The 89547-nt window shown below is 67.6% G+C and carries 84 protein-coding genes, 3 tRNA genes and 2 pseudogenes; 34 read left to right on the top strand and 55 right to left on the bottom strand.

The features are described 5' to 3' along the window. Positions 1 to 220, top strand: a pseudogene (locus LQD00_RS06380) (IS110 family transposase); the annotation flags it as partial. A gap of 188 nt (positions 221 to 408) precedes the next feature. On the opposite strand, the gene LQD00_RS06375 reads toward LQD00_RS06380, so the two are convergent. Genes LQD00_RS06375 through LQD00_RS06360 form a run of 4 tightly spaced genes read right to left on the bottom strand, consistent with a single transcriptional unit; the run spans position 409 to position 4174 of the window. Beyond that, positions 409 to 1092 carry a uracil-DNA glycosylase gene (locus LQD00_RS06375; RefSeq protein ID WP_006865730.1) on the bottom strand — a complete coding sequence of 228 codons (684 nt, stop codon included), beginning with the start codon at positions 1090 to 1092 and terminating at the stop codon, positions 409 to 411. A 40-nt stretch (positions 1093 to 1132) separates the two neighbouring features. Next, a complete protein-coding gene (locus LQD00_RS06370; RefSeq protein ID WP_232716158.1) occupies positions 1133 to 1654 on the bottom strand; it encodes a gamma carbonic anhydrase family protein in 522 nt (173 codons plus the stop codon). A gap of 50 nt (positions 1655 to 1704) precedes the next feature. Continuing rightward, positions 1705 to 3069, bottom strand: a complete 1365-nt coding sequence (locus LQD00_RS06365) for a type I glutamate--ammonia ligase (protein WP_232716156.1) — start codon at positions 3067 to 3069, stop codon at positions 1705 to 1707. A 58-nt stretch (positions 3070 to 3127) separates the two neighbouring features. After that, positions 3128 to 4174 (bottom strand): thiamine-phosphate kinase, encoded by a 1047-nt coding sequence (locus tag LQD00_RS06360; protein WP_232716155.1) that lies wholly within the window; start codon positions 4172 to 4174, stop codon positions 3128 to 3130. Positions 4175 to 4343: 169 nt separating this feature from the next. Between LQD00_RS06360 and LQD00_RS06355 the strand changes: the two genes are divergently transcribed. After that, positions 4344 to 4589 (top strand): Lrp/AsnC ligand binding domain-containing protein, encoded by a 246-nt coding sequence (locus tag LQD00_RS06355; protein ID WP_006865726.1) that lies wholly within the window; start codon positions 4344 to 4346, stop codon positions 4587 to 4589. A 57-nt stretch (positions 4590 to 4646) separates the two neighbouring features. Continuing rightward, entirely contained in the window at positions 4647 to 5297 is a 651-nt protein-coding gene (locus LQD00_RS06350; protein WP_232716154.1) for a DUF3515 domain-containing protein, read from the top strand. Between the two features lie 35 nt (positions 5298 to 5332). On the opposite strand, the gene LQD00_RS06345 is transcribed toward LQD00_RS06350, so the two are convergent. Next, complete coding sequence (locus LQD00_RS06345; RefSeq protein ID WP_232716153.1) at positions 5333 to 6340, bottom strand: NAD(P)H-dependent glycerol-3-phosphate dehydrogenase; 1008 nt, start codon at positions 6338 to 6340, stop codon at positions 5333 to 5335. A gap of 125 nt (positions 6341 to 6465) precedes the next feature. Here LQD00_RS06345 and cofC point away from each other — a divergent pair, with 125 nt between their 5' ends. The 3 genes from cofC to LQD00_RS06330 all read left to right on the top strand — a co-directional run bounded on the left by cofC (position 6466) and on the right by LQD00_RS06330 (position 10506). Next, the gene (gene cofC, locus LQD00_RS06340) at positions 6466 to 7215 is read left to right on the top strand and encodes a 2-phospho-L-lactate guanylyltransferase (RefSeq protein ID WP_232716152.1); all 750 of its coding nucleotides are present in this window, start codon (positions 6466 to 6468) and stop codon (positions 7213 to 7215) included. 135 nt (positions 7216 to 7350) lie between these two features. After that, a complete protein-coding gene (locus LQD00_RS06335; RefSeq protein ID WP_232716151.1) occupies positions 7351 to 9546 on the top strand; it encodes an RNA degradosome polyphosphate kinase in 2196 nt (731 codons plus the stop codon). A 39-nt stretch (positions 9547 to 9585) separates the two neighbouring features. Next, positions 9586 to 10506 (top strand): NUDIX hydrolase, encoded by a 921-nt coding sequence (locus LQD00_RS06330; protein WP_232716150.1) that lies wholly within the window; start codon positions 9586 to 9588, stop codon positions 10504 to 10506. A 95-nt stretch (positions 10507 to 10601) separates the two neighbouring features. Here the strand turns inward: LQD00_RS06330 and LQD00_RS06325 are convergent, their stop codons facing one another. The 3 genes from LQD00_RS06325 to leuC form a co-directional block, all read right to left on the bottom strand. Continuing rightward, positions 10602 to 11228, bottom strand: a complete 627-nt coding sequence (locus LQD00_RS06325) for an HU family DNA-binding protein (protein ID WP_232716149.1) — start codon at positions 11226 to 11228, stop codon at positions 10602 to 10604. A gap of 184 nt (positions 11229 to 11412) precedes the next feature. Then, a complete protein-coding gene (gene leuD / locus LQD00_RS06320) occupies positions 11413 to 12006 on the bottom strand; it encodes a 3-isopropylmalate dehydratase small subunit (RefSeq protein ID WP_232716148.1) in 594 nt (197 codons plus the stop codon). Between the two features lie 48 nt (positions 12007 to 12054). Then, positions 12055 to 13491, bottom strand: a complete 1437-nt coding sequence (gene leuC, locus LQD00_RS06315) for a 3-isopropylmalate dehydratase large subunit (RefSeq protein ID WP_232716147.1) — start codon at positions 13489 to 13491, stop codon at positions 12055 to 12057. Between the two features lie 96 nt (positions 13492 to 13587). Between leuC and LQD00_RS06310 the strand changes: the two genes are divergently transcribed. After that, positions 13588 to 14322: an IclR family transcriptional regulator gene (locus LQD00_RS06310; RefSeq protein WP_119032782.1), complete on the top strand. Its 735-nt coding sequence runs from the start codon at positions 13588 to 13590 to the stop codon at positions 14320 to 14322. Between the two features lie 67 nt (positions 14323 to 14389). Then, entirely contained in the window at positions 14390 to 14887 is a 498-nt protein-coding gene (locus tag LQD00_RS06305) for a PPOX class F420-dependent oxidoreductase (RefSeq protein WP_119032783.1), read from the top strand. A gap of 121 nt (positions 14888 to 15008) precedes the next feature. Here the strand turns inward: LQD00_RS06305 and LQD00_RS06300 are convergent. From LQD00_RS06300 to LQD00_RS06275, 6 genes are all read right to left on the bottom strand, one after another. Continuing rightward, positions 15009 to 15081, bottom strand: a tRNA-Glu gene (locus LQD00_RS06300). 102 nt (positions 15082 to 15183) lie between these two features. Continuing rightward, a tRNA-Glu gene (locus LQD00_RS06295) sits at positions 15184 to 15256 on the bottom strand. A gap of 50 nt (positions 15257 to 15306) precedes the next feature. Continuing rightward, positions 15307 to 15378, bottom strand: a tRNA-Gln gene (locus LQD00_RS06290). A gap of 85 nt (positions 15379 to 15463) precedes the next feature. Continuing rightward, a complete protein-coding gene (gltX, locus tag LQD00_RS06285; protein WP_232716146.1) occupies positions 15464 to 16942 on the bottom strand; it encodes a glutamate--tRNA ligase in 1479 nt (492 codons plus the stop codon). A gap of 44 nt (positions 16943 to 16986) precedes the next feature. Continuing rightward, complete coding sequence (locus LQD00_RS06280) at positions 16987 to 17811, bottom strand: alpha/beta fold hydrolase (protein ID WP_119032785.1); 825 nt, start codon at positions 17809 to 17811, stop codon at positions 16987 to 16989. Further along, positions 17808 to 18581, bottom strand: a complete 774-nt coding sequence (locus LQD00_RS06275) for a fumarylacetoacetate hydrolase family protein (protein ID WP_119032786.1) — start codon at positions 18579 to 18581, stop codon at positions 17808 to 17810. Before LQD00_RS06275 ends, LQD00_RS06280 begins: the two co-directional genes overlap by 4 nt. A gap of 124 nt (positions 18582 to 18705) precedes the next feature. On the opposite strand from LQD00_RS06275, the gene LQD00_RS06270 reads away from it, so the two are divergent. After that, complete coding sequence (locus LQD00_RS06270) at positions 18706 to 19935, top strand: MFS transporter (protein ID WP_232716145.1); 1230 nt, start codon at positions 18706 to 18708, stop codon at positions 19933 to 19935. 86 nt (positions 19936 to 20021) lie between these two features. Here the strand turns inward: LQD00_RS06270 and LQD00_RS06265 are convergent, their stop codons facing one another. Both LQD00_RS06265 and serA read right to left on the bottom strand, forming a co-directional pair. Then, the gene (locus tag LQD00_RS06265; RefSeq protein WP_232716144.1) at positions 20022 to 21032 is read right to left on the bottom strand and encodes a 3-isopropylmalate dehydrogenase; all 1011 of its coding nucleotides are present in this window, start codon (positions 21030 to 21032) and stop codon (positions 20022 to 20024) included. Then, positions 21029 to 22624, bottom strand: coding sequence for a phosphoglycerate dehydrogenase (gene serA, locus LQD00_RS06260; protein WP_232716143.1), 1596 nt, complete (start codon positions 22622 to 22624; stop codon positions 21029 to 21031). The genes LQD00_RS06265 and serA overlap by 4 nt, the downstream gene beginning before the upstream one ends. A 331-nt stretch (positions 22625 to 22955) precedes the next feature. On the opposite strand from serA, the gene LQD00_RS06255 reads away from it, so the two are divergent. After that, the gene (locus LQD00_RS06255; protein ID WP_006865709.1) at positions 22956 to 23621 is read left to right on the top strand and encodes a S1 family peptidase; all 666 of its coding nucleotides are present in this window, start codon (positions 22956 to 22958) and stop codon (positions 23619 to 23621) included. 373 nt (positions 23622 to 23994) lie between these two features. Here LQD00_RS06255 and LQD00_RS06250 read toward each other — a convergent pair whose 3' ends face one another. From LQD00_RS06250 to LQD00_RS06230, 5 genes are all read right to left on the bottom strand, one after another. Next, positions 23995 to 24765: a hypothetical protein gene (locus LQD00_RS06250; RefSeq protein ID WP_232716142.1), complete on the bottom strand. Its 771-nt coding sequence runs from the start codon at positions 24763 to 24765 to the stop codon at positions 23995 to 23997. Between the two features lie 43 nt (positions 24766 to 24808). After that, complete coding sequence (locus LQD00_RS06245) at positions 24809 to 25861, bottom strand: hypothetical protein (protein WP_232716141.1); 1053 nt, start codon at positions 25859 to 25861, stop codon at positions 24809 to 24811. A gap of 761 nt (positions 25862 to 26622) precedes the next feature. Continuing rightward, positions 26623 to 27636: a ketol-acid reductoisomerase gene (gene ilvC, locus LQD00_RS06240; RefSeq protein WP_039880683.1), complete on the bottom strand. Its 1014-nt coding sequence runs from the start codon at positions 27634 to 27636 to the stop codon at positions 26623 to 26625. A gap of 95 nt (positions 27637 to 27731) precedes the next feature. Beyond that, a complete protein-coding gene (ilvN, locus tag LQD00_RS06235) occupies positions 27732 to 28235 on the bottom strand; it encodes an acetolactate synthase small subunit (RefSeq protein ID WP_005199381.1) in 504 nt (167 codons plus the stop codon). After that, positions 28232 to 30211 carry an acetolactate synthase large subunit gene (locus LQD00_RS06230; RefSeq protein WP_232716140.1) on the bottom strand — a complete coding sequence of 660 codons (1980 nt, stop codon included), beginning with the start codon at positions 30209 to 30211 and terminating at the stop codon, positions 28232 to 28234. Before LQD00_RS06230 ends, ilvN begins: the two co-directional genes overlap by 4 nt. A 334-nt stretch (positions 30212 to 30545) precedes the next feature. Between LQD00_RS06230 and LQD00_RS06225 the strand changes: the two genes are divergently transcribed. The 3 genes from LQD00_RS06225 to ilvD all read left to right on the top strand — a co-directional run bounded on the left by LQD00_RS06225 (position 30546) and on the right by ilvD (position 34543). Then, positions 30546 to 30992 (top strand): PH domain-containing protein, encoded by a 447-nt coding sequence (locus LQD00_RS06225; protein ID WP_232716139.1) that lies wholly within the window; start codon positions 30546 to 30548, stop codon positions 30990 to 30992. A gap of 78 nt (positions 30993 to 31070) precedes the next feature. Then, positions 31071 to 32414, top strand: a complete 1344-nt coding sequence (gene mgtE, locus LQD00_RS06220; protein ID WP_232716138.1) for a magnesium transporter — start codon at positions 31071 to 31073, stop codon at positions 32412 to 32414. Positions 32415 to 32698: 284 nt separating this feature from the next. Then, a complete protein-coding gene (gene ilvD / locus LQD00_RS06215; RefSeq protein WP_232716137.1) occupies positions 32699 to 34543 on the top strand; it encodes a dihydroxy-acid dehydratase in 1845 nt (614 codons plus the stop codon). 72 nt (positions 34544 to 34615) lie between these two features. On the opposite strand, the gene LQD00_RS06210 is transcribed toward ilvD, so the two are convergent. Continuing rightward, positions 34616 to 35854, bottom strand: a complete 1239-nt coding sequence (locus LQD00_RS06210) for a DoxX family protein (RefSeq protein WP_232716136.1) — start codon at positions 35852 to 35854, stop codon at positions 34616 to 34618. Between the two features lie 106 nt (positions 35855 to 35960). Between LQD00_RS06210 and LQD00_RS06205 the strand changes: the two genes are divergently transcribed. Then, a complete protein-coding gene (locus LQD00_RS06205; protein WP_232716135.1) occupies positions 35961 to 37064 on the top strand; it encodes a PQQ-dependent sugar dehydrogenase in 1104 nt (367 codons plus the stop codon). A gap of 228 nt (positions 37065 to 37292) precedes the next feature. Here the strand turns inward: LQD00_RS06205 and gatB are convergent, their stop codons facing one another. Next, positions 37293 to 38798, bottom strand: coding sequence for an Asp-tRNA(Asn)/Glu-tRNA(Gln) amidotransferase subunit GatB (gene gatB / locus LQD00_RS06200; protein ID WP_232716134.1), 1506 nt, complete (start codon positions 38796 to 38798; stop codon positions 37293 to 37295). Positions 38799 to 38925: 127 nt separating this feature from the next. On the opposite strand from gatB, the gene LQD00_RS06195 reads away from it, so the two are divergent. After that, positions 38926 to 39159 carry a PspC domain-containing protein gene (locus LQD00_RS06195; RefSeq protein ID WP_006865699.1) on the top strand — a complete coding sequence of 78 codons (234 nt, stop codon included), beginning with the start codon at positions 38926 to 38928 and terminating at the stop codon, positions 39157 to 39159. Positions 39160 to 39166: 7 nt separating this feature from the next. Here the strand turns inward: LQD00_RS06195 and LQD00_RS06190 are convergent, their stop codons facing one another. From LQD00_RS06190 to LQD00_RS06180, 3 genes are all read right to left on the bottom strand, one after another. Further along, positions 39167 to 40201 (bottom strand): 6-phosphofructokinase, encoded by a 1035-nt coding sequence (locus LQD00_RS06190; RefSeq protein ID WP_119032794.1) that lies wholly within the window; start codon positions 40199 to 40201, stop codon positions 39167 to 39169. A 77-nt stretch (positions 40202 to 40278) separates the two neighbouring features. Then, positions 40279 to 40971: a response regulator gene (locus LQD00_RS06185; protein WP_232716133.1), complete on the bottom strand. Its 693-nt coding sequence runs from the start codon at positions 40969 to 40971 to the stop codon at positions 40279 to 40281. A 10-nt stretch (positions 40972 to 40981) separates the two neighbouring features. Then, complete coding sequence (locus tag LQD00_RS06180) at positions 40982 to 42265, bottom strand: sensor histidine kinase (RefSeq protein WP_232716132.1); 1284 nt, start codon at positions 42263 to 42265, stop codon at positions 40982 to 40984. A gap of 167 nt (positions 42266 to 42432) precedes the next feature. Between LQD00_RS06180 and LQD00_RS06175 the strand changes: the two genes are divergently transcribed. Together LQD00_RS06175 and LQD00_RS06170 are read left to right on the top strand one after the other, a co-directional pair. Beyond that, positions 42433 to 43146, top strand: coding sequence for a hypothetical protein (locus LQD00_RS06175; protein WP_406566966.1), 714 nt, complete (start codon positions 42433 to 42435; stop codon positions 43144 to 43146). Further along, the gene (locus tag LQD00_RS06170) at positions 43146 to 44390 is read left to right on the top strand and encodes an alpha/beta-hydrolase family protein (RefSeq protein ID WP_232716165.1); all 1245 of its coding nucleotides are present in this window, start codon (positions 43146 to 43148) and stop codon (positions 44388 to 44390) included. The genes LQD00_RS06175 and LQD00_RS06170 overlap by 1 nt, the downstream gene beginning before the upstream one ends. Positions 44391 to 44472: 82 nt before the next feature. Here LQD00_RS06170 and gatA read toward each other — a convergent pair whose 3' ends face one another. Together gatA and gatC are read right to left on the bottom strand one after the other, a co-directional pair. Next, positions 44473 to 45978, bottom strand: a complete 1506-nt coding sequence (gatA, locus tag LQD00_RS06165; protein WP_232716131.1) for an Asp-tRNA(Asn)/Glu-tRNA(Gln) amidotransferase subunit GatA — start codon at positions 45976 to 45978, stop codon at positions 44473 to 44475. Next, positions 45975 to 46286, bottom strand: coding sequence for an Asp-tRNA(Asn)/Glu-tRNA(Gln) amidotransferase subunit GatC (gene gatC, locus LQD00_RS06160; protein ID WP_232716130.1), 312 nt, complete (start codon positions 46284 to 46286; stop codon positions 45975 to 45977). The genes gatA and gatC overlap by 4 nt, the downstream gene beginning before the upstream one ends. A 185-nt stretch (positions 46287 to 46471) precedes the next feature. On the opposite strand from gatC, the gene LQD00_RS06155 reads away from it, so the two are divergent. Both LQD00_RS06155 and LQD00_RS06150 read left to right on the top strand, forming a co-directional pair. Beyond that, positions 46472 to 47143: an ACT domain-containing protein gene (locus LQD00_RS06155; protein WP_232716129.1), complete on the top strand. Its 672-nt coding sequence runs from the start codon at positions 46472 to 46474 to the stop codon at positions 47141 to 47143. 15 nt (positions 47144 to 47158) lie between these two features. Further along, positions 47159 to 47671: an O-acetyl-ADP-ribose deacetylase gene (locus LQD00_RS06150; RefSeq protein ID WP_232716128.1), complete on the top strand. Its 513-nt coding sequence runs from the start codon at positions 47159 to 47161 to the stop codon at positions 47669 to 47671. A gap of 266 nt (positions 47672 to 47937) precedes the next feature. Here LQD00_RS06150 and ligA read toward each other — a convergent pair whose 3' ends face one another. From ligA to LQD00_RS06100, 10 genes are all read right to left on the bottom strand, one after another. Continuing rightward, entirely contained in the window at positions 47938 to 50028 is a 2091-nt protein-coding gene (gene ligA / locus LQD00_RS06145; protein WP_232716127.1) for an NAD-dependent DNA ligase LigA, read from the bottom strand. Between the two features lie 209 nt (positions 50029 to 50237). Further along, positions 50238 to 50621, bottom strand: a complete 384-nt coding sequence (locus LQD00_RS06140) for an MmcQ/YjbR family DNA-binding protein (RefSeq protein WP_232716126.1) — start codon at positions 50619 to 50621, stop codon at positions 50238 to 50240. A gap of 49 nt (positions 50622 to 50670) precedes the next feature. Then, positions 50671 to 51738, bottom strand: a complete 1068-nt coding sequence (locus tag LQD00_RS06135; RefSeq protein WP_232716125.1) for a uroporphyrinogen decarboxylase/cobalamine-independent methonine synthase family protein — start codon at positions 51736 to 51738, stop codon at positions 50671 to 50673. Next, positions 51684 to 52802 (bottom strand): tRNA 2-thiouridine(34) synthase MnmA, encoded by a 1119-nt coding sequence (mnmA, locus tag LQD00_RS06130; RefSeq protein ID WP_232716124.1) that lies wholly within the window; start codon positions 52800 to 52802, stop codon positions 51684 to 51686. The genes LQD00_RS06135 and mnmA overlap by 55 nt, the downstream gene beginning before the upstream one ends. Then, a complete protein-coding gene (locus LQD00_RS06125) occupies positions 52802 to 54004 on the bottom strand; it encodes a cysteine desulfurase family protein (RefSeq protein ID WP_406566967.1) in 1203 nt (400 codons plus the stop codon). The genes mnmA and LQD00_RS06125 overlap by 1 nt, the downstream gene beginning before the upstream one ends. A 144-nt stretch (positions 54005 to 54148) precedes the next feature. Beyond that, complete coding sequence (locus tag LQD00_RS06120) at positions 54149 to 54628, bottom strand: DUF4334 domain-containing protein (RefSeq protein ID WP_006359407.1); 480 nt, start codon at positions 54626 to 54628, stop codon at positions 54149 to 54151. 63 nt (positions 54629 to 54691) lie between these two features. Then, positions 54692 to 55540: a lysophospholipid acyltransferase family protein gene (locus LQD00_RS06115; RefSeq protein WP_232716122.1), complete on the bottom strand. Its 849-nt coding sequence runs from the start codon at positions 55538 to 55540 to the stop codon at positions 54692 to 54694. Between the two features lie 4 nt (positions 55541 to 55544). Continuing rightward, positions 55545 to 56471 carry a GNAT family N-acetyltransferase gene (locus LQD00_RS06110; protein ID WP_232716121.1) on the bottom strand — a complete coding sequence of 309 codons (927 nt, stop codon included), beginning with the start codon at positions 56469 to 56471 and terminating at the stop codon, positions 55545 to 55547. Between the two features lie 88 nt (positions 56472 to 56559). Beyond that, the gene (locus LQD00_RS06105; protein ID WP_232716120.1) at positions 56560 to 57516 is read right to left on the bottom strand and encodes an electron transfer flavoprotein subunit alpha/FixB family protein; all 957 of its coding nucleotides are present in this window, start codon (positions 57514 to 57516) and stop codon (positions 56560 to 56562) included. Positions 57517 to 57568: 52 nt separating this feature from the next. After that, positions 57569 to 58354, bottom strand: a complete 786-nt coding sequence (locus LQD00_RS06100; RefSeq protein WP_232716119.1) for an electron transfer flavoprotein subunit beta/FixA family protein — start codon at positions 58352 to 58354, stop codon at positions 57569 to 57571. Between the two features lie 231 nt (positions 58355 to 58585). Between LQD00_RS06100 and LQD00_RS06095 the strand changes: the two genes are divergently transcribed. The 8 genes from LQD00_RS06095 (at position 58586) to LQD00_RS06060 (ending at position 66293) form a co-directional block, all read left to right on the top strand. Then, a complete protein-coding gene (locus LQD00_RS06095) occupies positions 58586 to 59404 on the top strand; it encodes a class I SAM-dependent methyltransferase (RefSeq protein WP_406566965.1) in 819 nt (272 codons plus the stop codon). Between the two features lie 3 nt (positions 59405 to 59407). Next, the gene (locus LQD00_RS06090; protein WP_232716118.1) at positions 59408 to 60961 is read left to right on the top strand and encodes a 1,4-alpha-glucan branching protein domain-containing protein; all 1554 of its coding nucleotides are present in this window, start codon (positions 59408 to 59410) and stop codon (positions 60959 to 60961) included. Then, entirely contained in the window at positions 60958 to 62241 is a 1284-nt protein-coding gene (locus LQD00_RS06085) for a glycosyltransferase family 4 protein (RefSeq protein WP_232716117.1), read from the top strand. Before LQD00_RS06090 ends, LQD00_RS06085 begins: the two co-directional genes overlap by 4 nt. Before the next feature lie 82 nt (positions 62242 to 62323). Continuing rightward, positions 62324 to 62914, top strand: coding sequence for an alternate-type signal peptide domain-containing protein (locus tag LQD00_RS06080; RefSeq protein ID WP_232716116.1), 591 nt, complete (start codon positions 62324 to 62326; stop codon positions 62912 to 62914). Between the two features lie 13 nt (positions 62915 to 62927). After that, entirely contained in the window at positions 62928 to 63500 is a 573-nt protein-coding gene (locus LQD00_RS06075) for a hypothetical protein (RefSeq protein WP_232716115.1), read from the top strand. Continuing rightward, positions 63497 to 64198 (top strand): signal peptidase I, encoded by a 702-nt coding sequence (locus tag LQD00_RS06070; protein ID WP_232716114.1) that lies wholly within the window; start codon positions 63497 to 63499, stop codon positions 64196 to 64198. Before LQD00_RS06075 ends, LQD00_RS06070 begins: the two co-directional genes overlap by 4 nt. Continuing rightward, on the top strand, positions 64195 to 64749 hold the full coding sequence (locus tag LQD00_RS06065; RefSeq protein WP_232716113.1) for a hypothetical protein: 555 nt from the start codon (positions 64195 to 64197) through the stop codon (positions 64747 to 64749). The genes LQD00_RS06070 and LQD00_RS06065 overlap by 4 nt, the downstream gene beginning before the upstream one ends. Continuing rightward, positions 64749 to 66293 carry a signal peptidase I gene (locus tag LQD00_RS06060; protein ID WP_232716112.1) on the top strand — a complete coding sequence of 515 codons (1545 nt, stop codon included), beginning with the start codon at positions 64749 to 64751 and terminating at the stop codon, positions 66291 to 66293. Before LQD00_RS06065 ends, LQD00_RS06060 begins: the two co-directional genes overlap by 1 nt. Positions 66294 to 66414: 121 nt before the next feature. Here LQD00_RS06060 and LQD00_RS06055 read toward each other — a convergent pair whose 3' ends face one another. Beyond that, a complete protein-coding gene (locus LQD00_RS06055; RefSeq protein ID WP_232716111.1) occupies positions 66415 to 67179 on the bottom strand; it encodes an acyltransferase in 765 nt (254 codons plus the stop codon). Between the two features lie 90 nt (positions 67180 to 67269). Here LQD00_RS06055 and LQD00_RS06050 point away from each other — a divergent pair, with 90 nt between their 5' ends. Next, a complete protein-coding gene (locus LQD00_RS06050) occupies positions 67270 to 68607 on the top strand; it encodes an outer membrane protein assembly factor BamB family protein (RefSeq protein WP_232716110.1) in 1338 nt (445 codons plus the stop codon). A gap of 75 nt (positions 68608 to 68682) precedes the next feature. On the opposite strand, the gene LQD00_RS22830 is transcribed toward LQD00_RS06050, so the two are convergent. Further along, positions 68683 to 69315 carry a DUF3887 domain-containing protein gene (locus LQD00_RS22830; protein ID WP_232716109.1) on the bottom strand — a complete coding sequence of 211 codons (633 nt, stop codon included), beginning with the start codon at positions 69313 to 69315 and terminating at the stop codon, positions 68683 to 68685. 58 nt (positions 69316 to 69373) lie between these two features. Further along, a complete protein-coding gene (locus LQD00_RS06040) occupies positions 69374 to 70573 on the bottom strand; it encodes a class I SAM-dependent methyltransferase (RefSeq protein WP_232716108.1) in 1200 nt (399 codons plus the stop codon). On the opposite strand from LQD00_RS06040, the gene LQD00_RS06035 reads away from it, so the two are divergent. Then, positions 70572 to 71192, top strand: a complete 621-nt coding sequence (locus LQD00_RS06035) for a P-loop NTPase family protein (RefSeq protein ID WP_232716107.1) — start codon at positions 70572 to 70574, stop codon at positions 71190 to 71192. The two genes, LQD00_RS06040 and LQD00_RS06035, sit on opposite strands and share 2 nt — an antisense overlap. Positions 71193 to 71198: 6 nt before the next feature. On the opposite strand, the gene LQD00_RS06030 is transcribed toward LQD00_RS06035, so the two are convergent. The 3 genes from LQD00_RS06030 to LQD00_RS06020 all read right to left on the bottom strand — a co-directional run bounded on the left by LQD00_RS06030 (position 71199) and on the right by LQD00_RS06020 (position 73425). Continuing rightward, positions 71199 to 71456 (bottom strand): hypothetical protein, encoded by a 258-nt coding sequence (locus LQD00_RS06030; RefSeq protein WP_232716106.1) that lies wholly within the window; start codon positions 71454 to 71456, stop codon positions 71199 to 71201. Between the two features lie 127 nt (positions 71457 to 71583). Further along, positions 71584 to 72558, bottom strand: coding sequence for a class I SAM-dependent methyltransferase (locus tag LQD00_RS06025; protein WP_006865666.1), 975 nt, complete (start codon positions 72556 to 72558; stop codon positions 71584 to 71586). 78 nt (positions 72559 to 72636) lie between these two features. Then, complete coding sequence (locus LQD00_RS06020; protein ID WP_005198736.1) at positions 72637 to 73425, bottom strand: enoyl-CoA hydratase-related protein; 789 nt, start codon at positions 73423 to 73425, stop codon at positions 72637 to 72639. Positions 73426 to 73527: 102 nt separating this feature from the next. On the opposite strand from LQD00_RS06020, the gene ligD reads away from it, so the two are divergent. Next, positions 73528 to 74508: a non-homologous end-joining DNA ligase gene (gene ligD, locus LQD00_RS06015; RefSeq protein WP_119032820.1), complete on the top strand. Its 981-nt coding sequence runs from the start codon at positions 73528 to 73530 to the stop codon at positions 74506 to 74508. Between the two features lie 3 nt (positions 74509 to 74511). Here ligD and LQD00_RS06010 read toward each other — a convergent pair whose 3' ends face one another. Together LQD00_RS06010 and LQD00_RS06005 are read right to left on the bottom strand one after the other, a co-directional pair. Then, positions 74512 to 75336, bottom strand: a complete 825-nt coding sequence (locus LQD00_RS06010; RefSeq protein ID WP_119032821.1) for an NUDIX hydrolase — start codon at positions 75334 to 75336, stop codon at positions 74512 to 74514. Continuing rightward, positions 75333 to 76169 carry an ABC transporter ATP-binding protein gene (locus tag LQD00_RS06005; protein ID WP_232716105.1) on the bottom strand — a complete coding sequence of 279 codons (837 nt, stop codon included), beginning with the start codon at positions 76167 to 76169 and terminating at the stop codon, positions 75333 to 75335. Before LQD00_RS06005 ends, LQD00_RS06010 begins: the two co-directional genes overlap by 4 nt. Before the next feature lie 121 nt (positions 76170 to 76290). Here LQD00_RS06005 and LQD00_RS06000 point away from each other — a divergent pair, with 121 nt between their 5' ends. Next, on the top strand, positions 76291 to 77304 hold the full coding sequence (locus tag LQD00_RS06000; RefSeq protein WP_232716163.1) for an LLM class flavin-dependent oxidoreductase: 1014 nt from the start codon (positions 76291 to 76293) through the stop codon (positions 77302 to 77304). A 15-nt stretch (positions 77305 to 77319) separates the two neighbouring features. Here the strand turns inward: LQD00_RS06000 and LQD00_RS05995 are convergent, their stop codons facing one another. The 4 genes from LQD00_RS05995 to ctaD are packed head-to-tail and all read right to left on the bottom strand — an operon-like array spanning position 77320 to position 81649. Then, on the bottom strand, positions 77320 to 77772 hold the full coding sequence (locus LQD00_RS05995; RefSeq protein WP_232716104.1) for a cupin domain-containing protein: 453 nt from the start codon (positions 77770 to 77772) through the stop codon (positions 77320 to 77322). Between the two features lie 19 nt (positions 77773 to 77791). After that, positions 77792 to 78610, bottom strand: coding sequence for an aminoacyl-tRNA hydrolase (locus tag LQD00_RS05990; protein ID WP_232716103.1), 819 nt, complete (start codon positions 78608 to 78610; stop codon positions 77792 to 77794). Positions 78611 to 78619: 9 nt separating this feature from the next. After that, complete coding sequence (gene serB, locus LQD00_RS05985; protein WP_232716102.1) at positions 78620 to 79861, bottom strand: phosphoserine phosphatase SerB; 1242 nt, start codon at positions 79859 to 79861, stop codon at positions 78620 to 78622. Between the two features lie 3 nt (positions 79862 to 79864). Beyond that, the gene (gene ctaD / locus LQD00_RS05980; protein ID WP_232716101.1) at positions 79865 to 81649 is read right to left on the bottom strand and encodes an aa3-type cytochrome oxidase subunit I; all 1785 of its coding nucleotides are present in this window, start codon (positions 81647 to 81649) and stop codon (positions 79865 to 79867) included. 380 nt (positions 81650 to 82029) lie between these two features. Between ctaD and LQD00_RS05975 the strand changes: the two genes are divergently transcribed. Continuing rightward, positions 82030 to 82965, top strand: coding sequence for an ABC transporter substrate-binding protein (locus LQD00_RS05975; RefSeq protein ID WP_232716161.1), 936 nt, complete (start codon positions 82030 to 82032; stop codon positions 82963 to 82965). Between the two features lie 103 nt (positions 82966 to 83068). Here the strand turns inward: LQD00_RS05975 and LQD00_RS05970 are convergent, their stop codons facing one another. From LQD00_RS05970 to LQD00_RS05960, 3 genes are read right to left on the bottom strand one after another with little or no spacing between them, the layout of a single operon-like run. Beyond that, complete coding sequence (locus LQD00_RS05970; protein WP_232716100.1) at positions 83069 to 83422, bottom strand: hypothetical protein; 354 nt, start codon at positions 83420 to 83422, stop codon at positions 83069 to 83071. 19 nt (positions 83423 to 83441) lie between these two features. Continuing rightward, a complete protein-coding gene (locus tag LQD00_RS05965; RefSeq protein WP_232716099.1) occupies positions 83442 to 84020 on the bottom strand; it encodes a DUF3558 family protein in 579 nt (192 codons plus the stop codon). After that, positions 84017 to 85138, bottom strand: coding sequence for a hypothetical protein (locus LQD00_RS05960; RefSeq protein WP_232716098.1), 1122 nt, complete (start codon positions 85136 to 85138; stop codon positions 84017 to 84019). The genes LQD00_RS05965 and LQD00_RS05960 overlap by 4 nt, the downstream gene beginning before the upstream one ends. 337 nt (positions 85139 to 85475) lie before the next feature. Between LQD00_RS05960 and LQD00_RS05955 the strand changes: the two genes are divergently transcribed. After that, positions 85476 to 85964 (top strand): beta-class carbonic anhydrase, encoded by a 489-nt coding sequence (locus LQD00_RS05955; RefSeq protein ID WP_232716097.1) that lies wholly within the window; start codon positions 85476 to 85478, stop codon positions 85962 to 85964. Positions 85965 to 86032: 68 nt separating this feature from the next. Here the strand turns inward: LQD00_RS05955 and LQD00_RS05950 are convergent, their stop codons facing one another. After that, the gene (locus LQD00_RS05950; protein WP_232716096.1) at positions 86033 to 86191 is read right to left on the bottom strand and encodes a hypothetical protein; all 159 of its coding nucleotides are present in this window, start codon (positions 86189 to 86191) and stop codon (positions 86033 to 86035) included. Between the two features lie 121 nt (positions 86192 to 86312). On the opposite strand from LQD00_RS05950, the gene LQD00_RS05945 reads away from it, so the two are divergent. After that, positions 86313 to 89300: a DEAD/DEAH box helicase gene (locus LQD00_RS05945; RefSeq protein WP_232716095.1), complete on the top strand. Its 2988-nt coding sequence runs from the start codon at positions 86313 to 86315 to the stop codon at positions 89298 to 89300. A 74-nt stretch (positions 89301 to 89374) separates the two neighbouring features. On the opposite strand, the pseudogene LQD00_RS22825 reads toward LQD00_RS05945, so the two are convergent. Further along, positions 89375 to 89547, bottom strand: a pseudogene (locus LQD00_RS22825) (SNF2-related protein); the annotation flags it as partial.

The following is an 89547-nucleotide window of genomic DNA, read 5'->3' as shown; positions in this document are numbered from 1 at the left end:
TCACCGACTCAACCGAGGTGGTGACCGGCAAGCCAACAGCGCCCTGCACATGATCGTGGTCGGCCGGATGAAAAACCATCCACCCACCCGCGCCTACGTCGAACGCCGTTCCGCCGAACACAAAACGAAGAAAGACATCATCCGCTGCCTCAAACGCTACGTCGCCCGCGAAGTCTTCAAAGACCTCACCACCGACCTCGGAGCACTGGACAAGCTATAGGACCATCTCGTCGACTTCGATACGCTCCTTCGTCGCTACTCAGCCCGGCGGCTATCGCTCCTCACACCTCAGGGAGCGAGGGGTAGCCGCCGCTATCGCTCCTCACACCTCAGGGAGCGCGCGGTGGCCGACGTCATCGCTCCGGGGAGCGAGGGGTGGCCGACGCGCATCGCTCCCGGGGAGCGAGGTCAGGGCAATCGCCAGTCCACCGGGTCGGCGCCGAGGTCGGCGAGCTCCTCGTTGGCCCGGCTGAACGGGCGCGATCCGAAGAAGCCGCGCGATGCGGACAGCGGTGACGGGTGTGCGGAGACGATGGTCGGGACGTCGGGCAACCATTCCTGCAGCGAGGCGGCGTCCTTGCCCCAGAGGATCGCGACGAGCGGTTCGTCGCGGGCGACGAGTGCCTTGATCGCGCATTCGGTGACGGTTTCCCAGCCCTTCTTGCGGTGCGATGCGGGCTCCCCGGGCGCGACCGTCAGGACGCGGTTCAGCAGCAGCACGCCGTTGTCGGCCCAGGGGGTGAGGTCGCCGTTGCTCGGCATCGGATACCCGAGGTCGGAGCAGTACTCGGTGTAGATGTTGGCCAGTGATCGCGGGATCGGACGTACGTCGGGGGCCACGGAGAAGCTCAGTCCGACAGCATGTCCCGGGGTCGGGTACGGGTCCTGCCCGACGATGAGCACGCGCACGTCGTCGATCGGCCGGGTGAAGGCCCGCAGGATGTGTTGCCCGGCGGGCAGATAGCGGCGTCCCTCGGCGATCTCGTTGCGCAGGAACTGGCCCATCTCGGTGATGATCGGCTCGACCGGGGCGAGGGCCTCGGCCCAGCCGGGGTCGATGATCTCGGCGAGCGGTTTGGTCGGTGCGGTCACTCCGGTCTCCCCATCGGTCCCATCGGTGTGGTCATTCGTGTCAGTCGAGTCGCCGCAGCGACTTGCGGTAGTACTGGGCGTTCTGGAAGTACATCTCGCTGTTGAGGTCGGTGTGGCCTTCGGGGACCTCGTAGTTCTCCCGCAGGCGGGCGGGCACGCCGAGAGCCATGCGGCGCGGCGGCACGTCGAACTTGAACGGGACGACGGCGCCGGCTCCGACGATCGCACCGTTGCCGATCGTCGAACCGTTGAGGACCACCGACCCGGAGGCGATGAGGCAGTCGTCGCCGATGGTGGCGCCCTCGATGTGCGCATTGTGTCCGACGACGCAGCGCGCACCGATCACGGTCGGTTCGAAGACGGTGCAGTGGATGACCGTGCCGTCCTGGATGTTGCTGCGCTCGCCGATGGTGATGGTGCCGTAGTCGCCGCGCAGGACGGCCCCCGGCCACACCGAGACGCCGTCACCGAGGGTGACGGCTCCGATCACCACCGCATCGGGATGGACATAGGTGTCGTTGCCCAGAACGGGCTCGCGGTCGTCGAGTGCGTAGATCGCCATACCGAGACTCTAGCCACGTACCGACAGCGGTCCGAGCCCACCCGCGCCGGTCACACGCTCCAGGCCAGCCGAAACCGTTCGGTGAGTGCCTCGGGGGTGTGGTCCGGGATGTGGATGACCTCGTACCGGCGGACCGCCACGAGCGCGTCGACCGCCGGGTCGCCCAGGATTCCGCGCAGCAGCGGCGACACGTCCATCCGATCGACGACCTCCCCCTGATCGGTGGAGAGCAGCGTTCGCTCCCCGGCTGCACGGGTTCGCGGGTCGACCCCGACCTCGTGCGGCAGGGTGGCCTCCCGCTCGATGCCGGCCGCCGCCGCGCCCAGGATGGCGGCCGTGGCGAAGTACACGTTCGCCGACGGGTCGGTGATCTTCACCTCGACGTTGGCACCCCGCCCGCGAACATCCGATGTATCACCCTGCGCTCCAGTGACACTCGTGCCGTGGGCCGAGTCCTCCCGGACCAGCCGCACCGCCGCTTCGCGGTTCTCCACACCCCAGCAGACGTGCGCACCCGCCCACTGACCGGGCAGCATGCGCAACCCGGACACCACCGACCCGCACAACACTCCCTGCAGTTCCAGGAGCGCATCGACGATGCCGGCGAGTGCGTGCGCACCGTCGGGCGTCATCCCGGCGACGCCGGTTCCGCCGGAGAACAGTGGCCGATCCCCGCGGTGCAGCGAGACATGTTGATGGGCCCCGCATCCCGCTTCGTCGGCGAAGGGTTTCGGCGAGAAGCTTGCGCGCAGACCGTGTTTGCGGGCGATGCGACCGATGATGAGCCGCGTGAGCACGAGCCGATCGGCGGCGGTGACGGGGTCCGCCGGACCGAGCGAGACCTCGAACTGCCATCGCGCATGCTCCGGATGCAACTGTTCGACGGTGATGCCCGCGGCACGGCAGGAGACGAGGACGTCACGCACGAACTCCTCGTACTCCAGCAGTCCGACCGCGCCATACGGGGTCCACGGGGCGGACGGCAGCGGCGATCCGTCCGCGGCGACGAGAACGAACTCGAGTTCGTGACCCACCATGGCGTGCAGCCCGGCGTCGGCCAGTTCGGCGACGACACGTCGCAAGGTGCCACGGGCACACTGCGGCACCGGATCCCCGGTGAGGCCGAAGAACTCACCGGGCGCCCAACTCAGCGTCGCGTCCAGATCCACCCGCGCATCGAGATCGATCCGGATGCGCTGGTCCCCCACCACCCCGACCTCGTCGCTGAACGCGATCCCGGTCTGGTCGATCGCGAAGGCGTGCCACGACGGGCTGGCACCGAGTCCCACCGATGCGAACACCGGCACGCGTTCCGGGGTGACCGTCTTCGCCAGCGTCAGTCCGGCCGGGTTGACGACGGTCGCGAAGAGGATCGACGACGACGTGTCGCCGACGGAATCGGATCGCGAGCCCATGTCCACAGTGTCGTGGAGCGCGGCGGTTCCGGTGGCGGAACCGCGCGGATTCGGCACATCATCCGCGCGGGGCGGCGAACGACTGCCACCCGTGCAAGTCTGGTCCGTCGGGCCCACCGACGCGCCGACCGTCGACCCACACCTCCGGGGTCGATGATGTGGCCGTGCGGACCGATCCGATCACGGTCCACCCGTCGGGCACCGACGCGGCGTCGAAGGCCGCGAGCAGGTGATGATCCTCGCCGCCCGTCAGAACCCATTCGTCCACATCGGCTCCGAGCTCCGTTGCCAGCCGGGCCAGGTCGGGTCGTCGCGGTACCGCTTCGACCTCGACGACCATGGCCACCTCCGCGGCCCGCGACATGGTGATCAGTTCTTCGACGAGACCGTCGGAGATGTCGGTCATCGCATGCGCTCCGGAAGCGGCCGCGACGGGACCCTGGCTCAGGTCGGGCATCGGAACACGATGCAGAGCAACGACTTCGGGCCACTGCGAATCGTCGACGCCTGGCGTCGACAACACCGCCAGCCCGGCAGCGCTCGCGCCCAGGAAACCACTCACGGCGAGCACGTCCCCCGGGCGGGCGCCGCCCAGCGACACCGGCCGTCGACCTTCGAGTGCCCCGACCGCGGTGACGCTCACGACCACCTGCTCCGCCGCCACCAGGTCGCCGCCGAGAACTCGTGCGCCCAGCGCATGTGCGGCGCCGACGACCCCGTCGTTGAGGTCGAGGATGACGCCCACGGGCGTCGCAGCCGGGCAGGCGATCGACACGACCAGTCCCGTCGTCCGGCCACCCATCGCGGCGACGTCGGCCGAACTCTGGACCACCGCCCGCGCCCCGATCTGCTGCGGCGTCGACCAGTCGAACCGGAAATGCCGTCCCTCGACCACGGTGTCGGTGCTGATGACCGCCGAACCGCCGATGTCGAGGACGGCCGCGTCGTCACCCGAACCGATCACGATGTCGTCGGCCGGTCCGGCTGCGGTCGCCGCCGCCGTGAGTGCGGCGATCACGGCCCGCTCGCCGATCTGCCCGACGGAGTCGGATCTGTCGATGCCGACGGGGTCGGATCGGTCTGTGCCGACGTCGTCGGAGGTCACTTGTCGGGTCTCACTCTCGTCGGGTCCGCTTTGAGTCGCGCGTGAGCGGGTTTGTCGGTGACAATGTGTGCCACAGTGTATTGGGCTCACGGCGAACGGTGTTCGCCGCGCAGCGCCCATGGCCGCCGGATTCGACAGCCGCGTCGGCGATGGGGCACAAACGGAGAGGATGTCCGTGGTTCAGGCATACATACTGATCCAGACCGAGGTCGGGAGAGCCGCCCTGGCGGCGGCGACGATCGCCGAGATCTCGGGGGTCGCCTCGTCCGAGGAGGTCAGCGGACCCTATGACGTGATCGTCCGGGTGGATGCCGCCGATGCCACACAGCTCACCGAGAACGTGGTCCCTCAGATCCAGAAGGTCGACGGGATCACCCGCACCCTGACCTGCCCGGTGGTCTCCAACACCCGCTAGTCCGGTTCTGCTGGTCCCGGCGTCGGCCCGGACCTGGATGGCTCCTAATGTGGTGGCGTGACGTCAGCAGGTTCGGATGACACCCCACAGGATCCCGTGGACGACAAGGCGGACGACCCGGTCGCCGGCGCCCCTGCCGGTGATGGTGACGCCGTGGCCACCGAGGACCCCACCGCCGACGAGCGCTACGGCGCCGATTCACGGCTGAGTCCTGCGCTCATCGCGACCCTCGTCGCCATCCCGATCATGGTGATCGCGGGGTTCATCGCGTTCGCCGCGCTGCGCCCCGATGCGGTGAACCCTGTCGAGTCCTATGCGGCTGACGGGAGCGCATCGGCGGACTGCACGCGACTGCTCGAGGCGGTGCCGCAGACCTTCGAGGGATTCGGCGACAAGGAGATCTCCGGGGACCGGGCGACCTGGCCCGCGGACGGGTCCGGCGACGATCTGACGCTCCGCTGCGGGGTGACCCGGCCGGCGGAACTGTCCCCGACGAGCAACCTGCAGGAGATCCACGCCGCGGGCCAGGCCGGTGTGCAGTGGTTCATCACCGACACCGTCGACGGTTCCGGTCAGGCCTACGTGTGCGTCGACCATCGTCCCTACGTCGCGCTGTGGGTTCCGTCGAACGCCGGGAACGGTCCGATCACCGACATCTCGGGTCTGATCGACCAGACCCTCGATCGCGGCCCGCTCGACTTCGGCTGACCTGCCGACGGATTCCGCGGACCGGTTCGACGGCCTCAGTCCCGGTAGATCTCCGGCTTCGCTCTGCGGCCGAGCAGTGAGTTGATGGCGTCGGCGACCGACTGCCCGTCGTGGCACACCTTGTGCACCGCATCCGTGAGCGGCATCGGGACCTGATGCTTCTCGGCGAGCGCGCGCACGGACGAACACGACTTCACTCCCTCGGCGACCTGTCCGTTGGTTGCCGCTTGCGCCTCGGCCATCGTCGCTCCCTCGCCCAACCGGGCACCGAAGGTCCGGTTCCGCGACAGCGGGGACGAACAGGTCGCGACCAGGTCGCCCACACCCGCGAGTCCGGCGAGCGTCTCGATCTCTGCGCCGACGGCAACGCCGAGGCGGATGGTCTCGGCGAGACCGCGGGTGATGATCGTGGCGAGGGTGTTCTGGCCGAACCCGACGCCGCTGGCGATACCGCACGCCAGCGCGATCACGTTCTTCGCCGAGCCACCGATCTCGCAGCCGATCACGTCGGTGTTGGTGTACGGGCGGAAGTAGCGAGTGCTGAAGGCGCTCTGCAGGGTGACCGCGCGGGATTCGTCGGTGCAGGCGATGACCGTCGCGGCGGGCTGCCCTTCGGCGACCTCGTGCGCGAGATTGGGCCCGGTGAGGACGGCGATGCGGTCGTCGGGGACTCCGGTGACCTCGGCGATGACCTCGCTCATCCGCAGCAGCGTGCTGGTCTCGATGCCCTTGGCGAGCGACACCAGAGACGCGTCGGAGCCGATGTGCGGGGTCCACTGTTTGAGGTTCTCCCGCAGGGACTGCGACGGCACCCCGCAGACGACGATGTCGGCGCCGTCCAGGGCCTCGACCGGGTCGCTGGTCGCAGTGAGCTCTCCGGGAAGCGTGATGTCCGACAGATAGTTCGGATTGACGTGTTCGGAGTTGATCGCATCGGCCAGTTCGGGGCGTCGCGCCCAGATGACCGTCTCGGTCCCCGCGTCGACGAGGACCTTCGCCACCGCCGTACCCCAGGAACCAGCACCCATGACCGCCGCGCGCACCGCACTCCTCCTGCCCCGGGTCCGTTTCACCGGACCGAACGACTACCAGCCCACCCTAATGCCACTCCACCGATGACCGACCCGGAATGTCACCCTCGGTCCGGCGGTGGACCATGATGGTCAGCATGGACCACAGCGCCGTCGACATGAGCGTCGACCTCAGCGCCGCCTCGGGTAGCCCCGCGGCCGGCGGGGCGACGGTCGCGGCCGTACTGGCGGTCAAGAGTCTGCATCGTGCGAAGTCGAGGCTGGCGGCCACGCTGGCGACCGCCTTCGGCCACGACGACCCGACGACCCGCAGCTCGCTGGTCCTCGCGATGTTCCTCGACACCGTCGAGGCGTTGCGCGGTGCCGGCGTCTCGAGGGTCGTGGTCGTGAGCCCCGACGACGACGTACTCGCCGCCGCACAGCGCGCGGGTACCCATGGGCTGCCCGAGGTGGTCTCTCCGACCGCGGGCTCGGGGCTCAACGTCGCCTTCGGTCACGGTGCGCGGTGGGCGCGTGAGACGTGGCCCGATTCCACACGGGTCGTGTTCGTCCAGGCCGATCTGCCCGCCGCGACGAGCGGCTCGCTGCGCGAGGTTCTGCACGAGGCACCCGCACACCGCCTCAGTTTCCTCACCGACCGCGACGGGAGCGGCACCGTCCTGCTGCACGGCACCTTCACCCCCGACGACCCCGGAGCATTCGACGACGCACCGCGTTTCGGCCCGGGATCGGCTGCGGCGCACCGGGCCGCCGGGGCCGTCGAACTCGACCCCGCGCACACGCGATGGACCGATCTGCGGACGGACGTCGACACGGCAACCGATCTCGACGCCGCCCGCTCACTCGGTCTCGGCCCCCACACCGCCGACGCTCTGCATCGTCTGTGACGGTTGCTCTGCGACGCATCTGACGTGCGCGATTCAGCCTGTCGCACCATGCCGATTCGGACATCGTGCCACCGGCGCCGAGGTTCCGGCCTTCGACCCATGCCAAGCGCGGTGACTTTGGGCCATGATTGACGGGTGAGCCCTGCCGACGAGACCTCATCGACCACCACGACGGTCACGACCACCCCGATCCCCAACGCACCGCCGGCCGCAACCCTCGTCCCCGACGAGTCCGCGGATCTGCCCGAGGACCGGTACCTGAACCGCGAATTAAGTTGGCTCGACTTCAACTCCCGTGTGCTGGCCCTCGCGGAGGACACCTCGCTGCCGTTGCTCGAGCGCGCGAAGTTCCTCGCCATCTTCGCCTCCAACCTCGACGAGTTCTTCATGGTGCGGGTCGCCGGCCTGAAGCGTCGCGACGAGACGGGTCTGTCGGTCCGGTCCGCCGACGGGTTGTCCCCGCGCGAACAGTTGATGCGCATCGCCGGGCGCACACAGAGCATCGCCGACCGCCATGCCCGCGTCTTCCTCGACTCGGTCCGGCCGGCGTTGGCCGCCAACGACATCTACGTCGTCTCCTGGTCGCAGTTGACCGACGAGCAGCGCGCCCGCATGGTCGATTACTTCCAGGACGAGGTCTTCCCCGTGCTGACGCCGCTGGCCGTCGACCCGGCTCACCCGTTCCCCTACATCAGCGGCCTGTCGTTGAACCTCGCGGTGACCGTCAAGGACATCACCGAGAGCGGCGAGCACTTCGCGCGGGTGAAGGTCCCCGACAATGTGAACCGCTTCATCCGGGTCGATCAGCTGGTGCCCTACCGCGGCACCGACGACGGGCGCCCCAAACAGGCGGTGTTCCTCCCGATGGAGCACCTCATCGCCGCCAACCTGGGCACCCTGTTCCCGGGTATGGAAGTCGTTGAGCATCACGCCTTCCGGATCACCCGCAATGCCGACTTCGAGGTCGAAGAGGACCGCGACGAGGACCTCCTGCAGGCACTCGAGCGGGAACTCGCCCGACGCCGGTTCGGTTCGCCGGTGCGACTCGAGGTGGCCGACGACATGAGCGAGCACATGCTCGAATTGTTGCTGCGCGAACTCGACGTGAACCCGGCCGACGTGATCCAGGTGCCCGGTTTGCTCGATCTGTCTTCGCTTTTCGAGCTCTACGACCTCGACCGGCCGCATCTGAAGGACCGCCCGTTCGTGCCGGGCACGCATCCGGCGTTCGGCGAGCGGGAGACGCCCAAGAGCGTCTTCTCGACGCTGCGCGAGGGCGACGTCCTCGTGCACCATCCCTACGATTCGTTCTCGACGAGCGTGCAGCGGTTCATCGAGCAGGCCGCGGCCGACCCCCAGGTCCTCGCGATCAAGCAGACGCTGTACCGCACCTCGGGCGACTCCCCGATCGTCAACGCGCTCATCGACGCCGCCGAGGCCGGCAAGCAGGTCGTGGCGCTGGTGGAGATCAAGGCCCGCTTCGACGAGCAGGCCAACATCAAGTGGGCCCGCCAGCTCGAGCAGGCGGGAGTGCACGTCGTCTACGGACTCGTGGGTCTCAAAACGCACTGCAAGACATGTCTGGTGGTGCGGCGCGAGGGCTCGACGATCAAGCGGTACTGCCACATCGGCACCGGCAACTACAACCCGAAGACCGCGCGGTTGTACGAGGACGTGGGCCTGCTGACTGCCGCTCCCGACATCGGTGCGGACCTGACCGACCTGTTCAACACGCTGACCGGTTACTCCCGCAAGAAGGAGTACCGGAACATCCTCGTTGCCCCCCAGGGCATCCGGGCGGGGATCATCAAGCGCATCCACCGCGAGATCGAGTTGTTCCGCGCGGGCGACGACCGTGCCCGCGTGCAGCTGAAGGCGAACGCACTGGTCGACGAGCAGGTGATCGACGCGCTGTATCGTGCGTCGCAGAACGGGGTTCCGGTCGACGTGGTGGTCCGCGGCATCAGTGCGCTGCGCCCGGGGATGGAAGGTGTCAGCGACAACATCCACGTCCGGTCGATCCTCGGCCAGTTCCTCGAGCACTCCCGGATTCTGCATTTCGGTGCCCAGAACGAGTATTGGATCGGCAGCGCCGACATGATGCACCGCAATCTCGATCGCCGCGTCGAGGTGATGGTGAACGTGCGCGACAAACGCCTCGCCGGCGAGCTCGGCGACATCTTCGCCTCGGCGCTCGACCCCCGTACCCGTTGCTGGGTCCTGCAGACCGACGGCAGCTGGGTGGCCTCCCCCGCCGCCGGTGAAGAGGTCCGCGATCACCAACGGCAGATGATGCGCCGCAATCGTCGTCGGCCGGAGACCAATTCGTGACCGGCCGGCCTGGGCGCTCCTTCCAGATGGTGATCACCGATGGGTAAGAACTCGCCGAAGAACGTGTGGGCCGCGGGCGCCGTGGTCTGGCGTCCGGGGACATCGGGCTCGACGGCGACGGAGGACGTGGAGATCGCCGTCGTCCACCGGCCGCGCTACGACGACTGGACGATCCCCAAGGGCAAGGGTGAGTCGGGCGAGACCCTCGTCGACACCGCGGTCCGCGAGATCGCCGAGGAGACCGGACAACACGTCGTCCTCGGGCGGCACCTGGGCGATGTCCACTACGACGTCGACGCGGGCCGCAAGCACGTGCGCTACTGGTCGGCGCGCGGCAGCGACGCCGGTTTCACCCCGGACGACGAAGTCGACGAACTGCGCTGGCTCACGGTCGAGAAGGCGCGCGAGACGCTGAGCCACGAGCTGGATCGTCAGGTACTGCGGGAGTTCACGCGGCTGCCGGCCGATCTGCACACGCTGCTTCTGGTGCGTCATGCCAAGGCGGGTCGACGTTCTCAGTACAAGGGTGACGACCGCCTCCGCCCACTCGACGCCGTGGGCCGCACGCAGGCGGCGGCCCTCGTCCCGCTCCTGCTGGCCTTCGGTGCCCGACGGGTCCACGCCGCGGATCGGGTGCGCTGTGAGCAGACGCTCGAACCTCTCCGGGCCCGCCTCGAGGTCGAGGTGCGGAGCGAACCGGACCTCTCCGAAGAGGCCTATCGCGCCAATCCGGCGGCGGCACAACGCCGCATCAGGGAGCTGGCCGCGGAGACGCCGGACCCATCGGCCGTCTGCAGCCAGGGGAAGGTGATCCCACCGCTCATGGAATGGTGGGCCGAGCGGGACGGGATCTCGCTGCCGAAGGCGTCCAACCGCAAGGGCAGCGTATGGGTCTGCTCGCTACACGACGGTCGGCTCGTGGCGGCCGATCACATCGCGAGTCCTCTGCCCCCGGAGTGAACACCGGGCGCTGAGTACCCCCGGACACAGATCAACCCCTGGCGGGGAAGTCACCAGGGGTTGATCTGAGAGGTTTGCCCTGACCGGGCCGGCTTTCAGCGACGCGTCGACTTCTTGGCCGGAGCCTTCTTCGCCGCAGTCTTCTTTGCCGGAGCCTTCTTTGCGGCAGTCTTCTTCGCAGGAGCAGCCTTCTTGGCCGCGGTGGTCTTCTTTGCCGCGGTCGTCGTCTTCTTGGCTGCGGTGGTCTTCTTCGCCGGCGTGGTCTTCTTGGCTGCGGTGGTCTTCTTCGCCGCCGTGGTCTTCTTCGCCGGGGTGGCCTTCTTGGCTGCGGTCTTCTTCGCCGGGGTGGCCTTCTTGGCCGCGGTCTTCTTCGCCGGAGCAGCCTTCTTGGCCGCGGTGGTTCCGCTGCCGCGCTTCACAGCCGGACCGTTGGCGGCAAGCTTCTGCTTACCGGCCACGACGGCCTTGAACTGAGCGCCCGGACGGAACGCGGGAACCGAAGTAGCACGGACCTTCACGGTTTCACCGGTGCGCGGGTTGCGCGCGACGCGCGGTGCGCGCTTCCGCTTCTCGAAGACGCCGAAGCCGGTGATCGTCACGCTCTCGCCCTTGTTGACCGCGCGAACGATCGTGTCGACGACGAGCTCGACGGCTTCAGTCGCAGTCTTGCGATCCGCGTCGAGCTTCTTGGTCAGCTCATCAATGAGCTCCGCCTTGTTCATGAGTACCTCCGCAAGCTGATCTGGCCGATTTTCGGCCAGCTACCAACACACGGTAAACGTCGAATTTGAAAACGTCCATCTTCCACGCCAATTAAGACGCCGTGTTGCGAAATCGCATGTCAGCTCACAAGGTCTCCGCTTCGGCGGGACCCGGCCGTCCGCGCGGCCGAAAAGGGGTCTCGGGTCAGTCCGCGAGGGTCCTCGGTTTGAACGACGGTCGCTTCGATTCGTACTCGGAAATCGCGTCTACCTGGCGCAACGTCAATCCGATGTCGTCGAGACCCTCCATCAGACGCCACCGCGTGTAGTCATCAATTGCCAACGGCACCACGAGGTCTCCGGCGGTGACGGTCTTATCGACAAGGCTCACTGTGATTTCCATCCCGGGATTCTCCTCGAGACGCTTCCACAGCAGCTCGACGTCGGCCTGCTCGACCTGGGCGGCGACGAGACCCGCCTTGCCCGCGTTCCCGCGGAAGATGTCGGCGAAACGAGACGAGATCACCACGCGGAACCCGAAATCGGACAGTGCCCACACGGCGTGCTCGCGCGAGGAGCCGGTGCCGAAGTCCGGACCGGCGACGAGCACCGAGCCGTTGCTCCACGGCTCGTTGTTGAGGATGAAGTCCGGATCCGTGCGCCATCCGGCGAACAGGCCGTCCTCAAAGCCCGTGCGGGTCACGCGCTTCAGGTACTCGGCCGGGATGATCTGGTCGGTGTCGACGTTGCTGCGGCGCAGCGGGACGCCAATGCCCGTGTGTTCGGTGAACGGCTGCATTTCAAAGCCCCTGTTCGGAAGTTGTCTGGAATGTGGTCTGGGGGTTACTCAACCGAGATCGGCCGGAGCGGCCAGCGTCCCGCGGATCGCGGTGGCGGCTGCGACGGCCGGCGACACCAGGTGGGTACGTCCGCCCTTGCCCTGCCGCCCTTCGAAATTGCGATTCGACGTCGAGGCGCAACGCTCGCCGGGGGCGAGCTGATCCGGGTTCATTCCCAGGCACATCGAGCAACCGGCCTGACGCCACTCGGCGCCGGCGTTCAGGAAGATCTCCCCGAGACCTTCTTCCTCGGCCTGGGCGCGCACCCGCATCGAGCCGGGCACGATGAGCATCCGCATGCCGTCGGCGAGCTTGCGCCCCTTGAGGACGTCGGCGACCGCGCGCAGATCCTCGATACGGCCGTTGGTGCACGATCCGACGAAGACCGTGTCGACCTTGATGTCACGCAACGGGGTACCGGGCTTCAGATCCATGTACTCCAGAGCCTTGGCGGCGGCGCTCGACGCGACCTCGTCACCGAAATCGGCGGGGTTCGGAACAGTCGATCCCAGCGGGGCACCCTGCCCAGGGTTGGTCCCCCAGGTGACGAACGGGGTCAGCTCACTGGCGTCGATGTGGACCTCGGCGTCGAAAACGGCGTCCTCGTCGGTGCGCAGGCTGTCCCAATAGGCAACAGCCGCATCCCATTCGGCACCCTTCGGGGCGTGCGGACGACCCTTGAGGAACTCGTAGGTGACCTCGTCGGGGGCGATCATGCCGGCGCGGGCGCCGGCCTCGATCGACATGTTGCACACGGTCATCCGGGCTTCCATCGACAGCTTGCGGATCGCCTCGCCGCGGTACTCGAGGACGTATCCCTGCCCGCCGCCGGTGCCGATCTTCGCGATGATCGCCAGGATCAGGTCCTTGGCCGTGACGCCGGGCGGCAGTTCACCGTCGACGTTGATCGCCATCGTCTTGAACGGCCGCAACGAAAGCGTCTGCGTCGCGAGGACGTGCTCGACCTCGCTGGTGCCGATGCCCATGGCGATCGAACCGAAGGCGCCGTGGGTGGCCGTGTGACTGTCACCGCACACCACGGTCATACCGGGCTGCGTCAGACCCAGCTGCGGACCGACGACATGCACGATGCCCTGCTCGGTGTCACCCATCGGGTGCAACCGGACACCGAACTCCTCGCAGTTCTTGCGGAGGGTGTCGACCTGGGTGCGCGACACCGGATCGGCGATCGGCTTGTCGATGTCGATCGTCGGGACGTTGTGGTCCTCGGTGGCGATCGTCAGGTCGAGACGCCGCACGGGGCGTCCCGCCAACCGGAGGCCGTCGAAGGCCTGCGGACTGGTTACCTCGTGCACGAGATGGAGGTCGATGTAGATCAGGTCCGGATTCCTGGTTCCGGACGCATCTGCTTCACCGGGCACGACAACGTGGTCGCGCCAGACCTTCTCGGCGAGAGTAAGCGGCTGGGCTGGGCTGTTGCTCATGGCTGCACTCGATATCTTCTCGGGTTCGGCGGACGGTGCACGCCCATCTCACGATGAAACCGTGCATCTCACTATTTGGACAGCTAGTATCGTCCTATGGGAAAGGATAGCGCATTCGGGGTCAGCAGCGGAATCGGCGTACTCGACAAATCCGTGGCTGTGCTCCATGCCATTGCGGACGCCCCGTGCAACCTCTCGGAGCTGTGCGAGCGCACCGGGCTCCCCCGCGCCACAGCCCACCGCCTGGCGGTCGGCCTCGAGACACACCGATTCCTCGCACGTGACATCACCGGTCGCTGGCAGCCGGGACCAGCACTCGGCGAACTCGCCGCATCCGCCCATGATCCCGTGACCGAGTCGGCCCTGATGGTCCTTCCCCGACTCCGCGACATCACCGGCGAATCCGTTCAGGTCTACCGCCGCGAGGGCGCCGAGCGGGTGTGCGTCGCAGCGATGGAACCGCCCACCGGACTCCGCGACACCGTGCCCGTCGGAACACGCTTCCCGATGAGCGCCGGCTCCGCGGCCAAGGTCCTGCTCGCCTGGGCCGACCCCGCGACGCAGCGCGCCCTCTTGCACGACAGCGTCTTCAGCGAGCGGGCACTGCACGAGATCCGACGCCGCGGCTGGGCCCAGAGTGCCGGCGAACGCGCCGCGGGCGTGGCGAGCGTCTCGGCGCCCGTGCGCGACGGCAACGGCGACGTCGTCGCGGCGATCTCGGTGTCCGGACCCATCGACCGCATGGGCCGACGCCCGGGCGCCCGCTGGGCCGCCGATCTCCTCGCCGCCGCCGACGCGATCCACAAGCGGCTGCAGACCTCCCGCGCTTGAGCCACCGTCACTGCCGATCCCCATCGTGACCGTTCCGTGCGACGGGTCCGTCGGATAGCTTCGTCACATGGGAGTCAACCAACGCAACCAGATCGTCATGTCCGACGCCGAGATCGAGGAATTCGTCGCGCGCAGCCGCACGGCCACCCTCGCCACCACGGGCCCCGACGGCGGTATCCACCTCGTCGCCATGTGGTACGGCGTCATCGACGGCGAGATCTGGTTCGAGACGAAGTCCAAGTCGCAGAAGGCGGTCAACCTTCGCCGCAACAACCGATGCACCGTGATGATCGAGGACGGCGACACCTACGACACATTGCGCGGCGTCTCCTTCGAGGGGACCGCCGAGATCCTCGACGACCCAGACTCATGCCTGAAGGTCGGGATCAGCGTCTGGGAGCGCTACACGGCCCCTTACACCGAGGAATCGCGCCCCTTCGTCGAGCAGATGATGCACAAGCGCGTGGCGGTCCGTCTGGTGCCCTCACGCATCCGCTCGTGGGATCACCGCAAGCTCGGCATCCCGGAGATGCCGGCGTCGGGAAGTACCGCCCAGTACCTGTAACCCGACCGACGAAACCGACAGCTCGCCCGTGTAGCGATCATCACATCGCGACGCGGGCGAGTTCGTCTGCCGCGCAAAGAAAAACACCCTCCCTCTGCTGGACAGAGGGAGGGTGTTCGCGTAGCCCCGACGGGATTCGAACCCGCGCTACCGCCTTGAGAGGGCGGCGTCCTAGGCCGCTAGACGACGGGGCCTTGGAACTTTCCGGCGAACCAGACCTTAACACGGGTCCGGCCGCACTCACCTTGCAGTGAAAAACTCCCCCGTCCTGCGCGAGCAGGAAGAGGGAGCTTCTGTAGCCCCGACGGGATTCGAACCCGCGCTACCGCCTTGAGAGGGCGGCGTCCTAGGCCGCTAGACGACGGGGCCAAAGGAACTTCCAGCGATCGAACCTCACGGATTCGATCTTCTTCAGTTCGCTGGGGTACCAGGACTCGAACCTAGAATGGCGGTACCAGAAACCGCTGTGTTGCCAATTACACCATACCCCATGGACTTCCTTTTCCCTGAGGAAAAGTGCCGAGAAAGACGATAGCAAAGGGTTACCGGAAGTCCATAAACGTGCAGCTCAGAGGGCTATTTAGCGGCGATCTCGCGTGCCGCGGACAGCCGTGCGAGGGTCTTGTCGCGACCCAGGATCTCCATCGACTCGAAGAGCGGCGGACTCACCTGCGAACCGGTGACGGCGACGCGCACCGGACCGAACGCCTTACGCGGCTTGAGCTCCATACCGTCCACCAGAGCCGCGTTGAGGGCGTCCTGCAGCTCCTGGGTGGTCCAGGAGGCCAACGGCTCGATGGCGGCGATCGTGGCGTCCAGAACGGCCACTGCGTCGGCACCCAGGTTCTTGCTCGCGGCCTTCTCGTCGATCGTGAACTCGTCGTCGGAGACGTAGACGAACTTGATGAGGTCCCAGGCGTCGCCGAGGACCTGGATGCGCGTCTGCACGAGTTCGGCGAGTGCGGCGAAACTCACATCGTCGACCGGCTCCGACAGGTGCCCGTGGCCGATCAGGAACTCCTTGAGACGGGCGGTGAAGTCACCGGTTTCGAGCCGGCGGATGTGCTCGGCGTTGATCGCGTCGGCCTTCTTCTGGTCGAAGCGGGCCGGATTCGAATTCACCTGCCGCACATCGAAAGCCGCGATCATCTCGTCGAGCGAGAAGACGTCGGTGTCGTGGGAGTAACCCCACCCGAGGAGGGCGAGGTAGTTCAGCAGGCCCTCCGGGATGAACCCGCGGTCGCGGTGATGGAAGAGGTTCGACTGGGGGTCGCGCTTGGACAGCTTCTTGTTGCCCTCGCCCATCACGAACGGCAGATGGGCGAACTTCGGCACGAAGTCGGCGACGCCGATGCGGATGAGCGCCTCGTACAGCGCGAGCTGCCGCGGCGTCGAGGAGAGCAGGTCCTCACCACGCAGGACGTGGGTGATCTTCATCATGGCGTCGTCGACCGGGTTGACCAACGTGTACAGCGGGTCGCCCGATGCGCGGGTCAGCGCGAAATCGGGAACGGTGCCGGCCTTGATCGTCGTCGTGCCGCGGACGAGGTCATCCCAGGTGAGGTCGGTGTCCGGCATGCGCAGGCGCACAACCGGTTTGCGACCCTCGGCGCGGTAGGCCTCCCGCTGCTCGTCGGTGAGGTCCCGGTCGAAGTTGTCGTAACCGAGCTTGGGATCGCGGCCGGCCGCCTTGTGCCGCGCCTCGACCTCCTCGGGAGTGGAGAAGGCCTCGTAGGCCTCCCCCGCTTCGAGTAGACGTGCCACGACGTCTGCGTGGATCTCACGGCGCTCCGACTGGCGGTAGGGACCGTACGGGCCACCGACCTCAGGGCCCTCGTCCCAGTCCATCCCGAGCCAGCGCAGGGCATCGAGGATAGCCTGGTACGACTCCTCGCTGTCGCGCGACGAGTCGGTGTCCTCGATGCGGAACACGAAGGTCCCACCGTCGTGACGCGCCTGGGCATAGTTGAACAGCGCGGTCCGCACGAGTCCCACATGGGGTGTACCGGTCGGGGACGGACAGAATCGGACTCGTACGGCTTCACTACTGGTCATGACCTTCAGGGTATCGAAACCGCCTCAGGCCCTGACCGGCGCGTTCAGTCCCGGAACCGCCCGCAGAAGTCGACGAGCACGCGGTTCACCTCGGCCGGTTGTTCGAGATAGCCGAAATGCCCGGCACGTTCGATCTGTACGTACTCCGCACCCGGAATCGCCTCGGCCACCTCGCGAGCCAACTTCGGCGGCAGGGTGCGGTCGTCGGCGAACCCGACGACCAGCGTCGGGCGGGTGATGTTGCGGTACGCCGAGAGCCGGTCGGACTCCTTGTTGTGGAGTTCGAGCTGCGCACGCACCCCCGGGGTGATCGTCTGCGGCGAGAAACTGATGATGTCGAGCCAGTCCCGGGCGGAGCGGTCGTCGTCGAGGGTGTGCGGCGACAGGTTGAGATGAGCCGTGATCGCAGCCTCGTACTCCGGCGGCAGCTTGATCTTGTTGTCGTAGAGCGCGCGCTCGCCGGCCGAGATCGCTTCCTGCAGCGGTGTGTTGCGACCATAGGTGGCGATCAGGACGGCGGCCTTGACGACGTCGGGCCGCGCCAGGGCGAGTTCCTGGGTGATCCGGGCGCCCAACGAGGTGCCCACGACGATCGCCGGACCGCGACCCAGATGTTCGATGAGTGCGGCGGTGTCGGCGACCATGTCGTCGAGGCTGAAACCCTCCGCACACTCCGACGACGGGGCGATCCCGCGATTGTCGAAGGTGACGACGGTGTAGCCCGCCTTCACCAGTGCCGGTTCCTGATTGGCCTTCCACACGCGACCGGGACTCCCGGTGCCCATCACCATGACGACGAGCGGGCCGCTCCCGGCCACGCTGTAGGAGATGTCGATTCCGTTGACGCGTGCCGTACTGGGAGCTGTCATGCCTTGTCCACCACCGGGTTGGAGAGCGTGCCGATTCCGTTGACGGTCACCGAGACCCGCTGTCCGGCAACCATGGGTCCCACTCCTTCGGGCGTGCCCGTGAGGATCACGTCACCGGGGAGCAGGGTCATGATCCGCGTGATCCACTCGACGATCTCGCCGATGTCGTGCAGCATCAACGACGTCCGCGTGCGCTGCTTGACCTCTCCGTCGAGCTCGGTGACGAGTTCGACGTCGGACGGATCGAAGGAGGTCTCGATCCAGGGACCGAGCGGGCAGAACGTGTCGTAGCTCTTGCCGCGTGTCCACTGACCGTCGGCCTTCTGGTGATCACGGGCGGTCACGTCGTTGGCGATCGTGTAACCCAGGATGACGTCCTTGGCCTGTGCGGCCTTGACGTCCTTGCAGGGACGGCCGATGACCACGGCCAGTTCGCCTTCGTAGTCGACGCGTTCCGACGACGGCGGGCGCACGATCGGGACCTCGGGACCGATGATCGAGGTGTTGGGCTTGATGAAGATCACCGGATCGGCCGGCGCCTCACCACCCATCTCGGCCGCGTGCGCGGCGTAGTTCTTGCCGATGCAGATCACCTTGCTGGCAAGGATCGGGGCCAGCACACGGACGTCGGCCAGTTTCCAGGAGCGACCGGTGAACGTCGGGGTGCCGAACGGATGCTCGGCGATCTCCTTGGCGACAGCGTCGTCGCCCTCCCCTTCGACGGACACGAAGGCCACTCCGTCGGGACTCGCAATTCGACCTAAGCGCATGTCCAGACCCTATCGCACCCATCGATCCCATCCGTTGGGAGCCGAGTTGGCCAACCATTCCGCCGGTCTTAGAATGTGAACCAATTGTTCCAAACTATGGGATTTGTGAGCGGGGTGAGTTCGGATGGATGACGTGAGCATCATTTCCAGCACCAGGAGGTGGGTCATCCTCGGATGCTCACTGCTCGCCGCACTGACGACCACCTGCGTCGTGAGCGGCGTCGCGTATCTGATACCCGCGCTACACACCAACGCCGGACTGACCCTCACCGCGGCGTCGACGCTCGCCGCCGTCCCCACGATCGGCCTCACGATGGCCACGTTCCTGTGGGGGATCCTGTTGGACCGATACGGCGAACGTCGGATCCTGCTGATCTCCCTGTCGATCTCGCTCGTCGGCGCCACCGGCGCGGCCGTTGCCGCGGCCGCCGATGCGTCGTATGTCCTCGTCGGAGCGGCACTCCTGGTGGGCGGCATCGGATCCGGCGCCGCCAACGGCGCCAGCGGTCGGATCGTGGTGGGCTGGTTCCCCGCCCAGCAGCGCGGCACCGCGATGGGTGTCCGGCAGATGGCGCAACCCCTGGGCATCGGGACCTGCGCGTTGACCATGCCGGTCGTCGCGGACACCCAGGGACCCGCTGTGGCCCTGGCCATCCCGGCCGTGATCACCGCCGTCGGCCTGGTGGCCGTGCTGATCGGCATCACCGACCCACCGCGTCGGGCGACTTCCGTTGGCGCCGAACACGATCCCACGACCGGCCGAAACCCCTACCGGGGCAACTCGTTTCTGGCCCGCGTCCACGTCGTCAGCATGCTGCTCGTCGTACCGCAGTCGATGATGTGGACCTTCGTGCCCACGTGGTTGATCGTGGCCCACGGCTGGTCGCCCGCCGGCGCCGGGATCCTGATCACCGTGACGCAGGTGGTCGGCGCCCTCGGCCGGATCGCCGCGGGCCGATGGTCGGACGCATGGCTCTCCCGGATGGGTCCGATCCGGATCATCGCGGTCGCGGGTGTCGCATCGATGTGCGCTCTCGCCCTGGCGGATTGGTTCGACAGTCCCGTCGCACCCGCTCTGATGGCGGTGGCGAGCGTCATCTCGGTGGCCGACAACGGCCTGGCGTTCACCGCCATCGCCGAGTTCGCCGGGCCCGACTGGAGCGGACGCGGACTCGCGGTGCAGAACACCGGACAGTACCTGGTGACCGCGGCGACGACGCCGGTGTTGGGGGCTCTGATCGCCGCGGTCGGCTTCCCGGCGGCGTTCGCCGTGACCGCACTCGCACCGCTGGTGGCCACTCCCCTGGTCCCGCGCGACGCCCAGCGGCTCGACGAGGAGCCGGTGAAGGCCTGACCGGCCCGGGAATCCACCACATATGGATCAACCCACCACCCGATCGCCGGGTGGTGGGTTGATTCCGTGGTGCGGGTTCGCGGACCTCAGGCGAGGCGTTCGCGGATGCGCTTGCCTACCTCACTGGTGACGACGGGGCCGCTGCGCTCGGCGAGGTCGTCGGCGACGGCCTTCTCGATCCGGGCCGCGGCGTCGTTCTCACCGAGGTGCTGGAGCAGCAGCGCCGTGGACAGGATGGCAGCGGTCGGATCGGCCTTGCCCTGACCGGCGATGTCGGGTGCCGAACCGTGAACCGGTTCGAACATCGACGGGTTCGCGCCGGTGGCATCGATGTTGCCCGACGCCGCGAGTCCGATTCCGCCGCTGACGGCAGCCGCGATGTCGGTGATGATGTCGCCGAACAGGTTGTCGGTGACGACCACGTCGAAGCGGCCGGGGTCGGTGACCAGGTAGATGGTCGCCGCGTCCACATGGCAGTAGTCGGTGGTGACGTCGGGGAATTCGGCGCCGATCTCCTCGACCGCACGGCTCCACAGCTTTCCGGCGAAGCCGAGCACGTTGGTCTTGTGGACCAGTGTGAGCTTCTTACGACGCTGCTGCGCACGCTGGAAAGCGTTGCGCACCACGCGTTCGACGCCGAAGCGGGTGTTGACGCTGACCTCGGTGGCCACCTCGTGCGGGGTGCCCACGCGGATCGAGCCACCGTTACCGGTGTAGGGCCCCTCGGTGCCCTCGCGGACGACGACGAAGTCGATCTCGGGGTCACCGGCCAGCGGCGAGGTGACACCCGGGTACCGGCGCGACGGACGCAGGTTCACGTGGTGATCAAGGGCGAAACGCATGGTGAGCAGCAGGCCGCGTTCGAGGATGCCCGGGGGCACCGACGGATCACCGATGGCGCCCAACAGGATTGCGTCGTGGCGGCGCAGCGACTCGAGGTCGTCCTCGGTGAGGAGCTCACCGTTGCGGTGGTAGCGCCGAGCGCCGAGATCGAACTCGGTGGTGCTCACCGACGGGACGACGGTCTCGAGGACGCCGAGCGCCTCCCCGATGACCTCGGGTCCGATGCCGTCGCCGGCGATGACAGCGAGCTTCACGACAGGTCCACCTGCTCGATCAGGGTGGCGCCCACAGCCGTACCGATGGCCTCGACGACGTCGTCGCCGACCGCGCTGCTCACGCGCAGCATCATGGTCGCGCCGCCGCCCTCGGCATCCTGCGACAGACCGGCGGCGAGGATGTCGACGCCGGCATCGCCGAGCAGGGTGCCGATCTTGCCGAGCGAGCCCGGACGATCGGCGTAGCTGACGATCAGGTTGTGGCCCTCGGCGCGGAGGTCGAAGTTGCGGCCGTTGATGTTGACGATCTTCTCGACGAGACGGGGCTCGGTGAGCGTGCCGGAGACGTTGTGGACCGAGCCGTCGGCGAAGACGGCCTTCACATCGACGACGCTGCGGTGGTTGGGGCTCTCCGGAGCGGTGGTCACCTCGCTGGTGACGCCACGACTCTCGGCGACGGCCGGGGCGTTGACGAAGGTGACCGGCTCGTCGAGGACGGCCGAGAACAGGCCGCGCAGTGCCGACAGTCCGAGGACCTCGACGTTCTTTGCGGCCAGCTCACCGCGGACGTCGACGACAATGGAGGTCGGCGGCTCCTTGCTGATGGCGCCGACGAGGACACCGGCCTTGCGGGCGACCTCGAGCCACGGGGCGACCTCTTCGTCGACCGCGCCGCCGGTGATGTTGACGGCGTCGGGCACGAAGTGACCGGCCAGGGCGAGACGGACGCTCTTGGCGACGTCGGTGCCGGCACGGTCCTGGGCCTCGCTGGTGGAGGCGCCGAGGTGCGGGGTGACGACGACCTGCGGGAGGTCGAACAGCGGCGAGTCGGTGCAGGGCTCGGTCGCGAAGACGTCGAGTCCGGCAGCGCGGACCTGGCCGGAGTTGATGGCGTCGGCCAGTGCCTGCTCGTCGATCAGACCACCGCGGGCGGCGTTGACGATGACGACACCCTTCTTGGTGCGGGCGAGCTGCTCGGCGCCGATGAGACCAAGGGTCTCGGGCGTCTTGGGCAGGTGCACGGTGATGAAGTCGGCGCGCTCGAGGAGCTCGTCGAGGCTGACCAGCTCGATGCCGAGCTGAGCGGCGCGGGCCGGCGAGACGTAGGGGTCGTACGCGATGATGTGGGTCTCGAAGGCGGCCAGACGTGCCGCGACCAGCTGACCGATGCGGCCGAGGCCGACGACGCCGACGGTTTTGTCGAAGATCTCGACACCGTTGAAAGACGAACGCTTCCAGGTCTTCTCGCGCAGGGTGGCGTCGGCGGCCGGGATCTGGCGCGACGCCGACATCAGCAGCGCGATGGCGTGCTCGGCGGCGGTGTGGATGTTGGAGGTCGGCGCGTTGACGACCATGACGCCGCGGGCGGTGGCGGCGGGCACGTCGACGTTGTCGAGACCGACACCGGCGCGCGCGATGATCTTCAGCTTCTTGCCGGCGTCGAGGACCTCGGCGTCGACAGTCGTCGCGGAACGCACGAGGATGGCGTCGGCGTCGACGACGGCCTCGAGCAGCTTGGGACGGTCCGGGCCGTCGACCCAGCGCACCTCGACACCGTCACCGAGTGCTTCCACGGTGGACGGCGCCAGCTTGTCGGCGATGAGTACGACCGGGCGGCCAGCAGAGCTCACAGTCTTTTCTCCAGGTTCGGGGCAGGTGCGATTTCTCACCTTCGGCAGGACGGAGCGTCGTGGACTCTCCGCATCACAGCTTAAAGGTCTGGTAGATGGCTCCGAACAGGCGGTCTACCCCAAAAGAGAAGCCGTGTCCGTGTGGCTGGGTAGAGTGTGACGGGCATTACGGCGCGCTACGGCGAGCATCACGGAAGGGTTGCAAACCGACCGCGGGTCGATCCCACGCCGGAGCGAACGCCGGAGAGTCCCGGTACGGTGTGCTTTGACCGCCTGCCGCGACCTTTCCGGCAGGCGTTTCGGCGCATTGCGAATTAGAAGTGGAGAGCGGATGACGAAGAAGCTGACGGCACTGTTGGCGGTTTTGGCTGCGACGGTGCTCGCCGGCTGGGGAGCGGGTGTCGCGGTTGCGGCCCCGGCGAAGATCTTCCTCGGGGGCGGCTCTGGAATTCTTGTCCTCAAAGGTGGTAACTCCGCTGCAGCCTGCACCCTGACGACGATCGGCCGCTCCAAGACCGGCAAGCTCATCGGCATCACCGCGGGACACTGCGGTAACCCCGGCCAGAAGGTCTACTCGGAGACCTTCCAGGACCGCGGCCAGGCCGGCACCATCACCCACTCGTTCTCCGACCTCGACATGGCGATCATCCAGATGGACGCCTCGAAGGTCGTGCCGCTGCGCACCGTCCGCGGCGTGACGATCCGCTCCGTCGACCCCCGGCCCATCGGCTTCCCCACCATCGCGTGCAAGGAAGGCCGCACCACCGGCAACACCTGTGGCATCGCCTGGTTCTCCGAGGGTGACGTCCACCTGAGCCAGCTGTGCGTCATCGAAGGCGACTCCGGCAGCCCCGTCGTCGTCGGCGACCGCCTCGTCGGCATGGTGAACGCCTACTACTTCCTCGGTTGCTTCGGCCCGGAGACCGGCACCAACATCAAGCCGATCCTCAACCGGGTGGCCTCGATCCCCGAGTACAAGGGATTCACGATCGCCTGATCGAACTTCCCCATGCGACGCCCCGGGTTCACACCCGGGGCGTTGTGCGTTTCCGGGACATTGCCCGCCCAGCCGCAGCTTTCGCTGAAAACCGCCCCTGAGATCGACCCTCCAGGGGTGGACCGGCGACATAGTGCCGCCGGTCCCGCTGTGGAGGGTCTCTTTCAGGGGTGCTTTTCAGGGGCGGTTTTCGGGGCCCCGGAGTCAGCCCGCGGGCGGCCCCCAACCGCTCCGCAAACCCCATCCTTCTCGGCAGATCCGCGCACGGGGTGGGTCTGCCGAAAACGGGTGGGTTTGTGCGTCGACGACGGCGGGCCCGCACCTCCGGAGAGATGCGGGCCCGCTGTCAGTGCATACGCAGGACTACCGACGCCTACCGACCGGTGTCGGCGAACTGGTCAGCGTCGAGCCTCTCCGCGGCACTGCCGTCCACCAGTTCAGTCCGTGACTCGGCGTTCATCCAATAGAAGCGCAGCATCGAGTAGAGCGCCGCTCCGCCCGGCGTATACCAGGGCGCGTCACCCAGCATGTATCGCGGCGAATCAGGCGCGCTCTCTATGACCACTACGTCGCGGGCCGGCCGTGATTCGGTCCGTTCCGCCGTGATTCGAGCGATGTCGACCCACCGGATCTCCGTGTCAGACGCAGTCCGATGGTGCGTCAAGCCCTGGTCGTCGAAGGTGATACTCGGCGGCCCATATTTCCGGCGGGCATACTCGCCATAAACCGCGGCGGCTACGATGACGGCGACCCCGATCGGAAAGAAGACCTTCTGTCCTGGCGTCAGCGACAGGTCGATCACGCCCGACGGGACGAGCACCACGAATCCCACACCGCCGACAGTCGCCAGCGCCAGCGCGACACGAATCAGGCGATCGTAGACACGGTCGTAACGCAAAATGGTCCGCGCGCCAGTGAACTCAACGTTGGGCTCGACCCGTTCGAGAACACGGACTTGGAGTACACCGACTGCAGCGATGATTATCGCCAACGAAAACGCAGCTGCAACGAAGGCAGTCGGCACATCCCGCGCTCGAAACGCACTCACCGCCAGAGCGACCGCAGCCGGCGTCATCAGAGCGACGAATAGGAGTCCGATCACACGGCCACCCCGCCACGCTTCCGGCCTGCGTACATCGGTCACGAAACTCCCCCGACGCAACAGTTTTCGACCCGTGGAGCGTATGTCACGACGTCGGCGCTGGACAAACGACTTCTCCGACCTTCTTGCCGACCCACCCGAAGAGCCAGCTTCCAGCCATGGAGCCTCCTGCGGCACCGGCGACAGCCGCCGGGCCGCCAGGGGCGGACGCGCCTGCGCCAAGAACGCCGCCCGCATACCCGCCGGCGGCGCCGAACGCAGCCGAGAACCCCGCGACGCACTTGTCCTCAGCCACTACAACGTCATAGATTCCAACGCCGATCGCCAGCGCTGGACCACCGTACTTAGCACCCGCCCCGAGCTTCTCGGCGCCTGCCGCCGAGATCCGCGGGATACCGTGACCGTCATCGACATACTTGTCGACTCCACTGAGCACGCCCCCGATGGTCGTCTCGATCGGATGCGAGAAGAACGGGCTGTCCGCCGGTATGTCCCCAGTACGACCGTCCGGCGTAGTCACTCGGCCGGTCTTGTATCCGTCCTCCCATTCCTCCGCATATGCCGTAGTTCCGTCAGCCCAGGTGGTGGAGAATACCTTCGTTCCGGTGAGGTCCTCCCATGAGTGCGAAGTCGAGATCACCTTCCCGCCGCGGTCATAATGCTTGACAGTCGTCTCGAAAAGCTTCATTGACGGCATGGACCCCCGGTACGGATCCCATTCGGTGATGACTTGGCGACTACCGTCCTGCATGTAGAGAATCTTGTGGCGGCCCTGATCATCTTCGAACCTCTCTGTTGCTCGCACCGTCATCGCCATGTCCTCGGCACGCACCATCAGCTGCTGTTGCAGACCCAGAAGGGTGCCCGGGTTCGGCACTTGATCGGTCGGGGCCACTAGCCCCGGAATCGGTACAAACATGTTTGTCGACGGGTTTGTCCAACCGTGCTTGCCCGCGGCGGCCTGGATGGCCTGTGCAACTGAGTTGTCAGCGGCGTCGACTGCCAACATGAGTTGGTTTATGGCGCCCTGCTGTCGATTAGCTTCCCCGGCCAGACGATCGGCCTCCTCGATGGACATTTCAATCGGGTCGATCAAGACGACCCACGCGTCGGTCACCCAGAGTTTGCTCGCGTCCACGGCGTCAGCCTTCGCCAGAAGGTCTGTTCGCGCTTTTCCAAGCGTGTGTGCCCCCTCGGAGAGCGCCAACCCTACTGAGGCAGCAAACGACGCAAGATCTGTCGCCGAGTTGGTCGCGCGCCGGAACGCCGCTGTCCCGGCATCGTGACTCAGCCCTGTCCAGCCTCTCAGTGAGGGCAGACTCTGACACGCCGTGTACACCGACCCGACAGCAGACTCGGTCGTCGCCCCTGCTGTGTCAACTGATTCCCCGCCGCCGGCGAGTGCTGCCGGAGCCCAACCGGTGAGCTGCGGGCGAGTCGGCAGCACGCTAATTCCTCCCGGCCCCGAACTCGAGACTTTCGAACGTTCGAGCTAGCGCCGCGTCCTCGACCTCAAACGTATTGCCCGCGCCTCGAACTGCGTTTCCGACGGAGCTCAGACTGTCGGAAATCGACTCCGCCTGCGACCGAAGCTCCAAAGCAACGAGTCGTGCAGCCCACTGCGTCGCCGAACCGTCGACACAATCCGCAGCGAGTCGCGCCTGTCTCCGAGATCAGCTGCCACAAGAGCCGAAGCAGCGTCGTCGGCTTGGTTGGCAAGCGATTGGAGCACCCCAGAATCTACCCGCATCACACCCCCATTGATGTTCGCAGGTGACGGTAGCAGTCCCCTGCAACATCACGTCACAGGCCATTCACAGCCGGTCCCGGTCGACCGTGGCCTAAAAGCCGATCGGCCCCCGGGAAATCCCGGGGGCCGATCGTAAGAAATGCTTAGACTCAGGCGGTTTCGGTGATCGGACGATCAACCCAGCTCATCAGGTCGCGCAGCTTCTTGCCGGTGACCTCGATCGGGTGCTCGGCGTTCTGCTTGCGCAGGCCCTCGAGCTCCTTGTTGCCGCCCTCGACGTTGGCGACGAGGCGCTTGACGAAGGTGCCGTCCTGGATGTCCTTCAGGATGGCGCGCATGCGCTCCTTGGTGTCGGCGTCGATGACGCGCGGGCCCGAGATGTAGCCACCGAACTCGGCGGTGTCGGAGACCGAGTAGTTCATGCGGGCGATGCCACCCTCGTACATGAGGTCGACGATGAGTTTGAGCTCGTGCAGCACCTCGAAGTAGGCCATCTCCGGTGCGTAACCGGCCTCGACCATGACCTCGAAGCCGGCCTTGACCAGTTCCTCGGTGCCACCGCAGAGCACAGCCTGCTCACCGAAGAGGTCGGTCTCGGTCTCTTCCTTGAAGGTGGTCTTGATGATTCCCGCGCGGCCACCGCCGATGGCGCTGGCGTAGCTGAGAGCGAGAGCCTGGCCCTCACCCTTCGGATCCTGGGCGACCGCGATGAGCGCGGGCACACCCTTGCCGTCGACGAACTGACGACGAACGAGGTGGCCGGGGCCCTTCGGCGCGACCATGGCGACGGTGACGTTCTCCGGAGCCTTGATCAGACCGAAGTGGATGTTCAGGCCGTGACCGAAGAACAGCGCGTCGCCGTCCTTGAGGTTCGGCTCGATGTCCTCGGTGAAGATCTGTGCCTGCGAGGTGTCGGGTGCGAGGACCATGATGACGTCGGCCCAGGCCGCGGCCTCGGAAGCGGTCAGCACCTTGAGGCCCTGCTCCTCGGCCTTGGCCTTGGACTTGGAACCCTCACGCAGGCCGATGACGACGTCGACGCCCGAGTCGCGCAGCGACAGCGAATGCGCATGGCCCTGGCTGCCATAGCCGATCACCGCGACCTTGCGACCCTGGATGATCGACAGATCCGCGTCGTCGTCGTAGAACAGTTCGATGGCCACTTTGTTTCCCTTCGATTTGTGGCGCCCCTCGCGATTCTCTCTCTCGCCGAGGGACATATAAATTCTTTCGCCGCTGTCAACAGCGCAGTCTACGGTCAGCGGTTGGCCGACATGCTCTTCGGTCCGCGTCCGAGCGCAACGGCGCCGGACTGGGCGATCTCGCGGATGCCGTAAGGATCGAGCATCCGGAGCAGCGCCTCGAGCTTCTCCGACGTACCGGTGGCCTCGATGGTGAGGGACTCCGGCGACACGTCGATGACCTTGGCGCGGAACAGGTTCACCACCTCGATGACCTCGGTGCGAACCGTCGAGTCCGAACGGACCTTGACCATCATGAGCTCGCGGGACACCGAGTTGGCCGGGTCCTGCTCGACGATCTTGATCACGTTCACCAGCTTGTTGAGCTGCTTGGTGACCTGCTCGAGGGGGAAGTCCTCGACGGAGACCATGATGGTCATCCGCGAGATCCCCTTGAGCTCGGTGGGTCCGACGGCCAACGACTCGATGTTGAACCCGCGACGCGAGAACAATCCGGAGACACGGGCCAGGACGCCCGGCCGGTCCTCGACCAGGACGCTGAGGGTGTGGGTGGTGCTCACTTCGGGTCCTTCTCTGCTGCGCGGTCGGCCCCGGCGTTGTCGACCTGCTGGTCGACGGTCCCGCGGGGGGCGTTCATCGTCTCGTGGATTTCGACCGGGTCCGACGCCGACTCCTCGTCGTCGAACAGCGGTCGGATGTTGCGGGCCGCCATGATCTCGTCGTTGCCGGTGCCGGCGGCGACCATCGGCCACACCTGGGCGTCCTTGCCGACGATGAAGTCGATGACGACCGGGCGGTCGTTGATCGCACGTGCCTGCGCGATGACGTCGTCGACGTCCTCCTCACGCTCGACGCGGAAAGCGACGCAGCCCAATGCCTCTGACAGCTTCACGAAGTCCGGGATCATCCGCGAGTGCGTGGCGAGGTCGGTGTTGGAGTAGCGCTCTTCGTAGAAGAGGGTCTGCCACTGGCGGACCATGCCCAGGTTGCCGTTGTTGATCAGCGCGACCTTGATCGGGATGCCCTCGATCGCGCAGGTGGCCAGTTCCTGGTTGGTCATCTGGAAGCAGCCGTCGCCGTCGATGGCCCACACCTCGGTGTCGGGTGCGGCGGCCTTGGCGCCCATGGCGGCGGGCACCGCGTAACCCATCGTGCCCAGACCACCGGAGTTCAGCCAGGTGCGCGGCTTCTCGTAGGAGATGAACTGCGCGGCCCACATCTGGTGCTGGCCGACGCCGGCGCAGTACACCGCGTCGGGTCCGGCGGCCTTGCCCAGCGCCTGGATGACGAACTCCGGCGACATCGAACCGTCGGTCTGACGGTCGTAGCTCAGCGGGTAGGTCTTTCGGATGCCGTCGAGGTAGGTCCACCACTCCGACAGGTCCGGCGTGGTGCCGGTGGTCGCCCGCTCGTCGCGCAGCGTCTCGGTCAGCTCGGCGATGACCGCCTTGCAGTCGCCGACGATCGGCACGTCGACCGGACGGTTCTTGCCGATCTCGGCCGGGTCGATGTCGGCGTGGATGACCTTGGCGTCGGGCGCGAAGGAATCGAGCTGACCGGTCACGCGGTCGTCGAACCGCGCGCCGAGGGTGATCAGCAAGTCGCTGCGCTGCAGGGCGCCCACCGCCGCGACGGTGCCGTGCATACCCGGCATGCCCAGGTGCTGGTCGTGGCTGTCGGGGAACGCGCCGCGCGCCATCAGGGTCGTGACGACCGGGATGCCGGTCAGCTCGGCGAGCTCGAGCAGCTCCTCGGAGGCGTTGGCCTTGATGACGCCGCCACCGACGTAGAGGACCGGCGACTTGGCGGCGTTGATCAGGCGAGCCGCCTCGCGAACCTGCTTGCCGTGCGGCTTGGTGACCGGACGGTAGCCGGGCAGGTCGATCTGCGGCGGCCACGAGAACGTGGTCTGACTCTGCAGGATGTCCTTCGGGATGTCGACGAGAACCGCACCGGGACGGCCGCTCTCGGCGATGTGGAAGGCCTCGGCGATGGTCTTCGGGATGTCGATGGCGCGACTGACCAGAAAGTTGTGCTTCGTGATCGGCATGGTGATGCCGGAGATGTCGGCTTCCTGGAAGGCGTCGGTGCCGATCAGCGAGCGGCCGACCTGGCCGGTGATCGCCACGACCGGAACGGAGTCCATCTGCGCATCGGCCAGCGGGGTGACCAGGTTGGTGGCACCGGGGCCCGAGGTCGCCATCATGACGCCGGCGCGACCGGCGACCTGCGCGTAGCCGGTTGCGGCGTGGCCGGCACCCTGCTCGTGGCGCACGAGGACGTGGCGGACCTTGGTGGAGTCGAGCAGCGGGTCGTAGACCGGCAGGACCGCACCACCGGGGATGCCGAAGACGACCTCGACACCGAGCTCCTCGAGGGATCGGACCACAGACTGCGCACCGCTGACGCGCTCCGGCGCGACGGTGTGCTGACCTACCGCACGGAGGTTGCCCGCCGCGGGAGACTGCTGACGCAGTCCGGCGTTACGCGTCGGCTCATTACGGCCGGCGTCGGTGCGTGCTGTTGGTGCGCTCACTGCACGATCCTCATCTTGTTTGTATTTCGGTGGTTGGGTGATGTGACTACCTGACATGAAAAAACCCCCGACAGCTTCCGCTGTTCGAGGGTGGCGCGTCGATGCCGGTAGGGGTCTGTGAAGTGACCGGTCAGGCGACGCGCCAGCCGATTACTACGAGGATCCCGTTTGTCATCACGTAGATCACGGTAGGACCGCGCGTCGTTCTGAGTCAAACTCCGGACCATGCCGTCCCACATGATGAGAACGCACTGGTGGTGACGGACGTCTCACCGACTACTGCCGGGTAGACCCGACGCCGCGTTCCTCGTGGCCGGGTTGGCACAATGGATGTGTGCCGACTGATTCCAGCGACCCCGCCGCCTCGACACCCGACGACTCTGCGGAGATCCCCTACCCGGTGGTCTTCCGTATCAACCGTGTCGCCTACTTCACGGTGCCGATGGTCGCGCTCGTGGTGGTCCTGCTGCTCGGCGCCTCGTACTGGTTCGCTTTCCTCTTCATCGTCCCGGTGGCCCTGTACATGTGGATCCACCGCCTCCGCACGGTCGTCACCGAGGACGGACTCCGCGTGGTGGGTGGCCTGTCCACCACCGAACTCCCCTGGTCCGAGATCGCCGGCCTGCAGTTCCCGAAGTGGAGCTCGGTCCGTGCGGTCCGCCCCGACGGTGAGCGGATCAAGCTGCCCGCCATCGGTTTTCGTGATCTACCCGTATTGAACGTGGTGAGCAAGGGCCGCATCCCGGATCCGTTCGAGGCCGCCGCGAACCGCGACAAGTAGGTTCGATCGGTCCCGGCGGCACAGAATCGACGCTGCGCGAACGGCTTTGACAACGACAGCAGCCGATAGGCTCGTCGCGTGACGTACGCGATGCTCGACGCGAACCAACTCGACGACCTGATCTCCGACGGTCAACTCGGAGCGGCCGCGACCGCGCTCTCGGCGCTGCCCGCCGGTGACATCGCGGCTCTCCTCGACCGCCTGTCCCATCAGGCGCGGGGCGTGGCCTTCCGTCTCCTCCCGAAGGACCTCGCCGTCGAGGTCTTCGACGATCTCTCCTCGGGCTCCCAGCGTCGGCTCATCGACGATCTCGGGACGGTCGAGGTGGCGGCGGCGTTCGATCACCTCGACCCCGACGACCGCGCCGAACTCCTCGACGAACTGCCCGCCGGCGTCGCCCGGGCCCTCATCCAGCAACTCACCCCCGGCGAACGCGACGTCACCGCCGTCGTACTGGGTTACCCGCGCGGTTCGGTCGGGCGTCGGATGAGTCCCGAGTTCGTCCACGCCCGGCGCGACGAGACCGCCGACGCCGCCCTCACCCGGGTCAAGGACCGCGGCCACGCCGCCGAGACGATCTACACCGTGCCCGTCCTCGACGATGCGCGTTCGCTGTGTGGCGTCGTCAGCCTCCGCGACCTTCTCCTCGCCGAACCCGACGCACCCGTCGCCGAGCTGATGAGCAAGCCGATGTTCGCCAACGTCGACGACGACGCCGAGTCCACCGCCCAACGATGCATCGACCGCGGCATTCTCGCGATGCCTGTCGTCGATCGTGACAACCGGCTGGTCGGTGTCCTCACCATCGACGACGCGGTCGAGGTCGTCGAACAGGCCCGCGACACCGACGAGGCCCGTGCCGGCGCGCGCGAACCGCTCCGCGAGCCGTACCTGCACGCATCGATCCTGTCGATCACCCGCGCCCGCATCGTGTGGCTGTTCGTCCTCGCGGTGTCGGCGATCCTCACCGTCAACGTCCTGGAGATCTTCGAGGGCACCCTCGAACAGAAGGTCGCCCTCGCCCTGTTCATCCCGCTGCTGACCGGCATCGGCGGCAACACCGGGTCGCAGGCCGCCACCACCGTCACCCGCGCCCTCGCGACCGACGACGTCACCACCCGCGACGTGGTCCGGGTTGCCGCCAAGGAGGTCCGGGTCGGACTGACGATGGGCTCGCTGCTCGGCGTCGCCGGATTCGCCGTCGCCGCACTGGTCTACGGGGTCGACATCGGCGCGGTCATCGGGCTGACGATCGTGTCGATCTGCACGATGGCTGCGACCGTCGGCGGCGTGATGCCCCTGGTCGCGAAATCCATCCGGGTGGACCCCGCGGTCTTCTCCACCCCGTTCATCTCGACGTTCTGCGATGCAACCGGCCTGATCGTCTACTTCTCCATCGCCAAGGCGGTTCTGGGAATCTGAGTCCGCCGCCGCTGCGTCGACGGCCCGGGGTCACGCCCGAATCGTTTTGTTTCCGCATGTCACAGCGGAGTAGCCTGGTCTCTCGGCGACTCGCGACGCCCACCCTCAGCGTGCGACGCCGTTCAACCCAGTTCCCGGGGCCCACAGCCCGAGTGAGACAAACCCCCGGGATCGCGGAGTTGACGCCAAGAGTCCGACGCGCACAACGTCTTCGGCCCAGCAGTGCCCGAAACCGTTCGGCGACGCCGACTCTGCCCGACCCGACGATCGATATTGAGGAACCCATGCCAGCCTTGAGGTCACGCACCACCACCGTCGGCCGCGAAGCCGCCGGCGCCCGCTCCCTGTGGCGAGCCACCGGTATGACCGACGACGATTTCGGCAAGCCCATCGTGGCGATCGCCAACTCGTACACGCAGTTCGTGCCGGGCCATGTGCACCTCAAGGATGTCGGCGAGATCGTCGCCGACGCAGTGCGAGCCGCGGGCGGCGTCCCGCGTGAGTTCCACACCATCGCCGTCGACGACGGCATCGCCATGGGCCACGGCGGCATGCTCTACTCGTTGCCGTCCCGCGAGATCATCGCCGACTCCGTCGAATACATGGTCAACGCCCACACCGCCGACGCGCTGGTGTGCATCTCCAACTGCGACAAGATCACCCCCGGCATGCTGAATGCCGCGATGCGCCTGAACATCCCGACCGTCTTCGTGTCCGGCGGTCCGATGGAGGCCGGCAAGGCGGTCGTCGTCGACGGCGTCGCCCAGGCGCCCACCGACCTGATCACCGCGATCTCCGCGTCGGCCAACAGCGACGTGGACGAGGACGGCCTGAGCGAGGTCGAGCGGTCGGCCTGCCCGACCTGCGGTTCGTGCTCGGGCATGTTCACCGCCAACTCGATGAACTGCCTCACCGAGGCCCTCGGACTCGCCCTGCCGGGCAACGGTTCCACGCTGGCCACCCACGAGGCGCGTCGTGCGCTGTTCGAGCGCGCCGGCAGGGTCGTCATCGAGGCCGCCAACCGCTGGTACCGCGAGGACGACGCGTCGGTGCTGCCGCGGAGCATCGCGACCCCCGCCGCCTTCCGGAACGCGATGGCGCTCGACGTCGCCATGGGCGGCTCGACCAACACCGTGCTGCACATCCTCGCCGCGGCGCAGGAGGGCGAGGTCGCCGACTTCGATCTGTCGACCATCGACGAGATCAGCCGCAACGTTCCCTGCCTGTCGAAGGTCTCCCCGAACTCCGACTACCACATGGAGGACGTCCACCGGGCCGGCGGAATCCCGGCGATCCTCGGTGAGTTGCGACGGGCCGGTCTGCTCGACGACACCACCTCGACCGTCTACAGCCCGACCCTGGCGGAGGCCCTCGACGACTGGGACATCCGCGGCGGCAAGGCGACCGACGAGGCCGTCGAACTGTTCCACGCGGCTCCGGGTGGCGTCCGCACCACGACCCCGTTCTCGACGGCCAACCGGTGGAGCTCGCTCGACACCGACGCCGCCGGCGGCTGCATCCGCGACCTCGAGCACGCCTACACCGTCGAGGGCGGGCTGTGCGTCCTGCGCGGCAACCTCGCCCCCGACGGTGCGGTGCTCAAGACCGCGGGCATCGACGAGGACCTGTGGCACTTCGAGGGTCCAGCCCGCGTGGTCGAGAGCCAGGAGGAGGCCGTCCAGGTCATCCTGTCGAAGACCATCCAGGCCGGCGAGGTGCTCGTCGTCCGCTACGAGGGCCCCGCGGGCGGGCCGGGCATGCAGGAGATGCTGCACCCGACCGCCTTCATGAAGGGCACCGGCATGGGCAAGAAGTGCGCCCTCATCACCGACGGGCGGTTCTCCGGCGGATCGTCGGGTCTGTCGGTCGGCCACATGTCGCCGGAGGCGGCGTCGGGTGGCGCGATCGGACTCGTCGAGGACGGCGATCGAATCCTCATCGACGTCAAGACCCGTCGCCTCGAGGTCCTCGTCGACGACGAGGTGCTCGCCGAGCGTCGCGCGAAGATGGAGGCCTCCGAACGCCCGTGGCAGCCGAACAACCGTGAGCGCACCGTCACGACCGCGCTGCGCGCGTACGCGAAGCTCGCGACGTCGGCCGACAAGGGTGCGGTCCGTCAGGTCGACTGACCGCTGAACCACAAAGTGCGGGGTGCGTACCGGATCGGTACGCACCCCGCACTTTCGTTCTGTGCCGCCGGCTCAGTTCAGCGGGTTGGTCCCGTTCGCCAGAATCCACACGGCGGCGGCTGCACCGATGCCCACGATCAGCCACACGAACGACCCGACGAACGGCCGGCGTGCCCAGCCGCGCGGGTAGTCCAGTGAGTACAGGCCCGGACCGGTGAGGATGACCGCGGCCGCGGTGGCCGCGAGGAACAGCTCGTACTCCGCCCCCTGTGCGGCGGCGAAGAATTCGAAGCCGCCGGCCGAGGACACCCGATACGCCGCGGCGATGAGCATCGTGCCGAGGATGGCCGACGCGCCGATCGGGGTGAGAAGACCGAGGATGACCATGAGGCCGCCGACCGTCTCCGCCAGCGCACCGACGATCGCAAGGATCTGCGCGTAGTCGGCGTTGAATCCGCCGTCGACGAGCATCTGCTCGAAACCGCTGAGTCGCGGCCCGTTCCACAGGCCGAACAGCTTCTGCAGTCCGTGCGCGCCGACGAAGCCGCCGAGCGCGATGCGCAGCAGCAACAGCCCGAGGTCGAGGGTGCCGCGGCGGGACTTCGCGAGCGCGTCCTCGAGATCGTCGTCGGCGACCGACTTGGTTTCGTATTCGTCCTCGGGCGTCCGGTTGCGACGGCGGCCGAACCGGCGCCGGCCCTCCGGCTCGTCATCGAGCAGCGCAGTGTCCTCGGCGTTCGAATCGGCCGGGGTCGCGCTGTAGCGACCGGCGGTGTCGTCCTCGTCGAGGAAGTCGTAGCGGGCGGTGCCGACCGGCGGCAGCGCAGGTTCGGGTCTGGTCGCGGTGTCGTCGGCGGGAATGTCGACAGGGACGTTGCCGACGGGGATGTCGCCGGCGGAGGACGCGGCCGGGCGACGATCGAACGCCACGGTCGGTTCGACGTCGGGCTCCGTGCGCGGGGCTTCCGGCGCACGAGAGGGCTGCGGGGTCGGAGAGGGGGTCTTCGAGGATTCCGAGGCGCGGGGAGGTTCGGGGACGGGCGGGGCCGACGGCTTGTCCGCGCTCCCCTTGATCTGCCGGGTCTCCACGTCACCGGGATCGATGTCGTCCAGGTCGTCGACCCGTGCATACGGCGCCGGTCGCCGTGCGTGCCGGTTGTAGAAGTCATCGCGATCGACCTCGGTCCGCGGTGCGGGGGTCGGCGGATGTTCCTGGACCGGGATCTGACCGGTCGGCTCGTCGTAGGGGCTCATCGCGGGCGGGCTCGACGTATCGGGCTCCCTGGCGCTCGGCGTGTCGCGTTCGCTCACAAGCCCGACTCTAGAGGCTCGCGGGGTGCGCTCCCCGCACCCCGGCGGGGTGAGTCGGCACACCATTACTGTGGACGCCATGTGGAAGGGGCGGCCGACAGGCCGAATGCTGGTGGCAGTTCTGGCGGTGATCGCGCTCGCCGTGGGCGGCTGCGCGAACTTCACCGAACAGGACCGCCAGCGGGAGGCCGGCGCGTTCAGTCCCAACAACCGTCCGAGCGGTCAGGCCGAGCCGACGCCGCCGCCGGAGACGCCGCGGGACACCCAGCCACCGCCCACCGGTCCGTGCGTCGACCCCGACCCGGCGGTGATCGCGACCTGCCTCGCCTCGACGGGCGGGGTGATGCCCGGTGACGAGCAGGGCGAGGTCACGGTGGTCGCCGAACGCACCACCGGAAAGATCATCACCACCAAGCGTTATGGTCCCGAACGGGTCCTCGGTCAGGCACCCGTCGACGCGTCGGGCGACGGCGGACTCATCGATTTCGCCTTCTCCCCCACCTACTCCCAGGATCGTCTGATCTACGCGCTGATCACGACACCGTCGGACAACCGGGTCGTGCGGCTGGCGCCCGGCGACGTGCCGAAGCCGATCCTGACCGGAATCCCCAAGGGCGCCACCGGGAACATGGGCTCGATGTATTTCCGCACGCCCACCGAACTGGTGGTCGCCACCGGTGACGCCGGGAACCCTGCGGCCGCCGAGGACCCGTCGTCACTGGCCGGAAAGCTTCTGCTGATCACCTCGTTCACCTCGGGCGTCAGCCCGCGCCCGCGAATCCTGGCCTCCGGCTTCGGATCATCGGTCGCCCTGTGCCCCAACGAAACCTCCGGGACCATCTACGTCGCCGACCAGACGGCCACCGAGGACCGCGTGCAGGTCATCGAAGAGGGCGGCCCCAAGGTGCTGTGGACCTGGCCCGACAAGCCGCAGATCGCCGGATGCGGTGTCACGGGCGGCAGCATCTTCGTCTCGACGACCCGCACCCAACGCATCGAGGGCATCCGCGAACCCACCCGCGAGGACCCGACGATCACACCGCCGGTGGTGGCGCTCGAGAAGCGCTACGGCGCGCTCGGCCGAATGGCCGCGCTGCCCAACGGGCTTCTCCAGGTGGCCACGGTCAACAAGCAGGCCGGCAAGCCGAAGCCGACCGACGACCGCGTGTTCCGCTTCCTCCCGCAGGGCGGTGGCAACGACCGGACCTGACCGGGCGCCACCGCTCCCTGAGGTGCGCACCGAACGCGCCGATCTCGCACCCTGAGGTGCGAACCGAACGCGCCGATCTCGCTCCCTGAGGTGCGAGCCGAACGCGCCGATCCCGCTCCCTGAGGTGCGAGCGAAGCGAGCCACGAAGGGCTCGTGAGATCGCTTCTCTCACCAGGCCTTCGTGGCTCGTCGCTATCGCTCCTCGCACCTCAGGCAGCGAGGGGTTTGCTACTTGCAGGCCTCGAGCACGAGTTCCTTGACGCGCGCCGGGTCGGCCTGTCCGCGAGTGGCCTTCATGACGTCGCCGACGATCTTGCCTGCCGCCTGGACCTTGCCGCCGCGGATCTTCTCGGCGATGTCGGGGTTGGCGGCGAGGGCGTCGTCGACGGCCTTCTGCAGCGCCGAATCGTCGCGAACGACCTCGAGGCCGCGGTCGGCGACGATCTGCTTCGGCTCGCCTTCACCGTCGAGGACCGCGGTGGCGACCTGCTGGGCGAGCTTGGTGGTCAGCTTGCCCTCGTCGACGAGTCCGATGATCTCGGCGACCTGGGCGGGCGTGATGGCGAGACCGTCGAGTTCGACGCCGCGCGAATTGGCCTGCTGCGCAAGGAAGGACACCCACCAGCCGCGGGCGGCCTCGGGTGAGGCACCGGCGTCGACGGTGGCGATGATCAGGTCGACGGCGCCGACGTTGACCAGGTCGCGCATGACCTCGTCGGAGACACCCCACTCCTCCTGGATGCGGGCACGGCGCAGCCACGGCAACTCGGGCAGTGTGCCGCGCAGTTCCTCGATCCACGCCGAATCCGGCTGGACCGGAGGCAGATCGGGCTCCGGGAAGTAGCGGTAGTCCTCGGCGGTTTCCTTGCGGCGACCGGCGGAGGTGGTGCCGTCGGTCTCGTGGAAGTGACGGGTCTCCTGCACGATCTCGCCACCGGCCTGCAGGATCGCGGCCTGACGGCGCATCTCGTAGCGGACGGCGACCTCGACACTCTTGAGCGAGTTGACGTTCTTGGTCTCGGTACGGGTACCGAACTCGCTCGCGCCCTTTTCCATCAGGGACAGGTTCACGTCGCAGCGCATCGAACCCTGGTCCATGCGCACGTCCGAGACGTCGAGGGACTTGAGCAGGTCGCGCAGCGCGGTCACGTAGGCACGAGCGACCTCGGGTGCGCGGTCGCCCGCACCGACGATGGGTCGGGTGACGATCTCGACCAGCGGAACGCCTGCGCGGTTGTAGTCGAGCAGCGAGTGGCTCGCACCGTGGATACGGCCGGTGGCGCCACCGATGTGCAGCGACTTGCCGGTGTCCTCCTCCATGTGCGCGCGCTCGATCTCCACACGCCAGGTGGTGCCGTCGGCGAGCAGGACGTCGAGGTAGCCGTCGTAGGAGGTGGGCTCGTCGTACTGCGAGATCTGGTAGTTCTTCGGCTGGTCCGGGTAGAAGTAGTTCTTCCGCGCGAACTTGCTCGACGGCCGGATCGAGCAGTTCAGGGCCAGGCCGATGCGGATCGCGGACTCGACGGCCTTGGCGTTGGCGACCGGCAGCGAACCGGGCAGGCCGATGCACACCGGGCACACCTGGGTATTGGGCTCGGCGCCGAAGTCGGTGGGGCATCCGCAGAACATCTTGGTCGCGGTACCCAGCTCGACGTGCACCTCGAGGCCCATCACCGGATCGAAAGCGGCGATGACCTCGTCGTACTCCAACAGTTCGACGGCGGCGGAAGTCATGGCTGCCAGTTTATGCCGCGGTATCCCAGGGGAACGTTCAGGGTGATCACCGATGCCGGGAACGGGTCGTCGGACCTACCGTCGGAGACATCAGTTCACCGACCACCTCGATCAGCAGGAGACCCCGATGACCACCGCACAACCCGCTTCGTCCGCCCCTCGACTGACGCGCTCCCGTTCGAACGCCTGGCTGGGCGGCGTCTGCGGCGGCATCGCCGAACGCTGGGGCTGGGACCCCACCCTGGTCCGCGTCCTGTTCGTGCTGTCGATGCTGCTGCCCGGCCCGCAGGTCCTCATCTATCTGGCGCTGTGGATCATCATCCCTCGCGAGCCGGCCCCGGTGATCCCCGTCCAGCCGTGATCCCGGTCTAACCGAAGATTACCCGGATCTCCTTGTACTGATCCTGCGGGACGGTCTTCAGCTCGCCGAGCGCCTCGTCGAAGGTGATCCGGTCGATCCGGGTGCCGTGCAGGGCGACCATCTGACCCCAGCCCTTCTCGGCGACCAGGTCGGCGGTCGCCATGCCCATGCGGGTGGCGAGGACACGGTCGTAGGCCGACGGCACGCCGCCGCGCTGGATGTGGCCGAGGACGGTGGCCCGCGTCTCGATGCCGGTGCGCTCCTCGATGAGCGGGGCCAGCACCTCGCCGACGCCGCCCAGCCGCGGACGGTTGAAGCCGTCGAGGCCCTTGGTGGAGTACGCCTCCGTCATCTCGGGCAGCTTGAACCCCTCGGCGACGACGACCATCGGCGAACGACCGCGAGCCTTGACGCTGGTCACCCACGCGCAGATCTGGTCGAGGCTCTCGGGGTTCTCCGGGATCAGGATCACGTGCGCGCCCCCGGCGATGCCCGAGTGCAGGGCGATCCAACCGGCGTGACGACCCATGACCTCGAGCACCATGCACCGCTTGTGCGAGTTGCCGGTGGTGCGCAGGCGGTCGATGGCCTCGGTGGCGATCTCGACGGCGGTGTTGAACCCGAATGTGTAGTCGGTCGCGTCGATGTCGTTGTCGATGGTCTTCGGGACGCCGACGATGTTGATGCCGTCGTCGAACAGGCGCTTCGACGCCGCGGCCGTGCCGTCGCCGCCGATCGCGATCACCCCGTCGATGCCGAGGTTCTTGAGCACCTTCTTGATGTTGTCGGGTCCACCGTCGGGTTCGGTGTAGGGCCCGAAGCGGCTCGTGCCGAGAATCGTTCCGCCCTCATGGGAGAGACCACGGACCGTCGAGCGATTGAGCTCCATGATGTCGCCGTAGACGAGACCCGCCCAGCCGTCCTTGAAGCCGACGAACTCGTGGCCGTAGACGGTTTCACCCTTGAGCACCGCACCGCGGATGACGGCGTTCAGACCGGGGCAGTCACCACCGGAGGTGAGAATGCCGAATCTCTTGGCCATGTGGTGAGACCCTCCCTCTCGAACGCGACGAACACACCCAATCTAGTGCGCGGGTGTGCTCGCCGCTGAGCACGAATTCACTTGATGCCGTTCTCGTAGGCGAAGACGACCGCCTGCGCACGGTCCCGCAGGCGCAGCTTGCCCAGGAGACTACTCACATGGGTCTTGACGGTCTGTTCGGTGACGTAGAGGTCGGCGCCGATCTCGGCGTTCGATTTGCCGTCGGCCACCAGGTCGAGCACCTCCCGCTCCCGCGGCGTGAGCTGTTCCAGCGCCGGGTTCCGGGCGGGGCGTCGACGCCGGGAGGTCACCTCGGTGATGAGCCGCTTGGTGATCGACGGCGCGAGCAGCGCCTCACCGCCGGCCACTACGCGCACCGCACGCACGAGTTCGTCGGCCGGCGCATCCTTGAGCAGGAACCCCGACGCGCCGATCCGCAACGCCTCGTAGACGTAGTCGTCGATGTCGAAGGTGGTGAGCATCAGTACGCGGGTCGGCGGTTCCAGGCCCGCCGACAAGATCTGCTCGGCGGCCCAGAGTCCGTCTTTGCGCGGCATCCGCACATCCATCAGGACGACGTCGGGCCGCACCCGCTTGCACACCTCGACCGCCTCCACGCCGTCGGCGGCGTCGCCGAGCACGGACAGGTCCGGCTGGGCGGCGAGCAGAGCCGAGAAGCCCTGACGCACCATCGCCTGATCGTCGGCGATCACGACCGTGATCGGGCGGGAGCTGCCCTGTGCTTGTTGCGGTTCCGCGTTGATCGGCACGCCTGACAGGCTACTGGTCGGAGGCCGGCGAGGGGACCTTCGGCGTGCGGACAGCGGTGGCCGCGTCAGGAAGGACGCCGTCGCGCGGCGGTGTCGCCGGGATACGCGCGCGCACCGCGAACCCGCCCTCGACCGTCGGTGCCGCGAGAAGCGAACCACCCACTGCCTGCGCGCGTTCGAGCATTCCGGGGATGCCGACGCCGTTGCCGCCGATCCCGAGGGGCGCGGCCGTCGGGGCCGAATTGACCACGGCCACCTCGACGGTGCCGCCTTCGCCCGGGGTGACACTCACCAGGGTGCGGCTGCCCGGCGCGTGCCGGGTGGCGTTGGCGAGCGACTCCTGGATGATCCGGTAGATCACCAGCGCCGCCGACTCTCCGACCGTGTCGTCGTCGACCTCCCGGTTCAGGGTGACCTCGGAACCAGCCCGACGGGTCTCGGCGACGAGCGAATCGATCTGCGCCAAACCCGGATTGGGGGCCGCGACACTCTCGGCACCCTCGACCCGCAACACCCCGAGCAGTTGCCGCACCTCGTCGAGCGATGTTCGTGCGGCGTCGGCGATGGCGTCGAATTCGGCTGCCGCAGCGGGCGACACGTCGTCGATCCGGTACCGCGCGGTCTGCGACATGACGACGACCATCGACATCCGGTGTGCCACCACGTCGTGCAGGTCGCGGGCGATGCGGGCACGCTCCTGCAGCACCGCCGACTCCGCCTCGGCCTCCTCGGTCTGTTTGGTGCGGACGGCGAGCTGGCGTCGTGAGGCCATCAGTCCGCGGAGGAGTGCCACGACCACCGCGAGCACCGAGATACCGACGATCCACGCCGGGTGAACCGCGTAGGCGACGACGAGGGACGTCGTCAGCCAGACCACCGGGACCCACCGCAGCGGACAGCGGAGCATCACCATGAAGGTCAGCACGAGCAACTCGATGAAGTGGGTGACCTGAATGGTCAGTTCCCACCCGCCGTGCGTCGGCACGATCAAGCCGATGACCTGTGCCGAGACCACCGAGATCGCCCAGCCGACCAGCGGCGCCGACCAGGCGAGCGCGATCGGCAGTGCCGCGAACGCCGAGACGAGGGGCAGCAGGAAGGCGGGCACGGAATGTGTCACGGGCAGCGTCGGCCAGGCGATCGAGTACATGATCAGGGCGACGACCAGGAAGAACCAGTTGACCCGCGAGGAGAAATAGGCACGCACCGCGGGGTCCTGGGCGACGGGCGCGGTGGACGCCCAGTCAACGAAGTCGCCGCCGGCCGCGCGCAGATGCTTGCGTAAACCGAACATGAGGTTCACCCTAGGCCCGGTGGGGACCATCAGTCCTCATACTTTCGGGGGAGACGCCCCCGTTCCCGAGTAGGGGCATGGCGCCGGAACCCCACCCCCACCGATGAGCGCGAACCGCCCGTCGGAGCGATGTGGCCGGGTGGTTGCGCTACCTAGCGTCAATGTCCATGAACCCTCCCGGACCACTTCGGAAATGGCTTTCGGACAACGCTTCTCGACCCACTGATCAGACCGATCTCAGACGCCCGCACTACCCGCTCCGCTGGCTGGTGGCCGCACTGACACTGACCGTTCTCGTTGCCGGGCAGTGGATGTCGACGGCGCACGCGGTCGCCGGTGACGTCGGTTCGACTGCGGGAGTGGTCGTCCCCTCTCCGGAGGACGCCGACAACCCGTACGCCGCCGCCGTCGTGACGCTGACGGGGCCGGCCCCGGCCGCGATGATGGACGTCCTGCCCACGACCTTCGACGTGCACATGGGTTACACACCGATCGTCGTGTCGGGTGTGCCCGTCGACCCGGATGGCGACTGCTCGTCCCCAGTACCGCTCCCCGACCGGTTCACACCTCTCTGCCGCACACATGATCTCGGCTACGACCTGCTGCGCGCAGCCGCCGCGGACAGTCGTCCGCTGGGCCCGTGGGCGCGGTTCGCCCTCGACCGCATGCTGACCGACGCGATGCAGCGCTCGTGCAGCAACCCTGCGTGCGACGCCGCGGCGTTCGTCGCCCGGATCGGTTTGGCCTGGAACACCTGGCGCCAGTACGGCGGCGCACCGACTCAGCAGGAAACGATCCCGCAACTGGTGTCCACCACGGTCGAACGTGCACTCGTCGACCGGAATCCCCGCACCGAGACCGACACCGAGGAGCTCTCGTGATGTTCACGCCCACCGCATCGTCGACGTGGATCGGTCGACACCTGCTTCACCCCGTCCTCGTGGTCAGCGTCGTCGTCGCATACCTCGTCGCCCTCTATCCCGGCACGCTACCGCGCGATGCGCTGACGACCGCGGCCGTGACGACCGGTGTCACGGCCTTGGGTGCGGTCGTCGGACTGTTGTTGGCGCGGAGGGTGTCTCGCCGCCGAGAGCGACCGGATCGGCAGACCCGGCGTGTCATATTCGGTATCGGCGTGCTCGTCGCATCCGGCGGTGCGGGACTGGCGGTGTGGTGGCAGAACCTGATCCGTGCCGCGATCGGAGCGGCACCGGCCGGCCCCGACTGGTGGGCCGGGGCCACACTGGCACCCCTCGCGGCCGTTGCCGCGATCGTGCTGGTCCCCCGCGTCACCGCAGTCATCGCGGCGTCCGCGGTCGCGCTCGCCGCAGGTCTCCTCAGTCCCGCCGCTGCAGGTGCCGACGAGGCGCAACCGCTGCCGCGGACCGTCACCGTCTCCGAATCCGGGACGCTGTTGCGCGGAGAGCTCTCGGCCCCGGAATTCACTTCTCCGGCAACGCGATTGGTCCAGTCGTGGGTGGCCGGGGACGGACTGTCGGCGCGGGCGGTGATCGTGGCCGTCCCCACCGGATCGGGCTGGGTCGACCAAGCCGCGGTGGCGGGTTTCGTGGACCGCTTCGACGGCGACGTCCGAATCCTGACACTCCCCTACGCCGACGTCCCGTCGTGGAAGGCCTTCGTCTCCGACGACGCGGCGGCGACGGACTCGTCGATCGCGCTGGTCCGTGAACTGGCGAAGGTCCTGGAGAGCCGGCCCGAAGCCGACCGGCCCCGCCTGGTGTTGTACGGCCAGAGCCTCGGTGCGGTCGGAGCCGACGCCGCCCGAATCTGGCTCGAGAACCACCACCCGGGACTGCTCACCGAGACGGTGCTGACCGCACCACCGGCCGGGACGGTTGCGGCGGTGTCGGAGACACCGCGGGTCGTCGTCGCCAATCGCAGCGATCCGGTGGTCCGCTGGTCCCTGAGTTCGCTGTGGCGTCCCCCGGCCGAACCCGCGGAGGTCGTGCTCGGTGGTCCGCAGGTGCCCCTGGTCCCGTGGCTACCGGGGGTCAGCTTCCTGCAGACCAGCGTCGACCTGCTGGACGCACTCGACGGCCCCACCGGCGTCGGTCATCGCTACGGAGTGGAGCAGGCGCGTGCGGTCGACGGCTTGCCGCGGTGACTCGCAAACCCACCACAAATGGACGAACCCACCACCTGAACCGGTGGTGGCTTCGCCCATAAAGGGTGGGTTTGCGGAGGCGTCAGATGATCGCGCCGCGGGCCGCTTCGTAGGATGCGCCGACCCGGTACAGCCGGTCGTCGGCGAGTGCGGGTGCCATGATCTGCAGGCCGACGGGCATGCCATCGTCCTTGGACAGCCCCGAGGGCACCGACATCGACCCGATCCCGGCCAGGTTCACCGGCAGGGTGCAGAGGTCGAACAGGTACATCGCCAGCGGGTCGTCGACCTTCTCCCCGATCGGGAAAGCGGTGGTCGGCGTGGTCGGCGAGATCAGCACGTCGACCTTCTCGAAGGCGGTGGTGAAGTCGCGCGAGATCAGCGTGCGGACCTTCTGGGCCTGGCCGTAGTAGGCGTCGTAGTAGCCCGACGAGAGTGCGTAGGTGCCGATCATGATGCGGCGCTTGACCTCTGGGCCGAAGCCGGCCTCGCGGGACAGGGCCATGACCTCGTCGGCCGAATGCGAACCGTCGTCTCCGACGCGCAGGCCGTACCGCATGGCGTCGAAACGTGCGAGGTTCGACGACACCTCCGACGGGAGGATCAGGTAGTAGGCGCCGAGCGCGTAGGTGAAGTGCGGGCAGCTGACCTCGACGACCTCGGCACCGCGCTCGGTGAGAAGCTTGACGGCCTCGTGGAACGAGTCGAGCACACCGGACTGGTAGCCCTCGCCCTGCAGTTCGGTGACGACGCCGATCTTGACGCCCTTGAGGTCCTGCTCGGCGCCTTCGCGGGCGGCGGCGACCACGTCGGGCACCGGAACGTTGATGGAGGTCGAGTCGCGCGGGTCGTGGCCGGCGATGACCTCGTGCAGCATCGCGGTGTCGAGAACCGTACGGCCACACGGGCCGCCCTGGTCCAGCGACGACGCGCAGGCGACGAGTCCGTAGCGCGAGACGGTTCCGTAGGTCGGCTTGACGCCGACGGTCGCGGTGACCGCCGCCGGCTGGCGGATCGAGCCACCTGTGTCGGTGCCGATGGCGAGCGGCGCCTCGTACGCGGCCAGTGCCGCGGCGCTGCCACCACCCGAACCACCCGGGATCTTGGTGGGGTCCCAGGGGTTTCGGGTCAGCTGGTAGGCGGAGTTCTCGGTCGAGCTGCCCATGGCGAACTCGTCCATGTTGGTCTTGCCGAGGATCGGGATCCCCGCGGCACGAAGACGTTCGGTGACCGCGGCGTCGTAGGGCGGAACCCATCCCTCGAGGATCTTGGAACCGCACGTGGTGGGGGCGTCGGTGGTGGTGAAGACGTCCTTGAGCGCGATCGGCACGCCGGCGAGCGACGACACGGCGTCGCCCGAGGCGATCGCATCATCGGCGGCCTTGGCCGCGACGAGCGCCTCGGCACCGCTGACGTGCAGGAAGGCTCCGAGCTCGCCGTCGACCTCGGCGATGCGGTCGAGGTGGGCCTGCGTGACCTCCACCGAGCTGACCTCGCGGGTCGCGATCTTGGTGGCGAGTTCGGCGGCGGACAGACCGGTGAGGTCACCGGCGGGACGAGGCGTTGCGGCGTGCGACGCGGGGCTCACTGCTCTTCTCCCAGGATCTGCGGAACGGCGAAACGGTCCTGCTCGACGGCCGGCGCACCGGACAGTGCGGCGTCGGTGGTCAGACCGGGCACGACGACGTCGGGGCGCAGCACGTTGGCGAGCTCGGCCGGGTGCGCGGTGCCGGGTACGTCGTCGGCGGCCACCTCCGACACGGACGCGACGTGAGTCAGGATGGAGTCCAGCTGCTTGGCGTAGACATCGAGTTCGTCCTCGCTCAGCGCCAGTCGCGACAATCGCGCCAGGTGCGCAACCTCTTCACGCGATATGGACTTCGGTTCGCCAGCCACCGTCAGCGTCCTTTCTCACCATCACTTGCACGGCCATGTCGCCCACCGCGACGCCGAAGCGACGCAGATGTGCCTCTCCAGCCTATGGGAAAGCGCCGACCCGGCTCACCCCAGCCACCGTTTGCACGCCCGACTCGGTCCGCCCCTCCCCCGGCGGTGCGCGCCCGATCCTCACGAGTGCGAGAATGACCCACGTGTCTTACCTGTTACGCGTCTACCTCGAGGACCGTCCCGGCAGTCTCGGCGTGCTCGCCGTGCAGCTCGGTTCGGTCGGTGCGGACATCCTGTCTCTCGAGGTGGTCGAACGCGGCAACGGCTACGCCGTCGACGATCTCGTCGTGGAGGTCCCGCCGGGTTCGTTGCCCGACAGCCTGATCACGGCCGCGGAGAAGGTCAACGGTGTTCGCGTCGACTCGATCCGCCCGTACGCCGGTGTGCTCGACACGCACCGCGAGCTCGAGCTCGTCGACCAGGTCGCCACCGCGTCCCGCAACGATCGTCTTCAGGTCCTCGTCGACAACGCCCCGCGCGTGCTGCGGGTGTCGTGGGCCATGGTCATCACCAAGGCCAGCGGCGGCGTGCTCCAGCTGTTCGGTTCATCCGGAGCGCCGGAAACCCCGCTCACCAGGGCTGATTGGCTTCCGCTGGAACATGCGGCGCAGCTCGACGCCGAGGGTGATTGGGTACCGGGCGCCTGGCAGGAGATGGACACCCGCCTTGCCGCGGCACCCATCGGCTCCAACGAGAAGGCCGTTCTGCTCGGCCGCATCGGCGGACCCGACTTCCGCCCCTCGGAGGTCGCCCGGCTCGGCTACCTGGCAGGCATCGTCAGTACGGTGTTGCGCGCCGACGAGTAGCGCGATGATGGAGCCATGACCTCCATCACACTCGTGCAGGGAGACATCACCCTCCAGTCGGTCGACGCCATCGTCAACGCCGCGAATTCGACACTCCTCGGCGGAGGCGGGGTCGACGGCGCCATCCACCGTCGTGGCGGCCCGGCGATCCTCGCCGAGTGCAGAGAACTGCGGGCCGGTCAGTACAAACGAGGACTCCCCGTCGGCGAGGCGGTCGCCACCACCGCGGGCGATCTGGATGCACGGTGGGTCATCCACACCGTCGGACCCGTGCACTCCTACGACGAGGACCGGTCCCAGTTCCTGGTCTCGTGCTACCGCGAATCCCTGCGTGTGGCAGACGAATTGGGTGCGACGACGATCGCCTTCCCGGCGATCTCGACCGGCGTCTACGGCTGGCCGATGGACGACGGCGCACGCCGGGCCGTCGACACGGTCCGGTCCGCGGACACCGCGGTGTCCGAGATCCGGTTCGTCTTGTTCGACCCTCGGGCGTATCGCGCCTTCGACAAGGCGCTCAACAGTTGAGCGCTGGTCGGGGCTCGACGGCCGATGATCGGCAATAGGTTTCTCCAGGCGAAACCTATTGCCGGCGACTGCGACCTTGCCCCCCGACTGCTGAACCTCAACTCGACCGGCAGACGTCGATCGAAGTCTGCCGGTCGGGTTGACGTCGACCGGTAGTCAGGTGGGCGACGGTGTCTCACCAGGCCTTGATCAGGCAGCGGAGGGTCGTGTCGCCTCGTTCGCATCAGGGAGCGACAGGTACGTCGAGCGCTCCCCAGGGAGTGCATCTAGTCGGGACTGCCGGTCTCCAGGAGCCGCTTGAACGCGTCCTCGTCGAGGACCGGGACGCCGAGCTGTTCGGCCTTGTCGGCCTTGCTTCCCGGCGAATCGCCGACGACGACGTAGTCGGTCTTCTTCGACACCGAGCCCGACGCCTTGCCGCCGCGCTGCAGGATCGCCTCTTTGGCGCCGTCGCGGGAGAAGTCCACGAGCGATCCGGTCACGACGATGGTCTTGCCCTCGAGCGTCCGCGCGATCGAGTCGTCGCGCTCGTCCTCCATCGAAACACCTGCTGCGCGCCACTTCTCGACGATCTCGCGATGCCAGTCGACGGTGAACCAGTCGTGGATCGACTGCGCGAGAGTCATGCCGAGGCCCTCGACATTCGCCAACTGTTCGACGTCAGCCGATTCGATGGCCTCCAGCGAACCGAATTCGGTCGCCAGTGCCCGCGCAGCAGTGGGACCGACGTGGCGGATCGACAGCCCCACCAGCACTCGCCACAACGCCACGTCCTTGGCCTTGTCGAGGTTGGCCAGCAGGCGTTTGCCGTTCGCCGACAACGCGCCGGCCTTGGTCGTGAACAGCTCTGTACGGGCGAGGTCGTCGGCGGTGATGGAGAACAGGTCGCCCTCGTTGCGGATCACCTTCGCCGACAGCAGTGCTGTCGCGGCCTCGTACCCGAGCGCCTCGATGTCGAAGGAACCGCGGCCGGCGAGATGAAAGAGCCGCTCCCGCAACTGAGCCGGGCAACTCTCCTGGTTCGGGCACCGGACGTCGACGTCGGATTCCTTCTCGGGGCGCAGCGGCGTACCGCATTCCGGACAGCGTTCGGGCATCTCGAACTCGACCTCGGAGCCGTCGCGCAGGTCGACGACCGGGCCGAGCACCTCGGGGATCACGTCGCCGGCCTTGCGGATGGTCACCGTGTCTCCGATGAGGACGCCCTTGCGCTTGACCTCCGAGCCGTTGTGGAGGGTCGCGCGGGACACGGTGGACCCGGCCACGAGGACCGGTTCGAGGACCGCGAAAGGCGTGACGCGGCCAGTGCGGCCGACGCCGACCTGGATGTCGCGCAGCTTGGTGGTGGCCTCTTCCGGCGGGTACTTGTAGGCGATCGCCCAGCGCGGAGCCCGCGAGGTGGAACCGAGGCGGCGCTGCAGGGTGAAGTCGTCGACCTTGACCACGATGCCGTCGATCTCGTGCTCTACGTCGTGGCGGTGTTCGCCCCAGTAGGAGATCTTGTCCAGGATCTCGGCGGCGCCCGACGCCTTGGTGGTGTGCGTCGACACCGGCAGTCCCCACGCTCCCAGCGCGAGGTAGGCGTCGTGCAGCGATGCCGGTCGCCACCCCTCGGTGTGGCCGATGCCGTGACAGATCATCCGCAGCTTGCGACGCGCCGTGACCTGCGGATTCTTCTGCCGTAGCGAGCCGGCTGCCGAATTGCGGGGATTGGCGAAGGGGGGCTTGCCGTCGGCCACCAGGGACGCGTTGAGCGCCTCGAAATCCTCGACCCGGAAGAAGACCTCGCCGCGCACCTCGAGGACGTCCGGGATCGGGTACTCGTCGGATGCGGTGAGGCGCTGTGGGATGTCCTCGATGGTGCGGGCGTTGAGCGAGACGTCCTCGCCGGTGCGCCCGTCGCCGCGGGTGACACCGCGTTCCAGGACACCGTTGCGATACACCAGGGCCAGCGCGACGCCGTCGATCTTGAGTTCGCAGAGGAACTCGGCCTCGACGCCGGCGTCGGAGTTGACCCGCTCCACCCACGAGGTCATCTCGTCGTAGTCGAAGACGTTGTCCAGCGACATCATCCGCTCGAGATGGTCGACCGGGGAGAATGCGGTGGAGAAACCGCCGCCGACCAGCTTGGTCGGTGAATCGGGGGTTGCGAGCTCGGGGTGACGTTCCTCGAGGTCCTGCAGACGACGCAGGAGCGCGTCGAACTCCCCGTCGGTGATAACCGGCGAATCTTTCACGTAGTAGCGGAACTGATGCTCGCGGATCTCCTCGGCGAGTGCGGTCCACTGCTCGCGAAGGTCTCCCTCGGGTCCCGATTGCTCGGTCGCCGGGCGCCCCGACTCCGTTGTTTCTGCCACGTTCCGAGGGTATCGGAGTGGTCGGACACCCTTCGAGGCTCGCTCCGCTCGCACCTCAGGGAACAGGAACGGACCGCTCCGCTCGCACCTCAGGGAACAGGAACGGACCGCTCCGCTCGCACCTCAGGGAACAGGAACGGGCCGCTCCGCTCGCACCTCAGGGAACAGGAACGGGCCGCTCCGCTCGCACCTCAGGGAGCAAGAGCGGGTCAGCCGTCGAGTTTCGCCAGCGACCGTTTCGGCGCGACGTGCCGGTAGCTGGCGTCGAGGAGTTCGGCGACCTCGTCCCAGTCGGTGGCGTCGTCGAGGATCAGGCCGAGCCAGCCGAAGGGGCCGTAGTAGGCGGGAACGTAGAACCGCGGGTCCTCTTCGAGGGCGGGCTTCTCCGCTTCGTCGGGAATGAACAGGACCGATTGGTCGTATCGGACCTTGCCGCCCTTCAGGCCGCCGCCGTAGTTGGCGAACATCTTGCCGCATCGGAAGGTCGGGCGGCCGTGCGCGACCACCTCGGTGGCGTCGGGCAGCGCGAGCGCGATCTCGCGCACGCGACCCAGTATCGGGTCGGCGTCGTCGAACATGATCGGATGCGGCACCCTCGCAGAATAGTTCCAGCGGGCAAGGTTGCGCAGAGCTTCTAGCGCCTCACAGCGCCGTCGGGTCGGTACCCAGCAGCTGACCCGCTTCGGCGGACATCGCGAGGGCCTTCTTCGCCCAGCTCTCCGACGCCCCGGCGAGACCACAGGTCGGTGTGACGACGACGTTCTCGGACAACACTTTTCGGTTGAGGCCGATGCGGTCGGTGATGGCAGCGAGGTCGGTCGCGACGGTGTCGGCGTTCACCGGACGCTTCGGCGCGGTGGACGGGATGCGGCCGGCGACGAGGATGTCGCCACGGTCGATGAGCATCCCGATGCCGTCGAGGTCGGCGTCGGCGGGGGCGGTGACGTCGATCGAGTACGCAACGCCCCGCAGGTGTTCGAGGAGGTCCCAGCGGGGTTTGTTGCAGTCGTGCAGGATCACCGGTGCGTCGACGTGTTCGACCAGTTCGGTGAGGGCCCGGGCCGCTTCGACGGCCGGGACCGCCCGGATCGGGTCGAACCGGGTGAGGGGCTTGACGGTTCCGTCGATGACCCGGCCGATCATCGGTTCGTCGATCTGGACGACGACCTGTGCGCCGAGGCGGCGGGTGATTTCGCCGACGTGTTCGCAGAGTCCCTCTGCTGTCGACGCGACGATGTCGCGGACCGCACCCGGATCCTTCAGCACGCGATGGCCGTTGGGCAGTTCCACCGATGCCGAGGTGGTGAACGGGCCGGCGACCTGGACCTTGAACGGCCGGCCGGTACCGACGAATCCTGCTGTCTCCCAGAGTTCTTCGACGACGTCGAGATCTTCCTTGAGGAAGTCGCGGGCGCGGCGGGTGAGCTGCGATTCCCGTTGGGCCAGACGGTATCCCCAGGTCGCGGTGTCCATGGGGAGGTCGACGAGGATCGCGGCCATTCGGCCGATCAGGTCCGAACCCGCTCCGCGACCGGGGAGTTCGACGAGGTGTGCGAGGTCGAGCTCGCCGTTGACCACGGCGGCCGCCGTCCGCGGATCGGTGCCGGGCATCGAGCCCACGCCGGTTCCGACGCCGGTGGGCAGACCGGGTGTGGTCACCGAGCCGCGACTGCGGTCGGCTGCGACGAGGTGGACGCGATGCGCCCACATCCGACGACCTGGTCGCCGCGCTCGGCGTCGGGCAGGTACAGCACGGCGGCCTGCCCGCGTGCGACGCCGGTCAGCGGCTCGTGCAGGACGATGTCGATCGCGGCCTCGCCGTCGATCGTCGTGGGGGTCGCGGTGACGGGTGCGAGTCCGCCGTGCGCACGCACCTGGACCACGGCCTCGAACGGCTCGTCGGGGGTGATGCCCGACGTCCACACCGCACGCGTCGCGGTGATGCCCCAGACCTGCAGGTCCTCGGCGGTACCGACCGTGACCGTGCCCGATTCCGGGTCGATCTCGGTGACGTAGCGGGGCTTGCCGTCGGCGGCGGGGGCGTCGATGCCGAGACCCTTGCGCTGTCCGATGGTGAAGCCGTGAACACCCTCGTGGTCGGCGAGGCGCTCGCCGGAGGAGGCGTCGACGACCGCACCCGGGCGGATGCCGATCCTGGCGCCGAGGAAGGCGCGGGTGTCACCGCTGGGGATGAAGCAGATGTCATGGGAGTCGGGCTTGTCGGCCACCGCGAGACCGCGGCGAGCGGCCTCGGCCCGGATCTCGGCCTTCGGGGTGTCCCCGATCGGGAACAGCGCACGGGACAGCTGCTCGCTCGTCAGGACGGCGAGCACGTAGGACTGGTCCTTGTCGTGGTCGACGGCGCGGCGCAGCTCACCGTCGACGAGCTGTGCGTAGTGGCCGGTGGCGAGTGCGTCGAAGCCGAGGGCGATCGCCTTGTCGGCGAGCGCGGCGAACTTGATCTTCTCGTTGCACGTCAGGCAGGGGTTGGGGGTGCGTCCGGCGGCGTAGGCCTCGACGAATTCGTCGATGACGTCGTCCTTGAACCGGTCGGCGAAATCCCAGACGTAGAACGGGATTCCGAGGACGTCCGCGGCGCGTCGGGCATCCGAGGCGTCCTCGCGCGAACAACAGCCGCGCGATCCGGTGCGCAGGGCTCCGGGCGCGGTGGAGAGAGCGAGGTGGACACCGACGACCTCGTGCCCGGCGTCGACGGCGCGGGCGGCCGCGACCGCCGAATCGACGCCGCCGCTCATTGCTGCGAGTACTCGCATCACGAAACCTTTCCGCCGGGTACGGAGACGAGGCCGGCGGCGCGGGCTCGATCCACGACCTCGTCGATGACCTGGGCCACCGCGTCGATGTCGGCGTCGGTGGTGGTGTGAGAGAGCGAGAACCGCAACGACGACCGCGCGTCGGCCATGTCGAGTCCCATCGCGAGCAGCACGTGACTCGCCTGCGCGACGCCCGCCGTGCAGGCGGAACCGGTGGAGCATTCGATGCCCTTGGCGTCGAGCAGCATGAGCAGGGAGTCGCCCTCGCAGCCGACGAAGGAGACGTGGACGTTTCCGGGGAGCCGGGCGTCTGTCGGGGCACCGTTGCGGACCGCACCCTCGACACCGAGCAGGATCTCGGAGAGTCGCGACGCGAGGGCGCGCACACGGGTGGTGTTCTCCTCCATGTGCTCGACGCACCAGGTCAGCGCGGCGGCCATCCCGGCGGCGCCGGCGACGTCCTGGGTCCCCGACCGCACGTCTCGTTCGTGGCCCCCGCCGTGCTGCAGCGGGACGCAGGCGACCTCGCGACCGAGCAGCAGCGCGCCGACACCCTGCGGACCGCCGAACTTGTGGGCGGCGAGGCTCAGCGCGGACAGTCCGCTGGCGGCAAAGTCGACCGGCAGGTGGCCGACGGCCTGGATGGCGTCGGAGTGCACCGGGACGCCGAATTCGGCTCCGAGCGCGGCGATCTCGGCGACGGGCTGGATGGAACCCACCTCGTTGTTGGCCCACATGACCGAGATGAGGGCCGTCTGGTCGGCGTGCGCCTCGAGTTCGGCCCGCAGATCGGCGGGTGAGACCACGCCGTCGGCGTCGACCGGAAGCACCACGAGTTCGGCGTCGGCGTCGGCCGCGAGCCACTGCGCGGGGTCGAGGACCGCGTGGTGCTCGACCGCCGACACGATGATGCGACGACGCTGATCGTCGTCGCGGCGACGGGCCCAGTAGATGCCCTTGATCGCGAGGTTGTCCGACTCGGTGCCACCGCCGGTGAAGATGACCTCCGACGGCCGGGCACCGACGGCCGCGGCGATTGCCTCGCGCGCCTCCTCGAGGCGGCGTCGGGCGGTCCGCCCGGAACCATGCAGCGACGAGGCGTTGCCCGGGGTGCCGAAGACAGCGGTCATCGCCTCGACGGCTTCGGGCAGCATCTGCGTCGAAGCGGCGTGGTCGAGGTACACGGACGTGCGCGGCGGCACTCGGGTTGGCAGGGGCATCGCTAGCAAGGATAAACGCGCAACCGACGTCGACAAATTCCGCGACGTGTGAGCACTGTGCGTCTCACGCTGGTCATCGGGCACCCGACCACCGGACCCGACCTCGCGGCCGCCTTCTCGGACGTCTCAGACGCGTTCGAGATAGAAGTACAGGTGTCGTCCATCGATCACGCCGCCCTTGCCGTTCATGATGCCCATGACGGTGGTGTCGTCGACACGTTTGAAGTGATCGATGACCGGCTGACCGTCATAGACCATCGACGCGGTGATCTCCCCGCGGAACTCGACCGCCCACAGGCTCGCCTCACCCTTGCCGAGCTTGACGTTCGAGAACAGCTTGCCGTTCTCGTCGCGGCAGACCAGCGGCTGCACATCGCTTCGCGAGGTGAAGGTCTTGCCGAACCAGTTCGCCTTCGCCAGCATCCCGTTGATGGCGTGACCGGTGGTGAACTCGCCGCCCTTCCACGCTCCGAGCATCTCCTCGGGACGCAGCGTCGCCAGTCCTGCCCACACAGTGTCGAGGACCGCGTCGTCGACGAGCCCTTCCGCTTCCCGCAGCTCGAAGAACTTGGCGCGGGCCGCTTCTCGGGTCAGGGTGGACGTCATCGTCGGACTCCTTCGACATACGGCGATCTCCTCGGCCACAAGTGCGGCCGCTTGCGAAGGAACCTATATCAGAGAACGTTCGATGTCACTTTCCGCGGTGTGCAACACACGCTCGCAACGCCGGGACAGTTCACGACGGTCGGCGCCCGGCACCTCGACTCGTTCCAGGCGGACGACCACGGTGAGTCCGCGGGCCCGCAGCACCCGACGCAAGGTGTCGAGCGGCGAGTCGTCGCCGATGAAACTCGGGGCCGTCGCGGCACGCCCGTCGGGCCCGACGAACCGCAGGCGGACCGGGACCACCGGCACCGCCGCGTCGACCGCCGCCTGGAAGAACGCCGGCCGGAACGCGCCGCCGGTCCGGCCGCAGAAGGTCGTCCCCTCCGGGAACACGATCACCGACGATCCGGCAGCCAGTCGCGCGGAGACGTCCCCCACCGCCGCCGGGAGCCCGCGCAGCGTCCCCCGGTCGACCGCGATCACCCCGAACCGACGCGCGAGGCCCGCCACCACCGGCATGTCGACGACATCGGACTTCGCGACCACCGCCGCCGGGCTGACGAGCGCCAGCGCGAGGACGTCGAGAAAGGAGATGTGGTTGGCGACGATGAGCCCGTTCGCGTGCGGGTCGCTTCGCCGGTCGTCGACGACGACCCCGATCCCGAGCGCTGCGAGCAGGGAACCCGCGGCCCGCGCACGCAGTGCTCGTCGGGGCCGCCTGAGGAGCCGCGCCATCGTGCCATCGGCGACGAGCGTCGCGACGAGCCGGCCGGTGGTCGCTCCGAGACGACACAGTCGCGCACCCACAGTCAGGGCATCCGCGACCCGCCTCGTGGCGCACGGACCGAGACACTCCTGCCCGCAGTCGCTGACCGGGAACCACGGGTGACGCTCCACCGGAACGGTGGTCACCGCGTCAGGACCTCGCCGAGCCGAGACGCTGGGCACTCGATCGCAGGCGGTCGAGATAGCGCCGGTTGGCGCCCTCCCGGTCAAGGAGGGTGAGGAAGTCCGCGACGTCGAACACGTCGTCGACAGCGGGCTCACCGCAGATCCGGGCGCCCATCCTCAGGTACCCGCGCATCAGGGGCGGCATGCCGATGATGTCGGAGGGCGTGATGTCGTCGAGGAGGCGCCCACCGATGCGCGCAGCCGTCAGCGGGGTGACGCGTCGTACCGGGTCGGAGTAGTCCTCGCGCAACCGATCACGGACCGCGCGCAGCACGGCTCCGGGCATCCACTCCCCCGGACTGTGCAGCGGCACCGACACGCAACCCATCAGATACCGGTAGCCCGCCAGCTCCATGTACTGGAGCAGAGCGGCCCACATGAGGGCGGTGACCGATCCGTCGCGGTGCCCCGCGTGCACGCATGCTCGGCCCAATTCGACTGTCTCCGAGAAGATGTCGGCCAGTCGACTCAGGTCGAACTCGGTGGACGAGTACCAGCCGCCCGCAGCGATCGCGCGCGGCGGCGCCAGAAGACGTGCGCACCCGATGACGCCGTGGTCGTCGTGCCGCACGATGAGGTGTTCACAGAATTCGTCGAACCGGTCGGCGTCACGGGCGGTGGTCGCGTCGCCGATACGGTCGGAGAAGCCGGGCTCGTCGGCGAAGACCCGGAACCGAAGTCGTTGGGCGGCACGGATGTCGGCGGGGTCGTCGGACACCAGCACCTGGACCGGGCCGGCGGTCAGCAGGGTGGCCGAGACGGCGGAATCGGTTGCCGCAGTGGTGACGATGGACTGCAGAGCGTTCATGCCCCGAATGAAAGCTGCCGCCGGCGTCGCCACGACCACGGCCACGTGACGTGTCGGGGCGATCCGGATGAACACGAGCCGCACCGGCAGCCCCGGGTGAACGCGCCGCAAACACACGGTGGCCCCCGACGCGAACGTCGGGGGCCACCGGGGTACTACGTGATCTTCCAGATCACTTGCGCTTCTTGACCTCTTCGGTCAGCTGCGGGGCGACGTTGAACAGGTCGCCCACGATGCCGTAGTCGGCGATCTCGAAGATCGGCGCCTCTTCGTCCTTGTTGACGGCGACGATGGTCTTCGAGGTCTGCATGCCGGCGCGGTGCTGGATGGCGCCCGAGATACCCAGGGCGACATAGAGCTGCGGCGAGACGGTCTTACCGGTCTGACCGACCTGGAACTGACCCGGGTAGTAGCCGGAGTCGACGGCGGCACGCGAGGCACCGACAGCGGCACCGAGCGCGTCGGCGAGCTCTTCGACGACCGAGAACTTCTCGGCGCTACCGACACCGCGACCACCGGAGACGACGATCGACGCCTCGGTGAGCTCGGGACGATCGCCGCCGATGTTCGGCTCGACCTTGGTGATCTTGACGGCGTTCTCGGCAGCTGCCGGGACCTCCACGTCGACACGCTCGCCGGCGCCGGCCTGCGGAGCGGCCTCGACACCACCGGGGCGGATCGAGATAACCGGGGTGTCGCCCTTGGCCTGGGCCTCGACGGTGAACGCGCCACCGAAGATGGAGTGGATGCCCACGCCACCTTCCTTGACGTCGACGACGTCGGCGAGCACGCCCGAGCCGAGACGCACGGCAAGACGGCCGGCGATCTCCTTGCCGTCGGCGGTGGCCGCGACCAGGATCGCTGCCGGAGCGGCGCTCTCGGCGATCGAGGACAGGACATCGACCTGCGGGTTGACCAGGTAGCCTGCCGCGTCGTCGGACTCGGCGACGTAGATCTTCTCGGCGCCGGCCTCCTTGAGGCCGTCGATGATCGCGTCGGCCGAGCCGGGCTTGCCGACGACGACCGCCGACGGGGTACCGAGAGCGCGGGCGGCGGTGATGAGCTCGCTGGTGACCTTCTTCAGGGCGCCTTCGGCGTCCTGCTCCACGAGCACGAGTACTTCTGCCATGTTGGTTTTCTCCTGAATGTCTGGGGTTCGCCGGATGGACTGGTGGGGAAGATCAGATGATCTTCTGGCCGACCAGGTACTCGGCGACCTTCGTGCCGCCGTCGCCTTCGTCGGTGACGCGCTCGCCCGCGGTCTTCGGCGGCTTCGGGGTGGAGGAGTTCACGACGCTGCCGGCGTTCTCCAGGCCCACATCGGTCGGCTCGACGTCGATCTCGGCCAGCGAAACGACGGTGACTTCTTTCTTCTTCGCGGCCATGATGCCCTTGAAGGACGGGAAGCGGGGCTCGTTGATCTTCTCGTTGACCGAGACGATCGCCGGGAGCTGGGCCTCGATGTGGAAGATGCCCTCGTCGGTCTCACGCTCGCCCTTGAGGGTCTCGCCCTCGAGGGTCAGCTTGCGCAGGTGGGTGAGGTGCGGGAGCTCGAGGTACTCGGCGATCATCGCCGGGATCGCGCCGACGCGACCGTCGGTGGCCTCGTTGCCGGCGATGACGAGCTCGACGCCCTCGACGGTGCCCAGTGCGCGGGCCAGGACGTAGGCGGTCTGGACCGCGTCCGAGCCGTGCAGCGCGTCGTCCTTGATGTGGATCGCCTTGTCGGCGCCCATCGACAGGGCCTTGCGGATGGCGTCGGTGGCCCGGTCGGGACCTGCAGTCAGAATGGTGACCTCGCCGCCGTCGGCTTCCTTGATCTTCAGCGCTTCCTCGACGGCGCGCTCGTTGATCTCATCCAGAACCGCGTCAGCTGCCTCGCGGTCCAGGGTGTAGTCGTCTTCGGACAACTTGCGCTCGGACCACGTGTCGGGAACCTGCTTGATCAGTACGACAATGTTTGTCATTGGTCTTCGTCGACCTCCTGCGTCGGGTTCGGCAACTTACCGGCGGGTAAGGCCATTGGTCTCCACCACTTTAGCGTCTCCTATGTTCTCACTAAACATCGACTACCTCACACTTTGGACCGGCGTCGTACCTGGACAGAGAACCGGCGACGACCTCGGCCGATCGTTCGGTCGGTCGTCGCGGCCGGGACGAACCGGGACGCCGCGACCCCATGCCCTACGCTCTTGCAGATGACTGACGCAGACCTCGGTTCTCCGCCGACGGCCGGGATGACCGGTCTGGAGTCCCTCGACGCCGACCAACAACTGGCGCTGACCGGTGAGCGGACGGTCCCGGGGATTCCCGCGGAGAACTACTGGTTCCGCCGCCACGAGATCGCCTACCGGCACATCCTCGACCGTTGCGCGGGCCGCGCGGTCCTGGAAGCCGGCTCCGGCGAGGGCTACGGGGCCGCGATGATCGCCGACGCCGGGGCGTCGTCGGTGGTCTGCGTCGACTACGACACCTCGGCGGTCGAACACACCCGCCGCCGCTACCCGGGGCTGATCGTGCACCAGGGCAATCTGATCGATCTCCCGCTGGACGACGCCTCGGTGGATCTGGTGGTCAACTTCCAGGTGATCGAGCACCTCTGGGATCAGGCCGCCTTCATCGCCGAGTGCCGTCGTGTGCTGCGTCCGGGCGGTGGGCTGCTGATCTCCACGCCCAACCGGATCACCTTCTCCCCCGGCCGCGACACCCCGCTCAACCCGTTCCACACCCGTGAACTCAACGCCGCCGAACTCACCGAACTGATCGTCGACGGCGGGTTCACCCTCGACGCGATGCTCGGTGTGCACCACGGACCGCGCCTGACCGCACTCGACGAGAAGTGGGGCGGATCGCTGATCGACGCCCAGATCGAGCGGGCGCTCGCAGGCGAACCGTGGCCGACCGATCTCGTCGACGATGTCGCCGGGGTGACCGCCGAGGATTTCGCCGTGCTCGACGCGCGCGACTCCGACATCGACGCCTCGCTCGACCTGTTCGCGGTGGCGACCCGGGACTGAGCAATGACCATCAGCACCCCCGAGGTTCCGGGACAGTTCACCTTCGTCCTGCACTCCCACCTGCCCTGGCTGGCCAACCACGGCCGCTGGCCGGTCGGTGAGGAGTGGCTCTATCAGTCGTGGGCGTCGTCGTACATCCCGCTGTTCGACGTCCTCGAACGTCTCGCCGACGACGGCTTCTCCGACCAGTTGACGCTCGGGATCACCCCGGTCCTGGCCGCGCAGCTCGACGACCCGCACTGTGCGTCGTCGATGTACGAGTGGCTGGCCGACTGGCAGCTGCGGGCGACCGAGGCGGCGACGTCGAACGACCCCGACCGCGCCGACGCAGGTCGTCGTGAGTTCCTCGACGCCCAGCGGGCCCTGGAGACCTTCGAGACGAAGTGGCGACACGGCGCCTCACCGCTGATCCGCCGCGTCGCCTCGAGCGGGGTCGCCGAGATCCTCGGTGGACCCCTCGCGCATCCCTTCGCGCCGCTGCTCGACCCGCGGCTGCGCACCTTCTTCCTTCGTGAAGGCCTCCACGACGCGCACGCGCGCTGGGGCTTCGACCCCGCCGGCATCTGGGCGCCCGAATGCGCCTTCGCGCCGGGCATGGAAGCGGAGTACGCCCGCGCCGGCGTCGGGCACTTCATGGTCGACGGGCCGACCCTGCACGGCGACACCGCACTCGGCCGCCCGGTCGGCGACAGCGGTGTCATCGCCTACGGTCGCGACCTCACCGTGAGTTACCGCGTGTGGTCGCCGAAGTCGGGCTATCCCGGCCACGCCGCCTACCGCGACTTCCACACCTACGATCACGAGTCGGGACTCAAGCGGTTCCGCGTCACCGGACGCTCGGTGCCGGGCGAGGAGAAGAAGCCCTACGACCCGGCCCGGGTCGACGCCGTGATCGACCGCCACGTCGAGGACTTCGTCGGACACGTCCGCGAGCGGCTCATCGCGGAGTCGGAGCGCATCGGCCGCGACGCACTGGTGGTCGCCGCCTTCGACACCGAGCTCTTCGGGCACTGGTGGCATGAGGGTCCGATCTGGCTCGAACGCGTCCTGCGTCGCCTGCCCGAGGTCGGGGTGAAGGTCGGAACCCTCGCCGGCGCAACGCAATCCGGTCTCGTCGGCGACCCGGTCGATCTTCCCGCGTCGTCGTGGGGATCCGGTAAGGACTGGCGCGTGTGGAACGGTCCGCAGGTGCAGCATCTCGTCACCCTCAATGAGGAGGTGACCGAGACGGCGCTCGACGCCGTGGCCAAACTCCTCGCCGGTGGCGGTGAACGCAGCCGCGTCGCCGACCAGATCGTTCGGGAAGCCCTGCTCACGGTGTCTTCCGACTGGCCGTTCATGGTGTCGAAGGACACCGCCGCGCAGTACGCTGTGTCCCGGGCGCACACGCACGCACACGCCACGCGGGAGATCAGCGATGCCGCACTCCGCGGTCGCGACGACGCGGCGGCGACGCTCGCGCAGAACTGGGCGCGGGCCGACAATCTCTTCCCCGCACTCGATGCGCGCCGTCTGCACGCGATCCTGACCGCGGATGCCGAGGGGAGCATCTCATGAAGATCTTGTTCGTGTCGTGGGAGTACCCACCCGTCGTCGTCGGCGGGCTGGGTCGGCATGTGCATCATCTTGCCACCGAGATGGCCGCCGCCGGAAACGATGTCGTGGTCCTGACCCGCCGCCCGTCCGGTACCGACGCACTCACGCATCCGACGACCGACACCGTTGTCGAAGGCGTGCGCGTGATCGCGGTCGCCGAGGATCCGCCGGAGTTCGATTTCGGTCAGGACATGATGGCCTGGACTCTGGCGATGGGCCATTCCTTCATCCGTGCCGGACTCAAGATCCTCGCCGGCGAGCGGGCTTTCGCAGATTCGTCGACTCGATGGATTCCGGATGTCGTGCACGCGCACGACTGGCTGGTCGCCCACCCGGCGATCGCGCTGGCCGAATTCTTCGATGTGCCATTGGTTTCCACCATCCACGCCACCGAGGCCGGCCGGCACAGTGGCTGGGTCAGCGGCCGCACCAACCGGCAGGTGCATTCGGTGGAGTGGTGGCTCGTCGCCGAATCCGACGCTCTCATCACGTGTTCGGCGTCCATGCGCGACGAGGTGAACCGATTGTTCGGTTACGACGCCGCCGACATCTCCGTGATCCACAACGGAATCGACATCCGCACATGGCCGTTCGCGGCACGAACGCGGACCAGCGGCCCGGCGGAACTGTTGTTCGCCGGCCGCCTCGAATACGAGAAGGGTGTGCAGGACCTGCTGGCAGCACTCCCCCGTATCCGTCGCAGTCATCCGGGGACCACCCTCACCATCGCCGGTGACGGCACCCAGCGAGAGTGGTTGATGGAGCAGGCCCGCAAGCATCGGGTGAGCAAGGCGGTGCGGTTCATCGGCGCCGTCGACCACGACCAGTTGGTGACCCTCATGCACCGCTGCGACGCCATCGTGTTGCCGAGCCGCTACGAGCCGTTCGGCATCGTCGCCTTGGAGGCAGCGGCCACCGGTATCCCGCTGATCGTCTCGACCGCCGGCGGTCTGGGCGAGGCCGTGCAGGAACCCGATACCGGCCTCACCTTCGAACCGGCCGACGTCGCCGGACTCGCCGCTGCAGTACGAGCGACGCTCTCCGACCCCGGCGCGGCAGCACAACGAGCTGTCCGCGCGCGGGCCCGACTCACCGCCGAGTTCTCCTGGGCCGAGGTGGCCGAACGCACCGCATCGGTGCACCTGGCCGCCAAGCGCCGGGTGCGTCACCCCGTCGGACGTCCGGATATCCCGATGCGGCCACTTCCGGAACGCGACCCCGGAAAACCCGTCGAGCCCTGATTTGTACTTTCCATAACAAATTAGTCTCTAGCATCACCAATAACATCCGTTTCGAAAGCGGACCCTGTTCCGATTCGCTAACGTGACGCGCATTGCCCACAGCAAACATTTCTGGGGCGCGGCTTTCCCTGAAAGGGGCACGTTCATGAATCGGAAAACAAAGGGCGCCATTGCCGTCGGCGCGGGCGCGATCCTGCTCCTCGGAGGTATGGGGTCGTATGCGTTGTGGAGTGATGCGGAGGACGTTGCGGGCGCGGATATAACAGCGGGAGCCTTCGGACTCGCATGCCCGAACGGGGCGTGGACGGACGTCTCGGGAGACGTTCCAGTCACCGCTGTGACACCAGGCACCACGCTCATGGTCCCCGGCGACATTTGGGAGTACAACGTCACTTGTACTGTCACTGCCACGGGTAAGAATATGCGTGCTCAACTCTCGGTGACCGACCTCGGGACAGACTCGACGTTGCCTCCCACAAGTCGGGTCGACATCGAAACCGAAGTTGACAATGCCGCCTACACCAATGCGCCGATTGTCGTGTCCGGTGGCCAGGTGTTGCCTGTCAAAGTCACAGTGGCCTTCGACCCTGCAACAACAGGTACCGATTTCACCAACGGTCAGATCAATGTCAGTGGCATGCAGATCATGCTGAATCAGGTCCGTCCGTCGTAGCGCTGGTCTACTCGTGCCCGCGGCCCTGAAGCGGCGGGGCGTCCTCTTCGCGGCCCTCGCGATCGGGGTGGTCGTGCTGATCTTCGGATCGGTACAGACCACTCTGGCACTGTGGACCGCGCAGGCGGATGGCCCCACGTCCAACATCACCACCGGAACTATCGGTCTCGCACCGGGTTCCGGTGGTGGTTCGTCGTTCACTTTCCCTGCACTGAACGGGACCAACATGCTTCCCGGCCAGTCGTCGCAGGCGGTCCTGACGATCGCCAACACCGGCTCTACACCGCTTTTGTTCCATCTGGCCTCCGCCGGACCAGTGGTCTCGACCCCCGGTGCGTCAGTCTCGATCAAGCTGTCCGGGAGTCAAACGCCGACATGTCCCGGTGCCGCTGTCCCCTTGAGTGACGCGTTCACCGCGACCAACGCCATCAATACCCTTACCGATATCGATGGCACGGTGGTCCCACTCGGGGTGGACGCCTCGACCACGTGGTGCATTCGCGCCGAACTGGTTTCGGTGAGCGGGCAAACGCCGGCCACCTTCACCATCAACTTCATTTTCAAGGCGGACCAGGACCGACCATGAACGAGTACACGCACGTGCCGGGCACGACGGTCGACGAACAACGAACTATCGAGTTTGTGAAAGCTGCCCCGCCGCTGACTGATTCGGCTTATACCAAGTCGCCCGATAGAGATAGCGCAGACGGCACTGACACCAAGCATGGCGCCCTCCACTTTTTGCGGCAAGGCATCTCCTGGCTGCTGCTCATCGGGGCCGTCGCGATCCTGTGTGCGACGATCCTGATCCCGAAGATCGCCGGCGCACAGCCCTATACGGTTCTCACCGGTTCGATGAAGCCGGACTATCCGCCGGGCACGCTCATCGTCGTGAAACCGCGGCCTGCGGATGAGATCGGCGTCGGTGATGTCGTGACCTATCAGATTCGTTCGGGTTCACCAGAAGTCATCACGCATCGGGTCATCGAGGTGACCGAGAACCCGCAGGGCGAGCTCCGATTCGTAACCCAGGGTGACAACAACGGACTCGCCGATGCCGAGCCCGTCCGGCCCGTGCAGGTGCGGGGCACCCTCTGGTACTCGGTGCCCTACATCGGTTGGGTCAACAACTGGTTTACCGGCCAGCGCCGCACGGTGCTGATCTTCGCGGCCGCGGGCGCGCTGTTCGTCTACGGCGGATGGCAATTCATCGCCGATCGTCGCCAGAAGAGCGACGTGAGCGATTCCGACGCCGCACCAACCGATCCGGAGACGAGTGCATGAGTCGTCTGAGGTGGTCGCCGGGTGCGTCACGCCGGGTGCGTGCGATGCTGACGTGCGGGATCCTGCTGACCACCAGCGCTATCGGCACCACTGCCCTGTGGTCTACGACTGCCGCAACCACATCAGGCACCTTCACCACCGCGAACCTCGAGATCAAGGCGAACGGCTCTGTCGCGCACACGTTCGCGTTTCCCGGCTCGCTCGTGCCGGGTGACACGACCGCCAACGTGGTGACCGTTCAGAACACTGGCACCGTGGCATTCACCTACAGCGCCAAGGTGTCGAGCGCCACCACCCTCGGGCGCGCCATGCAACTGCGCGTCGTGACCGGCGGCACGGTCAGCGGTTCCGTTTGTACGGGCGGTACGCAGCTGGTCACCGGTGTGCCGATCACTGCCACCGCCACGACGTTTGCCACCCGCCCGTCCCTGGCCGCGGCGACCGGCGCCGAGGCGTTGTGTATGCAGCTGACCTTGCCCACGAACGCTGCCGGGACCCTGGCCGGGACCACCGGAACAGTCACCTTCACGTTCGACGCGGCGGTGCCGTGATGCAGTACATCGACGTCGACATCGAGGACTCCCCGACCGTCGAGTTCGCGGTACCCATTCCTCGCCACCGAGCCGATCGCCTGCTGACAGTCAGTGCTGTTGCCGGCAGCATCTGTCTGATCGCAACGGTCCTCGCGCTGGTCTTCGGGGTCCGTCCGATGATCTTCGAGACCGGGTCCATGGCGCCCACGATCCCAACCGGCTCGCTAGGACTGAGTCATTCGGTGACGGCCACCTCGATCCAGCAGGGTGACGTCGTGAGCGTTATTCGCGACGACGGCGTGCGGGTCACGCACCGAGTTGAGTCAGTCGACGGGCGTACCGGCAATTCCGTGTCGCTCACGCTGCGCGGTGATGCGAACGACGTCGCCGATTCGCATACGTACGTCGTCACCGAGGTCGACCGCGTTTTCGGGACGGTCCCGCTTCTCGGTTACATCGCCGCCTGGCTGAAGAACCCGTACACGCTTGCTCTACAAGCTCTCGCAATTCTGCTGCTCCTCGCCGTCGCATTCGCACCGAAACAGGGATGGCGGAATTCGCCAGCAGGGCAGCGAATTCTGGCAGGAACTGCTGCAACCCTGGTCGTCGCGCTGGGCGCGTCGACGGTTCACGGCACTGGGGATGCTCATGCGCTCACTGGGCGAGCGACTGCGACCGGTGCGGTCACCGCGGGAAGGCCGGCGAACCCCACGTCGTTCACGTGCAACAACATCACCGTATCCCTTCTGGGAATCATCGGATTGTTCTCGTCCGTCGAGCTGAGCTGGCCCAACCCAGCAGGGAACTCGCGTTACCAGTATGAGCTCGCCTTTCCCGGGGGCCAGGTCGAAGTCCTCGACGCCTCGACTCTCGCGAACCCTGCGACGTTTCGGGTTCAGGGCGGCCTTCTCCAGACCCTGATCGCCCTGCTTCTCGGTGGTGGCACATTCTCTGTGCGCCTGACCAATACGGTCGGTGAATTCCGGTCTGTCTCCTACCTCAGCCAGACCATACGAAGCACGACGACCCTCGAGATCCCAGCCGGTATCAAATGCGTGACCCAGGGAACCGTTAACGGCCCAGCAGGGGCAGCATTTCGTGCGGTACCGGAGTCGGCCCCCGGTTCTCCGGAGTCCGCCGATCCCGGAGCGTCGGAAGACAGCGAAGCCGAGTCCGTCGAACCCACCGAGACCACGACATCGGAGACCGCCGAACTTCCGGACGGCGGAACCTTGTCCGATGCCGGCGATTACGCCTACTACGAGTCGAGCGGCAAGGTGACGATACGTAGCGCGGAAACCGGCGACCGTGAGTACGAGGGCCAGTACCCCCCGAACAGCGAGATACGTTGGCTTCCCGGCACCTCGACCCTGGAGATCACCGAACCCGACGGCACGGTGACAACCGTCGAGCGGGACGGGAACCGGTGGACCGAGACCGTCGTCGAACCTGCAGCCGCCGGGGCCAAGGCTCCGATCGAGGACAGCGACGCGCCGTCGGACTCGACACCTACCCCTGCCGCCACATCGGTACCGTCTGCGGATGGCCCAGCCGAATCCTGATCCGTACCGGCTGCGCGGTCGAAACGAGGTCGCGTGCGACGTCGACCCGGCCGCGCGAGCACAGCCGAGCTCGCAGGACCGGACTGACGTCGCGCGCGACATCAATCCAGACAGCCGGACGCTACTTCGCCCGCTCTGCGGCAGCTTTCTCGGCGGCGGCCTTCTTGCGTTCGATGTCGGCGAGGGCGCGTTCGAGTTCGGCGCGCTGTTCGGCGTTCTTGGCCCAGTCGTCCATGCGGTTCTTGACCACGCGGGCGGGGGCTCCGACCGCGATCGAGTAGTCGGGGATCACGCCCTTGACCACCGCATGCGAGCCGAGAACACAGCCGCGGCCGACGATGGTGTTGCGCAGCACCGACACCTTGGCCGCCACCCAGGTGTCGGGTCCGATGCGGACCGGGCCCTTCACGATGCCCTGGTCCTTGATGGGGAGCGTGATGTCGTCCATCTTGTGGTCGAAGTCGCAGATGTAGCACCAGTCGGCCACGAGCGTGGACCCGCCGATCTCGAGGTCGAGGTAGGCGTTCACGACGTTGTTGCAGCCGAAGACGGTCTTGTCGCCGATCTTCAGGCTGCCCTCGTGGCACCGGATCGAGTTGCCGTCGCCGATGTGCACCCAACGGCCGATCTCCATCCGGGCCAGTTCCGGAGTGCAGTGGATCTCCACGTTGCGGCCGAGGAACACCATGCCGCGCAGCACGACATGCGGGTTGGCCAGGCGGAACTTCGCAAGACGGTAGTAACGGACCAGGTACCACGGGGTGTACGCGCGATTGCGTTTTACCCAGCGCAGCGAATCGAGAGTGAGGAATCGTGCCTGCTCGGGATCGCGGCGACGGCCGGCGCGGCGTCGGGACCGGTAGGAGGCGTTCCACATGGTGGTCATGGGACAAACCCTAAACGACCGGTTTTTCGCACACGATAGGCTCACTGCTGGCACGTCTCGTGCCGGTGAGGACCGACGATGAGGAGCAGGATGGCCTTGGCACGACCGCAGGTGTCCCGACACCGCCGATCTGCGCTGACCCGCCTGTTCGTCGCCGTCACGGCCGTGAGCTCGCTGGTACTCGCCGGCTGCTCCGACGGGCACATCGACGTCCGCTCGATCCCGAGCGTCGGCTGGCCCAGCTACGGCGGCGTCCCCGGCAACGCGAACTTCGCCTACGCCGACGTCCCCGACGACCTCGCCCTCAGCTGGACGCGCCCCACCGGCGGACCGGTCACCGCACCCGTCACGATCTCGGGCAAGGGCAACGTCGGCGTCACCTCGAATGCCGCCCAGGGCTGCAACGTCCTGGTGCTCGACGGCCGGTCGGGCCGCAAGAACTTCTGCAAGGACATGCGCGCCGGCGTCGAGGTCAACGCGATGCTCGTCGACCAGTACGACCAGCCGTACCTCGGCGAGGAGACCACCTTCCTCGCGTACAACGCCGGTGGTGCGATCCGCTGGCGTGCCGGCGTCATCGGGGTGCCGCTGTCGGCGAAGTTCGCCGCCCCGAACGAGGTGCTCGTGACGACGACGCAGGGCCAGATCCTGCTCATCGACACCCAGCGCAACGAACTGACCGCCCCCGAGGTGAAACTGCGCGACGACGCCGACCCCGAACAGCCGCTCCTCGGCTTCGGCGACTGCGTGCGCAACGGACCGCAATGCGCGATCCCGGCACCCGCTGCAGTCGACACCGGCCGAGAACGCTTCTACCTCAACTTCTTCCCCCAGGGCGCGGCGTCGTCGCAGATCCGGGCGATGAAGTACAACAAGGTCGCCGGGAAGCGCGAGGTGCGGACCGCCTGGCAGGCCGACATCCCGAGCGGCGTCATCGGTACGCCGACCCTGTCAGCCGACGGCGCCACGCTCTACGCCTTCTCGCGGGACGGCAAGATCGTCGCGCTGAACACCGAGAACGGGTCGACCAAGTGGACCCAGGACATCGGCGGCCACGGCTTCGCGACGATGACCGTGTCACCTGACGGCCTGATCATCCCCACCGGGTCGCTCGGCGCCCCGCTCACCCTGTACCGCGATGCGGGTGACCGCGCCGAGAAGGTGTGGCAGCGCGCCGATCTCGCCACGGTCAGTCTCTCCGCGCTGACCCAGCAGAAGACCGCCTGGACCGTCGTCCGTGACCCCGGCAAGGACACCCTGTCACTGGTGGAGGTCTCGACCGACGACGGGGCGACGAAACGTACCCTTCCGCTGCCGAATTCGTCAGGGTTCGCGACCGGTGTCTCGGTCTCCTTCTCAGGGCAGATCGCGACCGCGACCAACCTCGGCGAGGTGTACTTCTTCGACAGCAAAGCCAACCTCAGATAGAGCGTCCGAACAAAGAATGCGGGCTGAGTGCCCGAAACCAGCACTCAGCCCGCATTTCTGTTTCTACGTGGTCGCTCAGAGTTCCTTGCTCGCCGCGTCGGGATTGAGGAAGAACAGTCCCGCGATCCGGCCGTCGGCGTCGAACGCGACGCGGAAGACCATCTCCCCGGCCTCCTGCTCCAGCGGGACGTCGACCACCGTGTGCAGGCCGTGACCGCGCACGAAAGGCGTTCCGGTGCTCTCGAGTTCACCCTGGAGAGCCACCACCGCCGCCCAGGCGTCGGCGAGTGCGGTGTCCGACAGGGCAGCCGTCATCGTCTCGTCGAAACGTGCTGTGACACTGGCCCACTCCGTCTTGGTGATCTTCTCGATGATGTCGAGGGCCATGACGTCGGCGTGGGCGATCGTGACTTTCTGCATGGGTGCTCCTGTTCTGGGGTCGATGGGTTTGCCGAAGCGCTGGAACGCCGCCTGACGGGTGACACCGACGACGTCGCCGATCTCCTGCCAGGTACATCCGAACTCTCGTGCGGCGCGAGCCGTGGCGCTGAGCAATTCCTCTGCGCGACGGCCCAGTTGGAGTGCGTCATGGACTCGGGTCAGTGCCGCTTCGCGAGCACCCGGGTCCCCCGGTTCGGAACCGGGTCCGGTTGCCACACTGCGCGCGTACCGCTCGATCTCCCGTGCTGTTTCTTCCACCTCGGACACTTGTAAAGATTAGATTTACAAGCATCGAGGTGTCAAGCTCCGGTTTACAAAGGTCTCGTCAGAACCTCACGCCCGGCTCGCAGATGAATGCGGCCCCTTTGCGTCCGATCCGGGTGAGCACCACCGACAGTGGGCGGTCGCCCTTGGGTTTGAGCTTCTTGCGGAGCTGGTCGGGGTCGACGTCGAGGCCGCGGACGAGGATCTCCAGTGGGCCGCAACCGTGGGCCGCCAGGGCCTTGCGGAGAATCTTCTCCGTCACCCCGACCTGCTCGATCACCCGGAACCCGCGCGCCCCGGCGGGCACCGAATCGCCGGTCAGGTAAGCGATCTGCGGGTCGAGTTGCCACAGACCGAAGCGGTGGGCGTAGTGCTTGACGAGCCCGGCCCGGACGATCGCGCCGTCCGGATCGACAATCCACTCCCCCGCCTCGCCGGCCGGTACGTCGTCGTCCTCGTGATCGGTGATCTCGAACTCCGTCACCGTACCGTCGGGCCGGGTGCGCAGAACCGTTGCCCGGCGCCGGGACTCGACTCCCGGCCCCGACCACAGACAGGCTTCGCGGACGCCGCCATCGAGCGAGGTCACCTGTACCTCGCCGTCGAAACCGAACCGGTTGCGCAGCATCTGATGATCCAGTCCGGGAGCACATTTCACGATCAGTGTGCGGCCCGCATAGGTGGCGAGCAGTTCGAGCAGCGGTGGGGTCAGCTGGTCGAGACGGAAGATCCGGCCGGCGTCGGAGCGTCGAGCAGGGTCGGCGAGAAGAACATCCGCAGTCGAGGTCGGGGTCAACGCGTCGGCGACCAGAAGCGTCGCACCGGGAACGTTGTGGCGCGCCATCGCGAGCCGGACGCGGTCGAGGTCGCTGCCGATCACTCCGGCGATGCCGTTGACGCGCACCAGTTCCCGGAGCTCTGCACCGATCGAACAGGTCATGTCGTGAACCACCGACGCCGGGTAACGAGTGGAGATCTCGGCGGCGCGATGAGCGGCCACGACCGACGCTGTCGCCTGCTGCAGCCCGTCGTCGGTGAGCAACAACCCCGCCGGGTCCCGCAGCTTCGCTGTGGCTCGCCGACGGTTCCGGACGGTCTCGATCAGCGCGGCGTCGTGCGGGGCGTACCGACTGCGCACCTCGGTGATGTCGGACAGCATCGACGCGGGGGTGAGCGCCAGACCCGACACCGTCTCCAGCGCCTTCTCACCGTGGCGCGACCGCAGGAACGCGACGTCGTCGAGACCGAAGGAATAGCTCATGATCCTTGCAGGCTACCGTCGTCACCTGCCCCTCCCCGGATCGCCCGCCACGTCTGCGACGATGGCGGATGTGAACGTCCACGACGACCGTCCGCGGCATCCCCGGCGCATCGCGGTCGCGGGGGTGTCCGGCGTCGGCAAGACGACCACGGCGCGCCGGATCGCCGGACTCCTCGACGTTCCGCATGTGGAGATCGACGCCCTCCACCACGGTCCGGGCTGGGTACGCCGACCCGAGTTCCTCGACGATGTACGGGAGTTCCTGGCAGGCGACGCCTGGGTGACCGAGTGGCAGTACCGCGACGCGCGACCGTTGATAGCCGCGCGTGCCGAACTGCTGGTCTGGCTCGACCTGCCCTACTGGACGACCACTTTCCCTCGCGTCGTGAGGCGTACTGTGCGGCGGCGACTGCGGCGCGAGGTCTTGTGGAACGGCAACCTCGAGGCGCCCCTGCGGACCATCTTCACCAACCCCGAGCACATCATCCGGTGGTCGGTGAGCCAACGGCACGCGGTCGCCGCGGTGGTACCGCAGCTCCAGCGGTCAGAGCCTGGACTTCCGGTCGTGCGGTTGCGATCCCAGGCCGACGTCGACGCGTGGCTCGCCGGACTCTCCTGATCGGTCCTACTGGCGCAACTCCACGATCGACGTGACGACGGTGGTCCGATCGTCGGTGACCAGCGACTCGTCGTCCGGGTCCTGCTCGGCCAGCACCACGTGCCTGGCGTTGGCGACGTTCAGCAGATGCACCGTGCCCTCAACGTCGAGAGCAATGGGTTCGCGCTTCTCGATGACCTCGTGAAGGAACTGCCTCACCTCCGGCACCGGGTCACTGAAGAGCAGACGGATCTCGAACTCATCGGACGACAGCAGGGTGGCCATAGCCAATGGTTGCACGCAGGATGCGGCCCCGGTCCCGAAAACGACGATCGGGCCGTCGCGGAAGCGACGACCCGATCGGTAGAGAGAATGCGCGCCATAACCCTGCGCTTTCTACAAAACGCTGGAGTTACTCCGGCTTGGTGCCGGTGACCACCACGTTGTAGAAGAACTTCTGCGGGACGACCTTGCGCAGGACGTTCTCGTCCAGCCAGGTCAGACGCTTCCAGCCGCCGAATGCGAACCGCGCCCATCCCCAACCGAGCTTCTCCGGCGGAACCGCGGCCTCGAAGGTGCGGACCGGCCAGCCGAGCATGGCGGCGGCCAGTTCCTCGGTGGCGGTGGAGACCTTGGCAGCACCGGCGGAACGGGCGATGCCGGCCAGCTCGTCGGGATCGAAGGTGTGGATGTCGACGACGGCCTCGAGAGCGGCGGCGCGGGAGGACTCGTCGAGCTCCTCCTGCGGGCGACGCCAGCTCTGCAGCGGTCCGAACTTGGTGACGTTGGTGGTGACCGCCCACGTCGCGCGGCTCATCCAGCGCGCGTAGAAGTCACCGATGGTCGACGGCTCGCCGGCGAACAGGAACCGGCCGCCCGGCTTCAGCACGCGCAGCACCTCGCGGAGCGCCTGCTCGACGTCCGGGATGTGGTGCAGCACAGCGTGTCCGACGACGAGATCGAAGGTGTTGTCGTCATAGGGGATCTTCTCCGCGTCGGCGACCCGGCCGTCGACGTCGAGGCCCAGGTTCTCGGCGTTGCGCAGCGCGACCTTCACCATGCCCGGCGACAGGTCGGTGACCGAACCCTTCTCGGCCACACCGGACTGCATGAGGTTCAGCAGGAAGAAGCCGGTGCCGCAACCGAGTTCCATCGCACGCCCGTACGGCAGCGGCTCGTCGGTCTCGATGGCGTCGAAACGTCCACGCGCGTAATCGATGCAGCGCTCGTCGAAGCTGATCGACCACTTCTCGTCGTAGGTCTCGGCCTCCCAGTCGTGGTAGAGCACCTGGGCGAGCTTGGTGTCCTTCAGAGCGGCCTGCACCTGCTCCTCTGTGGCATGCGGATTCGGCGCCGGATCGATACCCGGGGTGGCGTCGGTGGTCATGATCGCTTCCTTGTCGCGTGGGTCGGTCACTACTGATGTCTGTATGGGGCGTCGCTCAGCGTTCGAGGGTCGCTTCGCTCAGCGCCCGGTGAACTTCGCCTTGCCGGGGCCGTTCTCCACGAACGACTTCATGCCGATGGCACGGTCCTCGGTGGCGAACAGCGCGGCGAAGAGCTGTTCTTCGATCTTGAGTCCGGTGTCGAGGTCGACGCCGAGGCCCTGGTCGACGGCCTTCTTGGCGGCGGCGATCGCCACCGACGCGGCGCCGGTGAACTGCCCTGCCCAGGCGAGGGCGGCGTTGTAGACCTCGTCGGGGGCGACGACCTCGTCGACCAGGCCGATGGCGAGTGCCTCCTCGGCGCCGACGAAGCGGCCGGTGAAGATGAGGTCCTTGGCCTTGGCCGGTCCGATGAGTCGCGCCAGACGCTGCGTGCCGCCGCCACCGGGGATGAGTCCGAGCAGGACTTCGGGGACGCCGAGCTTCGCATTGTCACCGGCGATCCGGCGGTCGGCTCCCAAAGCGACTTCGAGGCCACCGCCCAGCGCGTAGCCGGTGATGGCCGCGACCGTGGGCTTCGGGATCTCGGAGATGGCGCCGAGGTCGCGCTGCAGTCGACCGGCGACCTTGCTCATCTCGGCGTAACCGAGGTCGTTCATCTCTTTGATGTCGGCGCCGGCGGCGAGGACCTTGGGTCCGCCGTAGACGACGACGGCCTTGATGTCGTCGCGGAGCGTCGCCTCCTCGGCGGCCGCGGCCAGCTCGGCCTGCACCTGGCGGCTCAACGCGTTCATCGGCGGGCGGGCCAGCAGGATGGTGCCCACGCCGGGATGATCGTCGGACGTTTCGAGGGTCACGAACTCAGGCATTCTCGAAGGCTACCGTCTGGTAAGTCGGCCCGGTGTCGCAGGCCGGTGTCACCGGTCCCGGAGATCCCACGCGTCACATCGAACCGCCCTACAGTGGGCGACATGGCCAAAGGCGCGGGTTCCGCAGGTGAGCCGATCGAGCTGACGGTGGGTGATCGCACCGTCCGCCTGTCGAGTCCGGATCGCGTGTACTTCACCGAGCGGGGTGAGACCAAGCGCGACCTCGCCGAGTACTACCTGTCGGTCGGCGACGGCATCGTGCGGGCCCTGCGCGAACGTCCCTGCATGCTGCACCGTTTCCCCAAGGGCGTCAGCGGCAACAAGGTGCACCAGAAGCGGGTCCCGGCGGGCGCACCGGACTGGTTGGAGACCACCGAGATCTACTTCCCCCGGTACGGGCGGACCGCCGACGAGCTGTGCGTGACCGAGCTGGCATCGGTGATCTGGGCGGTGCAGATGTCGACGGTCGAGTTCCACCCCTGGAACTCGCGTCGCGCCGACCCCGAGTCCCCCGACGAGTGGCGCATCGATCTCGACCCCATGCCGGACTGCACCTTCTCGCGTATCCAGCGGGTGTCCCACGTCGTCGAGGAGGTCCTCGACGAGCTGGGCATGCGCGGCTTCCCGAAGACCTCGGGTGGTCGCGGTCTGCACATCTATGTGCGCATCGCCCCCGAATGGGGTTTCCCGCAGGTACGACGCGCCGCGCTCGCCTTCGCCCGCGAGGTCGAGCGTCGCGCCCCCAAGGACGTCACGACGACCTGGTGGCGCAAGGACCGCGACCCGGCGGCGGTGTTCGTCGACTACAACCAGAACACCCGCGACCACACCATGGCGTCGGCCTACTCGGTACGGGGGAACCAGCGTGCGACGGTGTCCACGCCGATCCGCTGGAACGAGATCGACGACATCGAACCCGACGACTTCACCATCGCCACCGTGCCCGCGCGGTTCGCGGAGCTCGGAGACCTGCACGCCGAGATCGACGACGTCGCCTACCGGCTCGACACCCTGCTCGAGTGGGCCGATCGCGAGGAGATCGGCGAGGACGAGGACGAGACCGTCGATCTCGACGAAGCCTGAGGTCTAGAGCGTGATCTCCGGCGGCGTCTGATCGCCGAGCGTGCGGAAGTACTCGTCCGAGCCCGGGAACCCGAGTCCGGCGAGCCCGGCGCCCGGGGTGGTGTTCGGGAGGATGCATTCGATGGACCGCTCGGCGGCCAGCAGCTCCTCGACGCGCGGGAAGCCGCTGACGTAGTGGAGCTGCGCCCAGGTCGGCGGCATCAGGAAGTGCTTGCCGTCGGCCCAGGTGTCGATCGCCACGCGGGCGTTGACCCAGCGCGCCACCTCGGCCTCGGTGGTCTCGGCGTCGGCCTTCTGGCCCTCGGGCATGGCGGCGAGGAAGAAGCGGGTGTCGTAGCGCCGCTTCTCGTTGACCGGGGTGATCCAGTGTGCGAGCGGACTCAGCAGATCGGCACGCAAGGTGAGGCCGCGGGCGGTGAGGAACTCCGCGAAGGACAGCGACTTCTCGACGAGGCGCTGCCGGTCGTCCGCGAGCGCGCCCGGGTCGGCGAAGGACCCGTCGGCGGTGGTCGCGAGCAGGACCCCGCACTCCTCGAAGGTCTCGCGGACGGCTGCGCACACGAGCGCCTGGGCGAGCTCGTCATCGGTGTTGAACTGCGACGCCCACCATGCGGCGTCCGGCCCGGTCCAGGCCACGTGGGCGCCGGCATCGCGCTTGTCGACGCCGCCACCGGGGAAGACGGTCATGCCGCCGGCGAAGGCCATCTGCTTCACCCGACGCTGCAGGAACACCTCGATGCCGTCGGCGGAGTCCCGGACCAGGACGACCGTCGCGGCGTCGCGGATCGGTGCGGACACGACCTCGGGTCCCTGATCGGTGGATGTCATCGGTTGCCTCCTGCTCGACGGTGACCGCCCGCGCGGCGACGGCGTCGAGCGAAATACCGGCCGTCGACCTTGTCGAGGATGATCTGCTGCCGGAAGGCGGCCGTCAGGTTCTCGCTGGTCATGACCTCCTCGAGGAGGCCCTGAGCCACGACACCACCCTCGGACAGGATCAGCGCGTGCGTGAACCCCTCCGGGATCTCCTCCACATGATGGGTGATCAGCACGATGGCGGGGGCATCGGGGTCGGCGGCGAGGGTGGCGAGACGGTCGACGAGTTCCTCACGGCCGCCGAGGTCGAGACCTGCGGCCGGCTCGTCGAGCAGCAGCAGTTCGGGGTCGGTCATGAGAGCGCGGGCGATGATGACGCGCTTGCGCTCCCCCTCCGACAGGGTCCCGAAGGTGCGTTCGGCGAGATGCTCGGCGCCCATCGACTCCAGCGATTCGACGGCCTGGTCGCGGTCCATGTCGTCGTACGCCTCGCGCCAGCGGCCCAGGACCGCGTAACCCGCAGAGATGACGACGTCGCTGACGACCTCGTGGTCGGGCACCCGGTCGACGAGGGCGGGACTGGCGACGCCGATCCGCGTCGCGAGTTCGCGGATCTCGATCCGGCCCAGCTTCTCGTTCAGCACGAACGCCGTGCCCGAGGTCGGGTGGACCTCCGCACCGGCGAGGCGCAGCAGGGTCGTCTTACCGGCGCCGTTCGGGCCGATGATGACCCAGCGTTCGTCGAGTTCGACCTGCCAGGACACCGGGCCGACGAGCGTTTTGCCGCCGCGGACGATCGCGACGTCGCGGAAGTCGATCAAGAGGTCGGGATCGGATTCGGTCACGCCCCCTATCCTGCCTCACGCCCGGGCGTTCGACCGGTTCGGATGAGCCGTGTCGGGGACGGCCGGTGTGAGCTGCGTCGAAGGGACCGGGCGGGAATACTCCGACCCGTCCGGCGGGTTGATGGACTACGTGACCGCTCAAAACCTTCCTCTGTCCATCCTGGATCTCGCCACCGTCGGCCGCGACGAGACCGTCGCGGAAAGCCTTGCCGCCAGTGTCGATCTCGCGCAGAACGCGGAGAAGTGGGGATACAAGCGGATCTGGTACGCCGAACACCACAACATGTCGGCGATCGCGTCGTCGGCGCCTGCTGTGCTCATCGCGCACATCGCCGCCCACACCTCGACCATCCGCCTGGGTGCCGGCGGCGTCATGCTGCCCAACCACGCCCCGCTCACCATCGCCGAGCAGTTCGGCACCCTCGCCGAGCTGCATCCCGGCCGCATCGACCTCGGACTCGGCCGCGCGCCGGGCAGCGACCAGCAGACCTTCCAGGCACTGCGTCGGACGCACGCCTCGGCCGAGCGTTTCCCCCACGACGTGCTCGAGCTGCAGGCGTTCCTCGGCGACGAATCACGCATCGAAGGGGTCCGTGCGACCCCGGGTGCCGGGACCCACGTCCCTCTCTACATCCTTGGTTCGTCGCTGTTCGGCGCACAGCTCGCTGCCGCCCTCGGACTCCCCTACGCCTTCGCGTCCCACTTCGCACCGCAGGCCCTCACGCAGGCAGTCGAGTTGTACCGCCGCGAGTTCCGGCCGTCGGAGGTCCTCGCCGAGCCGTATGTGATCGCCGGTGTCGGCGTGATCGCCGACGACGACCCGGACGTAGCGCAGCAGCAGTTGCAGATCGCCCGACGCAACCGTGTCTCACTTCTGTACGGACGCGGCCGGACCTTCACCGACGAGGAGGCCGACGCCGTCCTGTCGATGCCCCAGGGGCGCCAGATCGACGAGATGCTCACCTATGCCGGCATCGGAACACCCGACGAGGTGCGCCAGTACCTGAGCTGGTTCGCCGGGCATGCCGACGCCGACGAGCTGATCGTCGCGTCGCTGGCGCCGAGCCGCGATGTCTGGATGAGCACGCTCGGACACCTCGCCCCGGCGAATTCACCGGTCGCCGTGGGCAGTTGATCCCGGCGGCGGGCCTCAGTCCTCGAGCCGGAAGTCCGCGAAGTCGAAGCCTGGCACGACGACGCAGCTGACCAGAGCCGCCTCGTCGCCGACGGGGCGGGCACGCTGCCACACGCCGGGCGGCACCAGCGCCTGCGGATGCTGTCCGGCCTCGATGTCGGGCCCGACGATGATCGGGGTCGGGTCGCCGGGGGCCTCGCCGTCGCCGCCGAGATCGAGTTGGACCGGCGCCCCGCGGTGGTGCAGCCAGATCTCCGAGCTGCGTACGGTGCGCCAGGCCGACTGTTGGCCGGGCATCAGAACGAAGTAGATGGCGGTCCCGGCCGCCCGGTCACCGGTGTAACCGGCCGGGAGCACCGCGTTCGGCAGACCCACCTCGCTGCGCCAGGTCTCGCGGAACCAGCCACCCTCCGGGTGCGGTTGCAGGTCAAGGCTTTTCGCCCAGTCCGGTAGCTCGCTAGCGCTCATCTGCTCCCCTGTCTCGTGATCAGTTCCCGACGACCTCGGCGATGACGGTGACCGAACCGGGCGCGATCTCGGTGAAGCCGGCGTCGCGGACCGCGACCGCGGTTCCGGCGGCATCGGCGTCGAGCAGATCCCGCCACCGTTCTGGGGTGGCCTCACGCACCGCCAGCGGACACTCGTCGAGCCGCCACCGGATCGCCTCGTCGGCGTCGAGCAACTTCGCGGCGAGCATCGAAGCGTGCCCGACCTGTGCGGCGAGCTTGCCGACGGTCATGTCGAGTCCGGGATTGGTCCACAGCACCACGCCGTGATCTGGCTTCTCTGTGCGCGGTGCGCCGTCGACCTCGGTGCCGCCGATCTGCAGCTTCTTCACCCGACGGTCGAGATCGCCGACGCGGCCGGGTACGAACGCACGCGCCTCGGCGTCGCCCTCGGTGGCGGTCACGCCCCACACCTCTTGCGCCGCAGCCCATTGCGCCCCACGCGCACGGCGGGCGATCTTGCGGATTCGCGCGTTGCACCAGTCGTCCATCGGCTTCGCCCACGGCCCGTCTCCGGCTGCGCGGTCGTCGAGACACAGCAGTGCGACGGCCCGCGCGGCCGCGGTCAGCAGATCGGTGCGATTCGGCGGATCGGATTTCTCGATGCGCAGTACCATCGCCATCGCCAGGACGTCGGCCGGGTCCTCGGGATCCTCACCGCCACCGACGTATCCGACGAGGCGTCGATGGTTCGTCACCACTGCATCGGGGGTGACGGGTGGCCGCGTCGAATTGTCGGGTTCCCCGGTCACGGCGTCGGGCGGCACCGGCGAACCCGTGACGTCAGCGCTGTCCGACATGTCCACACGTCAGCCGAGCGGGACCCGCCGGTACACGCCGTCGGCGGCGTCCGCGGCCTCGATCTCGTCGCGTGAGACGCCGAGGATGAACAGCACGGCGTCGAGGAACGGATGGTTGAGCGTCGCGTCGGCGACCTCTCGCAACGCGGGCTTCGCGTTGAAGGCGATGCCGAGTCCAGCGACGCTGAGCATGTCGATGTCGTTGGCACCGTCGCCGACGGCGATCGTCTGCTCCATCGGCACACCGACCTGATCGGCGAAGGAGCGGAGCGCATGCGCCTTGCCGGTCCGGTCGACGATCTCGCCGATCACACGTCCGGTGAGCTTGCCGTCGACGATCTCGAGGGTGTTCGCGCGCACGAAGTCGAGTTCGAGTTCGTGGGCCAGCCCGTCGATGACCTGCCGGAATCCGCCGGACACCAGGCCGCAGTGGAAACCGAGCCGATGCAGCGTGCGGATCGTGGTGCGCGCACCAGGAGTGAGCTGCAGGGACTTCGCGACGTCGTCGATGACCCCGGCGTCAAGCCCGGCGAGGGCCGCGACGCGCTGATGCAGCGACTGCTCGAAGTCGAGTTCACCGCGCATGGCGGCTTCGGTGACCGCCGCGACCTCGGCCTCGCGGCCGGCCTTCGCGGCGAGCATCTCGATGACCTCACCCTGGATGAGGGTGGAGTCGACGTCGAAGACGATGAGGCGCTTGGCACGTCGGGCCAGACCACCGCGTTCGACGGCGATGTCGACCGAGTGCTTCGCGGCGACCTCGGCGAGACCCTTGCGCAGGGCCGCGTCGGCGGCCACCCCGCCGCGTCCGGCCACGCTGACCATCAGTTCGAGGCCGGTGAGCGGATAGTCGGCGATACCGCGGATCGAGTCGATGTTTCCGCCCTGACCGGCGAGTTTCGCGGCGACCGCGCTGAAGGCGGTGGCCGTGACCGGACTGCCCAGGATCACGACGGCATGAGACGAGGTCGAACGGCTACCCGAATCGACACCGATCTCCACCCGCACGTCGAAGCCGATGGAGGCCATCGCCTGCTCGACGATCTCCTGCAGCGTCTCGGGATCTCCGTTCGCGGAGACGAGCACGCCGAGCGTCAGCTGACCGCGGATGACCACCTGCTCGACGTCGAGCAGTGCCACGGCCTGACCGGCCAGGGCACCCATGAGAACAGAGGTGACACCTGGCCGGTCGGGACCGGTGACAGTGAAGAGAACGGTCGTACCGGTAGTGCCTGTTGAGTCGTTGCCCACCGGTCAGCGCGGATCGGGATCAGGCGATCCCTCGTGCGATCCCACGGTGAACGGCTCGCGACGAGCCTCTTCCATCTGGCGATCCTTGCCCGCGTCGTGACCCGGGCCGACATGAGCCTCGGCACGCATCCGCTCGATCATGTGCGGGTAGTGCAGCTCGAAGGCCGGACGCTCCGAACGGATGCGGGGCAGCTCGGTGAAGTTGTGGCGCGGCGGCGGCGACGAGGTCGCCCACTCCAGCGAGTTGCCGAAGCCCCACGGATCGTCGACGGTCACGACCTCGCCGTAGCGGTAGCTGCGGAAGACGTTCCACAGGAACGGCAGGGTCGACAGGCCGAGGATGAACGCACCGACGGTCGAGATGGTGTTCAGCGTGGTGAAGCCATCCGACGGCAGGTAGTCGGCGTAACGACGCGGCATGCCCTCGTTGCCCAGCCAGTGCTGCACCAGGAACGTCATGTGGAAGCCGATGAACGTCAGCCAGAAGTGGATCTTGCCGAGGCGCTCGTCGAGCATGCGTCCGGTCATCTTCGGGAACCAGAAGTAGATGCCGGCGTAGGTGGCGAACACGATGGTTCCGAAGAGCACGTAGTGGAAGTGCGCGACCACGAAGTAGCTGTCGGACAGGTGGAAGTCCAGCGGCGGGCTCGCGAGCAGGACGCCGGTCAGACCACCGAAGAGGAAGGTCACGATGAAGCCGACGGAGAACAGCATCGGCGTCTCGAACGTGATGTGACCTCGCCACATCGTTCCGATCCAGTTGAAGAACTTCACGCCGGTCGGAACCGCGATCAGGAACGTCATGAAGGAGAAGAACGGCAGCAGCACGGCGCCGGTGACGTACATGTGGTGCGCCCACACCGCGGCCGACAGGGCGGCGATGGCCAGGGTCGCGTAGATCAGGCCCGAGTATCCGAAGATCGGCTTACGCGAGAAGACCGGGAAGACCTCCGAGACGATGCCGAAGAACGGCAGCGCGATGACGTACACCTCGGGGTGTCCGAAGAACCAGAACAGGTGCTGCCACAGGATGACACCGCCGTTGGCCGGGTCGTAGATGTGGGCGCCGAACTGGCGGTCGACCTCGAGGCCCATCAGGGCAGCGGTCAGCAGCGGGAAGATCAGCAGGATGAGCACGCTGGTCACCAGGATGTTCCAGGTGAAGATCGGCATGCGGAACATCGTCATACCGGGTGCACGGAGGCAGACCACGGTGGTGACCATGTTGACCGCGCCGAGGATGGTGCCCAGACCGGACACACCCAGACCCATGATCCACAGGTCGGCACCGAGGCCGGGGCTGTGTACGGCGTCGGTCAGCGGCGTGTACGCCGTCCAACCGAAGTCGGCGGCACCGCCCGGGGTGATGAAGCCGGCGATGGCGATGGTCGAACCGAAGACGAACAGCCAGAAGCCGAGTGCGTTCAGTCGCGGGAAGGCGACGTCGGGCGAACCGATCTGCAGCGGCAACACGAAGTTGGCGAAGCCGATGACGATCGGGGTCGCGTACATCAGCAGCATCACGGTGCCGTGCATCGTGAAGAGCTGGTTGAACTGCTCTGTCGACAGGAACTGCATGCCCGGAGCCGCGAGCTCACCACGCATCAGCAGGGCCATCAGGCCGCCGATGAGGAAGAACGCGAAACATGCAGTGATGTACATCATGCCGATCAGCTTGTGATCGGTCGTCGTCAACAGCTTGTAGATGAACGAACCCTTGGGCTGATAGCGCTCCGGGAATGGTCGCACTGGAGCCACTTGCGTGGTGGGTTGGTCTACCGCGGTCACAGATCCTCCTCTTGCGCGAGCTCGACGTCGAACCCCTTCGAACGTCGGTCGGCACATGAACACAAACCGAGCGCTGAGTACTGATCCTAAACCCTTCCCGACGCCCGGGCCGAACGGGTCCTACGATCTGTCGTATTCGACGCCCGACGCACCACATCGGCCGTGCTCAAACCCTTTTCCTCCTTCGACGCGCCGGGTGGTCTGGCGACCCCGCTCGGTGTCTGCGGCCGACGGTCTGGCGGCCCCGTGGAAGCCTACGCTCGACGCCCCGGCGCCGGTGCTAGGTTGGGCGGGTGCAGAGCAGGGGTAACGGGGTCACGGATGTACGTGTTCGTCGTGTTCGGGGTCGCCGGCCCGTCTGGGCAGCGGCGGCCCTCGGCATGGTCGTCGTCGCTGCAGCGGCGTGCTCGAGTGACGAGCAGCTGACCACTCCCGACGGCTCCCCCATCTCGACCACCGTCACGCGCGTCGCGGAGGTCAACATCGTCTCCCCCGAGCGTGACTTCTCGAAGACGTGTCTCGCGCCCACGGCCGCCGAATCCGGCACCACCGACGCCGCCCGGATCGTGGTGACCGATCCGACGCTCCTCGACGCACTGTGTGCTCTCGGCATGGGCGACAAGGTGGCCGCCGTGACCGCCGCTCCCGGCTCGGTGCCCGCGTACCTCGGGCCGCAACTGACGTCCGTACCGGCGATCGGGGCCACCCCCGACGCCGCTACGGTTGCGGAGGCCGACGCCGACCTCGTCCTCACGACGCCCGAGACCGTTGCGGCGTCGAAGACCTTCCGCGATGTCCGCTCGGTGACCATCCCGGCCGGCGACTGGCAGGAACAGTTCCAGGCGGTGGCCGACGCGGTCGACCGCAGCGAGGCCGGCCGTCAGCGTCTGGCCGAGTTCACCACAGAGGCCGCCAAGACCGGCAGGCGCATGGACGCCTCGCACACCCAGGTGTCGCTGGTCCGGTTCGGCGAGGACTCGGAGACCATCGCCGGCATGGACACTTTCGCCGGCCAGATCCTCGGCGAGATCGGCGTGCAGCGACCCGCTCCGCAACGGGTCCCCGACTCCTTCCCCGTCACGTCCGAGAACTTCCGCGAGGCCGAAGGTGACCTCATCTATGTGAGCTTCGAGGGCGAGAAGGGCCAGCAGCACGGCGAAGAAGTTCTGCTCAGCGACGAGTGGCTGGGCCTCGGCGCCTCGATGTGGAAGCGCGTCCTCGCCGTCGACGACGCCGTCTGGTACGACTCCTCCGGCCTCGCCGCCGCCTGGCTGGTCCTCAACGACGTCAAGGGTTCGCTCGACGGCAACTCCTGAGGACTGCCGGTCGGACAGAGTGCGGCCTGGGTGTCGCCATCCGGCTCTGACGACGACTCTGCGGGGACCTGGTTACAGGCCGCCACTTTTCGGAGTCGAGGGATCAGCGCCCGCCCACGCGTCGAAGCTGCTCGAGCATGTGCGCGCGAACGTCCTCGATGATCTGCGCCTGCCGCCCGTCGGGCAGCCAGCCTCCTGCGGCGTCCATTTCTGCGTCCACAGCCTCATCGACGCGGCGCCGGAACTCTGCATTCCGCGCGTGTTCGTCGGTGGCCCACCGCTGTAGATCTGCGAAGTCGTCACCCGTCCGACCTGGATCGGGCACGGGGCCGGCTGGTGGGCTTTGGAACGAAACATCCGGGAACTCAAGGTTGTTGGCTCGATGCGTCGCGGTGGCCACGTCGTCCATCGCGCGCTCGAGGGCGCGGAAAGCCGCGTCGAATTCCGGGAATGTCATGTCATGCCTTCGCGTGTGGTCACCACTCCAGGACCTTGAGTACCTTCTCGGTCTGCGGAGCGGTGGCCCTGCACTTCTCGGCGCCTTCGGCGTCGCTGTCCGAGTTGATGGTCACGCGCAACCCGTACCCTTCGGGCGACTTCGGTGTCTTGACGAACGCCGTGCACGTGGAGCCGCCACCGACCTTGCTCGGATACCCGGTGCCTGAACCCACCGGGTATGCCGCCGACTCGTCGCTCGCCGTAGAGATGAAGACCTCTTCGTTCGCGGGCTTGAACACCTCGATCGCCAGCGAGCCATAGCCGGGGCTGACCGGCCACTTGCAGCCCGGGCGTCCCCGGTCCTCTGTTGGTTCCGGGCTCCCGTCAACCGGTCCGGTCTTCAGAGGAGCGATGTCGGCTTCGGTCAGGGCGCTGCAGATGTCGTCACCCGATGCGAAAGTGATGTTCGTCGGGCTCCCCGAGTTGCCCGCCGAGGAGGCAATGCTGCTCGGAGTTCCCGGAGCCGGGTCGCCACCGGATTCTTCACTCCCGCAAGCGCTGATCATCAGCGTCCCAGCTGCTGCGGTCACAACGAGACCGGTTCGCAGACCAATCATTTAGCGTCCTCCCATAGTTCAGGTCCCGTTCCCGGGGCGTAGGCATCCGACGGAGTGTCAGCCAACCGATCGATGTCGGCAGTTGTCAGGGTGTCAGCCGTGAGTTCGCCGCGATCCTCGACCTTGTCGACATAGTCGGTAAAAGGTTTCAGTTCGTCCATGATGCGGTCCTCGGCCTTGCCCTTGGCGAAGCCGATCGGGTCCTCGCAGAACGCGAGGAACGTCTTCAGTGCGTCGATTCCCTCTTTGACTTCTTTCACCAGGGAGTCGGCCTGCTGACCGACCTCGACAAGCATGGCGGTCACTTCAGCGATCGCGGCGGCGGTACCGGCTCCGGGGACGAACTTCGCGGCGAGTTTGAGGGCCCCGGTGAAGCCATCGACCCTCACGATTCGTGAGAGGCCCTTCTTGACCAGTTCCACGACAGCTTTGGCTGCGGCTTCCAAGGCCTCCGCCGCCTTTGCGAGACCGCGATCGATGAGCCTCCCGACCGCGCCTTCCCACTCAAGACCCCGCTGCATGTCGAAGCTGTAGGAGGAGTAGGCGACAGCCGCGCGGCCATCCCAGTGACTGTCGACTTCGCGGTGACCTGTGGCCAGGTCGGATGCCGCGGCGGTCAGCGCAGCCCCGGATTTTCCGTATGTCTTGCCGATGCGCTTCAGCTCCGTGAAGTTGCCGGCCACCGGCTCGAGCGCCGCCTCGATCGGGCTCCAACCGCTCAGATCTTTGATGAACGCATCCGCGTCGGCCAGCCACCCAGCCGTCTCGCTGATGATGGCGTTCCAGTCGACGTTCTCCGCGGGTGGCGGCGATACGTCAACCGTCTGAGGCGGCGGAAATGCATGAGCACCGTCGACGTCCCTCACCGCTTCGTAGCGGCGCACGGGGTCGGACACGACCCCGAGCTCCACCAGCAACGGGGACGCGAACGGGTTGGAGTTGTACTCGGTGGTCTCGGTATTCCGGATACCGAGGCTCGCGTCATGATCGGTGCTGGTGTAGTTCCACGCCGCCTGTTTCAGGCTGACGCTGGTCCCGTAGAGCGCAGGCACGAACTTCGCCTGGCGTTGAGCAGTGCCGTCCGAGAGAGCGTCGACCGGCCCTCTCAGCGAACCCATCAGACCTCGGAAGTCACCAGTCGACCCGCTGTGGTCATGAACCAGGGTCCGCCAGCACGTTGGTACTCAGTATTTGAACATGGTTCCCCAGCCCACAGATCCACTCCGGTTCAGCTTTCAACGTCTCCGCCACCCGGCGGCCCCCCGATCTGTCGATCCCCCGAAATCAACGTCCGCCGACCGTATCAACCGAGCTTCCGGCGCTACGCAACCAGTCCACAGGCTCAGCCTGACGAGCAGGCACCGCCGCTAGCACCTGTTCTGCAGCAGTCACCCTTTTTCACTCACGCGAGGTCAAACCCTCGCCCCAGACGTTCTGACGTATCACTGTTTGCGCATGACTGTCACCGATCAGTACCTGGCCAACAACGCCGAATACGCCAAATCGTTCAACGGCCCGCTGCCGCTCCCGCCGAGCAAGCACATCGCCATCGTCGCGTGCATGGACGCCCGCCTCGACGTCTATCGCGCCCTCGGCATCAACGAGGGCGAGGCCCACGTGATCCGCAATGCCGGCGGCGTCGTCACCGCCGACGAGATCCGCTCTCTCGCGATCAGTCAGCGCCTTCTCGGAACCACCGAGATCGTCCTGATCCACCACACCGACTGCGGAATGCTCACCTTCACCGACGACGACTTCAAGCGCGACATCCAGGCCGAGATCGGTCAGAAGCCGGAATGGGCCGCCGAGGCGTTCAGCGACCTCGACGAGGACGTGCGCCAGTCGCTCAACCGCATCAAGAACAGCCCGTACATCACCAAGACCAGCTCGCTGCGCGGGTTCGTCTTCGACGTCGCGACCGGTCTTCTCCGCGAGGTCTCTTGACCTTTCTGATCTGTAGACAGAACTGACCGGGTACGCGCACTGCTGCGTATCCGGTCAGTCGCTTCTCGTCAGGCCCCGGAGTCGTCCGAGCGCTTCACCGCGTCGGGCGCGTTCTCCCGGGTCGCCATGCCGCCCTCACGTCCGTGGTCCTTGGGGCCGGGCGGGTCCTTGCGAACCTCGGCAGTGCCCTCGTCATGTTCGGCCTGCTGGTCCTTCGACTGTCCCATCGGTGCCTCCTCGCACTCGTGATGCCGCTGTGCCTGCGAATCGATCTTCTCCCTTACCCGCGACGATCGACGGGGAAACCGCCGTGTCGGGGGCCGTCGTTAGACTGGCGGGCGATCCTCGATGCCATCAGAATCGCAGCTCAGTGGGCCGACTCCCCCGGACTCCGCCCCGACGCCTCGTTCCCTCGCACCGCTTCACGCCCTGTGGCGACCCGGTGTGGGTATGGCCGTGTGGGTCGACGGCGAACCGGCCGACCTGCCGGAGCCGCTCCGTGACGCCCTGTCCGGCCGCCGGTTCCGCAGCGAGATCCCGATCGTCGGCGAGGGCAACCGACGGCAGTTCGTCCGTGCTGCGACGCTCGGCCTGACCTCTGCGGTGTCCCTGCTCGACGTCTCGCGGTCGGTGACGGTCACCGGTGACGTCCGGTGGTACCGGTATCTGCTCGACGGCGTGCGATCATTCGTCGCCGCCGGCTCGGTGGCACCGTCGGTCGAGCAGGTTGCGGGCGAATGGTTGCTCCGCTGGGTCGTCATCCCGACGCCGACGTGGCGCAGCTGGCATGCCGTCGTCCTGGGGAGCGCTCCGGACTCTCTGCTGCACAACGGCTCCCACGCCGCGCTGGACGACTTCCTCGCCGAGCTCGTCGACCACGAGTGCCGCACCACGATCGCCCGCTCCGTCCCCCGGCTCGGCGAGCCGCGTCCGGCGTCGCCGGTGGTCCGAGCGCTGCTGCCCGGCACCGACGCCGGCCCGCCCTGTTCCCCCGAGCGACTCGCGGCCGCCGTGGGGAGCTGGTCCCGGTGGAATGCCGGGGTGCCGCGGGACGACCAGTCCCTCATCTTCCGTCTCCACGAACCCGAGTACGACGACCTCGCCGAGTCCCACTGGGACGACGCGTGGGACGACGACTCCTTCGACCTGCCGACCCGCGACGACGTCGCCGACGCCTCCCGGTGGCGACTCGAGGTCTGCCGGCGCAGCATCGACGGTCAGATCGAACCGGTGGCGCCTCATCGTCTCGACGCCCACGAGCTCGACGAGCTGACCACGGCGCTGGCCACCGCGGTACGCGAGTTCCCCGAACTCGACCGGGCCGACCCGGATCGCGGCTCCCTCGACTTCATGCTCCCCACCGACGTCGCCGCCGAGCTGTTCGCCACCGGCGCCGCCGCTCTCGGCGCCGCCGGCATCCCGGTGCTGCTCCCCCGCACCATCGCCGAGGTCCGACCAAGCCTCACCCTGCGCGCACTGCCCCCACCTGGTGGCGGCGCACCGGCGGCGATGGTCGGACTCCGCGAGATCCGCGAGTTCGAATGGCGCCTGGCTCTGGGTGACACTTCCGACGCCATCACCCTGACCGACGCCGACCTCGACGAGTTGTCCGGGCAGAAGGGCGATCTCGTCCGGGTACGCGGCGTGTGGGTTCGCGCCGAGGGATCGGCGCTGACGCGCGCCGCCGCATTCGTGGCAACCCAGCGGGCGCTCGCCGCATCCCAACCGCCCGCAGACTTCGGCGAACTGTTCGGCCTGGTGACGGGCGAGGCCGACAAGCTCCCGGTCCCGGTAACCCGGGTCGAAGGACTCTCGTGGCTCGACGACGTCGCCGAAGGGGGCGCCATCCGACCCGAGCCCGTCACTCCCCCAGCCGATCTGGAGGCCGTGCTGCGCCCCTATCAGCAGCGGGGTCTGGACTGGCTGGCACATCTGTCGAATCTGGGCGTCGGAGGAGTACTCGCCGACGACATGGGACTGGGCAAGACGCTGCAGGTGATCGCACTCGAGTGCCACGAGCGAAATGTGGTCGACGACACCCCCGGACCCACCCTGGTGGTCTGCCCGATGTCGCTGGTCGGCAACTGGTCTCGTGAGTTCGCACGTTTCGCGCCCACGCTGCGGGTGGCGATCCACCACGGCCCCTCGCGGGCATCGGGAGCCGCCTTCACCGCGATCCGGAACTCCGTCGACGTGGTGATCACGACCTTCGCGATCGCCGGCCGCGATCTCGAACTGCTCTCCGAACATCCCTGGCACCGCGTCGTCGTCGACGAGGCCCAACACCTCAAGAACGTCAACACGATTGCCTCCAAGGCCATCCGGAACATCCCCGCCGACCGACGCCTCGCGCTGACCGGCACCCCGGTGGAGAACCGCCTCGAGGACCTGCGCGCGGTGATCGACCTGGTGAACCCCGGACTGCTGGGGTCGGCGTCGGTGTTCCGTGCCCGATATGCCGAACCCATCGAACGCGACCGCGACCCCGGTGCCCTCCGACGCCTCTCCGCGATCACCCGGCCGTTCATCCTGCGCCGCGAGAAGACCGACCCCGCCATCGCCGCCGATCTGCCGGAGAAGGCGGATTTCGCGGTGCGCGCCAACCTCACCGTCGAGCAGGCCGCCCTCTACCGTGCGGTCATCGACGAACTCATGGCCGCGCTGCGCGACAAACAGCAACGCACCCTGCGACGTCGCAACGTGCTGGCCGCACTCACCCGACTCAAGCAGGTGTGCAACCACCCGGCGCACTACCTCGGCGACGGCACCGACCTCATCCGCGACGGCGAACACCGCTCGGGCAAGGTCGAATTGCTGGCCGACATCGTCTCCACCGTCGCCGACGAAGGTGACCGCGCACTCGTTTTCACCCAGTTCGCGGCATTCGGCGAGATGCTGTCGGGTTGGCTCGCCGAACAGTTCGGCACCGAGATCCCGTTGCTCCACGGCGGACTCGGCCGCACGGAACGCGATCGCATGGTCGCCGGCTTCCAGTCCGACGACGGCCCCCCGGTGATGCTGGCGACCCTCAAGGCGGGCGGTACCGGCCTCAACCTCACCGCGGCCAACCATGTCATCCACGTGGACCGTTGGTGGAATCCCGCCGTCGAGGACCAGGCCACCGACCGCGCCTACCGCATCGGCCAGAACCAGAAGGTGTCCGTGCACCGGTTCGTCTGCGTCGGCACCATCGAGGAACGGATCGACGACATGATCGCCAAGAAGCGCGAACTGTCGCGGCTCACCGTCGCCGCCGGCGAGAACTGGGTGTCTGACCTCGCCGACGACGAACTCTTCGAACTGTTCCGGCTCCGCGAGGAGGCGGTGAGCGAATGACCGTCCGCAAGAAGGGCACCCAGCGCAAGGGCGAACGCGGCACCATCGCCGTCCGCGGATACGGCCTCACACCGTGGTCGCGGGCGTTCGTCGACGGGTTCGGCATATCGGGCACGGAACACCGACGCCGACCCCAGCAGTCCGGGGTTCACCAGGTCGATCACCGCGCGCAGGTCCTCGAGGCGGTTCTCCACCGGGGTGCCGGTCAGCGCGAGGCGTCGGTCGGCGGGGATGTTCCGGATGGCCT

It is taken from the genome of Gordonia metallireducens (assembly GCF_021245825.1).
GTDB lineage: Bacteria > Actinomycetota > Actinomycetes > Mycobacteriales > Mycobacteriaceae > Gordonia > Gordonia namibiensis.
Note: the sequence above shows the minus strand (reverse complement) of the source record. Positions and strands in the feature narration are given on the sequence as shown.

What these genes read in the sequence shown, in the direction of transcription:
- LQD00_RS06370 (WP_232716158.1), bottom strand. Translation starts at nt 1,654, where the DNA reads ATGGCGATCTACGCACTCGACGACCGCGAGCCCGTTCTGGGCAACGAC.
- LQD00_RS06365 (WP_232716156.1), bottom strand. Translation starts at nt 3,069, where the DNA reads ATGGGCTCGCGATCCGATTCCGTCGGCGACACGTCGTCGTCGATCCTC.
- LQD00_RS06355 (WP_006865726.1), top strand. Translation starts at nt 4,344, where the DNA reads ATGTCCGTGGTTCAGGCATACATACTGATCCAGACCGAGGTCGGGAGA.
- cofC (WP_232716152.1), top strand. Translation starts at nt 6,466, where the DNA reads ATGGACCACAGCGCCGTCGACATGAGCGTCGACCTCAGCGCCGCCTCG.
- LQD00_RS06330 (WP_232716150.1), top strand. Translation starts at nt 9,586, where the DNA reads ATGGGTAAGAACTCGCCGAAGAACGTGTGGGCCGCGGGCGCCGTGGTC.
- LQD00_RS06325 (WP_232716149.1), bottom strand. Translation starts at nt 11,228, where the DNA reads ATGAACAAGGCGGAGCTCATTGATGAGCTGACCAAGAAGCTCGACGCG.
- leuD (WP_232716148.1), bottom strand. Translation starts at nt 12,006, where the DNA reads ATGCAGCCGTTCACCGAACACACGGGCATTGGCGTCCCGCTGCGCCGC.
- leuC (WP_232716147.1), bottom strand. Translation starts at nt 13,491, where the DNA reads ATGAGCAACAGCCCAGCCCAGCCGCTTACTCTCGCCGAGAAGGTCTGG.
- LQD00_RS06310 (WP_119032782.1), top strand. Translation starts at nt 13,588, where the DNA reads ATGGGAAAGGATAGCGCATTCGGGGTCAGCAGCGGAATCGGCGTACTC.
- LQD00_RS06305 (WP_119032783.1), top strand. Translation starts at nt 14,390, where the DNA reads ATGGGAGTCAACCAACGCAACCAGATCGTCATGTCCGACGCCGAGATC.
- gltX (WP_232716146.1), bottom strand. Translation starts at nt 16,942, where the DNA reads ATGACCAGTAGTGAAGCCGTACGAGTCCGATTCTGTCCGTCCCCGACC.
- LQD00_RS06280 (WP_119032785.1), bottom strand. Translation starts at nt 17,811, where the DNA reads ATGACAGCTCCCAGTACGGCACGCGTCAACGGAATCGACATCTCCTAC.
- LQD00_RS06275 (WP_119032786.1), bottom strand. Translation starts at nt 18,581, where the DNA reads ATGCGCTTAGGTCGAATTGCGAGTCCCGACGGAGTGGCCTTCGTGTCC.
- LQD00_RS06270 (WP_232716145.1), top strand. Translation starts at nt 18,706, where the DNA reads ATGGATGACGTGAGCATCATTTCCAGCACCAGGAGGTGGGTCATCCTC.
- LQD00_RS06255 (WP_006865709.1), top strand. Translation starts at nt 22,956, where the DNA reads ATGACGAAGAAGCTGACGGCACTGTTGGCGGTTTTGGCTGCGACGGTG.
- ilvD (WP_232716137.1), top strand. Translation starts at nt 32,699, where the DNA reads ATGCCAGCCTTGAGGTCACGCACCACCACCGTCGGCCGCGAAGCCGCC.
- LQD00_RS06205 (WP_232716135.1), top strand. Translation starts at nt 35,961, where the DNA reads ATGCTGGTGGCAGTTCTGGCGGTGATCGCGCTCGCCGTGGGCGGCTGC.
- gatB (WP_232716134.1), bottom strand. Translation starts at nt 38,798, where the DNA reads ATGACTTCCGCCGCCGTCGAACTGTTGGAGTACGACGAGGTCATCGCC.
- LQD00_RS06195 (WP_006865699.1), top strand. Translation starts at nt 38,926, where the DNA reads ATGACCACCGCACAACCCGCTTCGTCCGCCCCTCGACTGACGCGCTCC.
- LQD00_RS06190 (WP_119032794.1), bottom strand. Translation starts at nt 40,201, where the DNA reads ATGGCCAAGAGATTCGGCATTCTCACCTCCGGTGGTGACTGCCCCGGT.
- LQD00_RS06180 (WP_232716132.1), bottom strand. Translation starts at nt 42,265, where the DNA reads ATGTTCGGTTTACGCAAGCATCTGCGCGCGGCCGGCGGCGACTTCGTT.
- LQD00_RS06175 (WP_406566966.1), top strand. Translation starts at nt 42,433, where the DNA reads ATGAACCCTCCCGGACCACTTCGGAAATGGCTTTCGGACAACGCTTCT.
- LQD00_RS06170 (WP_232716165.1), top strand. Translation starts at nt 43,146, where the DNA reads ATGTTCACGCCCACCGCATCGTCGACGTGGATCGGTCGACACCTGCTT.
- LQD00_RS06155 (WP_232716129.1), top strand. Translation starts at nt 46,472, where the DNA reads ATGACCCACGTGTCTTACCTGTTACGCGTCTACCTCGAGGACCGTCCC.
- LQD00_RS06150 (WP_232716128.1), top strand. Translation starts at nt 47,159, where the DNA reads ATGACCTCCATCACACTCGTGCAGGGAGACATCACCCTCCAGTCGGTC.
- LQD00_RS06135 (WP_232716125.1), bottom strand. Translation starts at nt 51,738, where the DNA reads ATGTGGGCGCATCGCGTCCACCTCGTCGCAGCCGACCGCAGTCGCGGC.
- mnmA (WP_232716124.1), bottom strand. Translation starts at nt 52,802, where the DNA reads ATGCGAGTACTCGCAGCAATGAGCGGCGGCGTCGATTCGGCGGTCGCG.
- LQD00_RS06120 (WP_006359407.1), bottom strand. Translation starts at nt 54,628, where the DNA reads ATGACGTCCACCCTGACCCGAGAAGCGGCCCGCGCCAAGTTCTTCGAG.
- LQD00_RS06105 (WP_232716120.1), bottom strand. Translation starts at nt 57,516, where the DNA reads ATGGCAGAAGTACTCGTGCTCGTGGAGCAGGACGCCGAAGGCGCCCTG.
- LQD00_RS06100 (WP_232716119.1), bottom strand. Translation starts at nt 58,354, where the DNA reads ATGACAAACATTGTCGTACTGATCAAGCAGGTTCCCGACACGTGGTCC.
- LQD00_RS06095 (WP_406566965.1), top strand. Translation starts at nt 58,586, where the DNA reads ATGACTGACGCAGACCTCGGTTCTCCGCCGACGGCCGGGATGACCGGT.
- LQD00_RS06090 (WP_232716118.1), top strand. Translation starts at nt 59,408, where the DNA reads ATGACCATCAGCACCCCCGAGGTTCCGGGACAGTTCACCTTCGTCCTG.
- LQD00_RS06085 (WP_232716117.1), top strand. Translation starts at nt 60,958, where the DNA reads ATGAAGATCTTGTTCGTGTCGTGGGAGTACCCACCCGTCGTCGTCGGC.
- LQD00_RS06070 (WP_232716114.1), top strand. Translation starts at nt 63,497, where the DNA reads ATGAACGAGTACACGCACGTGCCGGGCACGACGGTCGACGAACAACGA.
- LQD00_RS06065 (WP_232716113.1), top strand. Translation starts at nt 64,195, where the DNA reads ATGAGTCGTCTGAGGTGGTCGCCGGGTGCGTCACGCCGGGTGCGTGCG.
- LQD00_RS06060 (WP_232716112.1), top strand. Translation starts at nt 64,749, where the DNA reads ATGCAGTACATCGACGTCGACATCGAGGACTCCCCGACCGTCGAGTTC.
- LQD00_RS06055 (WP_232716111.1), bottom strand. Translation starts at nt 67,179, where the DNA reads ATGACCACCATGTGGAACGCCTCCTACCGGTCCCGACGCCGCGCCGGC.
- LQD00_RS06050 (WP_232716110.1), top strand. Translation starts at nt 67,270, where the DNA reads ATGGCCTTGGCACGACCGCAGGTGTCCCGACACCGCCGATCTGCGCTG.
- LQD00_RS06035 (WP_232716107.1), top strand. Translation starts at nt 70,572, where the DNA reads ATGATCCTTGCAGGCTACCGTCGTCACCTGCCCCTCCCCGGATCGCCC.
- LQD00_RS06040 (WP_232716108.1), bottom strand. Translation starts at nt 70,573, where the DNA reads ATGAGCTATTCCTTCGGTCTCGACGACGTCGCGTTCCTGCGGTCGCGC.
- LQD00_RS06030 (WP_232716106.1), bottom strand. Translation starts at nt 71,456, where the DNA reads ATGGCCACCCTGCTGTCGTCCGATGAGTTCGAGATCCGTCTGCTCTTC.
- LQD00_RS06025 (WP_006865666.1), bottom strand. Translation starts at nt 72,558, where the DNA reads ATGACCACCGACGCCACCCCGGGTATCGATCCGGCGCCGAATCCGCAT.
- LQD00_RS06020 (WP_005198736.1), bottom strand. Translation starts at nt 73,425, where the DNA reads ATGCCTGAGTTCGTGACCCTCGAAACGTCCGACGATCATCCCGGCGTG.
- ligD (WP_119032820.1), top strand. Translation starts at nt 73,528, where the DNA reads ATGGCCAAAGGCGCGGGTTCCGCAGGTGAGCCGATCGAGCTGACGGTG.
- LQD00_RS06010 (WP_119032821.1), bottom strand. Translation starts at nt 75,336, where the DNA reads ATGACATCCACCGATCAGGGACCCGAGGTCGTGTCCGCACCGATCCGC.
- LQD00_RS06000 (WP_232716163.1), top strand. Translation starts at nt 76,291, where the DNA reads ATGGACTACGTGACCGCTCAAAACCTTCCTCTGTCCATCCTGGATCTC.
- LQD00_RS05995 (WP_232716104.1), bottom strand. Translation starts at nt 77,772, where the DNA reads ATGAGCGCTAGCGAGCTACCGGACTGGGCGAAAAGCCTTGACCTGCAA.
- LQD00_RS05990 (WP_232716103.1), bottom strand. Translation starts at nt 78,610, where the DNA reads ATGTCGGACAGCGCTGACGTCACGGGTTCGCCGGTGCCGCCCGACGCC.
- LQD00_RS05975 (WP_232716161.1), top strand. Translation starts at nt 82,030, where the DNA reads ATGGTCGTCGTCGCTGCAGCGGCGTGCTCGAGTGACGAGCAGCTGACC.
- LQD00_RS05970 (WP_232716100.1), bottom strand. Translation starts at nt 83,422, where the DNA reads ATGACATTCCCGGAATTCGACGCGGCTTTCCGCGCCCTCGAGCGCGCG.
- LQD00_RS05965 (WP_232716099.1), bottom strand. Translation starts at nt 84,020, where the DNA reads ATGATTGGTCTGCGAACCGGTCTCGTTGTGACCGCAGCAGCTGGGACG.
- LQD00_RS05960 (WP_232716098.1), bottom strand. Translation starts at nt 85,138, where the DNA reads ATGGGTTCGCTGAGAGGGCCGGTCGACGCTCTCTCGGACGGCACTGCT.
- LQD00_RS05955 (WP_232716097.1), top strand. Translation starts at nt 85,476, where the DNA reads ATGACTGTCACCGATCAGTACCTGGCCAACAACGCCGAATACGCCAAA.
- LQD00_RS05950 (WP_232716096.1), bottom strand. Translation starts at nt 86,191, where the DNA reads ATGGGACAGTCGAAGGACCAGCAGGCCGAACATGACGAGGGCACTGCC.
- LQD00_RS05945 (WP_232716095.1), top strand. Translation starts at nt 86,313, where the DNA reads ATGCCATCAGAATCGCAGCTCAGTGGGCCGACTCCCCCGGACTCCGCC.